Origin of the sequence: Aquimarina sp. U1-2 (assembly GCF_017897595.1) — a bacterium.
GTDB lineage: Bacteria > Bacteroidota > Bacteroidia > Flavobacteriales > Flavobacteriaceae > Aquimarina.
This window is the reverse complement of sequence record NZ_JAGKIK010000004.1, coordinates 57,672-173,014: the sequence shown is the minus strand read 5'-3', so window position 1 is coordinate 173,014 and position 115,343 is coordinate 57,672. Positions and strand designations below refer to the sequence as shown.

Here is a 115,343-nt window from a genome sequence, read left to right as displayed (position 1 = left end):
ATACAAATACTGTCGAAGTTATCGCTGTTAATGATGGCTCAAAAGATAACAGCCTTGAAATTTGTGAACGCTTACAATTAGAGTTTACATTTCTTAAAATTTATAGCCAAGAAAATAGAGGGCTAAGCGGAGCTAGAAATACAGGTCTAAAAAATGCTACCGGAGATTATGTTTGGTTTATAGACTCTGACGATTGGATAGCCGAAAATTGCATACCAGAAATACTTCAGAAAGTAACAAAAAGTAATGTAGATATATTTTGGATGGGTCACAACGTGATTTTAAATAATGAAGTCATTAGAGCTGTGGTTCCAAGAAAAACTTTAGAACCGGTGACAGGCGAAGAATTTTTTCAGACGTATCTAAATAATCTTTTTTTTATTTGGAAATTTATCTATAGACGTGAATTTTTATTAGACAATTCTTTAACCTTTTATGAAGGTATTCTTTATGAGGATTTAGAGTTTACACCAAGAGCCTTGATTAAAGCAAATACATGCTTAACGTTACCTAAGGCATATTACAATTATCTCATTAGACAGGGTAGTATTGCTACAAATATTAAAGATAAAAACATCGAAGATCGATTCAAGATACTCAACAAACTACAAGACCTTAAAGATCAACCGGGGATTAATAATAATTTCAAGAATACGTTAAACGGTATAATTCTTAATACATTTAAAGGTACTGTTAAAATGAGCGCAAAAGCTCAATTAAAATTACCTGAATTATCATATATAGACGTCAAAAAGCTACAAGTAGATAAAAAACTACCTTTAGCTTCGAGATTAGAATTTTATTGTATGAAATCCAATTTACAATGGTTCTATAAAACGTTTCAGTACAGTTGGCAAATTTATAAAAAGTTCTAGAGGGCTTATAGAAGCTAGTTTTGAATAAAATTAAAAAGTACACGTGTGAAAAGAATTTTACATATTGTGGGGACAATGGATCGGGCAGGTGCCGAGACTATGATCATGAATCTCTATCGCGCTATCGATCGATCTCAATATCAATTTGAGTTTGTGTATTTAACAGACAAGGAATGTTCATTTGATTCTGAAATAGAATCTATGGGTGGAGTAATTCATAGAATCCCAAAAAAACATTCGAAATCTGTTTTTTTTAGAACTTTTAAAATTTATCAGCTCATAAAGAAAGATGGCGGTTTTCATGCCGTTCATTGTCATCAACTTTTTGGTAATGGTTTTCATTTATTAGCGGGGTTTCTAGCAGGAGTAAAAAAAAGAATAGCGCATTCACATAGTACAAACTATCTAAGTAAAAAAAGTTTTTCAAGCTTCCTTTACACAAAATTTTCAAAATATCTTATCGACGTGCTAGCAACAGATTATATTGCTTGTGGGGAACAAGCTGGCAACTTTTTATTTAAACCCAAAAGGAAAGCTGTATTTATTCCTAATGCTATAGATATTAAGAAATTTCTGAAAAGTGAACATAAAATTGTCAACCATTTTTTCGAAAACGATACTATTACTTCTAATACTATACTATTTTCGCAGATAGGTAGGTTTATGCCGGTCAAAAATCATGAGTTCTCAATAGAACTTTGTAGTTTTTTAAAGCAAAAAGATATTGATTTTCATCTGTTTTTTGCGGGCTCAGGGATTTTGGAAAATAAATTAAGAGAAATTGTAGAACAAAAAGAATTATCGAAAAACATAACATTTCTTGGTGTACGTAACGATATAGAAATGGTTTTGGCAAACACAGATATACTTCTAATGCCATCGCTATATGAAGGTTTCCCTGTTACATTAGTCGAATCCCAGGCTTCAGGAACTCCTGCATTAATTTCTGAAGGTATTTCGAAAGAAGTTGATCTTGGTCTTAATATGGTCACTTTTTGTAGCCTAGAATCCTCATATGACGTATGGTTAAATCAAATTAAAAAAATAAAATCTGCCCCAATACCCAGTTCACAAGAAATACTCGATAAGCTAAGACTAAAAGGTTTTGACATAGAAATAAGTGTAAAAATGTTAGAACGTATTTATGATTAGTTTTATATTTCGCAGTAGGCGTTACGTCATAATCGTTAACGTAAATCATTTCAAAATATGTTTGACTTTGTACCCATAGATAGATACAGCGATTTCTTTTTTCATGCGATGTTTTTACTATGTCTCTTTACATTTTTGCATACAATGGTACTAGAGGGATATGAAACAAAGGTATATTCTTTTAATCATGTAGCTGCATTTGTTTTGTTGGTAGTTTCTTTATGTTATATAGGTTTTAGGCCCATAAGCGGAGTTTTTATCGACATGACGACATATTTAAGAATTTTTGAACGTGTAAAAAGTATTGGATTATCATCTATAGACGAAGATATTGGCTTTTATACTTATGTATTTCTTTGTTCTAAGATTATGAATGCAAAGGGATTTTTCTTTGTTTCAGCCTGTATTTATATCATTCCACTATTTATAGCCTGTAGAAAATGGTTTCCGCAATATTATTATTTTGCTTTTTTGCTACTTGTAGGTTCCTTTTCATTCTGGGCTTATGGTACTAACGGAATACGAAATGGAATGGCGGGTTCGTTGTTTATCTTAGCGCTGTCGTTTAATAGAAATAATAATGTATTAATGCTAGTCTTTTTCGGGCTTGCTTATCTATTTCATACAAGTTTGCTGTTACCGATCGTGGCTTTTTTCTTAAGTTATTTGGTAACAGACACTAAAAAGTATATTGGTTTTTGGATATTAGCAATTTTTCTGTCTATTAGTATGGGAAAAGTTTGGGAGAATCTCTTTGCCAGTATTGGATTTGGTGATGATAGATTGTCGTCTTACTTAACAGCTAAAAGTGCAGATGGTAAATTTAAATCTACAGGGTTTCGATTTGATTTTTTACTTTATAGTGCAGCTCCAATAATTCTTGCTTGCTATTATAAATTTAAACTAGGATATAAAGATATTATCTACGATCGCATTTTGCATACCTATATTACTGTAAATGCTTTTTGGATTATGATTATACGAGCGAATTTTTCAAACAGATTTGCTTACTTATCGTGGTTTTTTATGGCGTTAGTAGTTGTTTATCCTTTATTAAAAAAAACGATCTGGGACAGGCAATTCTATAAGTTGGGCATTGTAATATTATGCTATTACGGATTTACATATCTTATGTTTTTTTATTATGAACTTGCTAGATAGCATTTTAGGTTTACATAGAGTAGAAGGCTTAAAGTTAGAAGTATATTTTCGTACATCAAACTATTAGCTTTCTAAAATATAATGAGTAGCACAAAGGCTAAAATCATAAGATTGATATCGTTGTAATATATTTAAAAGTTTTAAACGAATAAATAATAATAATATACATATTTTTAGCACCGCAAATCAAAAACAAAAGATTTTCATTAACATTTAATACATACTATATGGCGGTATCAATTTGCATACCATTTTATAATGCCGAAGAATATTTGGAACTGGCAATAAAATCAGTTTTTACTCAAACCTATACAGAATGGGAACTTATACTAATAGATGATGGATCTACAGATAATTCTCTAGCAATAGCCAAATCTATAGATGATCCTAGAGTGAAAGTTTATTCTGATGGTAAAAATAAACGATTAGCCGGACGATTAAATGAATTACCCGAATTAGCTCAATATGAATTTCTAGTAAGAATGGATGCAGACGATCTTATGCATACCGAGCGAATAGAAAGGCAATTGAAAGTATTTGATAATCATCCAAATACAGATTTAGTCGCTACAGGTTGTATTTCTATAACTAACGACCTTACTTATCTTGGATCACGGGGAGAGGCAGTAGATTCGATCTCTTTTGATGATTTGCTTTCTAAAAAATCTGCCCCGCTTCATGCTAGTATTATAGGCAGAAAATCTTGGTTTGAGCGAAACAAATATGATCAATCTCTTAAAATTGCACAGGATTATGACTTGTGGTTAAGATCCAGTAAAAAGAACGATTTTGATTGTAGAATTATTTATGATCGTTTATATTTTTATAGAGAAGAGAATAATGCTACCGCTTCCAAAATACTAGCAGCCTATAAAAATGAACGGAAAATGTTTAAAAATCATGCAAAGGGTAGATATTTCAAGTTTTGGCTCAAATCTATAATAAAATCAGTAATGGTGAAAGGGGTTTCAATGTTGAATAAAGAAGATTGGCTTTTAAAAAGAAGAAGTGAAAGAAAGATAGATCCTGAAGAAAAAAAAGAATACTATGATCAAATACGTAGTATTGAAAGTATAGTACTTCCCAAAATAGAAAATTAAAATTGATCGCATAAAAAGCTTAATATCAATTTTAAGAAGATATTAATTGAAGATTTTCATTTGACTTTTACGAATGCTAAAGAAGACCAAATCAAATAAACTCTAACGATATATTAGTTAGCCGTTCTATCCAAACGACAAAAATATAATTTAAACGTATGAAAGGTAAATTTGTAATTTCATTAGACTTTGAGATACATTGGGGTGTTTTCGATGCGCTCTCTCTAGATACATATAAAGAAAATTTAACTAACGTTCCAAAAGTTGTAGATCAACTTATTGCACTAAGTGATCAATATGACGTTAAACTTACATTTTCTACAGTAGGGCTACTTTTTGCCACAGATAAGAATGATATAGAGAAATACATGCCTTCATCATTACCAAAGTATGAAGACTCGCAATTAGATCCGTTTAGGCTTATAAATACTGTGGGTAACGATGAAAATACCGATCCTTTACACTATGCTAATTCCATCATAAGAAAGATAAAAAAAGCTAGTGTACATGAAATAGGAACCCATACGTTTGCTCATTATAATTGTTTAGCGTCGGGACAGGAAAAAGAAGCTTTTGAAGCTGACTTAACTGCAGCAAAAAAAATAGCGAACGATCAAAATATTAATATACAAAGTATCGTGTTTCCTAAAAACCAAGTGAATAAGGAATATTTAAAAATTTGTACCAAACATGGAATTTTAAGTTATCGGGGGTGTGAAGCACATGGTATTTACAACCCTAATGTGGGTAGCGTATTAAAGAAATTTCCGCCGCTAGTTAGATTATCAAGACTTTTAGATAGTTATATCAATCTAACCGGAAGCAATACATATGATATAGAAGAAATTGCTTTGCAGAACTCTAAGCTGATTAATTTACCATCAAGTCGTTTTTTGAGGCCCTACGTACCAAAATTGTTTTTTTTAGAAGGGTTAAAGATCAGAAGAATAAAAAAAGCCATGCAACATGCAGCAAAAAATGGTGAACTCTTTCATTTATGGTGGCATCCACATAATTTTGGGGCTAATCTCGATGAAAATTTTAAAAATCTTGAATCTATTTTTAAGGAATTTTCTAAGCTACGAGAACGTTTCGATTTTGAAAGCGAAACTATGACCTCTTTATCTGAACAATTAGTAGGACATAAATTTGCCAACCAATAAGTATTAATTTGTTGTACGGGTTTTTGAAATGAACCATAATATTTGGATAATACAACTGAAAATATGCAATGGTGAATAGATCTTACAAAACTAGTTTAAGCAGGACCGACCGATATTCACCGGGTAGAGCGTTAAAAAATATTTAGTGAGCATTTTTAGCGAACAAGCCCAGTGGCGTGCAGGATTTAAAATTTTTGATGTGAGAGTGTAGCAGTTACATACGTTCTCTATTTTTTAATTATTTCGTTTTCAATCAATTACAAATATTTGAATGTATGAAGGCTAAGAATAAATTTTTTATCATAACAACAGTTCCTATGACGTTAGGGTTTTTTCGAGGCCAGATACAGGTTTTGAAGAAAAACTACGATGTAGAATTAATTTCTAGTCCTAACGAAGAATTAACTAAAATCAGTGAAACTGAAGACGTTAAAGTGAAAGGTATAGAAATGAAAAGAGAAATATCGGTTTTTAACGACGTTAAAAGTTTAATTTCCTTGTTCTTATACTTCAGAAAAAGTAAGCCTTTTCTAGTTCATGGAAATACACCAAAAGGTGGTTTTTTAAGTATGTGTGCGGCATATTTGGCTAGAGTGCCTAATAGAGTTTATTGTGTACACGGACTTCGATATGAGGGGAGTACCGGGCTCAAAAGAAAACTATTAAAAACGATGGAGAAACTGTCTTGTTTTTTTGCTACAGACGTTTTAGCGGTAAGTTTTGGTTTGAAAGAGACATTAAAAAATGAAGAGATTACTAAAAAAAATGTAAACGTCATTGGCAGTGGTAGCATCAATGGTATTGACTTAACGCATTTTTCACCAGAATTATATACAAAAAAAACGTTGCGTAAAGAACAGCGGCTTAGCGATGATGCTTTTGTATTTGGTTTCGTGGGTAGACTCGTTAAAGATAAAGGAATCAATGAGTTAGTTGAATCTTTTGTAGAATTACATCACCAAAATAACAAGCTAAGGCTACTATTAATAGGCAGCTATGAAGAAGAATTAGATCCACTCAAAAAGGAGACTGTAGCTACCATAAATGAGCACTCCTCAATAATACACGCAGGTTTTCAGAAAGATATACGGCCGTTTTTAATGATGATGGACGTATTCGTTTTTCCGAGCTATAGAGAAGGTTTCGGGGTTTCTATTATGGAGGCAGGAGCAATGGGAATTCCTGTAATTTCTTCAGATATCTCAGGGTGTAATGAAATAATAAAAAACGAAGAAAATGGAATTCTTATTCGGTCCAGATCAAAGGAAGAGCTTATGCAAGCTATGCATCTTCTTTATAACGATCATACTCTTTGTAAAACCATGGCAAGCTCATCACGAGAAAAAATTAGAGATAGATATGAGCAAAAAAAAGTTTGGAACGCTATTCAAGAGTACTATAATAAATTACTCTAAAAACTCAGTAAAAAAATTGAAAGCATCTTGACTTTTAGATCAAGATGCTTTTAAAATATGATTATCTATTTATAAGTTCATTTGAATTAACAATAACATTGGTAGTATTTATTTTTTCAAACTCTGTATTCATCTTACTATTTTTGATTGTTAGGTTCTTGGAGTCTTTAATGTAAAGCGTAAATTTGTTGAATTTTGTGTAAAACTCACAATTTTCGAAGGTAATTTGATTCGTAGTTATAGTACTCTCACTATTTAAACCTCTTAGGTTTATTGGTCTATTCGTAACATCAATAAATTCATTTGTGATACTTACATTATCTACCAAAGTATTAGGAAATGGATTGATACCGTAACTTACTTCGAGAGCACTGATGTATCTGTTTGAGTATATTTTGCTATCACTTAGACTTTTTAAAAGCAAGCCTGTAACGCAATTCATCACGTTGTTTTTGAACACTTCATGGTTTTTACCAGATAAATTGATGCCATTTCGGTATCCTCTGATCGTATTACCTGTAATGGTGTAATTATAATTTAATTCGTTTCCTTTCTTGTCTAGGTAAGAATTTACACTAATGGCAAAAGTAAAGTCAGGATCAGCAGCTTCGAATACATTATCTTTTATTAAAACATGATTAGACGCAAAACTCCCTACATTGCTATCGAAAAAATTATTGTGAACTTTCACATCGGTTGCGGTATAAAGATCCACATCACCACCAGCATTGCCTTTGAAATTACTGTTTTTTATAGTTACATCTTCAACTCTATTAATCTCATTCATTGTGCCATCATCATTAATATAACGTAATGCCTCTAAATCAATTCCTGCCCTTGGAAGCGTTCCTGCACTACTAAATATCTTGTCGCCAGCACTATTAAAAGCTTGTTCGCCCTTTCCTGTATCATTAATTTGACAATTGTCTATTGTTACTCCATTGGCATCAATCACTGCAAGACCGTTTCTTCTGCATTCATAAATTTTGGTGTTTTTTATAATTACATTTTCACTTGTTCTATTTTCATTAATTAAAAGACCTTCTGGTGTTCTAATGGTTTTTGCGTGAACCGTTATTCCGTCGCCGATAGCTTCTCTTATAGTGACTCCATCTACAATCAATCCATGAGAACCAATAACGTAGATTGTCGTTCCCCACTCATGCTCATTTCTACTTACTCCGGCAATATCGACAATGGGGCTATAATCGTGTTCCCATCGGTCTCCAATAAGATTACCTCCACTAATGACAGAATTATCTGTTACATAAGTAGTAAGTAATGAGTACGATGGAAAATGAGTAGGTTGCACTCTAAGAAAGGTATTTTCACTCATTTTCAAATGAAAATTAGAAGGCACCCTAATAGATCTTTCTGAATGGTACTTTCTATTCACTTTGTTTGCACCTACATTAAAATAGGCATTCAGTTTATTGATTTCAAAAACGTTTCCGCCTAATCTTTTAACGGTTTCAATAGCTTTATTTAAGTTTTGTCTATTGGTTAAAGCGTTTTCATCTGTTGTTTTACCTTCAATCATATTCCAACGTTGGCCATAGAAATTAAAAGTCGGACTTGTTAAGGCTACATTTCCTTCTAAAGTAAGAGAACCATTTAAAATTCTACCATCGATAATATTTTCATCTCCAGAGAAAATAAGCGTACCGTTTATGATATCTCCTTTGTTAAACTCAAATATTACATTTTCGGGTAAAGTAATAACTTCTCCGTTAAGGTCTAATACACAATCAATAATAACTTTCGAGTTTGCTTCGATATCGATAGCGTCAAAGCTACAAGGTGTAGTTACGGTGTTTTCAGATTGTTCAAAGTTTTGCGCATCAGGAACAACCTCTTCAAAATTCTCAGAGCTACATGATGTCAACAAAAACGCTCCTGCGCTAAGTAAAAAATAATTTAATAGTTTCATCGGGGGAATGGTTATTTAATATTTTGTTATAAATTTATCATTTAACGTAATATCGTCGATATTATTGTGTATTACATCGATGCTAATGTTAAAATTTTTATAAAATATTTTATGAGCACATAATTTATTGATTTGTAGCAATTTGTATGCTTGTAATTATTTTGTTAATGGTATAGAGATGTGGTTTTCTGTAATTTTTATTGTAATTATCCTACAATGAGCATACTATCATGAAGTGATATTTGTGTATAAATCAAACCTATATTTTTTGTGAAATTGAATAGGCATTAACGTTATACAAGTTTTTAATGGCACAATTGTGCCATCAGGTATAATTTATGGAGAAATTCTATTCTATTGAAAAAATCATTATTACTTTTGATAACCCCTGGAGATGTTTCGCATTTTGTTATTGTGATTAGATAACTTATTTAGCAAACCATAAAACTATATTAGTTGATTTTCTGCTTTCATGTTAAATTGCTAAATCTAGATATGTCGTACTAAATACTTTTAAAGCAAAATAAATTAATGAAACCGTTTGAATTATTAAGAAATAAAGCGTTTTGGTCAGTTGATGCAGTAACCGGTGGGAGAAAGCGTAAGCATTATGATGAAATTAAGTTTATTATCGAAAATCCGGGTTCTTCAAAATCGAATCAACTTAGGGATTCGTATCTTAAAAATATAGTAAACCATGCTGTAAATTCTACCGATTATTTTAAATCTTTCAAAAACTATACTTCTATTGAAGATTTTCATGTGGTAAATAAAAACATAATACGAGATAATTTTAAAGATTTTCAATCGAAAAAATACTTGGATAAGCCAAAATTTGTAATGGCTACCAGTGGCTCTACGGGAATGCCTTTTAAAATATATCATAATAGCAATAAACGACTTAGAAATGCTGCCGATACGATTTTTTTTTCTGAAAAAGCAGGTTTTACAATAGGAAATAAGCTTACCTATTTTAGACTTTGGAATGCTTTTGAAAAGAAAAACAAGCTAGACAGAATACTACAAAATATTAAACCGGTAGATGTTTTTGACCTGCAGGATGAATCAGTTATTAAAAATGTACTTAATGAATTGTCAAGCAGTTCATCATCTAATAGCTGGTTAGGGTATGCTTCGGCTTATGAGCGAATATGTAAATATCTGGATCATACTAATGAATATGTAAAGCCTAACAAATTGCGATCTAGTATCGCGATGTCAGAGCGTTTGAATGACTATACAAAAGATGCCATGCTCACCCATTTTGGAGCCGATGTAGTTTCAAGATATTCTAATATAGAAAATGGTATAATTGCTCAACAGCCTTTGGGAAATAAGCGGTATTTCAGGATTAATGATGCAAGTTATTATGTCGAAATTTTAGAGTTGAATACTAATAGAAGAGTGGAAGATGGGAAGCCTGGTCGTATCGTAATTACAGATTTATTTAATTATTATATGCCTATGATCAGATATGATACTGGTGATATAGGGATTAAAGGCAGGATAGGTAATATCCCCATATTTAAAGAAATAAGTGGTAGAAAATATGATTTAATTTATGATACCAAAGGAAATGCGATCACCTTAAACCTAGGTCTCTTAGTTAATAATTATCCAACGCTAAAGCAATTTCAGTTCATTCAAAAAACGCCGAAAAACTATGAATTACGAATTAATACAGATCATGATTTTGATTCAGAACAAGATTTCGTAAACGACTTTAAAACATATTTGGGCGAGGATGCTAACATTAAAGTATCGTATATAAATGAAATTCCTTTGTTAGCATCTGGAAAAAGAAGAGTTTTGATTAATGAAATGTTTAATTCTTAACGAACTTATTGTACACAATGTATAAACATTTTATAAAAAAATGGTTGGATGTTACTATTGCTTTAATGCTCTTTATACTATGCTCTCCAATAGTTATTGTTTTGATGGTTTTACTAGCAGTTGTTAATAAGGGTTCACCCTTTTTTTTTCAAGAGCGACCAGGTAAACATGAAAAAATATTTAGTATCATCAAATTTAAAACCATGAATGACAAAGTCGACGAGCAAGGGCGCTTGTTACCTGATGAACTTAGGATAACTCAAATTGGAAAATTGGTTAGGAAAAGTTCATTAGACGAATTACCCCAGTTGATTAATGTGATAAAAGGTGACATGAGTTTTATTGGTCCTAGACCTTTACTTATAAGATATCTACCTTTTTATCAAGGCGAAGAAAAGTTAAGGCATACCATCGCACCCGGAATAACGGGTTTGGCTCAGGTTTCAGGAAGAAATTTATTAAATTGGGACGATAGGTTATCTGCAGATGTGGTCTATGTGAAGAATGTTTCTTTTTCTCTAGATTTTACTATTTTTCTAAAAACAATTAAAAACGTACTTATAGGTAAAGATATAGCCACCGTTTCAAATTCAATTTTGGAAGATTTTGACGAATACCGAAAGGGGAACTCCTTACAAAATCCTAAAAAATCAGATGAAGATGTATGCAAACAAAATTGATTAAAGTCTTGAGCTAAAATCTAAACATAGTGGAAATTGCAAGAAAGAACAATATAGAGCTACCAATAAAAAAACTACCGTTAATTAAGAAAAAGCAATGAAAGGGAATCTCGAAGTAAACCACGTAACCAAATCAGATTTGAAAATTGCTTTACAAAACAATACCTATTGGAAAGGTAATTCTGTCATTCCCTTCACTAAAAGTAAGGCTTTTTGGTTATTAGATAATGAGCGAATAGAAGAGCATGATCTTTGTAGTGTTATGGTACATGAAAACGATAGACTAGTGGCGTTCGTTTATCTCATTGCAGACTGGATCACAACCCCATCGGGCATGAAAAAAATCTATTGGTGCAGACGTTGGTGGGTTGCCGATGATTATAAATCTTCAATTTTATCAACTTTTGTCATGAAAGAGGCTGTTAGTGCCACAAAACAACAAATATTACTTAAGTTTTTAGGTAAAACGGTTATAGAATACTTTAAAAACCAACCCTATGTAGAGTTTTCGCATAGAACAAGATACTTTATAGTTTCTAGTTTGATAACGAGTTGGGTTTTGAGACGATTTAAGTTTTTAAAAGTTATCAAACCTATAATTCAGGCAATAGATATGTTGTCTGGCAGGTTAATTAATTATTTAAATCATAAAAAGATTCAAAAAAAAGTAATACCTATACAATATGAATATTTGTCTACGATCGATCAAACGACATGGGCGTTTTTACAAGATAAGTTAAAAAATGATCTTATTCCCAAAACAAAAGAATACATTAATTGGCAGTTGAGCTCAAGGCAATATACGCAAACACTAGTAGCGCATAAATTTCCACATAGCTGTTTAATCGCAGGAGCATCAACAAATATGTATATCGTCAATTTTAATGTCGTTCTTAGCGCTAAAATTATAGGATTTATTTCGGTTTTAATTCGAACTAATGAGTATCAGGTAAAATATTTTGTAGCAGAAGAAGAGTATTATGATATTTGTGTAGCAGCCTTGATTCAAAATTTTCATAAAACAAAAACAAATACTATATATACTGAAGATAATAAGCTTGGAAAATTCATACTAAAAAATTATCATCATATTTATGTTGATAAAAGAAGTTTATATGCTTTGGCACATCATGAAATTGATCACGACTTTAGCAAAGAAATAATTCATGATCGTGATGCTAATTACGCATAGGTAAAGAAAGTTATGAAATTCGTTGAAAAAATAGTTACAAGTATTACTTCCCATACTACAAATCAAGCGTTTTGTATTAATGAGACCTATTATTCATATGCCGATTTGATTTCTGAAATTTCCAAAATCAGATCCCGGATTAGTACTGGTATTCCTGATTCAGAAAAATTGATTGGATTAGTAACCAACGATGATATTCAAACCTACGCAAGTATTATTGCACTTTGGTTAGAAGGAAAGGCCTATGTACCTGTAAATCCTGATGCGCCACTAGAACGCAATCATAAAATCTTCGAACTAGCAGAAATAAGATCTATTATCGATTCTTCTGAAACATTGATTTACAAGGACTATCATAGTATTGCATCTCATACGATACCAAAAACATCTGTACATTTAAAACCTAAAACCTTTTCTGGAGAAGATATCGCATATATTCTATTCACCTCGGGAACAACCGGTCTTCCCAAAGGAGTACCAATTACGTTTCACAACGTTGCCAGTTTAGTTAATGCTATAGAAGCCGAACCTGAGTTTAATCTAGAAGCTTCAGATCGGTGCTTGCAAATGTTTGAGTTAACTTTTGATTTTTCTGTAGTCACTTATTTATTTCCGTTACTTGCTGGTTCCTGTGTATATACCATACCTAAGGGATCCATCAAGTATTTTTATGTTTTCAAGTTGATCAAAGAGAAAAAACTTACTGTACTCACTATGGTACCATCCATTATTAATTATTTGAGACCTTACTTTTCTGAAATTAACGCTCCCGATGTGAGATATTGCAGTTTTGGAGGTGGAGCTTTGCATAGCGATATAGCCAAAGAATGGAGTGCTTGCCTTCCTAATAGTAAAATTTTTAATTATTACGGTCCTACAGAATTTACTGTGTATAGTGGTTTTTATCCGTATCATCCAGAAACGCATACAAAAGCTCATAATGGAGTTATAGCTATAGGTACTCCTCAAAAAAACACCTCATATTTGGTTGTAGACGTGAACAATAAAGAAGTCCCTTTAGGCACACCTGGTGAATTATGTTTGGCAGGTCCGCAAATGACACCAGGATATTGGAAAAATGAAGAAAAAAACAAACAAAGTTTTTTTTACAGGCAAGAAAACGGGATGGATGTTAGATACTATAAAACTGGAGATCTTTGTATTAAAGATAAGGACGGAGATTACCTTTATGTAGGTAGGGTAGATTTTCAGGTTAAAATACGAGGATATAGGGTTGAACTTGCTGAAGTTGAATTTCACGCCAAAGCTAAGTCTGATAGAAAAGTAAATATGGTAGTAGTAGATATCTTGAATACTCTAGGCAATGCCGAATTAGGATTGGCAATAGAATCAGAAGCTTTTGATACTCAAGAAATTTTCAATCACATGAAAACTAAGATGCCAGATTACATGATTCCGACGCATATTCGTTTTATAAATGAATTTCCACATAGTATAAACGGAAAAATTGATCGGAAAAAGCTAAAAGAATACTTTGACATTAAATAATTTTGTAATCAATGAATAAAGAAGAAATTTTATCAAAGGTTGAGCATGCTTTTGTTACTATATTAGAGCATGATAATTTTAAGCTAGAAGACGAAACTACGGCAAATGATGTAGATGGATGGGAGTCTGTAACTCATATGATGATTATTACAGAAATAGAAAAATCTTTTGGTATTAAGTTCAAATTAATGGATTTAATGAATATGAATAATATTGGGGATCTAATACAAACCATTCAATCTGAAATACAGGTTGCTTGACAATTTTTAAGATATATAGCGTATGAGTAAAGTGATTATTATAGGCGCTTCGGGACATGCCAAAGTGATTATAGAAGCTATAGAGTTCAAAAAACAATATGAAATCTTTGGGTTAGTAGATTCATATAAAGAAAAAGGAGAAAAATTAATGAACCACGAGATACTAGGATCAGAATATGAAATTCCTAATCTAATGGAACAAGGTATTACCAAAGGCGTGATTGCTATAGGTGATAACTGGACTCGACTTCAAATGTATAACAAAATAAAAACACTGGCTCCCGATTTCGAATTTGTTACAGTAGTGCATCACTCTGCGATAGTAAGCTCAAGAGCAAAAATTGGAAAAGGTACGGTGATTCTTACCGGAGTAAAAATCAATACCGATGCAAGAGTAGGAAATTTTTGTATACTTAATACGAATTCTAGTTTGGATCATGACTGTGACATGCATGATTTTTCAAGTATAGCCCCCGGGGTAACCGTAGGTGGAAACGTGAAAATTGATTTTTGTACGGCAATATGTCTTGGTGCTAATATTATTCAAGGGGTTCATGTGGGTGAGCATACTATTGTAGGTGCAGGATCTTTAATTACCAAAAATGTAGATAGTTTTAAATTGGTATATGGTGTTCCTGGAAAAGAAATAAAAACTATCGAAAAAGGTCAAAAATATATATCTAAATCGTAGTAAATTTAGACATGGCCAAAAGTAAAGGAATAACAAATAAAAATGTGTTAATAACAATTAGAAATATAAAGAACCTATGTACTATCCATTTTTAAAACGAATAATAGATCTTGTGGTCTCTTTCTTAGGAGTTTTATTTCTTTCTCCTATAATTCTAATACTTATACTAATATTGACAATAGCGAATCGGGGAAATCCTTTTTTCTTTCAACCTCGTCCTGGTAAAAAGGGAAGAGTATTTAAAATTATCAAATTTAAAAGTATGAATGACAAGAGGGATAAGGATGGTGAATTATTGCCATATGAAAAGCGTGTTACGGGCATAGGAAAATTTATAAGACAATATTCTTTAGATGAAATACCACAACTATTTAATGTATTAAAAGGAGATATGAGCCTAATAGGACCTCGCCCTTTACTAGTACAATATTTACCCTTATATAATGATTTCCAAAAACAGCGACATGATGTTAAACCTGGTATCACAGGTTGGGCTCAGGTTAATGGAAGAAATACTATCTCCTGGGATCAGAAATTTAAACTTGATGTTTGGTATACCAAAAATATTAGTTTTTTAGTTGATGTTAAAATAGTAATACGCACTATAAAAAAAGTAATACATAAAGAAGATATTAATAGTAGTAAGAATTTGAGTATGCCTACTTTTATGGGAAATAATTAATTGTTTCAAACTATCTTTAAATAATGTAATTTTTGCAAGTGAAAAATGCAGTAATTATTGGCGCAGGAACGCAAGGACAGGTATATGCTTCATACTTAAAAGAAGCGGGAGTTAGTATCATTGGTTTTATAGATGATAATGTTAATTTACAAGGGCAAGACGTTATAGGTATTCCTGTTTTAGGAAAATATGAAGATCTATTTCTGCAAGAATTTAAAGATAAGATACAGGATGTGTACTGTCCGATAGGCGTAAATTCAATACGGGTTAAATACTTATCTACACTTAAAAAAGAAGGATATGGAATACCAGGATTTTTGCATCATACAGTATCTATTGCTCCAGATGTAACTATCGGTGAAGCGGTTTACATGTTAGCAGGTAATATTGTAATGCCACATACACAAATCGGCAATTATATTATGATTAATATGGATAGTACTATAGCGCATCACGTAACTTTAGAGGACGGAGTATTTATGTCATCTGGTGTTAATATTGGGGCTTTAATACATGTAAAAAAAAGAGCATATATAGGTATGGGTGTCACTGCTATGACCGGTATACGTGAAATAGGAGAAGACTCTTTATTGGGTGCAGGAACAGTAGTTATCGAAGACGTACCTGATCGTACAACCATTGTAGGTAATCCAGGCAGAATAATTAATACCAAATAAGTATAGTTTTGAGAGCTAAAACTAAAATTAACGCATCAAATATTATATTTATAGGATCAGGAATATCATCTTCGTTCACAATCATACACTTTTTAGATCACTTGCTTAAGATCAGAATACAAAAAGAATTAAAATTAACTATAATTGATAAGTATAAAGAATTTCATACTGGTATTCCTTATGGGGAAAGATCCGGAAGTTCGGTTTTGTTAATAACATCACTTAAGAATTTTTTGCCATTGTCTATCTTACAAGATTTTTTAATTTGGCTTACTATTCATAAGGATTCCCTAATCCAAGAATTTAGAAGTAATGGTGGGAAACTGGCAAATGAGTGGATCGAAACAAATACTAATTCGATTAAACATAATAAATGGGAAGAACTATATATCCCCCGTCGTTTTTTTGGCCGTTATATTGATGAATTGGTGAGATCGAAAATAAATGAAAGTATCTCAAAAGGTATTATTGCCGTCGATTACATAATGAAAGAAGTGATAGATGTAGAAAAAACCAATAGAAAGTACACTATTTTTTTGAATAGTGGAGAGACAATTTATTCAGAAAAAGTTATATTATCCATCGGTTCACTACCTGTCAAATATTTATGGAAGCATCAAAGTTGTATTGAAGAAGAACATTTATTATTTATCAATAACCCTTATTGTCCAGATCTTAGTACAGTATTGAATAAAATAAATACATTCATAAAAAATAAAGAAAATCAAAACATAAATGTACTAATAGTCGGTGCTAACGCCAGCGGTCTGGAAATGCTTTATAAACTCAATGATGTCAAAGAAATAGAAAGCGAAATTAATAAATTTTTGATGTTATCTATTCAAGGTCTTTTGCCTGATACTATAATAAACGAAGAAAAAAGAAAGAAGTATAAACCTCATTATCTTGAAGCGTTAAAAAAAGAAAGTCATATTACAGCAAAGCTAATCGCTGATGCAACTTTTAAAGATTTAGATCGTGCCGATCAAATTAATTTGGGTGCGGCATCTACAGTAGAAATTGTTTCAAAAGCTTTTGGAAGCCTGTTAGAAAGGTTAGATGAAACAGAACTAAAGGAGTTTGCTTGTTTGTATGGAAATAAAATAGGAAGGAGACAACGCTGTGCAGGATATCACTATTTTAGAACAGCTCAAAATTTACACAATCAAAATAAGTTTCAACATATAGCCGGAAGATTTGAAAATATTACTCAAAATTCAAAAAATGATTATCTGTTAGAATATTTAGATACGTGTACAAATACCAACAGGATACACGATGATACCATACAAATTGTAATTAATTGCATAGGAAGTACGACTTTATATAATGATGATATTCCTCAATTGTTAAAAAATCTTATGAATAAAGGTTTTTGTGTAAAGAATAATTCTAACATAGGCTTTGACGTAAATGAAAAATTAGAAGCTCAAGACAATTTCCATATTATTGGACCTCTAGTAGCTGGAAATATAATTGAAGGTAAAGCAGTATGGCATTTAGAACATTGTGGAAGAATTATATGGCTATCGAAGCTTCTTGCAGAGAAGATGGGTCAATATTTTTCGCAAAAACAAGAAGTTATAAACGAATAAAATAGTACTGTTTGCCCCCTCTTACATGGTTATAAATTAAAATTTCTGAATTGGAAAAACATTACGAACTAATAGTTAAAGATCTTAATAGTGATAAAGAAATAGAAGAGTATAAAACTCATCTAAAGAAAGAATGGAATAATAATGTTTATTATTCTTATGAATATTTGATATATTTTATTGATAAAAGATCAAGTACGCTTAAATATTTTCTTTTTAAATCTTTTGATGAAATAGTAGTCTTAATGCCATTTATTGTTAGAGATATTACTATTGATAATAAGAGAACTTCATATTTTGATGTTATAAGTCCATATGGATATAGTGGTCCTCTTTTTGCAGATTCATTGGCAAATGAAACCATATTACAATTTTGGAGGTATGTTGATAGATGGTATAAAAAACATAACATTATAACAGAGTTTATTCGATTTAGTTTAAATTCATGTCATCGATACTATTCAGGTAAATTGATACCCGCTTTAAAAAATGTAAAAGGAACTATTGTAGATGAAAAATTACAATGGTCAAAGTTTAAGCCAAAAGTTCGAAATAATTATAGAAAATCAATTCAATACGGACTTACTATAAAAATCTATCATCATCCTATTACTTTAAATATCATTCAGGAGTTTTTTGACATTTATATATTAACGATGCATCGAAATAATGCTGATTATCAATTTTTCAACAAAGTCGATTATTTTAAAAAGTTAATAACTGAAAATTCAGAAAATTCTATTATAGCTATGGTATATAAAGATGATATCCCTATTTCAACAGAGCTTATACTTAAGGTTGATGATACGATTTATTCTTATTTAGGAGGTACATTATCAGATTATTTTTATACCAGGCCCAATGATTTTTTAAAAATAGAAGTTCTAAATTGGGCCAGAAAGAGAGCGTTCAAATATTATGTGTTAGGAGGTGGAAGAGAGGATGACGATGGCTTGTATAAATATAAAAAAGCGTTTTTTCCAACCGATGATGATAAGATTTTTTATACGGGTCGCAAAATAATCGATACTGATGTTTATAAGATGCTTACTAAAACAGTAAGCGATACGTCATTAGATCTAGAACAACTAGATTCAAGCGGCTTTTTTCCATTGTACAGATTGAACGATGATTCATAGGTGACCTACTGTATATTGTATTTAATTCTAATGTAATATTTTTAAATCAGCCTTCTGTAGTATAAGTTTTTTCATAATCATTACCCAGGGGGATTATCCCCTAAAAATACTAGTCGATAAACCCCAAAAGATTTCTTTGAAAACAAGTATACTTGTAATGCGTAACACATCAGATTTAACGAGAGTTGCAAACATTGAGGTTGAAAATTCAACTGTCTTTTGAAAATTTGAAGAAATTAATACAAAGATTGCTGAAGAATAGCCATATTTAAAGTTAGGGATTATACTATTTTTCTTACGGTAATAACGTAATGTAAGTATAATTTTAAGAGATGGTAAACCATTAAACGTTATTTTTAAGTATTCTGTCTAAAAGTTAAAATTTTCAGTTGATTATTGCTATAACTAAACTAATTTAGTATCGGAATTATTTTGTAAGATTAAATTCAACATAAGGAAGTTTCTACCCCCCTTCTTCCAGCGTTTTTTTTAGATTGTCATGAAAACTTTAATCAATTATCGTGTTAGCGATATTTGATTATAAGAATTATTGTTCATTTTTAATTGGGAGATTATGAATATAATTGATTCAAAAAGAATATGGCTTTCTTCGCCGCATATGGGTGGAACAGAGCAGGACTTCGTTAAAGAAGCTTTTGAAACAAATTGGGTAGCACCATTAGGTCCTAACGTTAACGGATTCGAGAATGATATCGAATCTTATCTAGGGTCTGAAACACTTGCTGCAGCTTTAAGCTCAGGAACAGCGGCCTTACATTTAGGATTAAAACTACTTGGGGTTTCGCACGATGATGAAGTCTTATGTCAAAGTATGACTTTTGCTGCATCAGCCAATCCAATAGTGTATTTAGGGGCAAAGCCAATATTTATCGATAGTGAGCGAACAACCTGGAACATTTGTCCAGAGCAGCTCGAAATTGCTATAAAAGATAGAATAGCCAAAGGTAAAAAACCCAAAGCTATTGTTGCTGTGCATTTATATGGGATGCCATATAATGTAGAAGCTGTACATCAAATCGCATCCAAATATGAAATTCCGATATTAGAAGACAGTGCTGAAGCTCTAGGCAGTTCATATCATGGAATCAAGTGCGGTACATTTGGTGACATTGCTATTCTATCATTCAACGGAAACAAAATTATCACTACTTCGGGAGGAGGAGCTTTACTTACTAAAGATAAATCATGTAAAGAAAAAGCAATTTTTCTTGCTACGCAGGCAAGAGACCAAGCCCCACATTACGAGCATTCAGAGATTGGATATAACTATAGAATGAGTAACATCACGGCCGGTATTGGAAGGGGTCAGATGCAAGTACTAGATGATCATGTTAAACTTCGAAGAAGGAATTTTGACTTTTATAAAAAACACCTTGATCATTGTTCTGAACTACAGTTTTTAGATGAACCCTCGGGCTATATTTCCAATAGGTGGCTTACCTGTATAGAAACTACTTCTTATCAATTACGGGAAGGATTAAGAATGGCGCTAGCTGAAGAAAATATAGAATCGCGACCATTATGGAAACCAATGCATCAACAAGCAGTATTTACAAATTGTGATTCATATCTCAATGGGGTTTCAGATGACTTATTTGATCGCGGCTTATGCTTACCGAGTGGGTCTAATCTAGAAGAAGACGATTTATATAGAATTGTATCAGTAATTAAAAATGTATTGAGATGATTAAAAATTACTTAATTGATAATTCGCACAAACATGCTTCACAATGGTTAGTATTGGCTATTGATGTATTGATAACGATTTTTAATTTCTTTTTGGCGTATATAATAAGATTTGGTATCACATTGGATTCCGAATTTTCAAACTTGTTGTATCAATTGCCAATAATTACAGGTTTAGCAATTTTTAGTTTCTTAATAATAGGTTCTTACAAAGGAGTAGTACGACATACAGGTATGCGAGATGTTTATAACTTATTTCTTGCTGTAACAGTTTTGATTGCATTTACCGCAGGAATAATGCTCTCTAGTAGAACGAATCTGTTACCAGAGTTATTAAATATTCCTGTATCTATTATTTGCATACACTATATGTTAAATATTATCACGCTAACTACTAGTCGTTTAATATTTAAGTATTGTTACTATTACATTAAATCAAAACTTGGTGAAACTTCACGAGTATTGATATATGGTGCTGGAGATTCGGGACTAATTACACTTGCGGCTATTACGAATGATTCTAATAGAGCATCTTCTGTTGTTGGTTTTGTGGATGACAACCCTCAGAAAAAAGGAAAGACGATTAACGGCATAAAAGTGTATTCTTCTTCGTCTTTAACTCAGAGTTTTATTACTAAAAATAATGTTAAAGAAATAGTGGTTTCAATTCCACATATTGATAAAAAACGATTATCTGATATTTCAGATAAATTGCTAAAACTTAGCGTTAAAGTTAAAATTATACCTGCCGTTAATGATTGGATCGATGGTAAGTTAGAGGTTTCTCAGATTAAAGAAATTCAAATTGAAGACCTTTTGGATAGAGCCCCTATTAATATGGAGAATCAAAATATTAAAAAGGAGCTTAAAAACAAAGTTATTTTAATTACAGGAGCCGCTGGATCTATTGGTAGTGAAATTGTAAGACAAGCCTCTTATTACAGTTATAAAAGTTTAATTTTGGTGGATCAAGCAGAATCTGCATTATATGATTTACAACAGGAGTTGCTTAGTAAAGGAATAACAAACTTTTTACCTATAGTTGCCGATATACGAGATCATCAAAGAATTGAAACCATTTTTGAACGATATCGACCTAATTTGGTATTTCATGCAGCCGCTTATAAACATGTTCCTTTAATGGAATCTAACCCCTGTGAAGCGATTAAGATAAACGTTCTAGGAACTCGAAAACTTGCTGATTTGTCATCAACCTTTGGAGTGGATAAATTTGTTTTTGTATCTACAGACAAAGCTGTGAATCCTACAAACGTGATGGGAGCAACCAAACGAGTTGCCGAGATGTATATCAAGTGTTTGCATAAAACAAGTAAAACAAAGTTTATCACGACAAGGTTTGGTAATGTTTTGGGGTCTAATGGGTCGGTAATTCCCTTGTTTAAAAAACAAATACAAAAAGGAGGGCCACTTACGGTAACACATAAAAGTGTTACACGTTTTTTCATGACGATTCCAGAAGCCTCTCAATTGGTAATAGAAGCTGGAACCATGGGTAAAGGTGGAGAAATTTTTATTTTTGATATGGGAGAGTCGGTAAAAATATTTGATTTAGCCAAAAAAATGATAAGACTTTCAGGGCTTCAATATCCTAATGATATAGATATTAAGATTACCGGGCTTAGACCAGGAGAAAAATTATATGAAGAATTATTGGCAGATACCGAAAATACCATGCCAACGTATCACAAAAAAATCATGATTAGTAAGTTCGATGATGATAACTGTGAAAATATAAAAGATAAAATAAATGATCTATGTATCATGAATTTATTGAATCAAGATCATCAAATTGTAGGAAAACTCAAAGAAATTGTACCCGAATACATTTCTAATAATTCTACTTTTGAAAGTATAGACAAAAAGAACAATGTTAATACTGGTAATAATCAAAAGATCTTAATTTAGACTTCTTTATTAAAATTTATCGTACAAAGCTAAAATATTATCTTATTTTCGCCTATCAAACTGCGTTATAAAACTGGATCTCTCATGCAATTATACAAGGTCGTATTAGTAATAATTTCTTTTTTCTTATTTTTTTCGTGTAAGACACCCACCAATGTCGTTTATTTTCAAAATTCAAAAAATTTAGAAAAGATAAATGCAAAAAATTCATTTACACCGGTATTTAAAGTTGATGATGTGATAAGTGTCATCGTATCAGCAAGTGATATGGACGCTGCAAGGCCATTTAATTTAATGATCGGATCAAGCAATGCTTTTCCTACAGAGCAATCTAATCAGCCTTCTAACATATCGGGATCAGAACCTACTTATTTAATTGATGAAGCAGGTTATATTGAATTTCCAGTTTTAGGAAAATTAAAAATTGCAGGGCTTACCAGGGTAGAAGTCAAAAAAATGATAAAAGATAAGCTTAAAGTATATATTAATGATCCAATTGTTGATGTAAGACTTAAAAATTTTAAAATTACTGTCATAGGTGAGGTCAATCGACCAGGATCTTATGCCATACCCAATGAAAGGATTACTATAGTCGAGGCTCTTGGTCTGGCAGGTGATATAACAATTACAGGGAAGAGAAGTAATGTAACTGTAATAAGAGAAAACAATGGAGTAAATACATATCATAGAGTAGATTTTACTTCAAAAAACATTTTTGATTCTCCTGCATATTATCTCACTCAAAACGATGTTTTATATGTAGAACCTAATAAAGCTAAGATTAAAGTGTCTAGAGGGCAGAATAATATTACGCCTCTGGTTCTTGGAATCCTAGGAGTAGCACTTGCGGGATTAAACCTCGTTGTAAATTAAAAGGATCGAATACAAATCTGATTATGTTTGATAAAACCCCTTCTTCTAGTGCAATTGGCGCTACAACTAGTAGTTTCAACTTTAGAGATCTAATTATAAGGTACCTTAAAAAATGGTATTGGTTCGTTTTAAGTATCCTACTATTTGGTGTTTTAGCTTACCTTCATATCAGATATTCTGTTCCTCAATACAACGTTTCTAGTACTGTTCTAATATCGCAAGAACAAAGCGTAAGTGAATCTGAGCTTGCAGCGTTCAAAGACCTAGGATTGCTGGATAATACTCAAAATAAGCTTGAAAATGAAATTCAGATTATAAAGTCAAGAACGTTAATATCTAACGTGGTTGATAACTTAAATCTAAATATTCAATATTTTTCTGAAGGGAGGATCTTAGAAACCGAAAATTATCCAAAATCTTTAGTTCAGATAAACCTTTTGGCCGAGGACTCGATTATTAGTAAAAGTTCTCAGGTTTTTCATGTATTAATTAATTCAAATACTTCATTTTCATTTTTAGATGAGAAAGGAAAAAAATTAAGTGATCATTTTTTCGGTAAAACGATTTCTACAGGTATTGGTAAGGTAATCATTACACCTAACGATAAGAATATTGATACGTATAAGGGTCGGGTTATCAAAATTAAAATTACCCCGCTACAACATGTAACTCAGAAGTATAGAGAACGAATTTCTATCGTTACTGTTGGTGATAACTCTTCTGTAGTAAAGATTTCTCTCAATGATCCGGTCATAAATAAAGCCCGAGATATTATAAATAATTTAGTCGAAGAATATAATAAAGCAACTATTGAAAATAAAAAGGAAATGTCATCTAAGACTGCTTCTTTTATTGGTGAAAGATTAGCTTTGATATCTGGCGATTTATCCGAAGTAGACGAAGAAGCCGCAGGGTATAAATCAAAATTTGGATTAACTAATAATGTAGAAGCGCAAACACAGCGCGTTGCCGATATAGATTCACGAAATGTTCAAGAGATTGCCCAATTAGGTACTCAACTTAGTGTAATCGAGTCTATGAGCCGTTTCGTATCTAGCCAAGAAGGACGATATGACTTAATCCCTGCAAATCTTGGATTTGACGAACCTACAATAACCAATACAATATCAAGATATAATGCTCTTATTCTTCAAAGAAAGCGGTTGCTTAAAACCTCTAGTGAACAAAACCCAGTAGTTGTCAACATTGATCAGCAAATTGATGGATTACGACAGGTTCTTATAGGTAGCTTAAACAGTTTACGTAGTTCTATTAATATCAAATTAAAAAGCCTTCGAACACAGGACCAATATTTTAGTGGAAAATTATATAACGCTCCCAAAAGGCAAAAAGACCTTAGAGTGATAGAACGCGAGCAAACTATTAAAGAACAATTATATCTTTATTTACTACAAAAAAGGGAAGAAGCAGAAATAACAAGTAACGTAACGCTATCGAATGCAAGAGTAATCGATCGTGCGTCCGCACTTAGTGCTTATCCCGTTTCACCTAATAAACGAATTATTTATACCGGTGCCATATTTATAGGCTTTCTCATTCCTTTTATACTCATCTATATATCTGATTTACTAAATGTAAAAATTAGTTCTAGAGCAGATTTAGAGAAAGTACTTACCATGCCAATCATCGGTGCTATACCCAAAGTTAGGTCAAAAAAGAAAGTGGTAATTTCTAAACATGATCGATCTGGGGTAGCCGAAGCCTTTAGAATTTTGCGAACCAACCTGGATTTTTTAATGGCCGGTTCTACTAATGACAAAGGAAAAGTAATTTTTATAACATCAACTATCTCTGGTGAAGGTAAAACAATGATTTCTTCAAATCTAGCCAGAACACTATCTATAACTGGGAAAAAAGTCGTTTATCTGGGTACAGATTTAAGAGATCCAAAATTTCATAAGTTTTTAGATCTTCCGGAAGGTAAGCATACCAAAGGACTCACTAATTTTATTATGAATAAAGAATTGAACCCGAATGATGTTATCTACAGGGATAATAAAGAGGATGCATTCGATTATATTCCTTCTGGTGCAATACCTCCAAATCCTGCAGAACTATTAATGCACGAAAGAGTTAATACGATGTTTGAATATCTTAAAGGGTATTATGACTACGTTATCGTAGATACTTCTCCTGTAAGTCTTGTTGCAGATACTTTACTGATAGGTCATTATGCAGATTTGTGTATTTACATAGTTAGAGAAAACTATTCAGATAAGAGAATATTACAAATGCCACAAAGTTTTCATACCGAGAAGCGCTTACCAAATATAGCTGTGCTTTTGAATGCCGCTGGAAGCCAGGCCGGTTATAATTATGGTTATGGCTACGGTAATAAGAAGAATTAAGAAAGAACTGAATTATTTTGCATTAATCGAGTCAATTTTGGTGCCAACTTATAATGAAAGCCTCGCTCGAGTATTTCTAAATGATGATAGTTGTGAATATCGGTACCTGTGAAATCGAAATGGCCCTGTTTAAGCATTTTTTCAGCAACTTTTTTTATCGTTCTTCCATAGTGTCCTGTTAAAGAAAGTAAATTAAGTTGAAACAGAAATCCTGATTCTTTCAATTCTTCATATTCGTTCAAGTCTTTTTTATGATAAAACGAATATCGCTCAGGGTGAGCTAGAATCGGAATATAACCAGCAACCTTTATTTCAAAAAGTATCTCTTTTAAATGTATTGGCGGACTAAACGTAGACATTTCTACTAAAATATAATCACCATGTAAGGGTAAAATGTCTTTACTTTTAAGGCGTTGATAAAAAAGATCATCCATCATGTACTCTGCACTGGCATGCAAATGGATTTGATGAATACCAAGGGTAGGAAGAATGCTTCGTATTTTTTCTAGGCCCTGACTAATAGTTGTTGATGAGTTAGGCCAAACTTGTTGCATAATGTGCGGAGTAGTAATTACTTTTTGTATGCCAAACTTCTCAAATTGTTCTAGAATATAAGCCGATTGATACATTGTCTTTACACCATCATCAATACCCGGAAGAAGATGTGAATGAATATCCACATAATTTTCAGGTATTAGTTTTGAAAACGGAACTCTCTTTTTTAGGAAAAATGACAATATATTTTTTGTTTGGGGTAAATTAGTAACCGTGATCGACTTCAAAGCGAACCAATGAAACATCTTGCAAAAATAAGGATTATTATGTACTAAAAAACCGTTTAAGAAGCTTAGTTTGCTCCTTAAACGGTTTTTTTTAACGCTATCGCATTAGATTCTCCCGAGATTCTAATACTAAATTAGCCTAAGTTTATAACCCCGTTATATCTCCAGAACCCGATACTTTTTTGTCTTCTTTTTCGGGATTGCCTTTATAGTCGATGTCTCCAGATCCTGTAATTCTAGCTTTTAAAGAACTGGTCGCCGTAACTTGAATATCTCCCGACCCAGTGACTGATGCAGTTACATCCTTAGATTTCAAATCAAATGCGTTCAAATCTCCAGACCCGGTTACTTTACATTCAAAACTTTCTGAATTTCCGCTTAAGGTAAGGTCTCCACTGCCCGTAACATAGCCTTCTACATTTTGCGAGTCGATTTCAAGTTTAATATCACCTGATCCCGATATCCCGGTTGTAAAGGCAGTTGCTTTTATAATGGCACTACTCTGAATATCTCCAGCACCTGCCATGGTCACTTTTGATAAATCTTCAAATGGAACGGTGATCATGAGTTTTTTTCCATTAGATGGTTTTAACCAATACCCTTTTTCGACATAAATTTTTAAAACATCTCCATTTACTTCGGTCTTGATATAGGCGATTAGATTACTTTCACCTTCGATGGCAAGTTTACCTTCAGATCCAGATACAAGTAATACATCGAGATTTCCTGCGACCTTTATTTCATCATATGCCGAAGTACTTCGACTTTTTGTTGTTATTTCTCCATTTCCACTTATTTTTTTTCCTCCCCATCGCTGTGCGTTAAGAGAAGTTAAACTAAATACGGCTAAACTTAAGATAATTGTTACTGTTCTCATTTGATTGAAATATTTATGGGCACCGCCAAAGGGTAGAATATCCAAAGGCTTGCCTCGAAATTAAAAAATTGATTTTTACGAATGCCTCATGGGTTTGCCCCCGAGGTAGTTGACTTTATGTTTACTTTTTTCTGAGTTTAATTCCGCCATAACTTGAGGTTATGGATATCGTATTACCACTATTTTTTTTGCCATAATATCCTTGATAGTCTTTTTTTGAGTCTTTGACGTATTTTTTTTGAATGTTGATGCCTTCGTCCAGTTGTATTCCTCCGTAAGAAGCTTTTATATCAAAATCAAAAACACAGTCTTCATTATAAGAAATATCAACTCTAGTGTAATCGGTATCTACAGTAATACTTTTAAACGAGGGCAGAAGCGCGTATATTTCTAAAGATCCATAATCAGATTCAATATTTAGCTCTTTTGATACTGCTCCTATTTTGGTACTCACATAATCAGATGAACCTATAATTTTATCTGCATTTTCAATTCGAATTCCACCGTAATCGCAATTGTAAGTCAGATTTGCAACAGATTTAAATTTAGACTGTGTATAGTCAGCAGTAAGGTCTACCTGTTGACTATCTCCTACTTCAAAGTCTGAGTAATCTGCATTAATTTTACCAGATTTCATATAAGTAATACTACTATTATTCGTGTAATCTATATTGATGTAGTTATCATCAGCCAGAAGCTCACCTAATATAATTTGACCGTAGTCGCAATTAATTTTGGCTTTACCTTCGATTTTATCCAGGGTTATATTTCCATAGTCATTACTAAGGTCGATACTGTTAGTCACAGGAACTTTAACCGTATAGTTTATTTTCATGTTTGTAGAATTGTTCCAGCTATTAGACCACTTGCTCCACCACGAATCATTATTTTTGTTAAATACCGTTCTGGCACTTACCATCGTAGGAGAGTTTTCAAAATCTACATCGATAGAAGCTAATTTCTTAGCTACTTTTTCTTCGTTATTTCCACTTACCTTGATGGTAACTTGTAGTACAATTCGGTTTTCATTCCAGGAGGTAATATCCAGGTTTCCGTAGTCATTGCTAATTTTTAATAGTGCATCACGATTCACTTTAAATTCTTTGTTTAGCGTCTTTTCCTTATTATATTTTCCTTTTAAATCACCATGATTAATGGCGAACAGGAGTGTAGGGAATAGTAGTAAGAATACTAATTTATAATATGCTATTTTCATTTTGTTTGTATTTGAGTTCGTTGATATCGTTCATTTTTTGAAGTACCTGTTCTAATAAGTTAGCACGTTTTTGAAAATTTTTCACCATAGCACTAATCACACGTTTATCATTTCCGCTATGAACAAGGTCTTTTGTTAACATATCATAGTCAGCTTCAAGTTTGCGCAGTTGTTTCATAGCGTCTATCACCAATTCTTTGGTGGCCATCGAAGAAATATTATCAATTTCTTCTAACTGTACTTCTATAGCCGAAGTAAAAAAACTTTGTGTTTCTTGCATTTGTTCAGAAACGCTGGCCAAATCAGCTTTTGGCGATGGATTCAAAGAGAAAGATATGGCTGTGATAGTGCATAGAACAGCAATAGATGCTGCTATGGCTATACGTTTATACCTGCTCTTTTTTAGAGCGTTTATGTGAATAACTTCAGGTTGTTGGCGCAGTTTTTTCAAAAATCGAGCCTTGTGATCATTCGAGGGATGATGTAGGTCTAATTTTCCTTGCAAACGACTAAATAGCTCGTCTATAGTATCTTTTTTTTTCATATCAGTTCTAACTTTTTTCGTAAACTTTCTTTAGCACGAGAGACTAGTGTACGACAATTAGAGTAAGAAATATTCATAATTTGACACATCTCATCATAATCATATCCTTCTATTAGATGTAATGATAATGCCGTACTGTAGCTTTCTTTTAATTGATGTAATGTAAGCAATACAGTACGTGCTTTAACCTGGGTTAGATTTTCTTCTATACTCTCATTAGCATCTGTAAGTGTATAAGCTACGGTGTCTAAATGTACCTCTTGATGCGCATCATTTTTGCGTAACGCAGTTATACTAGAATTAACAACGATTTTTTTTAACCACGCTCCAAACATGCTATCATCATGTAAGGCAGATAACTTTGTAAAGGCCGTCAAAAAAGCTTCCTGCATAATATCTTCTGCTTCGGCGGTATCTTTTATGATTCGTAACGAGGTATTGTACATTGCTTTATAATATCGATTATAAATTTCGAGCTGTGCTTCTTGATCGTGCTCACGACATTTTTTAATGAGCTGTTTTGTATTTAGCTGGGTTAGTGACAAAAATGAATTAACTTTTATATATAGATATATATCGTTGCGTTTTGTTACAGTTTTATATTTATTTTTTTCAAGTTTATGGCATAACAATTGAATTAAAGGTAAAAGGTATGCTTTAAATATCAATTTTATTGCGTATTTAAAGGATGTTCAACTAGTTTAGATTAATTTTAATAAGAAATGTTTTTTTTGTCACGATGACAAAATGACTCTATATAAGACTATGGCTAAAACCAAATTTACAACGCTTGACAATCTGTCATTTCAAGGAATAGATGAAGATGCCGAATTAATTCCTTTATTAACACCCGAAGATGAAGAAGAAATCGATAAAGAAGAATTACCCGAAGTACTTCCTATTTTACCATTACGCAATACGGTTTTGTTTCCAGGTGTGGTGATTCCAATTACCGCAGGAAGAGATAAATCAATCAAACTTTTAAATGAAGCTAATAACGGAAATAAAACTATCGGTGTTGTTTCTCAAAAAGAAGAAGATGTCGAAAACCCCTCGGTAAAAGATATCAATAAAGTTGGAGTGGTGGCTCGAATATTACGAGTGCTTAAGATGCCCGATGGTAATACTACGGTAATTCTACAAGGAAAAAAACGATTTAAGATTGAAAAAATAGTTGAAGAGGCACCCTATCTCAAGGCGAAGGTTAATGAAGTTCCTGAGGTCAGACCTGCAAAAGAGAATAAAGAGTTCGGGGCGATTATAGATTCAATTAAAGATCTGGCCCTAGAAATCATTAAAGAAAGCCCTAATATACCTTCTGAGGCTTCGTTTGCCATAAGAAATATTGAAAGTAATTCTTTTTTGATCAATTTTGTATCATCAAACTTAAACCTTCCTGTTGAAGAAAAGCAAAAATTGCTAGAAATCAATGACTTACAAGATAGAGCTTTGGCAACTTTGAAGTTCATGAATGTTGAATTTCAGAAATTAGAGCTGAAAAACGATATCCAGAGCAAAGTTCAGCATGATATGAGCCAGCAGCAACGTGAGTATTTTTTACATCAACAAATGAAAACAATTCAAGAAGAATTGGGAGGTGTTTCTCACGAAGGAGAACTCGAAGAAATGCGTGCTCGAAGTAAAGATAAAAAATGGGATGAAAAAGTTAAAAACCATTTTGAGAAAGAGCTAGCCAAAATGCAGCGTATGAATCCGCAGGTGGCAGAGTATTCGATACAACGCAACTATCTGGATCTGTTTTTGGATTTACCATGGAACGAATTTAGTACCGATAAATTTGATCTAAAACGTGCTAAGAAAATTTTAGACCGGGATCATTATGGATTAGATGAAGTGAAACGTCGAATTATTGAATATCTGGCCGTTTTAAAACTTCGTAATGATATGAAATCTCCAATATTGTGCCTGTATGGACCTCCTGGAGTAGGAAAAACTTCACTTGGTAAATCTGTAGCCGAAGCTTTGGGTAGGGAGTATGTTCGAATCTCATTAGGAGGGCTTAGAGACGAAGCAGAAATACGCGGACATAGAAAAACGTACATCGGTGCTATGCCCGGAAGAATAGTTCAAAGCCTTAAAAAAGCAGGAACAAGTAATCCTGTATTTGTTTTAGATGAAATTGATAAGTTATCGGTAGGTAGTCAGGGCGATCCTTCTTCTGCATTGTTAGAAGTTCTGGATCCCGAGCAAAATTCAGAATTTCATGACAATTTCTTGGAAATGGGCTTCGACTTATCTAAAGTAATGTTCATAGCTACATCAAATAGCCTGGTAACCATACAACCCGCGCTTCGAGATCGAATGGAAATTATTAATGTTACGGGGTATACCATAGAAGAAAAAGTAGAAATTGCCAAACAACATTTATTGCCGAAACAACTGGAAGAACATGGCTTAAATACGTCATATTTAAAAATTGGCAAAGCGCAATTAGAAAAAATCGTAGAAGGATATACAAGAGAGTCAGGAGTGCGTGGTCTCGAAAAACAAATTGCCAAGATGGTACGTTTTGCGGCAAAAAACATTGCAATGGAAGAAACGTACAATATAAAAGTAACCCATGATGACATCATTGAAGTATTAGGGTCTCCTAAATTAGAACGAGATAAATACGAAAATAATGATGTTGCAGGTGTTGTTACCGGATTGGCATGGACAAGTGTTGGAGGTGATATTTTATTTATAGAATCTATTCTTTCTAAAGGAAAAGGAAACCTCACTATTACCGGAAACCTAGGCAAAGTAATGAAAGAGTCTGCCACTATTGCCATGGAATATATTAAGGCAAATGCTACAGAATTGGGAATAAAACCTGATATATTCGATAAATATAACGTGCATATACACGTACCTGAAGGCGCCACACCTAAAGACGGACCTAGTGCCGGAATTACCATGCTCACGTCTCTTGTTTCTCTATTCACGCAGCGAAAAGTGAAAAAGAGTATAGCAATGACTGGTGAAATAACCCTTCGAGGAAAAGTTTTACCCGTGGGAGGTATTAAAGAAAAAATTCTGGCAGCCAAAAGAGCTCATATTCGAGAGATACTACTTTGCGAAGACAACAAAAGAGATATCGACGAAATCAAACCCGAATACCTAAAAGGTCTTACGTTTCATTACGTAAAAGATATGGGAAATGTTTTGAAGTTGGCTTTAACAAATACTAAGGTTAAAAACGCCAAGAAGTTATAAAGGTATCAAATTGGCCCAGCTTATTATAGTGAATTGCAAAAACTCATAATATAAGCGTTAACTAGCCTGTACTGAACTCGTTTCAATACAGGCTAGAATATAGTTGAGCTTTGTTTTTTAAAAATTTCTGCGTCTGTCTTGAACTAATACACTGCTGTAATGATCAAGATTCTTCAATACCATATCACTACCTTTCACAACTGTCTCAAGTGGTGATTCTCCCAAATGTACAGGGAGGTCGGTGCTTTTAGACAATCTTTCATTAAGTCCGCGTAACATAGACCCTCCACCGGTTAAATAGATTCCGGTATTATAAATGTCTGCCGAAATTTCTGGAGGTATTTCAGAAAGCGTCTCTAAAATTGAATTCTCTATCTGAGAAATTGATTTTTCAAGACTTTTAGAGATTTCTTTATAAGACAATTCTATTTGTTTGGGCTTACCGGTAAGCAAGTCTCTTCCCTCTACCTGCATATTTTTAGGAGGTGTATCAAGATGTTCAATAGCAGATCCAATGGTTATTTTAATATGTTCAGCCATTGACTCGCCAATATGTAAGTTACGAAATTCGCGTACATACTGCATAATATCTTCATTGAAAGTATTTCCCGCAATTTTTACCGACTGGCCACTAATAATACGACCTAATGAAATTACGGCAATTTCAGTAGTACCACCGCCAATATCTACCACCATATTACCTTTGGGTTCTAATATGTTGATACCACCTCCAATTGCAGCTGCAATGGGCTCATGAATCAAAAATATGTTTTTAGCATTCAGTCGTTTTGCAGATTCTAATACAGCTCTCATCTCAACTTCTGTACTTCCGCAAGGAATAGAGATAATCATATTGTATGAAGAACTGAATACCGAAGCATTAAGAGAGGATAAACGTTTAAGAAAAGCCTTTAACATTTTTTCTGAGGCATCGAAATTAGAAATCACTCCGTTACTAAAGGGGTAGATGGTTTTTATATTTTTATTGATTTTTCCTCGCATCATTCCAGCCTCTTTACCTACAGCAATAATTTTGCCTGTTATTTGGTTAAGGGTTATAATCGAAGGATGGTCTACAGCTATTTTACCTTTGTGGGTAATGAGCGTATTGGAAGTACCAAGATCTATTGCTATTTTTTCATTTAAAAAGTCAAAGAGGCCCATGTTGTATTTTACTTTAAGTTAATACGTATTGATTTAAGGTGAAAAAGTAGCTTTACATCATATGTTATGGTTTAATGGTAAGATAACTTCGATTAAATGCAATTATTGTATCACTAAAGTGTTTTTTACTTGTTAAATTTTAGATTACTAAGGTTAATCGTCTTTGGCGTTCTGTTTTTGCAGTATTTTTCAATACATTATTACTATTTATGTATGAGTATAATTAAAAATTGATTGTCCGTTAGTATACCTAAAATTTAACTGAGAAGTCATCCTGAATTCATTTCAAGATCTCATTACGTTTATTTTCAGCACACTGAGATGAGAAGCTGAAACGAGCCTGTGCTGAACTCGTTTCAGTATTCAGCTTGACGTAAACCGTTTAGGTTAAATTACGGATATTCATTAATTAAAATGACTATTATCTCGGTTTGTCATTAGATTCTTTATTTTTGAAATAATATTGAACAACGCTAAGTTTTAAAAATTATATTTTGGAGCATAAAAAAATTATTATTGCTATTGATGGATACTCCTCAACAGGTAAAAGTACCGTTGCTAAACAACTAGCAAAAGCATTAAAATATATTTACGTAGATACCGGAGCGATGTATAGGGCTATTACCTTATTCGCCATGCGCAAAGATATCATAAATGAATCAGGATTTGATCAAGAAAAATTAGAAAAGGCGCTTCCAGAAATTCGTATTGAATTTAAAATCAACACAACAACCGGAATAGCAGAAGTATGGCTTAACGGTGAAAATGTTGAGCAAGAAATTAGAACTTTGGCAGTTTCAAATTATGTTAGTCCTATAGCTGCAGTATCGGCTGTACGTAAAAAATTAGTAGAACAGCAAGTTCAGCTCGGAAAAGAAAAGGGAATAGTAATGGATGGAAGAGATATTGGAACTGTCGTATTTCCCGATGCAGAATTAAAACTGTTTATGACTGCAACAGCCAAAGATAGGGCAGAGCGCCGTTTTTTGGAACTGCAAGAACGTGGCGAAGACGTAACTTATGAGGATGTTCTAAAAAATGTGGTGAACAGAGATCATATCGATAGTACACGAAAAGATTCTCCCTTGCGTAAAGCGAGTGATGCCATACAGATTGATAATTCGACACTTACGCTCAAAGATCAGTTTGACCATATCCTTAAACTAGCTCAAACTGTTATCAATAATAAAGATTGACATGATTTTTAAATACGATATCTGCATATTGATTATTAAGGTTCAAAATCTACAATTTCGGGATATTCATAGAATTTAGCATTTTCGTTCGACCATTCAACCACTTTGATAAGTTCATCGTTGTTTTTCAGGATGAGAATGCGATTTAGCGACAGCGTATAGTTTGAAACTGTAATATGTTGTTGATTAGTTGGTGTATCTAGAGTTTTATCAACATCGGTTGCTGCAAGAATCTCATATTGTTTTCCATTATTCATAATAACTTGGTCATCAGACTCATAAATGATATGAGTTTTAGACAACGATTGCGCAAAATTACATAAGGGGATCAATATAAAGAGTAAGGGTAATTTTCGGTACATTAGGTTGTTTGTTTGGGATTACAATAGCAAATATACGGTAAAACCGTAAAACAATCATCATGTATCGTGATGTTTTTCAGATATTTATGTATTTCAGATCATAAAAACAAACAAAAATTTATGATTCTTGACGATACTTATTTAGCACTTTGTATAACCTAATGGTTTATATTACCCCCCCTGACGGCTTTTGCCTTTGGGGGAGTTATTTTTCAGGCTCGCTATGTCGAAAATGACTGAAATTCACTTATAAATTCGGAATAACAAGTTCTTGGTCTGGGTGTATAATATCCGGATTTTTAAGAATGCTGGTATTCGCATCAAAAATGGCTTTATATTTCATTGGATCTCCATAATAATGTTTAGCAATTTTGCTTAAGGATTCTCCACTTTTAACGGTATGTCTATGATATACAGAAGTGTCTTCAACTTTGATGTCAGCTTCGATATCAGATGGAGATTCTCCTCCAATTTCTTTTATTTTATCCCAGAGTATATTTTTCTCATATTGAGTTTGTGCTATACCTTTTATTTTTAAAGTTCCATTCTCTTCAGAAACATCACCATCTTTAATGTTTAATTTCTGTCCAAGATCCAAAACATCTTGATATTTTGCTTTAACCATAACTAAGTAGATTTTAAATTATTAATTAGCTTTACTCAAATATAGCAAATTAACATATGATTTCAATTGTATATTTGGAGTAAAAAACACCCTGTAATCGATGAAATACGTGATTACTCTGTATGAAGCGATATAAATGAATACTAAATGTTTAGAAAGCGATTTTATTATCTTATCGAATTGCAATATCTGGGATTTCGATACCATGGATGGCAAAAACAACCCAGTGTGATTACCTTACAAAAAATGGTAGAGCGAACTATAGCCTATATTCTGGAGCATAAAGATTTTAAAGTCCTGGCAGCAGGTAGAACAGATGCCAAGGTATCTGCAAACCAAACGTATGTAGAACTTTTTGTTGATCATCAACCTTTGGTTTTAGACTCATTTTTTTTGATGTTGAATCAAAACCTTCCACAAGACATCAGGGCGTTAGACATAGAGGAAACCGATGAACATTTTAATATCATTAAGTCCCCAAAAAGTAAAGAATATGTATATTTATTTTCATACGGAGATAAATTTCATCCCTTCTGCGCACCTTTTATGTATCATATTATTGAAGATTTGAATATTAAATTGATGCAAAAAGCTGCGTTGTTATTTGTTGGAAAACATAACTTTAGGTCGTATTGTCACAGACCTTCGGAACATACAAAACTAGAAGGAGCGATAACGCTTTGCGAAATAGAAAAAAATGAGGTTTATACCGCTAATTTTTTTCCAAAAGAAAGCTATCTTTTACGAGTAAAAGGAGAGGGGTTCAAAAGAAATCAGATCAGATTGATGATGGGAGCTTTACTGGATTTAGGAAAAGGAAAAATTGACCTGGAATTTATTAAGAAAACGCTTGACCCCAAAGCCGAAGAGATTACGTTAGAACATATCGTGCCTGGTTCCGGACTTATACTAAACTCGGTCGAATTTAAATGATACATATGCTATGAAAATCGTTGCTACCAATATTGCCGAACCTAAAACAATTTTGTGGAGAGGAAAAGAAGTGCAAACCGGTATTTATAAATTTCCTGTGGATCAACCTATAGTTTTGGATGTAGAAGATGTTGTGGGGGATCATGTTATCGATAGAAGATACCATGGTGGTGTAGATAAAGCTTGTTATCTCTATGCTTTGGATCACTATGACTATTGGAAAGAAAAATATCCAAACCTGGATTGGAAATACGGAATGTTTGGAGAAAACCTTACTGTAGAGGGTTTTGACGAGCATTCAATTAAGATAGGCTCGGTATATAAACTTGGAGAAGCAACGGTTCAGATCTCTCGGCCCAGACAGCCATGTTATAAATTGGGGGTGCGTTTTGGCGATTCGAGAATTATTAAGGAGTTTATTGATTCGCTATATTCTGGTGTTTATGTCAGGGTTTTAGAATCAGGATCTGTAAAAGTAGGACAGGAGTTGTTGTTAGAAAAAGAAAACGAAAACGGCATCACAATTGCAGAGTTGAATATGCTTATGTTTCATTATCAGGAAGAAAAACATGGCGAACTTCTTAAAAAGGCTTTAAAAGATCCCCTGGTTTCAGATAGTGACAAAAAATATCTGAATTGAATATCCGCTATACATCATAAAATTAACTTTAATGTCTGTTCGCACTAGAGGCCTGATTTTAAGCTCGTTGGATTTACGAACCTCTCGACTGCGCGGAGACTGTGCGATATGATTGATTACGGATATTCATCTATCTGAAAAAACATATGTAGTCATACTAAAAGTAAACCACTTAATTATTTGGTATTCATTGTAAAGCATTCGTTTTACGATCTTCTTTTAAAATGGTTAATCCCACTTTGATAGTATTGTAATCGATAGCACCTTCAAAATGCTCAAAATAAGGTTTTAGACCATCGGGATTATCAAGATCCTGTTTCGCATTTTCAATTGCTTTTAGATCTTGATTAGCGATAAACTGATGTAAATCGATAGGTTCACCTTCTTGATGCAATTTCATAATATGAGAAAAAATTGTGGACTCTGCTAGCTGTCTTTTTACCGCGATCTCTTCTATAGACCATCCTTCTTGATATAATACCAAGGTTTCTTTATGCGTATTTCCTTTTTTAGCGCTTTTTTTCTTCTTCTTTTTGGTTTTAGCAGAAGAAAAGTTAGTGATCTCTTTGATGAATTGGTATCCATAATTTTGCATTTTCTGTCGACCCACACCATTAATTTGCATAAATTCTTCATCGGTCATGGGTCGAAACTTTTCCATTTCGCGCAAGGTAGCATCATTAAAAATTTGATAAGCAGGAATCTCAGCCTCTTTTGCCAATTCTAATCGTAACGCTCTTAGTTTTTCAAACAAGTCCGGAGCAGCTCCTTGATCAGTTGGTAATACCACAGGTTGTTTTGCTTTTTCAAGTTCTTTTAAATGTGCCAGGCTTACTTTTTCTCCTTCAAACAATACCTTTTTAGAAAGCGCGGTGAGTTTGAGTTTATTGTTTTGATGAAAAGCAATTTCTAGATATCCCTGATTGATCAGTTGGATGATATATTGCTGCCAATCACGCCAGGCAATATCTTTACCAATACCGTAAGTTCTTAGATTTTGATATCCCTTATCTTGTACCGCAGCGTTTTGAGCACCTCTAAGCACGTCTATTACTGTACCTATAGGTTCTTGTTCTTTAACTCGGGTTATGCATGACAATACTTTTTGTGCGATAACAGTTCCATCGATAAACGTGGGAGGATTTTTACAAACATCACAGTTACCACAGTCTTTTTCGATCAACTCTCCAAAATAATTCAGTAATATTTTACGTCGGCAACTTAAAGACTCGGCATATTGTTGCATGCGATCCAGTTTGGCCAGTTGTACCTCTTTGTTGCCAGACATATCGGCAAATTTTTGTAGCTGTACTACATCGGCATAGCTATGAAAGAGCAGGGTAGAAGACGGTAAACCATCACGTCCGGCCCGACCGATTTCCTGATAATAGCCTTCGATATTTTTGGGTAAGTTATAATGAATGACCCATCGTACATTAGACTTATCGATCCCCATCCCAAAAGCAATAGTAGCGCATACAATCTGTGTGGTGTCGTTGATAAAATCTTCTTGTACCTGTGATCGTTTTTGGTGATCAATACCTGCGTGATACGCTGCTGCCTTATACCCTTTATCCTTAAGTTTTTCGGCTAGTGCTTCTGTAGTTTTTCGGCTTAGGCAGTAAATGATTCCACTTTGGTTGGGTTTGTCTGATAAAAAAGCATAAATCTGCTCGATTCTTTTGTTTCCTGGTCGTACATCTAGGCTTAAGTTTTTTCGATCGAATGAGGCTAAATGCTGTGTAGCTTCGGGGATATTGAGCTGATCACAAATATCTTGTCGTGTAGCTTTATCGGCCGTGGCGGTAAGGGCAATGACCGGAGTTTCCGGAAATTTACTTTTTAGATAACCCAGTTGCGTATACGCCGGCCTAAAATCATGACCCCAGGCCGAAATACAGTGTGCCTCGTCAATAGCAATAAGACTAACCTTGACTTGCGATAATATCGTATCCAAAGAGGATAAACTCTCTGGGGCTACATATAGCAATTTGATGTCTTTATCCAGGACTTTTTGATAAATTTCGTGCTGCTCGTTAGGGTGTTGACTACTGTTTACATAGGCGGCCGCGATGCCGTTAGCCAACAGTCCGTCGACCTGATCTTTCATTAAGGCGATAAGCGGGGAGATCACCAGAGTTACCCCTTGTAATAAAAAAGCGGGTAGTTGATAGCAAATCGATTTACCACCCCCGGTGGGCATAATGACCAGGTTGTCGTTACCCTCAAAAATTGAATGGATAATTTCTTGTTGCAATGGGCGGAAGGTATCATACCCAAAATATTCTTTTAGTGTTGCTAAGATTTGTGGTTGTGCTGGCATAGTTACAAAAGAACAAAAATAGGGTTAGAAAATAAATGGTACATCTAAATCTTTATTCACTAATTTGTTTGTGGTTTAGAATTAATACAGCCACAAGGATAAGACGTTCTAGTTTCATTTTTTGAAATTGGGGAGGTTTTATTTTTGGTGGATGATTTGCGGATTGCGAATTGGTGTTATTGAGTTTTTATGTTTCTAAGGTCTTTGGAATACCCGTCACAAAAGAACCCAGAGGGGGTTATACCCAACGTACTATTTTACAAGCCTTAATTGAGCCGATATTTTCTTGTCAATTAATTCAGAATATTCTTTCTCAAATTTCGCTTTAACAGATTTGTCTTTTACACTTAGTTTATTGGATAAATACCCCAATTTTCTATTGTTCTGTTCTATTAATTCAGCCCATTCCATAACGTAAACTTCTATATTCTTTTCAGTTTTTTTCTCGTAAAGAAATGGATTGTCCGGATATGTTTCTCTTCTTGATTTTGTCTGTGATTTAGCAAATTTTGTAAGTTTTGATGAAATTAAGACAAGTTTATATTTTACTTTTTCTGATGGTAACGCAGCATTTTCTTCTATTGTGAAAGCATATCTATTTATTTGATTAAGTTCTTTTTCACTTATTGCGCATTTGGGTGCTTTAAGTTCTACAACCATAATTTCCTTAACTCCAGCATCTGTTATTTTCTCATTAAAAAAGAATAGGTCCGTAATATCATTAAGCCCATCTTCATCAACTTCAATTAAGTTTTTATCTTCTTCTGTTGGTTCGTAATTAAAATACTTATTCCTTAATTCAATCAGAATATTGCCAATTTTCTTGTCAGACCATAATTTTGGTGTTCCATTGTAACTTTCTCCGAATAACCATAATTCGTTCTCGACAATTTTATGTAATTGACTTCTTTCCTTTAAATGTTTAGAAATATCTCCATAGGTCAATTCGTAAAGAAAATCTAAAAACTCTCTTTTATCAGCAACAATGCTTGTAAATTGAACAATATTTTCTAAATCAGTTTTTTCTAAAAGATTATGAAATTTTTCTAAACTTTCATTGGATAGCTTTAATACTTTATCAAAAATATATTCAATATTACCATTTCCAATAGCTTTGTCTAAAAGAGGGTAAAGGAAGTTTCTAATTTTATCATCTTTCTGAATGAGTTTGTGCTCATCTTCTATGAGGTAAGCTACTTTCTTGAATAATACTTCTTGTGATTTAGATGCGGGTTGTTCATTATTTTGATAGGGATAGTATTTGTCTTTTTCTAAATTATTTAAGAATTTTTCAAACCTTTTGTTTTTGACTTTGAAAAAGTCATTAATAGTATCTTTAATTGTGTTTTTGATGTTTTTTATCTCAACGTCTCCCAAGGTTTCGATATCTAAATTTCTAAAAAGGTCAGAATTTAAAAGAGGTGATTCGATATATATAAACCAAGTACCTAAATCTGGGGTGTACCAATCTGAAGAATAAGTGTATTCGTGAGCAACACTCTTTAATCCAGCATTATCTGTTTGAAAAAAGACTTTTACTTTGTGCAAAGATGATTTTATATTGTAGAAATAAAAGTTTAATTCGTGTTCGTCTCCTTTTTTGTCAACGTACGTAATTGTTTTTTTTGAAGGTGTTCCGATTACAAAATGTTCACGTTGAAGCTTAATTCCATTTATAATGAAATCGACGGTATTGTGGAATATTTCATAAGGATAATGCTCAAATATTGCTTGATTTATTTTGTTCTCTAAGAAATATTCATGGATTTTATTTCTCTTAGCTAACTTCTCTTGTTTGTTATGATGAAGTTGTTCTATTATTACTTTATAGTATGTATTTTGTTTTCCTTGTAAATATTCGTAATCTATTTTGAAGTCTGTGTTTTCTAATTGAGCATTATTGAAATCAGTCGTGTCCATACTAAATTTTGTTTTAGTAAAAACTTTTTTATCGGAATCATAACCAACAGTTTCGATGTGCATTAATTCTCCGATTTGAAGAGAGCTAAACCGACCTATTCCTTGTCCTTTTTGTTTTACAGTTGTTCCAATTTCTAAAATTCGTTTATCAAATTCGTTAAATGGTACTCCATATCCATTATCTAAAATTTGAATTGTTTTTATTACCGATTTCAAATCTGCTTGATTCACATATTCAATGTCAATTTCAATATTTTTTGAATCCGCTTGTAACGAATTATTTATTAGTTCTCTAAAAGCCTGAAATGTATCCCTATACTTTGTTAGTAAGTCTTTAATTACCCTTGTATTAGTCGTAATTTTCTTGGTAGTCGATTTCATTATTTTGTACGTTGGATAACGTTCTGTGTATGAAATGTAGCGTCCAAATGGACACTAACTTTTCGGATAGACACAGAGCCGAATTTTTATATTTTATTTTTAACTTATTAGTTTTAAAAGCCAAATTAAACATTTGACGGTCTCAACAAACAAAACAAACCCTCCGGTTTAGCATTTAATTAGCTATGTTTTATACACCGTGTTACCTGCTGAGCTTTTACTTCAATTTCGCAGTTATATATCCAAGTGCAAAAGATATTAGAAGACCAGCTAACCATTTTATATTTTCATTTTTTTGAATCCAAGCTCTTTTAAATATCCAAGCTAATTTAATCCTTTGAATATAGTTTAAATGAGCGTATCCTACAAGATTTGCAATGGTAGCGTCGTCAAAATTATCACCATCATCTCCAATCATGAATCGATAGTTTAGTTTTAATTTTTTGAATTTACTTTTGTAACTATTATCATATTCATATTCATAATGCCGTTCTTCAAAAAAAACATCTCTTGGGTAATCAGGATTTGAATAACAGGGTACTTGTAAATAACTTATTAATCGTCCATCTATATCCAATTCGATTGGATTCAAATCTTCTTCTCTGGTATTAATATTTATTTTATAAAGTTTAATATTCATTCGAGTATTTTGGCTTTGCAGGTAACAATTATATAAACCTAATAGGGTTTATTTACTAAATACAAAATGACAAAAACATGCTTACAAAGTGAAGTAGGGGTATGGTGAAAATAGCATTTTATTTTTAAACACCATGAAATTGTGCTGTTTTTTAATGATAGGTGAGTTGATGGATCATATGGTGTACCCTCAAAAAAGGCACTATATAAAGGTGTATATCCCTCTCGGTAGGGGTTCGAGGCAGCACCAAGGTGGATTGAAACCAATTAAATTTAGGATTATTTTTCGTGATGCTTTATTAACGTATGGATTGAATACGGTCCATGTCTCGTACGAGACATGGACATTCGCAGAGCACAAACTTCAAGGAGCTTGTAACGATCTGAATATGAATCGTAATGTACCGAAAGCAATCATGATTTCATATTTTTTATAGCAAGCGTTTTAATCCGTATCTCTTATTTTGGTTATAATGTCTGTTGTTAAAATCCAGTCAATTCCTTTTTTAGATAAGCCATTCCTTAGCTTTTTGTCTCCAGTCCACAAAGGTGATTCCAATTCAATTGCAAGGGCTATGAAAGGTGTATCAAACTCGTCAATATCTTTGATAAGCTCATAAGCCTTTTCCAATGTAGACGCTCTGATAGACTCCAGATCAATCAGATCAACTTTTTTGAAAATTGTCAGCTGAAGAAAATCAAGTTCCTTTTCTGAAAGCCCAGACAATTTTAATAGTTTCTCGCGATGATTGTTAAGTTCGTCAAGAATAAAACTTGGTGAGTAAAAATCAATTTTGTCAAATGAATTGAGCAAGAGATCGCTAATCTTTCCATTAGTGCTTAGGAGTCCGCTGAAAATTATATTCGTATCGACTACAATTTTCACTTAATGAACCGACTTTTGTTTTTATTCCACCACGTTTTTTTAGATGCTATTACAATTTCGTCGATTTGTTCCTGTGATGCTTTGCTTTTGGATGCTATCTCACGAAATTTCAGATAATCCAAAATGCGCTGAAGACCTATTAAATCAGTCTCAGAAGATAATCGTATAAGTATTTCTTTATTTGTTCTTTCTATATGCATACCTAAATGTACTCAATTTTAATTTTGAACCCAAATTTTGTTTCCAAATGCTTCTTAACAATTAAATAAACCTGCTCTGCGAAGTTTGTAACTTCATAGCCTACCAAGATAAACTTTTCTAAAGTTTTTTATCGCTTTCGAACTGCCTAAGTACATACTCCGGGCTATGATTTTGATCCTTCGAAGTACTTTGTTAAGCCCTTAAATTATTTTGGTTCGGTATGTAAGCAGGATCAATAGGATTATAATAGGAGCAACGAATACCCTACAATATCATCTTTAAGGTTTCGTACGTTTAGTTTCACTACATTTAGCCTATCGATGAAGAACAAGAAAAAAAATACCTCTAGAAAAGCAAAAAAGCCCTGGCCCACCAGTGATGCTATGAAGCAAATCTATGAAAAGAACCTTTGGGGTGGTGATACTGCTGATTTTTATTCGGGGTATGGATCGCACGATCCTGAGATTGTAAATCCGTATATCAATGCGGTTACTTCTTTTCTAACTTCTTTTGAAACACCACTAGTGGTTTGTGATTTAGGTTGTGGGAATTTTAACGTAGGAAAAGAGTTGGTACGGTATACTAAAAAATATATTGCAACCGATATAGTACCAGACCTTATAAAACGTAACAACGAAAAATTTGAAACTACCCATCTAGAATTTAAGTGCCTTGATATTGCTAAAGCCGATTTACCGCATGGCGATTGTGCAATTGTAAGACAGGTACTACAACATCTATCTAATAATGAGGTACAACGTATTTTGGATAAACTCATTCAATTTAAATATATACTCATCACAGAACACCTTCCTGTTGGAGAATTTATACCCAATATTGATATCATTTCAGGACAGGGAACTCGATTAAAAAAGAAAAGTGGTGTAGACGTATTAGCCCCACCCTTTAATTTTAAAGTGAAGGAAGAAAAAGAAATATCGTCTGTTGTTTTAAATGATGGAAAAGGAGTTATTGTAACTACGTTGTATACGATGTTTTGAATGAAGCCTTTTGAATTATACCTGTCATTGCGAGGGACGAAGCAATCTTTTTACAAGGGATAACAGTATCTTTTATATTGAAGAGACTACTTCGTTGTACCTCCTCGTAGTGACAGCGTATTCGTCATTGCGATTCGTCTAAGCGAAGAAGCAATCTTTTTATTAGGAATAGAAATATAGTTTTATAGTATATAGACTACTTCGTTGTACCTCCTCGTAGTGACAGCGTGTTCGTCATTGCGATTCGTCTGAGCGAAAAAGCAATCTTTTTACTAGGAATAGAAATATAGTTTTATAGTAGACAGACTACTTCTTCGAACTTTCTCGTAGTAACGGCGTGTTCGTCATTGCGATTCGCTTAAGCGAAGAAACAATCTTTTTACTTGTAATACAAAAATACACTATCAAGAAAATGAGAATAAAAACTTTAAAAACTTATTCGAATAAATCAGAGCTAAGGTAACGATCCCCTCGATCACAAATGATAGCAACAAGAACACCAGTATTAAGGGTTTCAGCAAGTTTTAATGCTGCTGTAACTGATCCACCGCTACTCATCCCAGAAAACACACCTTCTTCTTTGGCCAGTCTTTTTGCCATGGCTGTGGCTTCTTCCTGACTTACCTCAATTACCTGATCTACTTTAGCAGGGTTAAAAATCTTGGGTAAATAAGCTTTAGGCCATTTTCGGATACCCGGGATTTTAGAATCATCTGTAGGTTGTACCCCTACAATTTGAACCGTTTCAGATTGCTCTTTAAGATACGTAGACGTTCCCATAATGGTACCTGTAGTGCCCATAGAGGATACAAAATGTGTGATTTTACCTTGGGTATCACGCCAAATTTCAGGTCCGGTGGTATTGTAATGCGCTTTCCAGTTATCATCATTAGCAAATTGATTTAACATAATGTAACCTTCATCATGCACTTTGGCTTCAGCGTAGTCTCTTGCACCTTCAATACCATCGGTTGCCGAAGTTAATGTAACCTTTGCCCCATAAGCACGCATGGTTTGTACTCTTTCTTTTGTAGCATTTTCTGGCATTACCAACTCTATATTCAATTTAAAAATACCGGCAATCATAGCCAGAGCAATACCAGTGTTTCCACTAGTGGCTTCAATAAGATGAGTTTCTTTATGAATATCGCCTCTGTCTAAAGCTGATTTGATCATATGATAAGCCGCACGATCTTTTACGCTACCTCCAGGATTGTGTCCTTCTAATTTAAGGTATAAGGTGATATTAGGATTTTTTATTAGAGATTTTGCTTTGATTAAAGGCGTATTTCCAATCAGATCTAAAATACTATGCGACATTAAATAACTTTTTTAATTTTTATTTCTGAAGTGTTTGAAATAATAGAATTCTCGGGCACCGATGCAGTGATCCATGTATTACCACCAATAGTACTATTGGCACCTATGACCGTGTTTCCGCCTAGAATCGTGGCATTGGCATAAATAGTTACATTATCTTCTACCGTAGGATGTCGTTTTACATTACGCAATTTGCGATCCACATAGAGCCCGCCTAAGGTTACTCCCTGATATATTTTTACATGATCTTTAATGATTACCGTTTCGCCGATTACAATCCCGGTAGCATGATCTATAAAGAAAGAATCCCCTATTTCTGCTCCTGGATTGATATCGGTACCGGTTAAACGATGTGCATATTCAGTCATTAGTCTAGGTACCAGAGGCAAACCGAATTTTAGTAACTCATGACTTAATCTATAAATTGCGATAGCATAAAAGCCCGGATATGCCATGTATATTTCTTCTATGGAGTTCGCTGCCGGATCGCTTTTTAAAAATGCCTGGGCATCTCGGTTTAATTTTTCCAGAATTTCTGGTAAGGTCTCGAGATATGCCTGCCATAGCTTACTACAAGGTTTTTCAGTTTCCCAACAAGCAAGGTTAATGAGTTCTTCAAAAGTTTTTTCGAGTAGATCAATATGTTTAGCTACCTCTGTATCCGTATCAAACAGTGTATAAAACAATAGTTTTGTAAAATACTCAGTTCTTTCCTTTACTTTTAGCCTTAAATTTGGATTCTTCTTCTGCTCTTCTATTTGAGCGATAATTAGATCTCTCGCCTTGTTCATTAGTACAGTTTTGAAAACTCTAGTAAATATATAGAATATAAAGTATAAATGTCTGAAGAAGTTCTTAATACTTACATCTTCTGTTTATAAAGTTCTACTAAAAATATCCTGCAAATAGGTACGTATTTATTGTATAAGTTTGAATATCTAACATGATTCCTCGTCATCCTGAATTTATTTCAGGATCCCATGAAACTGATCTTATATATATAAATGAGAGGCTGAAACAAGCCTGTGCTGAACTCGTTTCAGTATTCAGCTTGACGTAAACCGTTTAGGTTAAATTACGGATGTTCATATAAAATTTTAAGTTTTACATTCTACATGACACTATCCCATTTCTCACATTCATAATTCTGAATTTTGAATTCTGAATTAAAAAACACCTCCCTTGCCCTCCTCAAGGAGGGAATCTCTCTTATATACTTTCTTAATACTTTGTACTTTTACATTTTTATTTTAAATATTGATTGTCCGTTATTATATCTAAAATTTAAGTTAGAAGTCATCCTGAATTTAGTTCAGGATCTCATAAAACTGATCCCATGTATACAAATGAGAAGCTGAAACGAATCTAGAGAAACTCGTTTTATACCAGTTCTATTTTAAAATTGCTCAAATAAGAAGCAGTCATTTTTTCTCTACATCATCACGAACGGAGTCTCGAGAGGTTATTGCGAAAAATCAGTGGAATTGACGCTTATTATCACTTTTTTCTTCAAAATGAATAACGAAAACAATCTGTATAGCGCTACTCAATATGCAACTTCTTCAAATCAGAGTAACTGATATATATCATACTATTTTATACAAAACGATAATAACTTTGAGAAATAACTTAAAATTTTTAATGTGAGGGCGTAGCCGTTACATACGTTCTCAATTTTTTAATTATTTAGTTTTCAATAAATTAAAAACATTTAAACGTATGAAAAAAAATATTCCGGTTTCTGAAATTATGACGTCAGATGTTATTACACTTAATAGTACAAACGGATTAGAAACAGCCGAAATGCTATTTAAAACCCATAAAATAAGACATATCCCGGTGGTTAAGGGAGATACAATTGTAGGTATGTTAAGTTATACTGACTTACTTAGAATTAGTTTTGCAGATAGTATTAACGAACGTGAGAACGAGGTGGATGCGGCGGTATACGAAATGTTGACTATCGAACAAATAATGGTCAAAAATATAATAAGTGTCACCTCCAATACAACTATTAAAGAAGTTGCAGAAATTTTGTCTAAAAACGAATTTCATGCATTATCTGTAGTAGATGCCAACAAACTTTCTGGTATTGTAACCACTACAGATTTAATCAATTATCTTCTTCAACAATTCTAGATAGGTTTTTAAACGTTATCTACAAGTAGAATGAATAGATGTATGAGATATACTAATATGTTTTTTGATTGAAATGTGAGAAAAACTTAGATTCTAATTGCTGTATTTAGTACTTTAGAATAAAAGTTAATCCTATGAGTACTATACCAAAATCGGTATTCGAATTTTTAAAAAAGTTGAAAAGAAACAATCACAGAGATTGGATGACCGAAAATAAGAAAGAGTATCAAACCAATGAAAAAGCCTTAAAAATATTTTATGCATCGGTTGCAGAACGGCTTAATGAGAAAGATGAGATTGAAAAAACAAAGATTTTTAGAATTAACCGCGATATTCGATTCAGTAAAGATAAAACGCCATATAATGTTCATCGAAGTGCCAGTTTTAGTAGGGCAGGAGTACATCGAAGAGGGGCCTACTATTTACGGTTAGAACCGGGAAATTCTATGATGGCTGGTGGTTTTTTTGCTCCAGAACCTGCTGATTTATTTAGAATTCGAAAAGAATTTGAGACCGATGATCGGGAAATTCGAGAACTATTGGCTCATTCAGAATTTAAAAACGTCTTTGATGGGTTTAATACAGAGTATCAGGTAAAAACTGCTCCAAAAGGTTTTAGCAAAGCACATCCCGCAATAGATCTTATAAGAAATAAGTCTTTTTTCGTTTCTCACAACTATAGTGATAAAGAAGTGCTTTCTCCTCAATTTTTAGATATTCTTATACAGCATTATGAATTATTAAGACCGTTCTTTGATTATATGAGTGATGTATTAACTACAGATCTAAATGGTGTGTCTTTAATCGATTGATTTATAACTATAACTCGTTTGTACATGTCTAATTTTTTGAATGTACAAACGAGTTATAGTTAGTTGATAGTTGATGGTTGTAAGTCTAATGGGCTACAATGAGCTGAAACTTCGAGAGTATTAGTAATAGAATAACTATACAGCATGATAGAATCAACGACATTTGTTTTAAGATCATGATGCTAAAAAATTCTATTTATTAAATCTGACTTAAACCACCATCTACTTCGAGCTCGACACCATTGATATAAGAAGCATCATCTGAAGCTAAGAATAGGGCTGTTTTCGCGATCTCTTCTGAAGCGCCAAAACGCCCAAGTGGTACTTGCTCTGCAAATCCCTTGCCCATTTCTTCTATCACATCATCTGGCAATCCCATTTTATCATAAATTGGAGTGTCAATCGGACCTGGAGCGATAGAATTTACTCTTATTTTTCGACTTTTCACTTCAGCAGTAAGTACTCTTTGATAAGCGCGTAAAGCACCTTTGCTCGCAGAATATACCCCTAGTCCGTCAAACCCTTTTTGTGTAACTACCGAATTGGTAAATAGTATGGTTCCTTCGTCTTTTAAATACGGTAGTGCTTCTTTTACAGCTAAGATCGGACCTTTAACATTGATATCGAAAACATGATTATAATGTTCTTCGGTAATATCTTGGGTTGGGGTCGGTGGGGCTACTCCGGCATTTAAAAACAGAATATCAATATGACCATACGTATCAATAGCTTTTTGTATGAGTATCGTATTGTCACCCGGTTTAGCAACATCTGCCTTTACCGTAATAAAATCTCCATTGAGATTCTTTGCAGCTTCATCGAGAGCTTCTTGACGTCTTCCCGACACTACTACTTTTGCGCCTTCTTGTAAAAATAATTTTGCTGTTGCCAATCCTATACCACTATTGGCACCCGTAATTACAGCTACTTTGTTTTCTAGTTTTTTCATACTATAAAATATATAAAATTTATTTGAAACAATCGTTTCATATTAAAATAAAAAAAATTAGTTCAGTACTTTTAAAATGGTATGTATAACATTTTCTAGCGCTGTTTTATCCGTATTTAAAATACCTGTCATTCGTAATCCTTGAATAGAAGAGAACAAATACAACGCATATTGAGACGCTGTTTGGTCTTGGTTGAAGATTTTTTCCATTTGGCCGTTATAAACAATATCCTCAAGCATAGCCAAAGTTTGCTCTTGATTTTTATCTATAAAAGACGTAATTAAGGGCTCCTGATTCGCCATTTCAGATTTACAGTTAATTAATAAACAACCTTTTTTTTCATGATCATTAAGAATACTATCCAAATACATATTGAAAATAACCAATAACGCATCTTTTGCATTGTGAGTATGCACTAATTTTTTTGCCATGTTATCGCTATTGGTGGTTTGATAATGCGATAGTACTTCTAAAAATAACATGAGCTTACTTCCAAATGAATTGTAAATGCTAGAACGATTCAAAGAAGTTGCATCTACCAAGTCTTGCATAGAAGTACCATTGTATCCTTTATTATGAAATACATGGGTAGCTTTCTGTAATACTTCTTTTCTATTAAAAGTTTCTACTTTTGGCATGGTATTGAAATGATCATTTCAAAAATAGGTAATTTTTTTCACCATAATGTTATTAAAATCATAAATGTATCTGTTTTTTACGATTTCAAAACACTTAATTGCTCAAGACGCTATCTTTAAGCGCGGCGAATAGACACTTAAAGCTCTAAATCAACTTTAACAACAAAATAGTCACTTCAGCCATTAGTTAAATCTATAGAAGTGAACTGGTTTAAACTTTTTTGATTTAGGCGAAAAATGAAGGTTTTGTGCTTAAATGAAGTGATTTTTTACTTGCATAGCGGCGCTACGGAAGTCAAAAATTATGAAATATAAGGGCAAAACAGCATTTTTTTAGCAAATTGGAAAAAGTTTAAACCAGTTCAGTAACACAAAACTAAATGATACGTTTAATCACTCTTAAATTATGCGTATATGCTCTTTTTTCGGCATTATAAATACCAGTATGATCTATGCGGTCTACGCGCACTTTTCCATGTGCATGAATAATATGATTATCTTGTAGCATCATACCAACGTGAGTAATGGCACCTTCTTCATTATCAAAAAAGGCCAGATCACCCGGATCACTCTCTTCGATGAAACTTAAAACTTCCCCTTGTGTAGCTTGTTGTGAAGCATCTCGCAATAATTTATGACCGTTTAATTTATACACCATTTGCGTGAAACCACTACAGTCAATACCAAAACTTGTCTTACCACCCCATAAATAGGGTGCATTAAGGTATAGAAACGCTGTATCGATAAGATGTTCTTTAGATCGCTTTTTTGTAAGTGTATGTCCGTCGTAGGTATGGTTGAAAAATTCTAATGCTCCTAGTGAGGCTCCTAAAGGAATAGCAAGTAATTGATCCTGAGAGCAGTTTACAAATTCAACCAAATCACCAGAAAAACAAATTTCCTTTTGATCCAAATTATGATACTGTGTTTCTGTTATTTCGAGATATTGTTTGTTATCTATCCAACCTTCGTATTGATCGTACGCCAGACGAATTTTGCTCCATTTTTTTTGTGGCTCCAGAACTTTAAAATGTTCTCCATAAAATACTTGAGAAACCATTTCACTTGGGTCACTAGGTCCTGCACGTAAAGGAACAATACTAAGATTGCAAATACCGTATTGCATGATAAAGATACTATCTATTCATTAATAATTTGTTGGTAAAAGTTTCGTTTACAGTTATCAAGAGTCATTCAATCAGAATTTTATAAAAACCTGAGATGATATTTCTTACATCCTTTATATAATGTATGATGACTAAACGCGCTCGATAACCATAGCAGACGCACCACCACCACCATTACAAATTGCGGCTGCTCCAATTTTAGCTTTGTTTTGTTCTAGAACGTTCATCAAAGTAATCAAAATTCGCACGCCAGAGCATCCAAGGGGATGACCTAAAGAAACAGCACCACCATTAACATTTGTATTTTTGTCACTAAGTCCCAAAATTTTAAGGTTAGCCAGTCCAACTACAGAGAAAGCTTCATTAAATTCATAAAAATCAACATCATCCAAAGTGATTCCCGCTTTTTCTATAGCTAGCGGTAACGCTTTTGCGGGCGCTGTGGTAAACCATTTGGGTTCTTGAGCAGCATCAGCATAACTTTTAATTTTTACTAGCGGAGTCAAACCCAGCTCTTTGGCCTTATCGGCACTCATTACAACTACTGCACCGGCACCATCATTAATAGTAGAAGCATTGGCTGCAGTAACAGTACCATCTTTACTAAAAGCAGGGCGTAACGATGGTATTTTTTCCATCTTTACGTTTTTAAATTCTTCGTCTTCGGTGACTAGTATAGGTTCGCCTCGACGCTGAGGAACTGCTACAGGTACTACTTCGTTGTCAAACTTTCCATCTGCCCAGGCTTTTGTGGATCTTTTATAAGATTGTATAGCAAATGCATCTTGATCTTCTCTGCTAAACTGATATTCTGTCGCACACAAATCTGCACAAACCCCCATTGCTTGTTCATCATAAGCATCTACCAAACCATCTCTTTGCATACCGTCTTCTAACGTTTGCGGTCCAAATTTATGACCGGCTCTTAAACGAACATAATGCGGAATCATACTCATATTCTCCATACCTCCGGCAATAACAATATCTGCATCGCCTAACGCAATGGTCTGAGCGGCATGCATCACAGCTTTCATCCCACTTGCGCATACTTTATTGACCGTTGTACAGGGTACAGTATCACTAATTCCTGCAGCCAAAGCTGCTTGTCTTGCAGGAGCCTGCCCGTTTCCTGCTTGTACAACATTGCCCATAAAAACTTCCTGCACAAGCGACGGGTCGAGATTAATTTTATCTAAAGCACCTTTTATAGCTGTGGCACCAAGTGTAGTGGCAGGTACAGAAGATAAACTTCCTAAAAAACTGCCAATTGGGGTTCTCGCAGCAGATACGATTACAACTTCTTTACTCATTATATATCTTTTTTAAATGTGTGTATTGTTTGCGCGAATTTAAGAATTTTCTAAGGATATATGATGGTTGAAGGTTGATTGTTGATTGGAATTAGTACTTTTGAAAAACCATATATAACCGCTTTGAGAAGTTTTTTAGATAAAATATATAGACAGAAGTCTACGATATATAAAGTATTTCTTTTTATATGCACAGCTACATTAATTGTGTATCTGTTTCCTAAAGGAGGAATTTTTAAATACGAATTCTCTAAAGGTAAACCGTGGCAATATGAAAACCTATATGCTCCTTTTGATTTTGCTATAGCCAAGACTGAAGAAGAGATAGCCGCCGAAAAAAAACGGATTACCGATAATATCATTCCTTATTTTGAATATGACACCATAATTGCCAATAGGGCTAAAGATTTATATGACGAAGCTTTTGCAACCAATCTTGAAACGCTACAACAAAGCAATGCTAAAACTAAAGCCAAACTTTTTGGAAGAATTTTACTTAATGACATTTACAGGTACGGCGTATTACAAGAGGTGTATCCTTATAATAAAAAGAGACAGATATTCTTGAATAGGGGAAATACAGCAGAAGCTATAACGTTTGGTCAAATACTAACTCCAGATGCTGTTACAAAAATTATAAGCTCTAGAATCGACAAAAGCGAATATGTAAAGTTTAAGAGCGGGTTTGTAGCCCTTTTCTTTGATCTTGTTAAACCTAACGTAAGATTGAATGATAAATTAACAGAAAGCACTCTGGAAAACGAGCTTGCTCAAGTGCTTACCACTCGAGGAGGTGTCTCTCGCGGAAGCAGAATTATAGCCAAAGGTGAAGTAGTAGAGGGGGATAAACTACAAATTTTGAATTCTCTTAAAGCTGAATATGAGTCTCAGGTATGGAGTGATAAAAATTTTTATTGGGTTGTATTAGGGTATTGTCTTTTGGTCTCTTTGGCACTTATGATGTTACTCTTGTTCATAAGAAAGTATAGAAAAGAAGTTTATGAACATAATGCCCAGGTAACTTTTATCTTTTTCAATATCATAGTTTTGGTGTTCATCACCACATTAGTAGTGAAGTATAAATCTGATTATATTTATGTAGTGCCACTATGTATGTTACCGTTAGTACTCAAAGCTTTCTTTGATTCTAGATTAGGGCTGTTTACACATGTGGTGACGGTATTGATTTTAGGATTTGTAGTTCCTAATAGTTATGAGTATACTTTTTTACAAATTATTGCAGGTATTGTTACCATTCTTACAATTTCAGAATCCTTTAGAAGAGCTAACCTTTTTCTTTCTGTAGGTCAGATTACGATTATTTACATCATAGCTTACATTGCCTTTCATATTATTCATGAAGGAAGCATAAGTAATATTGATTGGACTACTGTTGTTCTATTTGTTATAAGTGGATTTGCTACATTAATTGTACATCCTTTGATTTATGCGTATGAAAAGCTTTTTGGTTTAATCTCAGACGTTTCTTTATTAGAATTGAGTGATACCAATTCAGTATTATTAAAAGAATTATCAAATAAAGCGCCGGGAACGTTTCATCATTCGCTTAACGTCGCTAATATCGCCGAAGCTGCGGCAAACGAAATAGGGGCGAATGCTATGTTAGTAAGAGTGGGTGCATTGTACCACGACATCGGAAAAATGGTAAATCCTACTTATTTTACCGAAAATCAATCGGCTTCTGGCAATGCCCACGATGTTTTATCCCCCAAAGAAAGCGCAAGAATTATTATTAATCATGTAATTAGAGGTGTAGAAGTCGCAAAAAAGTATAAATTACCAGATCGGGTAATTGATTTTATAAGAACTCATCATGGGACCAGTTCTGTCTATTATTTTTATTCGAAAGAAAAAGAAAGTAATGAAAATGCTAATATCGAAGATTTTAAATACCCGGGCCCTAAACCTTTTTCTAAAGAAACCGCCATATTAATGATGAGCGATAGCGTAGAAGCAGCTTCGAAAAGCCTAAAAAATCCAACAAGTAGCCTTATTGATGCTTTTGTAGAAAAAATCGTAGCCAAACAAATGGAAGATGATCAATTTATCAATGCAAACATCACTTTCAAAGAAATTCAGCAAATTAAAAAAGTATTCAAACGCAAGCTTACTAATATTTACCACTTGCGAATAGAATATCCCGAGTAATCGTAGCAGTTATTTACACATTTGAACTTTAGTTAAATTTTTATTGATTGTCCGTTATTATACCTAAAATCTAACTGAGAAGTCATCCTGAATTCATTTCAGGATTTCATGAAGTTTATTTTCAGTACATTGAGAAGAGAAGCTGAAACGAGTTCAGCTTGGCGCAAACCGTTTAGGTTAAACCCGCTTTATACATTAGAAAATCTATTGCGGCTTTAAACTGCTGCAAAACCAAGCACTACGTTGTATTTTTAAGTTTCACCGTAGCGATGCTATGCTGAAACTTAGAAAACACTTGGTTTTATGGCATTTTCAACCCTCATAACGAAATTCTAATGCATAAACCGGGTTAAATTACAAATATTTGTCATTTTTTTTCTTACTCACATACTCACATACTCACATACTCACATACTCAAGTACTCAAATACTTCCTATCCATCCAAAAGGTGCCAAAAGGAATAATGGAGCAAAGAAGTACGATCCATAAAGTTTTAGTATCCCATTGTTTTTCTTGTCGAATAACAAAAGTAAATACAATGTAGAGTAAAAACAAAATACCATGAGCCATACCAATAACTTTATTAGGTTCTGGTGATTCGAAGATATATTTTAAGGGCATAGTTACAAACAAAATTAGTATATAAGAAATACCTTCTAAATAGCTAATTATTCTAAAACTGGTGATCATAAATTTATAAGATTACATTATTGTTATGATGAATAGTTTAACCCGCTTTACGCATTAGAAAATCTATTACGGCTTTAAACTGCTGCAAAACCAAACACTGCGTTGTATTTTTAAGTTTCACCGTAGCGGTGCTATGCTGAAACTTAGAAAACACTTCCAACGCAACATCTCGCCCAAAGCAATGCTTTGTCGTGGTATTTTCAACCCTCATTACGAAATTCTAATGCATAAACCGGGTTTAATTCGAAGATTTCCAAATTAAAATAGGGTATAGCTGATAGTAGATGATCAAAAATATCTGCCATAATCTTTTCATAGTTCTTCCAGACTTTGTCATTGCTAAAGGCATAGATTTCTAAGGGAATACCTTGAGCCGTAGGTTCTAGTTGTCTACTCATAATTGTCATTTTTTGATTGATATAGGGGTGGTTTTCTAAGTAGGCTTCAACATACTTTCTAAAAACCCCCATATTGGTTAAATTTCTACCGTTAATGAGAATTTCTTTATCTACATGATGCTCGGTATTATATAGATCAATATCCTGCTGAATTTTTTCTAAATATTCTTGGATAAGTGCCACTTTTTTCAGCTTGGTAACATGCTCTTGTGTTAAAAATGAAATACTTGATGTTTTAATAAGGAGCGACCTTTTTATTCTTCTTCCTCCTGAATCCATCATACCACGCCAATTTCTAAAAGAATCTGTAGTAAGATAATAGGTAGGTATGGTAGTAATGGTTTTATCAAAATTTTGAACCTTAACTGAAGATAAATTTATTTCCACAACATCCCCATCAGCACCGTATTTTTCCATTGTGATCCAATCTCCAATTCTTACAGTATCGTTTACAGCAACCTGCACACTGGCTACAAAACCAAGAATAGTATCCTTAAAGATTAATAAAATAACAGCCGACATAGCACCCAGCGCGGTAAGAAAAGTCCATATTGGTTTTCCTGTAATCGATGAGAATATCAAAATTGCACCTATAGACCATGCAAATATCATAAATACCTGTACGTAGCTATCGATAGGTTTGTCTTTAAACGATTTTAGTGATTTTAAAAAGTCTCTAAGTGTTCTTAATATACTTCTAACAATCCAAATTACTAGAATGATTGCCATGATATCAAATAACAATTCTAGGTACTTTTCTGCAGTAGGAAATGCAATAAACAACTCGGGTAAAATCCAAATGATTAGTGATAGCGGAACGATATGGGCGAGATGATCAAAAGTTTTATTCTTCACCAAATAATCATCAAAAGTATTTTTAGATCTTTCAGCATACGCCTCAAATACCGTAACAAATACTTTTCTAACTACGCGGTCTATCACAAAAAGAACTATGGCCAAAATAGTAATATCGATAGCGATATTAAGATATTCAGCAATAGTTTCAGAAAAACCATACGATAAAAAAAGATCGTAAAAATAGCGAGTTAATTCTTTCATCAAAACGGATACTAATTTTTGGCAAAATTAAGTTACTTACGTGTGATTGAGAAATAAAACAAGTAAAATGCGCAGCTAGCTCGATATAAATATCAAAGCTTTTCCTATGAAAATTTATGTTATTTTATATAGATTTTGCTATATTTTCTAAAATTAGCCAATCTTCTAGGTAGTCGTTTGTGTGATTCTTAGGAATACTCTTATCTTTGCATTCTGAAAAATTGAGACGAGAACGATGTCTCGAAATATGATTTGGTTATTATTATGAAAGCAGGAATTGTAGGATTACCAAATGTTGGGAAATCAACATTGTTTAATTGTCTCTCAAACGCGAAAGCTCAAAGTGCAAATTTTCCTTTTTGTACAATAGAACCTAATGTAGGTGTAGTTAACGTCCCCGATGTAAGACTCGAAAAACTTGAAGAACTTGTCGAACCTGAGCGTGTCATCCCGGCAACCGTAGAGATTGTAGATATCGCAGGTTTGGTAAAGGGAGCCAGTAAAGGCGAAGGGCTGGGAAATCAATTTCTAGGTAATATCCGCGAGACTGATGCCATCATACATGTATTGCGTTGTTTTGATAGTGAAAATATAGTTCATGTTGATGGTTCTGTTGATCCTATTCGAGATAAGGAAACCATAGATATTGAACTTCAGCTTAAAGACTTAGAAAGTGTAGAAAAGAAATTAGATAAAGTAAAACGTGCTGCAAAAACGGGTAACAAAGAGGCTCAAAAAGAACAAGAGATTTTACTTCAAATAAAAGAAGGTCTAGAATCAGGCACCTCGGTTAGAGCCATTGATATTTCAAACGATGATCGACAGGCATATGTTAAATCGTTACAATGCCTTACCGATAAGCCTGTGCTTTACGTTTGCAATGTCGACGAAGCTTCTGCAGTTAATGGCAATGCGTATGTGGATCAGGTTAAAAAAGCAGTGGCACCAGAAAATGCAGAGGTTATTGTGTTAGCCGTTGGTACCGAGGCAGATATCACAGAGCTTGACAGTTATGAAGAAAGACAATTATTTTTACAAGACATGGGCTTGCAGGAGCCCGGCGCTTCTGTTTTAATTCGAGCTGCATACAAATTATTAAATCAACAAACGTATTTCACTGCCGGAGTAAAAGAGGTACGGGCATGGACTGTAACTATTGGGGCTACCGCACCGCAAGCCGCAGGCGTTATTCATACCGATTTTGAAAAAGGTTTTATTAGAGCCGAAGTGATCCAATACGAAGATTTTGTACATTACGGTAGTGAAGCCAAAGCTAGAGAGGCTGGAAAGTTAGGAGTAGAAGGAAAAAATTATGTCGTAAACGATGGAGACGTAATGCATTTCTTGTTCAATGTATAATTTGCAGGAATTGATACTTTTCTATCAGATTTGGCTTTATACTACAAAAGAGATGGAATGTGTAAACAGGGTATTTGGAAACTATTTTTTATAAGGCAACCCTAGAAGCATTTAAATCTCCGTTATCGGGTACATTTTTACTGAAAACCTCTATTGAACCTAAGAAAAAAAAGTTTCGTTTATAGAAAATATAGAACCATAAATTGATTTACACTTTTTTGATTTAGGCAGGATCGACCAGTAGGAAGGTTCTAGATGGTGCGATTGCGAAAGGTTTTGTGCTTAGATGAAGTAATTTTTTACTTGCATAGCGCTACGAAAGTCAAAAATTATATAATATAAAGGCAAAATAGCTTTTTTTAGCAAATTGAAAAAAGTTTAAACCAGTTCTATAAAAGATATCCATATAATTTTAATCTTTTTTGATGTTTTTTTATTAAATTCAATTTATATTTAAATCTCATGTACTTGAGGGTATAAATTTTCAATCACAGTATTCCACAACATTGAGGGATACTTAAAATTTATAATTTGGGGGCCTTAAGAATAATAATACTGCTGTATTTCATTATAGGAAATTCGCACCCGGTTTTTAACCAAAATATCGCGAACGAATCTATACAAGATAGTCTTTTGATTTATACGGAAAGAGCTCATCATTTTCTTTCTGATTATAAAACGAAAGAATCTTTGGTACTTGCTCATAAAGTACTGCATTTCTCATATCAAATCGATAACGATCAATATAAAGCTATAGGTCACCATTTGGTGGCACGTAATTATGAATACATACGAGACTATAAAAATATAGAGTTCCACTATGGAGAGTCTTTGAAATACTCTCGAATTATTAATGATTCTATTCGATTACTACACAATTTGAGTGGTTTAGGAAATTTACAAATTAATGCTTATGGCGATATTGATAAAAGCTTAGACTATTTTCAAAAGTCCTTGTTAATTGCTGAAAAACAGAAAAATAATTCGATACAGCTAGATCCCTTAATCAATCTTAGTACTATATATCTGCATAAAAATGCATTTAACAAATCATATTCCTATTTACAACAGGCGTCAAAGCTTGCCAAAAAATCAAATGATACTATAGCTGTAAATAAAGTACGTTACTTACTGGCTAGCTATTATGTAAAGAATAATGAATTGCTAAAGGCGCATCAACTTTATGATACTATTATTGGTCAAACCGAAAATCAGGAATTATACGTTTTATTAAAAGATGCGTATAAGGCAAAATCTGACATGTTTAGGCGACAAAACAATATAGATTCTGCGTATTATCATCTTGTTCAATATTCAAAGTATGATGATAAGCTTCTTGAAAAAGAAAAATTGGTTCGACGTCAATTAGGGAGTTTCAACTTAAACTCTTACGATGATTCTTCAGCTACAGCGACTAGTGAAAAAGAAGAAGAATATTTGGCAAGAATTGCAAAAAGCACCAACATCATCAACATATTTTCTATCGGTTTAGTAGCTCTTCTTCTCGGAGTTGTCTTGATGTATAGAGGATATAGATCGAAGAAAAAGCTTAGTAAAGTTTTAACTCTAAAAAACGAACAATTATCACAGGCAAAAACCGAAGCAGAAAAACTAACCAGTATTAAGTCTCAGTTTATTTCTACGGTAAGTCACGAATTAAGAACGCCACTTTACGGCGTGGTAGGTATTACTACATTACTACTGGAAGATAGTGAAATAAAGGCTAAACATAAAAAACTTCTTAATTCGTTAAAATTTTCGGGAGATTATTTACTCGACCTCATTAATAAGGTGTTAAAAATCAGTAAAATAGAATCAAATACCGAAAAATTAACCAAAACCCCCACTAACCTTTCTCAATTATCTCAGAACCTTTTATATTCTTTTGAATATCAGGCAAAAAATAAGAATAATGAACTGGTTCTAGACGTGCAAGACGAATTGCCTAAGGTACTTAGTGTTGATTCTTTAAAATTGTCTGAAGTATTAATTAATTTAATTGGTAATGCTGCAAAATTTACAGAAAATGGTAAAATATGGCTTCGTATAAAGATTTTATCTATTCAAAAAGACGAAGTGACTATTCGCTATGAGGTCGAAGATAACGGTATTGGAATTCCGGAGGATAAAAAAGAGTTTGTATTCGAGAAATTCTCTCAGGTCGGACGCGAATCCAACACATCCGAAGGTACTGGTTTAGGATTGTCTATCGTTAAAAATCTTCTAGAAATGATGAATAGTGATATTCATTTGGAAAGTAAAGAGGGCAGAGGTACAAAATTTTACTTTGATTTGACTTTAGAAATTTTAGATGACAGTGATAAACATGCGTTGCGCCCAGAAAGTAATGGATTGCACCAAAAATTTAAGAGAATTCTAGTGGCCGAAGACAATAAAATCAATCAAATAGTAACCAAAAATTTATTAAACCTTATCGGTTACGAATGTACGATTGTTGAAAATGGGTTTAATGCACTACAAATGGTTCAAAAGGAGGATTTCGACCTCATTTTGATGGATCTCAATATGCCCTATTTAAATGGTACCGAAGCGACCAAGCGTATTCGGGAGTTTGATCAAACTACTCCTATTATAGCACTAACAGCTTCTGAATTGAGCGAAGTCCAGGAAGAATGTTTAGAGATAGGAATGAATGATATTATAAATAAACCTCTTAATAAAAACGATCTAAAGAGTATCATTGCCAAAAATCTCATTTCTTGACAAATTAATACATCTAAGAAGTAGTGCTTGGTTTTGCAGCAGTTTTAAGCCATAATAGATTTTCTGGTTTTCTGCTTATCAAAGCAGAGCGGTCTTGATTCTGATACCGCGACAGCTCTGCTTCCAAATAGTATACTGGTTTGACTATCTATGATCGTTAACGAATACTACTATTCGGTTTTTTGCTTGTTTTTAACGTATTTTTCTAGCCACTGGTCCTGCTCCCATAACATATGAAGGATAGATTCTTTTGCCCGGTAACCATGACTTTCTTTAGGTAACATAACCAATCGAGTAATGGCACCCAACCCTTTTAATGCGTTAAAATAGCGTTCACTTTGTAACGGATAGGTACCAGAGTTATTGTCTGCTTCACCATGTATCAAAAGTAAAGGTGTTTTCATTTTATCGGCATGCATGAATGGAGACATCGTATAATAGACTTCTGGAGCTTCCCAGTAACTTCTTTCTTCGCTTTGAAAACCAAAAGGAGTTAATGTTCGATTATAGGATCCGCTTCTTGCGATTCCTGCAGCAAACAAATTCGAATGCGACAATAAGTTTGCAGCCATAAAAGCCCCGTAAGAATGTCCGCCCACGGCAACCCTGTCACGGTCAATATACCCCAAATTATCCACTGCTTCAATAGCAGCTTTACCATTGGCTACCAGTTGTTTGCGAAACGAATCATTTGGCTCTTCGTTGCCTTCACCAACAATAGGAAAAGAAGCCCCATCTAATACAACATATCCTCTGGTCACCCAATAGATCATTGATCCTGCATAGGGATAGGTAAACCTATTCGGGTTCGACGTAGATTGTGAAGCACTATTCTTATCTTTAAATTCTCTGGGATACGCCCAAAGGATCATAGGCATTTTTTTCTTTGTCTCTTTATCATAGCCTATTGGTAAATAAAGTGTTCCTGATAGTTCTAAACCATCGTCTCTCTTATATTTAATTACTTCTTTATGTACATTTTGAAGGCTTTCAAAAGGATTTTCAAAAGTGGTAATTTGAGTAAGTTTGTTATCTTTAGTGATATTTCTGATATAATAATTTGGAAATTCTTTGGGAGACTCTATTCTTACCAGAAATTCTCCTTTTTTTATAGCAATAGCTGTATATATTCGCTCAACCTTATCGGTGTATTTAGATTGATACACTCGAGATGTAGCATTAGAAACTATATTAACTTTATCTATAAAAGGAAATTGTCCTTCTTTGGTATATCCATCTCCTAACATATAAAAATGATCATCTTCGATAGCTACAACAGCAAAACCGTATTGATTCTTTGTAGTTACAGGTTCGCCCGGATCACTATACCGGTCCTGGTAATTTCTATCATAGAGAATGGTGGGTTTTTCATTGTTTGTCGACGGATTAAAAAGATACGTTTTGGTATTTCGGGTATTCCACCAATAATCATATGCGATGGCTAGTTCGCCATCGGTCCATTCAATTTTCCTAAAGCGATTGATGGTCTTTAACATAGATACCGGGGTTTCGGTAAAGGGAGCATCGAGCTGAAATACTTCGTCTCGATAGTCGACTTTAACTTCAGGATCACCTTTATCTAGTGCTTCTACCCAAACCAATGTCGAGGGTTTATCTAATCTCCAGGTAATAGATCTTTTACCGGTACGTGTCGCCATAAATCCTTTGGGAAGTACTTCAACAAGGGGTGACTTATGTATAGTTTTTACAAATTCCCCGGTATTGGTAAATAGTTTTGTTTCTTGAGGAAAACGCCGGTAAGGTACTATATACGAAAACGGTTTCTGGATTTCTGTAGCAATAACGTATTGACTGTCGGGAGAAAATTGAATACTTCTGTACATCGCTTCAGGCGCCCAATTTTCAGTGGTTCCGTCTAGCGATACTTTTTTGATTTCAGATAGGGCCAATTGCTCAAAATTAAATTCATCATTAGGATTTTTTAAAAGATCTTGATAAGTTCTATTTTGGGCTTTTTTTCCTTCACTTATAGTAATTGTTGGCCCCTTGGGTACAGCTTTTTGAGCATCAATAAGAGGTTTTCGCGAATTAGGGACAAATTTCACTAATAAAGCAGCACTATCCCTAAACCATTGAAACGGACTTCGCAAGTTAGCATTAACAATAGCATCGGTGATTTTGTTCACACGCGCCTCGGCAACATCTAATATCCAAAGCTCGACACCAGTTGCTGTTGTATTTGTAAAAGCCGCCTTACTTTGATCGGGTGACCACGAGAGATTAGCTATCCTTGCATTTTTGGGTAGCCCGATAACTTGAGTAGCCTTTTTGCCCAAAGTTTTTTTTACTTTGATATTGTTATAATAATTAGCTCTACTCGAAATATTAGTTTTTGGATTAATTCGTAGTCCTGCTAATCGCATTTCCTTTTCTGATAATTCTGCTATCGTTTTATAGGTATCTCTAAATAAAAAAATAAGATGAGCTCCTTTTGAGTCTATCCTAACAGACGGAGCAGGAGTAACGTCTACCAAATCCATAATTTCTTTTGGAGGCTTTTGATATTCCAATTTTTCTTGAGCGTTGCTTATATAAAAGGTAAATAATAATACGACTAATAATTTGATTGATTGCATAGTAAAAATGATTTAGTCATACAAGTTTTTAATTTTATTAGTGTTATTATAAAATTTACCAATACTTTAACACGAGATTAGGGTACAACATATGAGTTGTGCAGATAAAAATGAGAGTTTATATGATGTGTTAAAGTAAAAGACAAAAAAACAAGCCAAAAGTCTTAACAAATTGTATATTTAGCATGAAGAAATTGTAATATTGGATTCGTCTTTGGGTTATAATGAATAATCATCTGGTATCATACCTGATTCTAATCGTAGCGTCATCTGGAATACTTAAACTTGACGAGTACTTTTTTAGACAACTTTACAGATATTTGATTAAAAATTGATTGAATTCCCTCTGGGTAAAGCCATAAGGCTTTCGTTCAAAACAATTTTTCAATTTCTAGGCAAGTCTCGGGATAGTATACTCTTTGGTATTGTAAATAATAGCTATTTTGCTTTTTACAAGAAACCTTAAGGAAAAGTGCTATACAAAGGCTCGACTTTATAGGTAACAATTAAATAATTATTAAAATTTAAAACGTGTGAAACACATGAAATATAATATTGTCTGGATTGCTGTAAGTATTGTAATGATAGGATGTGGTGGAATTAAGAATACCTCTAATGACATTGCTTCTAATATCCCTGTAGCGACAACAATTAATCTAATTAACATAGTAGAAGATAAAGTGCCGGTTACTATTAATCCTGGTAGATTTTTGCAAGATTCAGTAACCTATTTTCTTCCGAAAGTGGTACAAGGTACTTATGCAATAAGTGACTTTGGGAAATATATTGATGATTTTAAAGCATACGACTATGAAGGAAAAGAAATGGTGACCAAAAGTATGGATGATAATTCTTGGCTCATAATTGACGCAAAACAATTGGATAAAATTCAATATTTGGTGAATGATACGTATGATATCGAAAACGTAAGTGTAGGAACACCATTCTCTCCATCGGGCACCAACATAGAACCTGATAATTTTGTCTTAAATCTTCATGGTTTTATAGGGTACTTCGATGTTCTTAAAAACAATCAATATACCCTTGAAGTAAAGGCACCGATGGATATGAAAAGTACATCGGCTTTGAAAAAAGTAAGCTCTTCTCAAAGTGAAGATGGATCTTATAGTATCGATACCTACCTGGCCAATAGATATTTTGACGTGACTGATAACCCAATGATGTATGGTAATTTAGATATTGAAGAGTTTCTCGTCGATGATATTAACATTATTCTCAGTGTTTATTCTCCAAATAACATACATACAGCCGCAAAAATTAAAGAAACTGTGTTCAAAATGATGAAAGCCCAGAAGGCATATCTTGGGGATATTCAAACGACCGATCGATATGATATTTATCTGTATTTATCATCAGGAGAGCAAAATTCTCCTACAGGGTTTGGAGCCTTAGAACATCATACATCTACTGTAGTGGTATTACCAGAGCAAATTCCAGACGAAGCACTTGCTTCTGCAATGATAGATGTAGTATCACACGAATTTTTTCATATTGTAACTCCGTTAAACGTGCATTCTGAAGATGTACATTATTTCGATTACAACGCACCTACATTTTCTAAACATCTTTGGATGTATGAAGGCGTAACCGAATACTTTGCAACCCTATTTCAGGTTAATCAGGGATTGGTAAGTGGAGATGATTTTTATCTTAAAATTAAAGATAAGATTCAGAACGCCTCGGCTTATGATGATAGCATGAGTTTTACAAAGATGAGCGAAAATGTTTTGGATCAGCCATATGCCCCTAATTATGCCAATGTGTATGAAAAAGGAGCTTTAATCGGTATGTGTATTGATATTCTCATACGTGAAGCGAGTGGTGGAGATAGCGGTATATTGTCATTAATGAAAGCACTGTCTGAAAAATATGGTAAAGAGAAACCTTTTCAAGACGATAAAATTATTCAAGAAATTACAGCAATGACATATCCGGTAGTTGGTGAATTTTTAAAAACCCATGTCATAGGAACGACTCCCATACCCTATAATGATTTTTTCGAAAAGGTAGGTCTTACGATTAAAACCGATACCATTCCCACGAATTATGTTCAAAACGGGCGAGAGTTAATATTTGCAGGAAATATGGCTACAGGGACTATATTTTTTACCGAGCAGGTTGAAGATAACAGCTTTTGGGCTGATAATGGTGTTAAACCTAATGATGATATCTTAGAAATTAACGGTAGGAAGCTCACGATTCAAAATGTAAACGAAGTTTTGGGTTCTACTTTAGAATGGGAAGAGGGAGATGACCTCGAAGTAAAATTAAATAGAGCTGGTAAAGAAGTTGTTATCAAAACGAAGGTAAAACCATCGTATACCAAAGGAAAAAAACTAACTACAATAGAGGATCCTAGTACAAAACAACTGGCGTTAAGAAATGCATGGTTAAAGAAGTAAAGGCATTAATTTCTCTTTTTCAGAATAGATAAAAATCCCTTCATCTCCAGACGAAGACTTCAGTGTTTTAAGCATATTCGATTTTAAAAGTTACGGAGTTGAAAACCAGTAACGTTATTTTTGGAGTTAAACTTTAACTGACTTTAGTTGGAATGAAAACCTATCCGCTTTAAGTTGATAATAGTTTGATTATATTCACTTTAGGGTTATTTTTCAGCCAATAATCATCGTGCGGCTCATAATTTGACATCTAAGACGCTTATCATACGATGCAGTATTATACTATTGATAACCAAATAAATGGCCTTAGATCAAACATTATTTTAAAAAATTGCATACCAAATAATCAACAAAATTCGTTATCGATTTGTTAATTACTTTGTAACGACGTTATTTTAATTCTGTACCTGATATCTTATATTAGCGACCATTCTACCCAAAATTTATGAGCAAAGAAACCAAATATACCGAAGATAATATACGATCACTCGACTGGAAAGAGCACATACGTATGCGACCCGGTATGTATATTGGTAAGTTAGGTGACGGATCATCTGCAGATGACGGAATTTATATTTTACTAAAGGAGGTGCTCGACAATTCGATCGACGAATATGTCATGGGTACGGGTAAAACCATAGAGATTTCAATTCAGGGTGATAAAGTAATGGTGCGAGACTATGGTCGTGGGATACCACTGGGTAAAGTAGTCGATGTGGTTTCCAAAATGAATACTGGCGGTAAATACGACTCTCGTGCGTTTAAAAAATCGGTTGGACTTAACGGTGTAGGAACCAAAGCAGTTAATGCGTTATCGACCTTTTTTAGAGTTGAATCTACACGGGATGGTAAATCGGCAGCGGCAGAGTTTGAGAAAGGAAATTTAACACATCAGGATGCTCTAGAAGAAACTTCTCGCAGACGGGGTACCAAAGTTACTTTTATACCCGACAACGCAATTTTCAAAAACTATAAATACCGTACAGAGTATGTTGCAAAAATGCTCAAAAACTACGTGTATCTTAATCCGGGACTTACCATAATTTTTAATGGTGAAAAGTATTTTTCAGAAAATGGATTAAAAGATCTCCTTGCCGATACTATTACTAAAGATGACAGGCTATATGATATCATTCATCTTAATGGAAACGATATCGAAGTAGCCATCACACATAGTAAAACACAATATAGCGAAGAGTATCATTCTTTTGTGAACGGACAACATACGACTCAAGGAGGTACACATCAGGCAGCATTTCGCGAATCTGTTGTAAAAACTATTCGAGAGTTTTATGGCAAAAATTATGAAGCTAGTGATATTCGAAAATCAATCGTATCTGCTATAAGTATTAAGGTAATGGAACCGGTTTTTGAGAGCCAGACCAAGACCAAATTGGGTTCTACAGATATGGGAGGTGGCTTACCCACAGTAAGAACCTATATCAATGATTTTGTTAAGACGAATCTTGATAATTACCTGCATAAAAACCCGAATACTGCAGAAAGTTTACAGCGTAAAATCTTACAAGCCGAACGTGAGCGAAAAGATCTTTCAGGAATTCGTAAATTAGCTCGAGAACGCGCAAAAAAAGCGAGCTTACATAACAAAAAGCTTAGAGATTGCCGGGTTCATCTTACCGATAGTAAAAAAGATCGTAATCTTGAAAGTACACTTTTTATTACAGAGGGAGACTCTGCAAGCGGATCTATTACCAAATCTCGTGATGTAAATACCCAGGCTGTTTTCAGTTTACGAGGTAAGCCACTGAACAGTTACAATATGAGTAAAAAGATTGTGTATGAAAATGAAGAATTCAATCTTTTGCAAGCCGCACTTAATATAGAAGAATCTCTAGAAGACTTACGGTATAATAATATTGTAATTGCTACTGATGCCGATGTCGACGGAATGCATATTAGATTACTACTCATCACCTTTTTTCTTCAGTTTTTTCCTGAAGTTATAAAAGAAGGCCACCTGTATATTTTGCAAACGCCATTATTTAGAGTCAGAAATAAAAAAGAGACGATATATTGTTATTCTGAACAAGAAAGGAAGGATGCCATTCAAAAATTATCAGGCAAACCTGAAATTACGCGATTTAAAGGTTTAGGTGAAATTTCACCAGACGAATTTGTTCATTTTATCGGCGATGATATGCGTTTAGATCCCGTTATGCTAGACAAGGAAAAGTCAATCGAAGAATTGCTATCGTTCTATATGGGAAAAAATACACCCAAACGGCAAGAATTCATTATCGATAACCTTAAAGTGGAGTTAGATGCCGTAGAGGAAGAGTTGTGAGTGGTTGAGTGATTGAGTAGCTGAGTAACAACTTAATATTATTCATATACACCATAAAATTCCCTCCTTGAAGAGAGCCAGGGAGGTGTTTTTTAATTCAGAATGTAGAATTCAGAATTATGAAATATAAAATTTAAAATGAAAAATGTAAAAGTGTAAAGATGGTGTAGGTTTAGGAGAGGAGTTGATGAGTAGTTGAGTGATTGAGTAGCTGAGTAACAACTTAATATTATTCATATACACCATAAAATTCCCTCCTTGAGGAGAGCCAGGGAGGTGTTTTTTAATTCAGAATGTAGAATTCAGAATTATGAAATATAAAATTTAAAATGAAAAATGTAAAAGTGTAAAGGTGGTGCAGGTTAAGGAGAGGAGTAGTTGAGTGATTGAGTAGTTGAGTAACAACTTAATATTATTCATGTACACCAAAAAATTCCCTCCTTGAGGAGGGCCAGGAAGGTGTTTTGAACGAAGAGCGCTATTTTTAAACATAGAGATATACACATTACCTACTACATTGTACTCGGTACTAAAAAAATAAAAAAAAGAAGCCCCTAAAATAGAATATGGATTTAGAAAACGAAAACGAAGAATTACATCAAGACATAAACCCGGAAGATCACCAACCACAAGAGGTGATTACTAAAGTAACGGGAATGTACAAAGATTGGTTCCTGGATTACGCATCTTATGTGATTTTAGAACGAGCCGTACCAGCGATCGAAGATGGCTTAAAACCGGTACAGCGCCGTATTCTTCACTCAATGAAAGACCTTGACGATGGTCGTTATAATAAAGTTGCCAATATTGTAGGGCACACCATGCAGTATCACCCCCATGGTGATGCCAGTATATCTGATGCCATGGTACAAGTAGGCCAAAAGGAATTGCTTATCGACATGCAAGGTAACTGGGGCAATATTCTTACGGGTGACCGTGCCGCAGCATCGCGATACATAGAAGCTCGTTTGTCTAAATTCGCTTTGGATGTAGTCTATAATCCAAAGGTGACCGAATGGCAGTTATCATACGATGGTAGAAAGAAAGAACCTATTAATCTACCGGTTAAGTTTCCGCTACTGTTAGCCCAGGGAGCAGAAGGTATTGCGGTAGGGTTGAGCACAAAAGTATTACCGCATAATTTTATAGAACTTATCAATGCTTCTATCAAGCATTTACAAGGAAAACGATTTACGTTGCTACCCGATTTTCCTACATCGGGTATTGCAGATTGTACGAATTATAATGATGGGAACCGAGGCGGAAAGGTAAGAGTTCGTGCCAAGATATCACAAGTAGATAAGACTACTTTGGTGATTACCGAAATTCCTTTTTCGACGACGACTACCACATTGATAGATTCTGTTCTTAAAGCGAATGAAAAGGGTAAAATAAAAATCAAAAAGATTGAAGATAATACCGCAGCCGAAGTTGAAATATTGATTCATCTTCCGTCCGGAATTTCTCCAGATAAAACTATTGATGCACTCTATGCATTTACAAACTGTGAAGTTTCTATTTCTCCGTTAGGGTGTGTCATCGAAGAAAATAAACCTAACTTTATAGGAGTTTCAGAAATGCTGCGTCGCTCTACAGACCATACGGTGGCATTGTTAAAGAGAGAACTCGAAATACAGCTGGATGAACTTCAGGAACAATGGCATTTTGCTTCTTTAGAGAGAATTTTTATAGAGAATCGTATTTATCGTGATATTGAAGAAGAAGAAACCTGGGAAGGTGTTATTCAAGCTATTGATAAAGGACTACAACCTCATATTAAACACTTAAAACGTGCAGTTACCGAAGAGGATATTGTTAGACTAACAGAAATTCGAATAAAACGTATCTCTAAATTCGATATTGATAAGGCACAGCAAAAAATCGAGGCTTTAGAAGAAGAAATTGCTAATGTCAAAAATCATCTCGAACATCTTATCGAGTATGCTATTGATTATTTTAAGCGATTAAAAAGCACTTACGGTAAAGGCAAAGAGCGTAAAACCGAAATAAAGATTTTTGATGATATAGAAGCTACAAAAGTAGTGATACGTAACACAAAATTGTATGTAAATCGTGAAGAAGGCTTTGTAGGAACTTCATTGAGAAGAGACGAATATGTTACCGATTGTTCTGACATCGATGATATTATCTGCTTTACTGCTGAAGGAAAGTTAATGATCACCAAAGTAGACTCAAAAACTTTTATCGGTAAAAATATCATACATGTCGCGGTATTTAAGAAAAAGGATAAGCGTACCATTTACAATATGATCTACCAAGATGGTCGTGGTGGAGCATCGTATGTAAAGCGTTTTGCGGTTACTAGCGTAACCAGAGATAAAGAATATGACCTTACGAAAGGTAAAAAGGGTTCCAAAATATCTTACTTTTCGGCCAATCCAAATGGTGAGGCAGAAGTGGTCACCATCTTTTTACGGCAGGCCGGAAGCATCAAAAAATTAAAGTTTGACCTTGATTTTTCAGATTTGCTTATTAAAGGTCGCGGAGTAAAAGGTAATATAGTCACCAAATACAATATCAAACGAGTTGAATTAAAAGAACAGGGAGTATCTACGTTAAAACCCCGTAAAATTTGGTTTGATGACACGGTACAACGCCTCAATGTTGACGGTAGAGGAGAATTATTAGGTGATTTTCGTGGGGAAGACCGATTATTGGTTATTGATCAACGTGGAATTGCCAAAACGATTATTCCTGAACTAACCTTACATTTTAATGCAGATATGGTGGTTCTGGAAAAATGGAAACCTAAAAAGCCTATCGCTGTTATTTATTGGGACGGAGAAAAGGAACGCTATTATGTAAAGCGATTTTTAATAGAAAGTCCAGAACGAGACGAATTATTCATTACAGAACATCCTAAATCATTTTTAGAAATAGTTTCTACCGACTATAGACCAATGGCTGAGGTTGTATTTACTAAATTGCGAGGAAAAGAGCAAAGACCTAGTGAAAAAGTAAATTTAGAAGAGTTTATTTCAATAAAAGGAATTAAAGCTCTTGGAAATCAGCTCACAACACACAAAGTAAAACAAATAAACCTATTAGATCCATTACCCTATGATGAACCAGAACCACTTCCTACCGAGGAAATCGAGGTTATAGAAGAAGAAAGCGTTTCTGCAGAAGCTCTTAAAAAATCTGATTCGCCTTCTTCATTTGATGATGACAATCCCTCTGGAGATGGAGAACAGGCCAGTTTATTTTAATATAAACCTAAATTTTTGAAAATTAGAAGTGTATTTCAATAATCAAAATTAAAAATATAGCTGTTCTTGCTTATTATTATAGCTACAAGAAATGAAGAATGAATATTGCTATTGTGCAAATAACATCTCTAAGAGGAAATATTCAGGAAAACATTAAAAATCATTTGAAATATATTAATCATGCTATTCAGTTTGATGCTGACTTAATCATATTTCCAGAATTATCCATTACGAACTTCGAGCCTAGTTTGGCTAACGAATTCGCAACTACTATTAATGATATTATGTTCGCTCCGTTTCAAAAACTATCTAATGAATATAATATAACAATTGGTATAGGGATGCCCACAAAAGCTCCTGAAGGTATACAAATTAGTATGCTAATTTTTCAACCTAATAATTTCAAAAAAGTATATTCGAAACAAGTATTACATTCAGACGAGATGCCTTATTTTGTCTGCGGTAACCAATCGGTATACATAACACTTCATCATACTAAAATTGGAATTGGAATTTGCTACGAATCCCTACAACTGGATCATTTTTTTAACGCAAAGAAAGAAGGTAGCGATATATATATTGCCAGTGTTGCTAAACCGAAAAATAAAATTAAAACAGCTATCGAGCATTTTTCAAAAATTTCTAATGAATTTAGTACTCCCATTTTAATGGTGAATAGCCTAGGGCAATGCGAAGGTTTTATAAGCGGCGGACAAAGTACAGTTTGGAACAGAAAAGGGGAAATACTAGAGCAACTTGACGCTAACAATGAAGGTCTGCTACTGTATGATACAAAATCAGCATCTGTTAAAAAGATCAACTGTTTATAACCTAAGAAAACAGTTGTAAAATATTTTAAGTAATACTTTAAGTGTATATTTTAAATATTTTACTATTAGCTATTTATAAAAAAAATTAAAGTACAGGTTTAAGGCTATTCTATTCAATTTTTCTTGCTGTTCCCTTTTGTTTTTTAGCAGAACCTACCAGCGCATATTCAAAAGTATAGGTGTCTTTATCTGTAGATAGGATTTTCATGTGAATTGCTTTTTCTTCTGCCATGCTATTGGGATGTAATTTTTGAACAATATATTCGCAATCATTGATCCAACGAATACTAGACGTATCTGTTTTTCCCTGAAAGTAATCAATTTCAATAGAGTCATTTCGAATAAAAGTTGTTTTTACCAGCTCTCCGTTTAATATGGTTTCAAATTCGAAAGTACCTTTTTGAAACGTTTTACAATTTCTTTCAGGCGGCTGGTAGCAACTGTTAAATAGCATAAAGCATAATACCGTAAAAGCAAAGTTTTTCATACGTTTAAATCTTTTTAATTGTTTGGAAACGAAATAATTAAAAAATTAAGAACGTATGTAAGCGCTACGCTCTCACATTAAAAATTTTAAACATTCCCTTTTGTGAAGTAATTTTTAAAATTTATTAATGCTCGTTTCATCTGTTTAAAATTGTATTTCGAAAATACTATGTATTTCGTAGTATTTCACTATTAGAGATAAAAAAAATATACGAATTTCCGTAATTTAACCTAAACGGTTTGCGTCAAGCTGAATACTGAAACGAGTTCAGCACAGGCTTGTTTCAGCTACTCATCTCAATGTACTGAAAATAAACGTAATGAGATCCTGAAATGAATTCAGGATGACTTCTCAGCTAAATTTTAGGTACAATAACAGACAATTAATAAAAAATATTAAGAATTCTTCTTTTCGTAAGAAGTAAAAGTTCCGTCAGCATAAAAAATCACGATACGGTCTATAGTACTAATAGCTTTCGTTTCTGATGATAGTGCTGAAGCAATAGAAGATATGTTTTCTTCCTCTTGAGATGTAGTCGATTGCGAAAACAAGTCGTGATCCTTAGAAGTTGATAACGATGAAGCTTTTTCTACTTCAGTATGAAGTGAATTTTTAATTTCATTCTTTTTGCTAGTCGTTGTAGACTGCGGAAATGCTCCGCGACCATATAATAACCATTCTAGATCTACATCTGTATACGTTTCTATAATCTTCATGACAAAATCCAGACTTGGTTTATTTCTACCTGATAATATATGAGAAATCGATGAGCGGCCTACACCCATGTGATCTGCAAAAGATGAAGCAGATAACGCATAGAAATCCATAACTTTTTGAATTCGTATTCCGAAATCGGTACTGTTTACCATTGTAAACGGTTTAGTAATTAGTAATAATTACAAATGTAACAATTTATGAAGATTCGTATGATTGCAATTGTAAACAAAAACATTTTTAATTTAAAACTTTACTTTATATAAGTATAGTTAATATATTGATTAATAAATATTTAAATTTGATTAAATTATTCTTATAAATAAAAGTTAATATTCAGGTTACAGCATTAAACTGTACTTAAATCAATGTTAACATAAGTGAACATAAACCATTAATTTACCTGTTTACAAACGTAAACAGTAAAGATTTACATGTGTGAACTCACATTTATTTTACATATGTAAATTCAGTCTAAGTGTTATGAATCTTCGAGAAACTATGGTATTTTCGCAATACAACAGGGCTAGTTATGAATATAGATGTTTTAAAAAATTGGTTTGCTACCTATAGCGAATCCTCCTTACGTGGTCGTTATATACATTATGGACATATTGCTCCCTTATTCGATAATTTATCAGAAAAAGTTGATGTAAAACATATAGGGCTTTCAGAAAACAACCTTCCTATACATCTTTTAAAGATAGGTTCGGGTCCAAAAAAACTGTTGCTATGGTCTCAAATGCATGGTAATGAGAGTACAACAACAAAAGCACTTTTTGATCTCATTAATGTATTAATTGATCCCCATCTCAAAGAAGCTTTAGATATTTTAAAAGGGTCTACACTATATATAGTACCTATCCTAAATCCTGATGGAGCCAAAGTCTATAGTAGACTTAATTACAATAGTGTAGATCTTAATCGAGATGCTCAACACAGAACACAGAGCGAAAGCAAAATTCTTGATACCCTTATTAAAGATGTTAGACCTGATTTTGCTTTTAATCTTCACGGACAAAGAACTATTTTTGGTACGGGAGTTCAAAATAAAAGTGCAACAGTGTCTTTTCTTTCTCCCGCAGGTGATGCAGAACGAAGTATTACTACTAGTCGAAAAATGGCTATGGAAGTAATTGCACATATGAATAACGTACTTCAACTATGCATTCCTAATCAGGTAGGACGCTATGACGATGGTTTTAATATCAATTGTGTAGGAGATACGTTAACAAGCAAGGAGATTCCTACGCTATTATTTGAGGCAGGTCACTATCCCAATGATTATGAGCGTGAAGTAACGCGCAAATACATTTTTTATGCGCTTGTAAGCGCTATCCACTATATTTCTACTACATCAGTAACAGGAAATCAATTTCAGGATTACTTTACCATACCTGAAAATAAGAAGTGTCTTTATGATATCATCATCAGAGATGTAATTCTGAAAAATGAAAATGTCGATATCGCTGTCCAGTACACAGAAGAACTTATGGAAAATGCAATTAGGTTTATACCCAAAATCGTTAAAATTGGTGATTTACAAAATTTTTATGGTCATAAGGAAATTGAGGGAAAAAAAAGACAAATTCGTCACGAAATCGTTACAGTAGAGATAGTTCCAGAGATTAACTTGTTAAAATTCTACTTAGATTCTGAATTATTCTCAATAGAATTGGCAAAAAGATAAAATAAAATGTATGAATCCTGCATTTTTCTGTTATTTTTGCAATATATAATCGGGAAAAAATTTGAATTAACTATGGCAAAGTTTAAATTAGACGAAGTAGATCACCAAATACTGGATATGCTTATTGAAAATACTCGTACACCTTTTACGGATATTGCAAAAAAGCTATTGATCTCTGCAGGTACTGTACACGTACGTGTTAAAAAAATGGAAGAAGCTGGTATTATAGAAGGCTCATCGTTAACATTGGATTACAAAAAGTTAGGGTATTCATTTATCGCCTATGTAGGGATTTATCTACAAAATACTTCGCAAACCAAGTTTGTTTTACAAAGAATTAATGAAATTCCTTACGTTACTGTAGCTCACATCACTACAGGTAAGTTTAATATTTTTTGTAAAGTAAGAGCTAAGGATACAAATCATGCCAAAGAAATCATTTTTAAACTAGATGATATCGATGGGGTATACCGTACCGAAACTATGATTTCTTTAGAAGAAAGTATTAATGATAAAAAACGCTTGATGCATTCCATTTTTCAGGAATTGTAAAGGGTATTTCTGTAGACTATAAAACAAACCCTTTAAGAAATGATTCTTAGAGGGTTTTTTTATAAAAAGCACCGGTATTACCTTTAAATTGAATTAACCATAAAACCACAATAATCACCACAATGGCCAGAAAACCAAAAATCGAACGTTTTAACGAGAATGTTTTAGCAAAATATCAAATTTATAATAGTATACTTTTTACGTTACCTTTTGATACGGTAACAAATACAGGAGTCTTACTGCCTTTGTTCAAAGAAGTTTGTGAAAAAGGGTATGATGAACATAAAAACCCTACAGAAATTGTTGAGCAGTTTTTTTCTTTGTATCAAGATAATCCTTCTCAGAAAGAGCGTCATGACTTGTTGTTTCGATTTATTCAGTACATAGAGCGACAGGTTGTATTATTTGATGCGATAGAAGATGCTGCTTTTCCTATCGTACACAATATGGATGGTAGAGGTACGCTGCGAAGTATAAAAGAAGAAGCCCAAGCCAAAGGCCAATTAGAAGCCTTAAAAGAATATCTTCGGCGTTTTAAAATTAGACCTACCTTAACGGCTCATCCTACCCAATTTTATCCAGGAACTGTATTGGGTATTATACATGATTTGGATGACGCAGTGCGACAAAATGATTTATTACAAATCAAAAAATTACTTGCTCAATTAGGTAGAACCGCATTTTTTAAAAAGGAAAAACCAACTCCTTTTGATGAAGCTGTAAGTTTAATTTGGTATTTAGAAAATGTTTTTTATCACGCTGCCAGTACGATTTATAACTACATTCAACAGAATATATTTGAAGGTGAAGATCTTGATAATGATTTGATTAATCTGGGATTTTGGCCTGGCGGGGACCGCGATGGTAATCCCTTTGTTACTACAGAAACTACTTTAAAAGTAGCCAAAAGATTGCGTAAAACTATTTTGATCAACTATTATCGCGACATTAGAAGCTTGAAAAGGAGGATCACCTTCGGAAATCTTCAAGATAAAATAGCGGTATTAGAATCTGCTCTTTATGATAATTTCTACTACGCCAAAACTGCAGAACCTTTATCTGTTGAAAGTCTTATGAATGGATTGCTGGAAATTAAAAATGAACTTATCAAAGAACATCAATCTTTATTTCTAGAAGAGCTTCAGGATGTAATCAACAAGGTGAAGATTTTTGGTTTTCATTTCGCAACACTCGACATTCGGCAAGATTCGAGAATTCATCATAAAGTACTGACTGATATTGTTGAAAAAACAACAGCTATGGGAATGGATATTTTTCCGAAGAATTATGCGCAATGTTCTACAAACGAACAAATTGATATTCTTTCTACTGTAGTGGGTACCCTCGATCCTTCGATATTCGAAGAAGATATGACAAGAGCTACATTAGAATCTATTTATGCCATTAAAACTATTCAGGATAAAAATGGCGAGCGTGCTGCACATCGATATATTATTAGTAACAATGGTAGCGTACTTAATGTTATGGAAACGTTTGCTCTAATTCGCCTGTGTAATTGGAAGTTTCCTACGGTAGACGTGATCCCGTTGTTCGAAACTGTACCTGATCTGCAGGTGGCTCACAAAGTTATGGAGTCGTTATATACCAATCCGGTATACGCTCAACATCTTAAACGTCGCGGAATGAAGCAAACCATTATGCTAGGTTTTTCAGACGGTACAAAGGATGGAGGATATCTAATGGCTAATTGGGGAATATTTAAAGCAAAAGAGGCTTTAACTGAAATCTCTAGAAAATACGATATAAAAGTTGTCTTTTTTGATGGTCGTGGCGGACCACCAGCTAGAGGTGGCGGAAATACCAATCAATTTTATGCCTCGTTAGGTCCTACTGTAGAGCACGAAGAAATACAATTAACCGTACAAGGGCAAACCATTAGTTCTAACTTTGGTACTTTAGATTCGTGTCAGTATAATTTGGAACAATTATTAGGTGCCGGTGTAGAAAACGAATTGACTAATAATGAAGCCAACCTATTTTCTGAAGAGAACAAAAACACCATGCAAGAACTGGCCGATATTAGCTATCGCGCCTATGTTGACTTTAAAAATCATCCTAAGTTTCTTCCGTATTTAGAACACATGAGTACGTTAAAATTTTATGGTAAAGCTAATATTGGTAGTCGTCCTTCAAAACGTAGCAAAAGTGATACCTTGGATTTTGGAGATTTAAGAGCGATACCCTTTGTTGGTAGCTGGAGCCAGCTTAAACAAAATGTACCCGGATTTTATGGGGTGGGGACTGCCTTAAAAAGTTATGAAGATCGAAAAGAGTTCGATAAAGTTATTGCATTGTTTAAGGAGTCGGCCTTTTTTAGAGCATTGATAGGCAATAGCATGATGAGTTTAACGAAGTCATTTTTTGAGCTTACCTCGTACATGAAGGAAGATAAAGAATATGGATCATTTTGGGATAATATTCATGATGAATATATGCTTACCAAACGCTTATTATTTAAACTGACAGGGTATTCAGAACTTATGCAAAATGAACCTGCAGGAAAGGCTTCTATCGATATAAGAGAAAATATCGTATTGCCATTATTAACCATACAACAGTATGCGCTTCGAAAGATTCAGGAAATTCAACGATCTGATACAAAAGATGCACAGAATCTTGAAATATACGAGAAGATGGTCACACGTTCACTATTTGGGAACATTAACGCAAGCCGAAATTCGGCATAACACAAAATTCTATTAAGAAAATTTGATTAGGCAGAAATGTACTATATATTAGAATTTCGTAATGAGAGTTGAAATACCAATAAAAGCAAGTATTTTCTCAATTTTAGCATAGCAGTTTAACCTGAGCGGAGTCGAAGGGCTACCGCGAAATTGAAAAATAAAGCTCAGCGTTTGTTTTTGAAAGTATTTCAAGCCGTAATACCTAACCCGCCTTTTTCTAATAAAATGGCAGGCGGGGATTTTATAATGCATAATCCGGGTTTATTCAATACTACGAATTTCGATAATGCTGTGCGTATTTGTGTTATCGGTATACGAATCTCCATTAGTAGCTATAAATATTCTTCCGGTAGGTGATACGGCAATGTCTCGTAAGCGCCCAAAAGTCTTCGTGAAAAATTTCTCTTCTTTAACAACATTGGTTCCTTCATCGTTAAGTGTTAAAGCTATAATTTGCTGCTCTTTTAAAACAGTCATAAGTAACTTATTCTTCCATTGAGGAATATTATCGTATGTGTAAAAAATTAAATCAGACGGTGCTATCGTAGGTGTCCAGTTAAAAATTGATTCTTCAACTTTAGTATTCAAAGCAAAGGCTTGTTCTTCATCAGTATCAATAATTCCTTTTACTTCTGGCCATCCGTAGTTTTTACCCATTTCAATACGGTTGATTTCATCATCAGTGTTAGGTCCGTGTTCTGAACTATAGAGATTACCATTAGGATGCCATGTTAATCCTTGAGCATTTCTATGACCGTAACTATAAATGTAACTATTTGAGATAGGATTATCATTTGGTATGCTTCCATCTAAATTTAATCTTAAAACTTTACCGGCAAGTGAGTTTATATTCTGTGATAAATTTATATCACCGGCATCCCCGGTGCTCATAATTATTTTTAAGTCGGGAGTAATTAGTAATCGAGAACCATTATGTGTTCTACCTGCAGGAATATTATCTAATAAGGTGATTTCATTAGATAATGTGCCGTTACCGTATGAATAACGAACTAATTTTTCTTTTAATTCATTTGGTTCGCCATACGTGTATACTACATATATATAAGGATTCAACTCAAAATCAGGATGGTGTACCATTCCTAATAAACCACTTTCTTGTACCTGAGCTACTTCATTAATTTGTAGCACGTCTATTTGTTCTCCGGTATCTGGATTGATTCTACTAATTTTGCCATTTCTCTCGGTAACCCATAAAAAATTATCTGGCCCCCAGGTTAATTCCCACGGAATACTTAATGTATTAATTAAGGTACTGGTAGCTTCTATTGGTCCGTCACCAGGGTTCGGATTGGGATTTGGAGTATCGTCGTTATTACATTGACTACATAAAATTAGAGATAGTAATGTGAAGCCTAGTATTTTGGATTTTCTTTTCATAACATTTAGAAGGTTTTTAGTCTTTTGTGAATTAAGACCCTGAAATAAGTTCAAGGTGATGTATCAATTTGATTACCTATGGCGTACATGAAACAAATTATGAATTTGTGTAGTATTACAGTATTCATTCTCATTATAATATTAACTTATTTCTAGTTCATTTATTTTACGATTAACCGTGTTAGCTTTTAATATCAAAATGAATATAAACCATAAGTTAAAAATATCTTTTACGTATTTTAAAAGAATAGTAAACAAAAAGATCATTTCAAGGATTTTGAGTAAACTATCAATGAGAAACTATACCAGGGTTAAAAATGTATTGAATTATAATTAGAAAATGTATTTTTTAATAGGAATATCTGTAATCAATCATATCGCACTGTCTCCTCGAGCGCAGTCGAGAGGTTAGCAAATCCAACGAACTTTAAATCAGGTCTCGACTGCGCTCGACCAGACATTAAAGTTAATTTTATGATGTATAGCGGATATTCAATTTCTTAATCCCTTGTACTTCATTTGCATAAGAAATTTAAGTATTTTTTGTAAAAAATTAAAAATTTATTTTGGGTAAAGATTGTATATTGATTGCTATTTAACGAACTGGTTTCAACTTTTATTATTACCGAGCTCATGGTGAGTGACTGTTTTTCAGCTGAAGAATTCAGTTTTTGTAACATAAGGAATTAGAGTTTCTAGATCATAGGAATAGTTACACTACAATATTTTGATACCGTTAAGGTGCAAAATAGTACTTTAAATGAGTTTGCTTTAAAAATTAAGGATTTTAAGCTATGGATACAAAAAAAGACACTTCTATTTTACATACAGCCGACTCAAGAGGCGAAGCAGATCATGGTTGGTTACATTCGCGACACACTTTCAGTTTTGCTAACTATTATAATCCTGATAGAATGAATTTTGGAGTATTAAGAGTCCTAAACGATGATATTGTTACCGCAGGTAGAGGTTTTGGTGCTCATCCTCATAGTAATATGGAAATTGTATCTATCCCATTATCAGGTGCACTAAAACATATGGATAGTACAGGCAGAAGTGAAGTAATTCAGGAAGGGGATATTCAAGTAATGAGTGCAGGAAGTGGTATTCAGCATAGTGAAATGAATGCCAATAATGATGCCGAAGTACAATTTTTACAAATTTGGATCATTCCTAATAAAGAAAATATTACTCCGCGATACGATCAAATATCGTTACATCCAGAAGATCGAAAAAATAAACTACAGCAAATTTTATCTCCAAATCCAGAAGACGATGGTGTATGGATATACCAAGATGCGTGGTTTCATTTAGGTACTTTGGATGCAGGTATACAGTTAGAATATACTTTAAAAATTCCAGAAAATGGAGTATATATTTTTGTATTAGATGGAAGTGTAACGATTAACGATCAAGTGGTACAGAAACGAGATGGGTATGGTTTATGGAATGTCTCATCTTTTACAATACAATCGAACCTTGATACTGAACTTCTACTGATGGAGGTGCCTATGACAGTATGAATAGGATCCCGCAACAAATTCTTCTTCTAAACAATGAATTATTTACAATATAAAATAAAATAGAGAACATAATCATGAAAAATAATTTTGATACTTTATCCCAAGCAGTCTCAGCACTACAAGATGCAGGATATACTGAAGATTTTAACCTCAATAGCGATTGCATTGAATGTAAACCTCTAGATATGAAATTATTTGTTAAAGATTTTGAAATTGACGAGATGTATCGCTTCGAAGGGCAAACAAATCCCTCAGACTCATCAATCTTATATGCTATTTCTTCTGATACTTTTGAGTTAAAAGGTTTACTGGTAGATGCATATGGCGTGTATTCTGAAGCATTAACCCCAGAAATGATTCAAAAATTGAAGTACAAGCCTTAAAAGATTAATGAATATTTGTAATCAACCATATCACACTGTCTCCTCGAGCGCAGTCGAGAGGTTTGTACATCCAACAAGCTTAAAATCAGGTCTCGACTGTGCTCGACCGGGCATTAAAGTTAATTTTATGATGTATAGCGGATATTCAATAAAGATTATTATTTCCTTTTAAACCTTCACATATGCAACATCATATACTTATTAATATTTTCGCAATTTTTGGTGTCGCTACGGCCGTTATCGTTATCTGTAAATTTTTAAAAATTCGATATATTATAGGATACCTTATTACCGGTGTACTTTTAAGTCCTAATACAAGTGCTTATTTTGCTGATATGGAAGAAGTAAAAGTGTATGCAGAAATAGGGATTATTCTATTGCTGTTTACGGTAGGGCTTGAGTTTTCTTTTAGTAATTTAAAGCGCATTAAGAATTACGTATTGGTGGGAGGTGCCGCGCAAGTATTTTTCACTATATTTTTAACAGCAGGACTCGTTTGGTTATTCATGCAGCCCTCTAGCGAAGAAAGCATTTTTTGGGGCTTTTTATATGCTTTAAGTAGTACTGCAATCGTGGTAAAAGTACTTCAGGATAGTAATAAAATTACCACATCTTATGGTAAATTTATTTTGGCTGTTCTTCTATTTCAAGATATTATGATTGTGCCACTAATGTTATTTACTCCAATTTTGGCAGGAGCAGGGGATAGCAGTCCCATAGAAGCCATAGCATGGTTATTGGGTAAACTTATAGCCATGGGAGGTATTTCATATCTATTAGCTCGTTACGTAATTCCATTTTTTCTCAAAACTGTGATGAAAATTCAAAGTCAAGAAGTGTTTTTAATTGCCGTAGTTTTTCTAGTCACAGGGATTGCGCTTTTAACTGAAGAAATGGGACTTTCTTTGGCTTTAGGTGCGTTTATTGCAGGTCTCATAATTGCAGAAACGAATTACAGTCATATGGCGATCTCCTGTTTTTTACCCTTTCGATATGTTTTTATGAGTTTTTTCTTTATTTCGATGGGAATGCTACTGGATTATAAAATTTTTCTTACCGATTGGGAGTGGATCATACTCTGGTTCTTTTTTACACTAATTGTCAAAGCAGTCGCAGGAATTTTGGCAGTTAAGGTCATGCGATTAGATTGGAAAACCGCGGTCGCTGTTGGCTTTTCTATTGCACAGATCGGTGAATTTTCATTTGTTTTGGCTCAGAGTGGTTTAGAATATAAATTAATAAGCACAAATAATTACCAGATTTTTCTAGCGGTTTCTATTTTGTTAATGTCGGTAACTCCATTCTTTATACTGAAGGCTGAACAAATTCATCCTGCAATTTCTAAAGTAATACATTCGAGATCAAATGGCTAATCATCGATTAAAATTATACGGTACCAATTGGTGCCCTAAATCTGCGATTATTCGAAATTATCTACAGTCTATTTGGATTGAATTTGATGATTATAATGTAGAAACTAATCCCGATGCAGAAGCGCAAGTTAGATCCCTCTATGATGGCACATTGAAGTTTCCAACAATTACTTACGGCGATGATTTTTTAAAAAATCCTTCGAGAAAGGAGATCGACGCTTTTCTAAAAAAGCATCATCTCTAATACATTCAGATGTTAGCTTAAGAAATTATGTGTTTTTAGCAAATTGAAAAAAGTTTAAATCAGTTCAGTATCAATACCTTATTTTTTACACGAAAAAATTACGATTTTTAATTGCTTACAAAATAATTTCGTTAAAAAGTGTATCAAATTATAAAATGAACCATGGGTTAGAGATATAATTTGAAATTTTAGGGACCACATTAACCTAATCTTTCAAATATGAAAACACAAATCCTTTTCATTACAGGGCTACTAGTGTATGTATCTTGTATTGCTCAATCCAAACTTATTTTTAAGTACGACACTGCTGGTAATCAGATTCAATACAAATATTGTGAGGGATCTGATTGTAATACCGATAAAAGTGTCGATACAACAGAGATAGTGAAAGAAATTGATGCAAATGACAAATTATTACTGAATTCATTTTCTTTATTTCCTAATCCAACCCATGGCGATATTTCATTACAGTGGAGTTCAATTTCCAAACGTAAATTAGAAAAAGTACATCTTATCGACTTTTCTGGTAAAGTATTAACTACCAAAATAAACTTTATTGACGGTGGGGCAGAGTTACATCTGGAGCAACTACCGACAGGAGTGTATTTTGCCAGATTTCAATTTGATGACGCTACTATGATTACCAAAAAAATTCTAAAAAATTAAAACCTAACCACTATGAATTTCAAATCTTTTTTTTGGATTAGTGTACTTATCTGTGCGCTAAATTCACTTACGGCACAAATTGATGTAGGAACCACTGCTGCTTCTTTAGAAGTTTCCCCAACCGGAGCATTAACTTATAACATTCCTATAGCTATACCACCAGGTGTGGGTGACACAGCACCTGGTATATCGCTAGCCTACAGTTCACAAAGTGGCAACGGGATCGCTGGCTGGGGATGGAATATTACAGGATTATCTGCAATTACTAGAACAGGCACTTCTTTGGTGCATGAGGGTTTTGTAAGTGGAGTAGATTTTCAACTTAACGATCGATTTGCATTAGACGGACAGAAATTATTTGCTGTTTCAGGACAGAACGGGAGACCTAATTCTCAATATGCAACTGAGAATCATTCCAATTTGAAGATAGTTGCGTATGGTACTAATAAAAACGGAGCAAACTGCGGACCTGACTATTTTAAAGTTTTTCATCCTGATGGTACCGTTGCCACCTATAAAAATGTAATTGTAGGGGCTGTTCATAACAACGAAGTGGCAGAGTGGCCAATCCATCAGATGGAAGATGCTCAAGGAAATCGGATCAACTATTTTTATCACGAGACCAACGCAGATCAGTTACTGCGTATTAAAAAAATTACCTACGGGGGTCCAAGGTGGAAAAGAGAAGGACATCCTAATATTATTAATTTTTATTACAAAACTAGAAAACGAGTCGAAATAGGATATGCTCCTGGCGAATTGCGCTCAAGAAGGGCTAACATTCTGGATAAGATAGAGGTCATATCAAGCGGCAAACTCTATCGTAAATACAATACGAAACATAAAGTGCTAAAGAACAACTATGAACTGATCGAACAGATACAGGAAAGTAATGGCGATGGTAAAGTTTTAAAACCGATTGTGTTTACATATCCCATTGAGACCAGTCATAATTTATCCTCAGATAGGGAAGTAATAGAAACCGATGAAAAATTTTATGGAGATACCAGAATGGTTGCAGGTGATTTTGATGGAGATACTAAAATGGATTTTATTCTTTATAATAAAGATAAAAAAAGCTATTTACAAAACCATTTGAAAAAGAGGGGTTATGAAAACAATGTTCGAACGAATATAGAAAATTTTCATAGTATAAGCTCTGCTGTTTTTATAAATGATAATGGTGAAATTTCAAAAAAACAGCAAATTCTAACCTTAAAAAGGGATCGAGATAAACTTATTTTTAGAGGTTTTTTATCAGATCATCAGGGAAAATTCAATAAAGTCTACAACAAAACCTTTAAAGACCCTAGTTATATTCCACCACAAACAACAGAAATAGGAAATATAAATGTTCCAATCAATTTAAATAAGAAAAAGGAATTACTTACTGGAAATTTTACTGGTGAAGGTTTGACTACAGCTATCTTTTATCCTGAAGAAGGTAGAAACATTTATTTTGCAGATTTACAAACAAAAGAGAATAATATATCGCTTCAGTTTTCAGGAAAACTAGACCGAAGTTACGAAAAAGACAAAGGTGAGTACTTTCAAATTGCTGATTATAATGGAGATGGAAAAGATGATATTTGGATGTTTGAGCATAATCACATTTCTATATATACTTTAAATACAAACAAAAAACTCACCCTTATCAATGAATATCGTAATGAAAATAGAATTTCATTAGATAAGCATATGTTAGTAGGTGATTTTAACGGAGATGGGAAAGCAGATCTTATGATTCCCCATACTCAATATAAAGAACGCTGGCTCTATTTATTCTCCAAAGGTAATGATCTAACCAAGAAAGGTCATGATGGAGGAGCATTTCAAGAAAAATATGTGAATTTTGACCATTTACGATACAGTGTTAATAAAGATCATCGAAGGTCTTATTACATAGTTCAGGATTTTGATGGAGATGGTAAAACCGATATTCTTAGACAAGTAGTATCGCGTTCTAGAACTCGCTTAAATCAATTGCCACAGGATGAGGATCGGGTAGAAATACCGAGATACAATTGGAAAGTTTCATTAACTAGAAAGATTCAGTTATTCATTAATAGTGGAGGAGATGAGTTTAAAATGAATTTAGAAAGTAATGTCACAGATGTCGATTCCCACGAAGTAAATGCCGAAGGAGCTCCCTATAATTCATCAATTTCAGCAATATTTGGAAATCTTTTTGCTACTTTAAGTACAAATTCTGGATATAAAGGTGTACAAGGAATTCCAGTTTTTTTAGATGTAAATATGCGAAATCCTAATAAGGAATTTGTTTTTGCTTACGGAGATAAATTGTATGCCTACAGTCTCACAAAAGATCACCAAAAAGATGTTCAAATACAAAAAATTGAAAACAATTTAATTACCCAGCATATTCATTATGACAGAATGGAACCTGGCAATAATACCTATACAGAACATTCTGGTGCTAAATATCCTTTTGTGAATGTGAACAATGCACCCGGTACGACCTTGGTGAAAAGAATTATAGAAACCGGTTCTGGTATAACTCGAAAACGTGATTTTAAATACGAAGGTGCTGTAAGTCATTTACACGGATATGGTTTTATCGGTTTTAGGTATTTAAAAAGTACCGACTGGTATGGCGATAATACACCCGTAATTTGGAATATAAGCAAATATGAACTTACCAAAACTCGTGGTGCCGTAGAAAAATCTTGGCGTTCCCTTACATACAACAACAATCCGTCTGACGCGATCAATAGAATGGATTATACCTACCTTACTAAATATAAAGGCAATGTTTTTATCAACAAACCTAAAATCATAAAAACCACAGATCATTTATTGGGATTTAGTGCAACAGAAGAGCTAACCTATGATCAATTTTATAATCCTACCAAAATCATAGTCAAAAACCCAACGGCTACAAAAACAACAACATTTACTTATTCAAATTTGCCTTCAGTTAATGATCATAGCTACCATATCGGTCGTAAACGTAGTGAAGAAACTACAAAGAAACGAGGTAATAGTACCAAGAAGCATCGAGTTTTATATGAATATTATTCGGGTGCCGGCAAGTATGGCTTAATTAATAGAGTTAAAAGATATCATAATAACGTCGAAGGAATTAGAGACATCTATTACTATGATAGCTTCGGAAATGTAATCGCTAAACGCATAGCCACATCTGGAGTACCAGATCGAAGAGAAAATTTCAAATATAGTGCAGATGGACGATTTATGATCTCCAAAACCGATCTCGAGGGACAAACGGTCACTTACAAGTACGACACTTTTTCTGGAAATCCTATCTCTAGTACAGATCACTTAGACCAAACCATTACTACACAATACGATGGCTGGGGACGTGCCATTAGCGAAACCAATTATTTAAATAAGAAAACGCTTTTTTCATATAGCTATAAAAATAACAACGTAAGAAGCGCTGTTAAAGGTCCTGATGGGTCTGAAAGTTTTAAAGAAACCAACGCTTTTGGGCAAGAAGTTCTGGTAGGCTCTAAAAGTTTTTCGGGGGCATGGGTATTTAAACATACTCGATTTGATGCTTCCGGAAGAAAAACTAGAGAAAGTGAACCCCGTTTTGGGTCTGATGCTTATCAGTGGAATATTTTTGCCTATGATCAATATGGTCGAATGCTTAATGCTACTGCATATACAGGTCAGATCGCGAGTACATCATATAATGGATTACGTGTAACTGTTGATGATGGTACAAAAACAGTCACTACCGTCAAAGATCATGAAAATAAAACCAATAGTGTTACCGATCCCGGTGGTACGATTTATTATACATATGATGCCGATGGCAATTTGATTCAATCTGATTATGATGGCTACAAAATTGCCGTTACCTACGATGCATTAGGCAGAAAAACCAAATTAACAGATCCAAGTGCAGGAACCTATACCTATACGTATGATAATTACAATCAACTGCTTAGCGAGCGATCTCCCAAAGGAGAAACAACATACACCTATGATGATTTTGGTAAGGTACTTACAAAAAAAATTAAAGGAGATCTAACAGATATCACAGAAAGCTATACATACGATGCAAAAAGTAAGCAGGTGACATCGATATCTGCAAAAAGCAATGGTGAAAACTTTACATACACCTACAACTATGATCGATATTATCGTGCCATAAAAGTAACCGAAAGTAATAATAAGGCATCTTTCAATAAATGGATGTATTATGATGCGCAAGGTAGGGTTTATAATGAAGTAATGGAATCTATTGTAGGAGGTAATGTAAGTAAAGTAAATCAGCAAAGTATTTATGGACAGTATGGACACCTAATAGAATTACGTAGTAATGGCAAAAGTATTTGGAAACTAGGCAAAGAAAATGCCAAAGGACAAGTTGAAAAAGCTACTCTGGGCAATGACATAGTTCAAAATACACAATATGATGCTCTTGGTTTTGTAAAAGAAATTAAAGATGCCAGACCTGTGAATAATGGGGTGGTTGCCATGCATACTCAATACACTTTTGAGGCTAAAACCGGATTATTAAAACAGCGTAATAACTTCAGGTTTGGGGGAGTTGAAGAAAAATTCACTTATGATAACTTAAAACGGTTAAAAACAATTCGTGGATCTCTTACCAAAACAATGGAATATGATCCTAAAGGTCGTATTACCCAGAATTCTGATATTGGAGCGTATTCCTATCCATCAGCAAACAGTTTTCAACTGGCAGGAATCGATTTAAATCAGAAGGGAGACGCACATTATGCCTCACGCCCACTGCATCAAATGACATTTAATGCCTTTAAAAAACCCGTTACAGTATCGCAACAAGGTTACGGAAAAATCACCTATGGATATAATCCAAGCCTAGGTCGAAGCCATGCGTATTATGGTAATGAAGAAGAAGATGCCGAAGATCGTAAATATCATAAGCATTACAGCAGTATTTTTCCTGGTGAAGTTGTTGAAAACAAAGAGAATAGTACAGCGAAATTCATCACTTACTTAGGTGGAGATGCGTATACTGCCGTAGCAGCGCAAATCAAAGTTACCAAAGGACAGAATGTTGAATATAACAGTATCAACTACCTACATCGTGATTATCTAGGCAGTATCATGGCCATTACTGACGCCAATCGCGTGGTGCGGGAGCGTATGCATTACGGGGCCTGGGGTACGGTAGAACGATATTATTCAAAAGCAGGCGTGCGCAATTTTGGATATGAATCTATACTGCAACGGGGATATACCGGGCACGAGCATTTTGAAGATGTAGGCTTAATCCATATGAATGGTAGAATGTACGATGCCAACCTGGGTCGTTTTTTATCGCCGGATAATTATGTACAGGACCCTAGCAATACACAAAATTTTAATCGGTATGGGTATGCGTATAATAATCCGTTGATGTATACTGATCCCAGTGGGGAGTTTTTTTTTGCTGCGGTAGCTGCCTTTGCGGTTAAAGCTTTTTTTGTGGGAGCTGTCACGGCATTTATAGCTGGAGGAATACAAGGAGTGGTAGTCAATGGCATTTTCAATATGATTAGCGGTCAGCCATTCTTTGCAGGAGCAGGGAGTGCGTTTATATTTGGTGGCATATCGGCAGTTCTTTCAAATGGAATTGGTAATTTATTTAGGGCTGATAGGGGTGGAATATTTAGTAAATTCGAAAATGGATTTTGGCATCAGGCAGCGCATGGTGCTAAAGGTGGAGTAATGACCCAACTGTATGGGGGTGATTTTAATGATGGTTTTGTTTCTGGATTTGTTGGTCATTCAATTGCAGATTTTACTGGAGCATTAACCAAGGAATGGAATACTATTTGGAAAGCGACTACGCAAATTGGTTCCGGTGCATTGGCAGGTGGTTTAAGCAGTCAAATTAATGGAGGTAGCTTTAAAAATGGATTTAAAGAGGGATTAACATCTGCTGCGTTTAATGCTGCATTTGTTCCTATTATTGTACAAGGACTTAGATTTGGATTTACAAGGCTTAGTACTAAATTATTAACAAGTACTAGTTCTAGAGCAGTTGCCTCTGGCAGCAGTGCCACAGGAGTACTTATTTCCAGAGGGAACAGAAGTTTTTCAAGTTTTAACAGGGCAGTGGAACATTATAGAAGACATTCTTCAAGTATTAAGAATGCTCTGGGTAGAAGAAATTACTCTTTGTCTAATTACATAGATGATGCAAATTATATTATAAATCATGGAAGGTATGTTCCTGAATTACATGGCTACGTAAGTTTAGTAGGCGGAACTGGGAGTGCTAAATATGCTTTTGTAGGGCTGAATCGTTCTACTAACAATATAACAACCTTTCATATAAAACCCATTAGAAGACTTGTTGAAATAGCTCCTAGTTTAGGATTAAGATAAAACTCATGAGTCCAGATCGCACGGATTTAAGGTTGTAATCCGTGCCAATAAAAATTAAAAAACCAAATCATGAAAACACGAAAAATAAACATTCTACTATTAACAATCCTAACCCTATTTCTCTACGCCTGCGGGAGTGATGATACGAATCCTGAAACCGGGGGAGAGACAGAAACTCCACCGATTAGCGAACTCGAAAATGATCCGCTTTTTATCGACTACATAAAGGATTTTAAGAATTATCCTGAGATTTCAGATATCGATAAGGCTCAAGATATTGTTGATACTAATGATTCAACAGACAATCTAGACGATACTGAGAAACAAGAACTCGCTAACGCCATGGGTTTTAATGACTATTCTTCCTTTGAAAATAGGGTAAAAAAAACTTTAGACAAAAGAGCTTCAGTCGCTAAAAAATATGACTTTAAGCAATATTCTGATACCATAATATCCATAATGTTTGGAAGTGTACTAAAAACTTTAAAGTTTGAGGAGATTGATTCTATAATTTCCGCAAAGAAGACAAATGAAGATACTATCAAAAGTACAGCGAATTGCTGGGATAACTTTCGGGGCGGTGTATGTGATTATTGTGATGATGATCTTCAAGATTGTTATGATAGAGTTTCTTTATTTTTAGAGCAGTTTGACGAAGTTTGTGGTACCGATTTACTAAGATGTGGGGTTATAGGATTTGTATATACCAAAATTGCCGATAAACGATGTGAATGCTCTTTTGATACCTGCGTATTTACCGGCTGTGATTGCAATCCTAGTGAGGAAGATCGATGTTTTCTTTAGTCAATAAAACAAATTTGTTATAGAATTCAACAAACTTATAAAGAAACTTTATTGCAACAATATCGTATCAAACGCTTCCCGATACTCTGAAGGGGTTTGACCAACGTATTTCTTGAAAGCTCTATTAAATGATGTTCTGCTACTAAATCCAGATTGATAACCAATCGCTTCAATTTTTAACTGAGTTTCATTGGGGTCTTCAAGTAGTTTTTTGGCTTCTTCGATTCTATATAAATTGATAAAATTACTAAAGTTTTTACCAAAGCCATCATTTAAAACCTCGGATAAAACATGTACACTTAATGATAAATCATTGGCCATATCAGATTGTTTTAATTCATAATCAAGATATGGTTTTTTATCATCCATATACTCTAAAATTTGATGGATACGTACTCGCTTTTCTTCTATTGTAAGTTTAGAATTTCTATATTTTTGAGGTTTTTCTGCGTCTATAAAAATTGTCTGATCTGCTTCAGAAATAGGCCTAGACCTAGATAACTCTGTCAGTTTTTGTTTAAGTGTATGATTTTGATCGAGTAGCAATGCCCTGTCCTTTAAAATTAGTTTGTGTTCTCTGGCGATTAGCTTTTTCTTCCGTATAAATACAAATAGTAAGATCGTAACAATAGAAACTGCAAGTATACCGTACAGCAAAAGTTGATTGATTGATTGGCTTTGTTTTTCTATAATTTTTGTACTTTCTGCCAGCTGTTTTTCGACTATAAATCGTTTTGCGCTTGATAAAGTAGACAAGTAATCTTCTCTAGAATTTTCGTAAGCCCTATGCTCTTTTACGGCACTTTCATAATTTTTCAATATTTCATGTAATTGGGCCAAATATTTATGACTATACATTTTAATTTCGAGATAGTCGTTAGTTATGGCTAATGCTTTAGCTTTTTGTAAAGGTGCTTGTGCCTCTACAAATTTCTTTACATGAAACAGTGCTTTTCCGAGATATAAATTACCCAGGGCTATAGCTTCATTTGAAGAATCTCGTGTCGCTAACTCTAATGCAATAGCTATCGTTTCCTGTGCCTTTTCATACATTTCTAAAAACAAATAGCAATTAGCCATATTTAATAACGAGAGATAAACTGCCTGCTCATTACCTAATTGCTCTCCTAGAACTTTGCCTTTTTCATAAATTTCCAGCGCTTTTGTGTAATTTTCGTTGATTAAAGCTACATCACCTAAAGTTGCATATACAGAAACGTTTAATAACGCTGTTAAATTTTTTTCTTTTTGTAGTGCAAAAACTTCTTGCGCTGCATTTTTGGCATTAATAGTATCGACAATAGAATTGTAGGTATTACTTAAGTTAACTAGTACAACAGCCCTGTCTAAATACATTTGCTCTTCAGTCTCCAAAATTTTTAATACCTCTAAGTATCGGGAGACTGATTTTTTATAAGCCCCTATTTTTTGATATGCCGAAGCTTGCTGCGTAATGGCTCTAATTTTAGGAATTTTTAGATTATTTTGATCTGCCAATACTTCTAACGAATCCATAGCTTTAATGTATTCTTTATATTTCCCTTCATGAAAAAGTAGTAGCGCACGCTTATTTAATTGATTAACTACATTTCGTACAGGTGTTTGAATATCTACGGTATCAACCATAGATACTTGCGCGTGTACAACAAAATTCATACAATATATAAGAACCAAAAAGAGAAATCGAAGGGGGAAACGGGATGTGATAAAGTGTAGGTTAATCATAATAATAGCTATATTTCGATAAACAAAGTTAGTTGTTTCGAAGCATACCTTTAAATAGGCGATTGTTGCCATTGCAATATCGTTAATTATAAATTGAGTATGAAATTTTAAGTACCGAAGTTTCGAATTATATTCGTTCTAATGTTATACCAGTTCCACTTTAAAACTGCCCAAATAAAAAGCAGTCATTTTTTGTTTAGATAAAAAGAAAACTCAATCATAGCCGTAGCTACGGTTGCTTTTTATTTTGAAGTATAAACGTAGTTTTATACGAATAAACTACAGTTAGCTTATTGATTTTAAATTTTTTAACCAAATATCTTTAACATTTACTTAAGCTTACTATCCTATCTTTTATTCATTTTCTTTTGTAGAGGTGATTATCTTGCCATACCTAATCCCTCTATAAGGGTTTCATCATATCAGTTAATATGGGTTCATAGTTTAATTTGAAAAAGACTTACTTTGGTATTGCGATAATGTGACGGAAGTTTCGAAGCATTTTTGAGAGGAGCAGAGCCAAGAAACTCAAAACCACAATTCGTGTAATACGAGATTAGCTTTTCATTATGTCCGGCAGTATCCATGCGAATGAACTCTTTTTGTCGAGATGCTGCAAAAGTGTACGCCCACGTGATAATTTTCTTTACAAAATGTTGCCCTCTAAATTTAGGATTCGTTGCAATTCGGTGAATATAAACCGACGGATCTTTGTTTTTGACTTCCCAAATATAAGGGTCATCAAAAGTAGTCATCCAAACACAAGCAATTTGGTTATCTATTACGATTTTCCATTGTTGCCCCGCGTCTATTTCTTTTTTAATATCGCTATGTGTAAATTGAGGCCAAGGTACAGCTCCCACTTTTGTTTGATACGCTACAGCATGTGTATACAGTTGTAAAATCGCCGGAATATCTTCAATAGTAGAATTTTCTATATGCATTTATAAGATTTGAAAATAAATAGTAGGAACCAAACCGGTTCATAATGATTAAAAATGTACTACTGATAACACTAGTATCGCACAACAAGATAAACAAATCTCTAAAAACAATGGAAGCATATCTAACAAAACCCAGATTTTACATTAAAAAAATCTGGGTTTAACTTTATTAGAACTTTACGATACAATCTTAAAAGATCTATTTACATCTTTTAGTTGTAGCATTTTATGGTGTAACTCTTTCAAAATGTACCCTGTCTCTAGGCAAATCATCATCTTCTAATAAGTGTAATTGTGTATCAGTTTTTTCTACTATTGCCCAACGATCGTCTTCAAGGTCTTCTAGCTCCTCTCTGTTACTTAAAAGAACAAAAGTACTTTCATCAAGGTCTATTGCAATGCGTTTATTATTGCTATTGATAGACCAGGTACCGGTAACGGTATTTGATCCGTCGGTGATATTAATAGCTCCATTTTCTTCAAAATTAATAGTAAGTCCGTTAAAATCGCTCGTCTCATCCTCATCATCGTCTCGAAATAACGTAACAATCCATGATCCGCTTACTTCACTATTGGTGATTGGGAGCAATGTGCTTTCATCAAGACCAGAGTTGTTATTATTGTCATCATTATCATCATCACTACATGCGATAAAACCGATTATAAAAATAGATAGTAATACGCTCTTGATAATAAAAGATACTGTTTTCATAAATATATGTTTTAAGGTTATTTACAAATATATTCGTGTAATCATAGATTGAAAACGAAATTAACATAGGCTATAGAGAAGTTTATTACATACATTAGAAAGTGTTAAAAGTGAGCCTTTTAAGGTTAAAATCATTTTAAAAAGGATAGTTTTCAAAAGAAAATATAGTATTTGTCAAATTAATTTAAATCACGGTAGTGTATATGTTACAGAACGATAGGTGAGCACAATTTTTTAGTAGTTGAACTCATGTATACAGGTAGTTTTGCATATAGATTAACGAATTGATGATTTACACTCATTAAGTTACTCATAGAAATGTATTTTTATAAGAATAATCATAAACTATGTCTGTAAGAATTTGGATGAGAGTATGTTTAATTACGGTACTCCTATTGTTTTGCTATGGGTGTGTTCATTTTAGTATTCGATATACAATTAAAAATGCGCTTGAAAATATCGATACCAATCAAATTGAATTCTCGTATAAAGATTTAGATCTTAGTTTGTTGACCATGTCTGTTGCTATTGACAGTCCTGTATTTACCTTAGCTAACCATATAAAAGTTAGTGCTACAGGGGTGAAGCTCTCTGGTATTCATCCTAAAAAAATACTTTTCGATAAAAAAATAGAAGCTAGTTCTTTAGAATTGAACGTCCCGCGAATTATTTTAACGGAATCGATATCAAAATCAGATAGTACAAAAACTCCAATATCAAGTAAAGACATATGCATAAATCACATAGATATCAATGATGGGAGTTTGAAAATTTTAAATCAAAATGGTAGCAGTTCTGGTTTTCAAATTTTTAACATCCAGGGATTTATAAAGGATTTGGTCGTGAATACGGAAGCGTTGAAACGTAAAATTCCTTTTACGACATCGAGTTTTGAGATGACGCTAGATTCTTTACAAGTATCCTTAGATCCTTATCATATATTGAAATTGCGGCAAAGTACTTTAACTAATACAAATATAGAATTGAAAGGGCTGCAAATAGTACCTCTGATGAATAAAGCCGAATTTCATCAAGCCATTAAAACTGAAAAAGATTATATACACATGAACGGAGCTTTGCTTCAAATTGAAGCACCTCGCATAGTCGATCAACAAAAAACACTCCATTTTTTATCTAAAAAGATTAAGTTAGATAGTTTTCAACTTGATATATACAGAGATAAAAGAATCGCTAATGATACCGCAATAAAGCCTTTGTACAGTCAACTATTACGAGAGTTGAACACCAAAATACAAATTGATTCTTTGGCAATCATAAATAGTTTAGTGCGATATATAGAGCATCCGGATAGTGATGCAGACCCCGGAAAATTAGAATTTCATGAGCTTACTCTTCATACAGGAGCGATAAGTAATTTTGAAAATGCCAAGGCGATTCAGGTTAATATTTCCTCTTCATTTATGAATCAAGCACCTTTTGAGGTTGAATGGAGTTTTGATAGTAATGATCTTTCCGATTATTTTAATATAAAGGGATCTTTGTTAAATGTGAGGGCAGCTTCACTCAATTCTTTTTTGACTCCCGTTATGCAAATTAAAGCGAAGGGAGCACTCGATAAAATGTATTTTAATTTTGATGGAAATCATAAAGAAGCAAAAGGAGCAATGCAGTTATCATTTCAAAAATTCGATGTCGAAATTTACGATCAAGAAACCAAAAAACTCAAATCATTATTAAGTTCTATTGCCAATATGATCATAGGGGGGCAAGAAAATAAAGGCATGGTAACCAAAGATGAAATTGACGTAGAGCGAGACCCAACAAAATCTTTTTGGAATTATTTTTGGCTTTGTATTCGTAAAGGCTTGCTCGAGATTATTATTTAAACCTATTCTCACTTCTTCTGGCGTAGTGGTCTTGTTGCTGATAAAATAATTACTATATTGAAAAGCTATTTACGATATTATGGGTTATATAAAAGAATCTGCCTTTTACCAGGGTGCTATACAAGAAATTCAGTTTTCTTGCGGAACCTATTATCTCTTTGATACTTTTGTAGTAGCCGAAATTGAAGAAGGGACATTGTATACCTGGGACGACCATGCCAAACCGATCGTTGAAGAACTTACGCATTTGTATGATCACAATGGCGAAAATATAGTGTATATTAGTAATCGTGTACACTCTTATTCTGTTAAGCCTAGTGATTGGATCAAATTTTTCAGAAACAATTATAAGTTAAGAGGTTACGCTATCGTAAGCTACACACAAAAGGGTTTAATAGCTTCATTGGTAGAAAAATTATTTGTTCGAAATAGCTTTAGAAATTTCGATAATCTTGAAGATGCGATAGTTTGGGCAAAAAGTCTCACACATAAGGGAGAAAACACATCAAAGCATAAAAGTGCATAGCTAATTGTGATAAAGATGTCTTTTGTATATGTTATCTAAATCAGTTCGGATAGTTTTGTAGTGATACGCCCTTTTTGAACTACTTTTTCTAAGAAAGAAGCACTCGAATTAACGGATTTCGATTTAAAAATAGCTAAAATACAGAACGGTCTAAATAGAATATTACAGATATGGAAACAATAATTCAATATTTTGAAACCATTCCTTCTTCACATCGCAGCCTGATTTTGGTAGGAGGAATTACATTTTTTTGGTTGATTGAGTATGCTTCGCCTTTATTTCAGTTCGAGTATAAAAAATTTAAACATGCCTGGCCAAATATTTTCTTTACGCTTACTACTATTGTGGTAAATTTTGTGTTGGCCTTTATATTGCTTACAACTAGTGATTGGACCGTAGCACACAATTTTGGAATCTTACATTGGCTAGAAATGCCGCTTTGGGCAAATATTCTGGTAGGGGTTGCCATACTCGATTTGATCGGTGCCTGGTTTGCCCATTATATAGAGCACAAGGTAAAACCTTTATGGATGTTTCATTTGATTCACCATACTGATAACCATGTAGACACTACGACGGCAAATAGACATCATCCAGGTGAGAGCATTATACGTTTCGTGTTTACCACGATAGCAGTTTTTATCGCAGGAGCACCAATAGGAATTATTATGCTATATCAATCTTTATCGGTAGTATTATCTCAATTTAATCATGCTAATATTTCATTACCAAAAAAGTTGGATACTGTAATAAGCTGGATTCTAGTTTCGCCAGATATGCATAAAGTACACCACCATTATGTGCTACCTTATACCGATACGAACTACGGAAATATTTTTTCGATCTGGGATAGAATTTTCGGAACGTTTTCTAAATTGTCTACTAGCGATTTGAAATATGGAGTAGATACGTATCCAGATGTGGATTCTAATACAAGAATAGGGAAGTTGCTCAAACTACCTTTTGCGGGTTATCGTGCACCTGTTAGTGCTAAATTTGAGATGCAAAAAGAACCTAAAGTCTAACCTATTTTATGCAAGAGCACTCCCTCGAGACTTTTCTACTAAAGAAAAATTAAGACAAAAGATCTTAAAATATCAATAAGAATAATACCTGGGTCGAATACGAATATGAACTTCATACTCATTTTCGCCTACCACAGACTGGGTGAATAGTTGTTGCTTTTTTGTAGCTTGCTGTAATTTACTTTTAAAATGATGTATGAAGTTCATAATACTACTATGTTTAGATTGATGAATAATTTAGCCCTAATTATCTATAACGTCTTTTTAAATTCCAAATGTATCCATTTGTAGTTTGTACTCGGTTTGTAATTTGATTGTTGTTTAAAGTTCTCATGTTTTTCGTTTTTTGATGAATAAATACTATTAAATTATCTATAGCGTCTTTTAGAGTTCCAGATATAACTGTTTGTAGTTTGTACTCGATTTGTAATTTGATTGTTGTTTAAAGTTCTCATATTTTCTGTGTTTTTAAAAATGTAATGATACTTACTAGACGTATGAAAATAGATTTGGTTACAGTACTATGTATTAAAAGGTACTATTTTAACAATAATTAACATATTTTTGATTGTACCAGGTGTGATTAACCTGTAGAATATGGGGCAAAACACTTACACTTTAGCAGTGCTAAACCTCTGTTTTAAAGTATTTTGAATTTATAAGTTTGATCAATTATTAATTTAAAATCAACAATAAGATGGAATTTGATCAAAGAAAAGGGCGGGGAGCTGTGAGGTTATCCATTCCGGCAAAGGTGGCTTACAATGCAGATGCTTTTCAAAAGAGTATGTACAATCTCTTAGACGAACTAGGGTGTCCTAAATGTTTTTCTGGAGTGGATTGCTATTTTGAAACTTTAAGAGACTACGTCCTGGATTCGCAAGAAAATGTTGTACCTACATCATTGGCTTCAGCAGAAGTACAACAAATACAACTTGGTAAAACGCTAGCAACAAAAACATTGAACGTAGGTGTTTCATCAAATGTTTCATTCGATATCGGAAAAATCGACAGTGCGATTAAAAACATTTTTGAAGAAATTGGCTGCCGTGCGTGTTGCTCTGGTCATGATATCTTCTTCCAGAATCAATTTGACTTCAATTTTTAGGGTTGCTTTATGGGGATTACAAAAAGCACTCAAAATTTAGCAAGCCTACCTCTTCTAGGGGTAGGCATTATTTATTCTCCTACGGTGCTATCTATCGATTTTCCTAAAGGACTTATAAATACATTAGAAATAGAACCTCAAACATTATGCGTTCGCGATACAAATGATCAATTAAAAATACCTATCACTGTTTTTGAAGAGATCAATAAGCTACCATACCATAAATTGGTTCATAGTATAGGTGCACCGGTAGCGGGTAGTAGGATGCCAGAACAAGATCAACTTACACTTATCAACTATGCTACGCAGCTATTCGATAGCCCGTGGGTTACAGAACACCTTAGTTTTAATGCTACAACCGAATTTAATACCGGATTTTTTCTTCCGCCCTGTCAAACACGTAAAGGTCTAGAGCTTACAATAGACAATATTCGATATCTTCAACAACAAATTTCTCGACCTATTGCTATAGAAACGGGAGTAAACTATCTCAAACCAAATAATTTGGAAATGAATGATGGGGCTTTTGTATCTCATCTATGCAAGGAAACAGGTTGTGGTATATTATTAGACATCCATAATATATTTGCCAATCAACTTAATGGCCGCCAGAGTATTGAAGAGTTTTTAAAAGAAATACCTCTTGATCATGTTGTCGAAATGCATATCGCAGGAGGTACAGAGCTTAACGATCTTTGGATGGATTCTCATTCTGGTCCTATTGATAAAAGGTTATTAGCTTTGACCAAAGAAATTCTTCCTGAACTTCGAAACTTAAAGGCTATAACTTATGAAGTTTTTGATTCATACATACCGGTAGCAGGCGACGCTGTTATTATTTCAGAAATGGAAAAAGTAAAACGTCTTTGGGATGATAGAGCTATACCTTATACAATTTCCAAAGAAGAACAAATGCCTAGAGGTGTTCAAAATATTCAGATATTAAATAAAGAATTTGAACCTAAAGCCTGGGAAGAATTACTAGGCCACCAGGTGATTAGTGTCGAAGTAAATGGTACAATGGGGATCCAAAGTGATAGAATAGCCGTATATCAAAAGTTAATTAAGGAGTTTCGTGCTTCTATGGTAGCTCGAGTATTTAAGCTTACCACAAGATACATGATGCTGGTTTTAGGTATGAAGATATTTGCCGCACTGCTAAACGACTTTTGGAAACATAAACCACCAGAACAGTTAAGTCATAAAGAAGCTATAAATTTTGCGCACTATCTAGAAAATAAAAACTATAAACTGCCTTGGTTAGATCGATTACTAGCATATGAAGTCGCTATTTTACAAACATTACTAGATGACACCAAGCGAATCGTTGATTTCGATGTAGACCCTACACCTATGTTTAAAGCACTTTCACAAGGAAAACTACCGGAAAACAGAGGAGCGTTAGGAAAGTATGAGATCGAGATTACGCCTGATGCAAATACAATGGACTGGATGATTTTGGAAGCGTAACGTATTTTGCATATTAATTTAAGTGAATGATGAAAACAAGCTCATTAGCTATCAAGTTAGGAAACTAATTTTTACTTGATAATTAGGATGCTATGTTCAAAGGCATACCCGGTAGTAAATTACCCGGGGGTATTATACACTTTGGCGGTGCCAATAAAAGTAGTCTCGACTTAGGTTATATGAGTTTACTTTGAAATTGCTTACTTTGAAGCAATTCATGCAGTGTTTACACCTCGATTATCTCGTTAATTCTACTATTTTTATACTTAAAAGGTAGAATCATGATACAATTAGATTTAAAAGGTAAGAAAATATTAGTTACAGGCGCTTCTAACGGAATTGGTAAGAGTATCGCTGGTTTTTTAATGCGTATGGGAGCCACTGTCGCTGTACATTATAATACTGATACTACATCGGCAAATCGTCTTATCACTACCTTTCCTGAAACAAAATCCAAATCCTTTAAAGCAGACTTAGGAAATCAAAATGAAGTAGAAAATTTGTTCAAAAATGTTATAGATACTTTCGGAGGTTTAGATAGTATTGTTTTAAATGCAGGAATCTTTTTAGCCCATTCTACTAGAAAAGATACCCATGACTGGTATGCCACCTGGAAAAAGACAATGGATGTTAATTTAAATTCTGTAGGTCTTTTAACAAAATTAGGAATTGATCATTTTGTAAAAAAGAATCAAGGTACCTTTGTTTTTATAGGCAGTAGAGCTGTTTTTAGAGGTGAAACCGAAGAATATCTCGCTTATGCAGCTTCAAAAGGTGGTTTGGTAGCTCTTGCACGTAGTGTAGCAAGGTCTTTTGGAAAACAGAATATTAAATCTTTTGTTGTATCTCCAGGATTTACCCGAACACAAATGGCAGAACAATTTATAGAAGATCATGGTGAAGAAAAAGTACTTAGCGAACTTGCTCTTAATCGATTAACCACTCCAGAAGATATAGCTCCCATGGTCGGAATGATGTGTAGCGGTTATATGGATCATGCAACAGGAGCTACAATTGATATAAATGCAGGAAGCCATATTCGATAAAAATATCGAATTTCTTCTAGGATTATAAAGTACTATGCACTAGAATACACTTTCTAAATTGATATTCTCAGTTTTATAATCAAGACTCTTGTTTACCATCTTTATAGGCACCACCAAAAGAAATTGACCTACCTCACTAAAGGCATAATACTATAACACCTATAGCAAAATTGAAATTTGCTTCTTACTATATTCTGAATTTGTTTGGAGGTAGTTTAACCGGGTCTATTTGTCTTTAAAGTCAATAATGTCCTTAATCTCAACACCCATGTAGTCGGCAATTGTCTTTAGTCGCTCAAAATCCTTTACCAAATCTTTTCTTTTTACAATATAATCGCCAGCCTGGGGGCTAACCCCTAGAGCTTTTGAAATACCATAGATCGTTTTTTCTCCTTTACTTTTTTTTAAAAGTCTTTTTAATTTCTTGTTTACCATAGTAGAATATGAAAAAAGGAATCAAATATACAAATAAATTTTTATTAAAAAAATATTTGATTATACAAAAAATGTTTGTATGTTTGAGTCATACTAATTCAAATCATCAATTATGAAACTTTTACTAGCAACTGCGATATTGTTTACCTTTATGGTACACGCAAACTCTTCTAATAGAGATTATCTTTCCACAGAAAAAAATGAGAAAACCGATACGAATAAAAAAGAAGAGGGTAGGAGTGAAAACAGAAATGCTCACTCTGTTAAAAGGTGGAAAATGGTTGTAGAATATACCAATGGCACTATAATCTCTAAGACTATTGTTGTAGGTAAAAATTCAGAAATGAGCGCTCTGGATACTGCTTTCGCAGAAGCCGCAAAACATTTACAAGATATCAATAACATCAAAAATTATAATATAACTCCTGTTTCAGATTCATATGTAGTATTGGCAGGAAAATAAACTTCCTTGGGACAAGCCTCAGGGTAGTATACCCTTTGGTGGTGCCAATAAAGTATATCAATACCCTGAACTAACCTATATCTTCAAAAAAAGACCTCTTTTTAGGTCTTTTTTGCATATGTGCAACTTTTGACAGTCAGTAATTGAAACACAAAACCAAAAGAGTAGAGGAGAAGGTTATTCGAGAATCATGATCTAACTTTGCAAAGGCTTATCTATAAGTAAACTACCTAGGGGCAAGCCCACGAGGCATTCGTTGAAAACAATTTTTCAATTTCGAGGCAAGCCTTAGGGTATTATACCCTTTGGCGGTGTCAATAAAAAAATTTTAAACCTGTACCTTAAGTAATTAGCTATAAGTTGTTTACCGAAGCATGATCAACATGTTGTATGAGTTGATCCCACTCAAAAGCCTCGCCAATATCCCATTTTCCGGATACTCGATAATTGATATGAGATAGAATTCCTTCAAAATTCTGCACTTCAGTTTTGCTAAGCGTAGTATACCTTTTGTGTACCGGTAAAAAATTTCTGGCAATCTTGTATTCATTAGTTAAATACTTGATTAATATTGCAAGACTATGGTACTGCTTTTTTGTAAATGTTGCAAAATAGTTCTCTTGCCTAAAAGGAGTTTCAAGTTTTTTATAAAGATTTGTATCCTTACTATTGCAATAGATATCTGTATCAGAGTATACAGAAACTAAGTTATCACCAATTCTTTTAAGAAAACCTATATTTGAAAGTTCTATCCCTATCGTTTGCTTACTCATAGTTGTATTTCCGCCAATTGCACCACGCCCTAGGTGATATGACCAGTATTTTGAGGACCACAGTTTGAGTATACTACCATCTCTTGCTATTACAAAAGGTACCGACACATTATTAGAAGGGATAGTAAGTTGCGCGATATCACCTTTTAGGTATCCTGCTGTAAAATGTAAAACAATTTTAGTTTTTTTCTCTATTTCATCAAAATAAAAAGAGTCATCATTATTTTGTCGTTTACAATCAAAATAGTTCATTAGTTCTCCGTCACCTGTAGGAATGGATTTTGGTGTGATAATGAACTGTTTTCCATGAGAATCCTTGCCGGTTTTAAAAAATGATTTCTCGTGAGTGAGTATACTTGAAGCTTTCATAATACTATTGTTTTAATCTGCCAATAACCTTTACATATGTTCTTTAAGTAATTCATTGGTGGGAATATGAAGTATGAATAGGATTTCTCTTAATCTTTGTCTTCACTAATAATCTTACTCCAATCAGAATTTTCAGTACTGATGAGCGCTTCAATACGTCCCACAAATATAGTAAAGTAGTTTTCTTGACCGTGATAATGCCCGGATTGTGTGCTAAACAAAAATTTTTCATGCTTCAAAGTTTCTGCAGTAGTACGATATTTAGCCCATTTATCTTGAAATTTCATTAATTCGGAAACACCGGTTAAAATTGCCACGACCATACCTAGAATCCCTACCACATAATCGAGATATTCTGGTCCCGATTTCAGAAATCCTGATATGAAAGGGATAAGTGCCGAAAAGGTGATTACAAGCCCTTTTGTCCATAAATGTAATGATTTGTTTCTCGAACTCTTTGTATCGTACCACCGTATCTGGTCGTCTACTCGTTCTTTAATATATTGATCTTCAGTCATGGTTTTTATGTTAATCCGGGTTATGTATTAGACTTTCGTTATGAGGTTTTGCAACAGTTTCAGGCAACAATACCTGCCCACCTTTTTCTAAATATAATGGCAGGCGGGGATTTTCTAGTGCATAAAGCGAGTTTAAGTGCACCAGAATTTCTGATGTAGCCAATAAGCAAATGATTTAAACTCTCGTTAAATTTAATAATCTTACGTAGGATATCATGAATTCTTAGAATTTTTTTACAAAGTTTAATCAACTCTTATATAATTTATATTCAAGTTGAAGGCCAACACTATTATGGTCAACCAGAATAATGAAATGAATTTAACGCATGCTTGTTTCAGGTTATCCTCACAAATAGCTGAATATAAGAATAATGAGATTTTGAAATGTATTTGGACTGACGTTGATTTGTATCGCTATTATGTAAAGGATATATTCATAATTATTAACAATTTTCAACGAGTTCAATATGAGAATTCTCTATTAATCTTATATTTTTATAATGAATTTAGTATGAGAAGTACCTTTTGAGATTGAAAGGAAAATTAAATAGTTAGATCATAGCAAGCGGATATGAAACGAGATGGAGTTTTCATTAGTTATAGTAAAAAAGATGTCAAGTGGTTGAATGATTTACGCGTTCATTTGCGCTACTTAGAGCGCGAATATCAATTTACAATTTGGGAAGATTCCAAAATAGAAACTGGTGCCGATTGGCGAGTAGAAATTAATAAAGCCATAAACACTACAAAGGTAGCCATACTTTTGGTAAGCGCTAACTTCATTTCTTCCGATTTTATTGCAAACGAAGAATTACCCGCACTTTTGAGTGCTGCCAGAGACGAGGGAGCGCATATTTTTCCTATCATTGTAAGCCATTGTATGTTTCATGATATTGAAGCCATTTCAAAATTTCAAGCTATTAATTCACCTTCAGAACCATTAATTATAATGAATGAAGGACAGCGAGATGCACTTTACGTGAAAGTCACTCAAGAAATTAAACGTGTTTTATCATCAAGTACCATTCTTCCCTCTAGACATGGTCATACAATTTCGTTAGATGAGCTTAGAACTTCATTTCACCGCGTAATGATAATGAATATCTTTTTTGAAAATCATCATGATAACGGTCTTTCGATTAAAAAAATTTTTACGCTATCAAAAGCAAAAAAAAGAAAAGATGTTATCCGTGTGATCCACGAGCTAGAATCATTAGAGCTGATTTCTAAAACTAAAAGAGAAAATTTATCATACTATACATTAACAGCAAATGGGTATCATTTTGTAGAACATCTTGCTAAAAGTTAAGTATTTGGCTAGTTTATCTTTATTACTCCTGTTTTACGTCCTGAGCTAGACGACATAAAGCAAACCAACGCAAATACGAACCTACTGGGTTACCCAAAAATCTTAAACTTTTAATCTTACCTATACATATTTCCGTTTCATATGAGTATAATTTCATATGCCAAGGATCACAAAAGGCTTGTACTAAAAGTTCAATCAAAGATGGATTTACAGCCAGCGAACCTCTAGGGGAACTATGTCGTAAATGTAAATTTGGCTTGAACATGGTTTCAAAATTAAATTAAACACTAAATTTATATTTATTCTTTGATAGTATTATCTTTAGAATAATGAACTGGTTTATACTTTTTAGAGGTCAGTAGATAAATACATAAGGGCTTTAGTTATAAAAAATTGTTTTTCGGTAATTTAAAATCTTACCACATGTCTGTTTGAGGGCAGTCGAGAACTTTTCGTCTTCGTAAAAAAGGTTTCGACTGAGCATGTCCTGAGCTCTAATGAAGGGCTCAACTAGACAGTAATACTATAGCGTCTTATTTCAATAGGTAGCTAATTACTAACCTCTAAAAATTAAAAAACAAATCTTATGCCACAACAGCTATATTCTTAATGAACTATTAATAATGGTCCATGTAAAGGGTAAATCTATACATCAAACCGCTTGACATTAGTTTTTATTTCAAGGCTTATCTCAAAATAATTGAATACTTACAACAAAAAATCGGTTCAACGTGAATTATTGTGATGTAGAATTCACATTATTTAGATAAAGATGTAAGGTCAAATTTAATCTACCTTACTATGCAACATATAATATTATGATGGGTAAGAGTAGAATAAAAAACAATGACAAAAAGAATATATCATATTTGTTTCTATTTTTATTGCTGCAAATATACAAGATATATTTCACCACTAGGTTGTGGGAAAACCACATTTTTTCAAAAAGTTTCCCTTTCTTTTAGTTGGCTATCGCCTTAACACAGGCCATACTCATTTATCTAAATTCGATTGTTAATGTATTTGTTTTCAGAAATCCTATTTTCGAGTCAGTCATCTCAAGCGAGGTCGAAAGGTTATTTTTAAGTTTATCAACCAAGTATCAATTGAGCCTGTCCTGAGCTCTGACGAAGGGCTCGATCAAACAGACGAAAACAAACGAATACTATACAACAACATCATAATCGAACTCAGATTAGGTTGCGGTTTTTACATCATATCTATCCAACATCATGATTTTGTCCCACACCTTTACAAAATCATGAACAAATCGGTCAAGACTTTGATCTGCAGCATAAACTTCTGATATGCTTCGCAGTTGAGCATTTGATCCAAAAATAAGATCACAACGGGACGCTTTGTATTTGGTCATTCCAGATTTGCGCTCGTTGAGATTGAATGTCATCTCGTTATTATCTATAGGTATCCATTCGTAATCCATACTAGTAATCACTCTAAAAAAGTCATTAGTAAGAACTTCGGGCTGTTCGGTAAAAACACCTAATTTTGAGCGGTCATAATTTTGATCCAAAACTCTTAGACCTCCTACTAAAACTGTCCATTCTGGCGCCGATAGTGTAAGCAATTGCGCACGATCCAGAAATATATGTTCTGGTAAAATGTGAAAACCTACCTGATCATTATGATAATTTCTAAATCCATCAGAAACAGGTTTTAACCATTCAAAACTTTCGATATCTGTCAATTCTTGAGTGCTATCCATACGTCCTGGGGTAAAAGGTACACTAACGGTAACTCCTGCATAGACTGCAGCTTTTTCAATCGCTGCACAACCTCCTAAAACAATGAGATCTGCCATGGATACTTTCTTATTCGAGGATTGCGAGGTGTTAAAATCTTCGGCAATAGCTTCCAAACAAGATATTACACCTTTAAGCTCTTCCGGGCGATTAACGATCCAATCATTCATAGGTGCCAGAGTCACTCTAGCCCCGTTAGCGCCACCTCTTTTATCTGAATCTCTATAAGTAGATGCACTAGACCAAGCGGCTGAAACTAAAGCGGATATACCATTCCCACTTTCTAAAATTTTATTTTTTAGTAATTTGATATCTTCAGAATCTATAACTTCATAGTTTCTTTGTGGAATAGGATCCTGCCAAATTAAATCTTCTTTAGGCACTTCTGGACCGAAATAACGGTCTTTTGGCCCCATATCCCTATGCGTCAATTTGAACCAGGCTTTTGCAAATGCCTCACTGAAATAGTCGAAATCTTCTAGAAATTTGTGACAGATTTTATTATAATCTGGATCTGTTTTAAGAGCCAAATCAGAAGTCATCATCATTAACTCGTTCATCTTACCTCTTTCATGAGCGTCTGGAGTTTTGGGTGCATTTTTATCTACAGGTTTGTATTGAATAGCTCCCGAAGGACTTTTGGTCTGTTCCCATTCATATTTAAAAAGATTCTCTAGGTAATGATTATCCCATTGTGTTGGGTTTGGAGTCCACGAACCTTCGATTCCGTTAGTCATAGTGTATTTACCATAACCTGAGCCTTTTGGGTTTTGCCACCCCATACCCATAGTTCTCAATGGCGCGCCTTCTGGTGCGGGCCCTATTTCTTCTGCAGAGACCATTCCGTGACTTTTTCCAAATGCATGCCCACCGGCGATTAAGGCTACAGTTTCTTCATCGTTCATCGCCATACGAGCAAAAGTTTCTCGAATATCACGTGCAGAGTCTAACGGATTCCCATTACCATTTGGCCCTTCTGGATCAACATATATTAATGCTTGATTTGTAGCTGCCAGTGGATTTTCCAGATCATAATATTCATCTTTGGGTTCTCCTTTCCAACGTATGGATCGCGTTACCATTTCTCCCGGGTGACCATTGTGATTGTGCTTTGGAGTTTCAAAGACCGTTTTACCATTCCAAAATTCGGCACCCCAATACGTACCTCTATCTGCCTCCCAAGCATCTATTCGACCAGCAGCAAAACCAAATGTTTTGAAACCCATAATTTCTAACGCACAATTACCCGTTAAAATAATTAAATCTGCCCAAGAGATGGCATGACCATACTTTTGCTTTATAGGCCAAATTAATCTTCTTGATTTATCAATATTACCATTGTCCCACCAAGAATTTAATGGCGCAAAACGTATCATAGCTTCTCCAGCACCACCGCGACCATCAGCAATTCGATAGGATCCTGCAGAGTGCCAGGCCATTCTAATCATTTGCGGTCCATAATTACCGTAATCTGCAGGCCACCATTCTTTAGAATCGGTTAACAGCTGTTTTATGTCATTTTTTAACTCTTCATAATTAATTTTCTCGAACTCTTCACGGTAATTCAAGTTAGACAATGGATTGGCTAATGGAGGATTCTGGTGAAGTAATTCGACCTTAAGACGATTAGGCCACCAGTCATCAATTTGAGGTTGCTTACCTAAGGCACCACCAATTCTGGTTCCGCGAAAGGGACAAGTTCCTAAACTTTCTGGATTTTCAATAGTTAAAAATTCTTTCATGGGTTGGATCTTTTGTTGAGTTTATAGTATGAACTGATGTAAATTCGTATTCAAAAAAATTAATTTTAAGGTTCTTAACTTGAACCCGGATTAGGTATTAGAATATCGTAATAAGGGTCAAAACTTTAAATGACTTCTTAAGTAAAGAACATACGTTTTACTAAATTTTTAAGGCTACTGAAATTATGTAAAAAACGATAAACTGTATCTTAAGGTTTAGCTAAAAAATTATTGTTATCCGAGTTTTTAATGTCGTATTAGAGCAGTAAAGCATAAGATTCGATATAAAAGTCTAAGTAAAAATATCCGGGGCAAGTGTATTTCTATTCATAAAAAAATGAATACATTCACAACATCATAACAAGAATTTACTCAAATTAAATTCTCCTGAATATGAAACGAATAGTAATAAAATTTTTAATGTGAAAGCGTAGCGATTATATATGTTCTAATTTTTATAACTATCTTAATATCAAACAATTAATAAAATTTAAAGGTATGAAAATTAAATTAATTAAATTCTTCATTATTTCTATAGTTTTTGCCGTAGGATGTAAAAAAGAAGATGATTCATCAGGTGGTAGACCACATCAATCTATAGAAGCTCCGGTAGCTAAAAAAGTCAAAAAAGAGCTTATCACACACGGTGATACCCGTATTGATAACTATTTCTGGATGCGATTATCTGATGAGCAAAAGAATGCTGAACAGCCCGATGAGCAAACTCAAGATGTGTTAGATTACCTAAACTCTGAGAATGATTATAAAACTGCTGCGATGAAACATACAGAAGAATTGCAGAAAAAGCTTTATGATGAAATCGTAGGCCGTATTAAAAAAGATGATTCATCTGTTCCTTATAATGACAATGGTTATTCTTATTACACTAGATATGAAGAAGGAATGGACTATGCGTTATACTGTCGTAAGAAGCTTGAAGATGATGCCGAAGAAGAAGTCATGCTCAATGGTCCTGATATGGCAGAAGGATTTTCGTATTTTGGTATCGGCAGTAGATCTGTAAGTCCAAATAACGAGTTACTAGCTTATGGTATTGATACGATCTCAAGACGCCGATACACAATCTATTTTAAAAACCTACAGACTGGCGAAACACTCCCTGATCAACTTGAAAATACGAATGGAAGAGTTGCCTGGGCTAACGATAATAAAACAGTTTTTTATACGTCAAAAGATTCTATAACATTGAGAGCTAATAAGATTTATAAACATGTATTGGGGACTGATCAATCTAAAGATGAATTGGTATATCATGAAGAAGATGACACTTTTAGTACTTTTGTTTATAGATCAAGGTCAGATAAATTTATTATGATTGGTAGTCAGCAAACACTATCGACCGAATATCGTTTTTTAGATGCTGATACTCCTAATGGCAAGTGGAAGGTCATTCAGCCAAGAGTACGCGATCTTGAGTATGAGGTAGCTCATTTTGGAGATCATTTCTATATTAGAACCAATAAAGATGCAACGAATTTTAAATTGGTAAAAACACCGATCAATGCAACTACGCAAGAAAACTGGACAGAAGTAATACCGCATAGAAAAAATATCTTACTAGAAAATTTCACCATCTTTAAAAATCATCTAGTGCTGGGGGAGAGAAAAGAAGGTTTACGAACAATTAGAGTAATGAATTGGAATGGTGATAATGATCATTATATACAATTCGATGATCCTGCTTACCTTGCATATACTGCTACAAACCCAAGTTTTGATACCAACGTTTTGCGATATTCTTATACTTCGCTAACAACGCCTAGAAGTACTATCGATTACAACATGGACACTAAGGAACAAACGACCTTGAAAGAACAAGAAGTGGTTGATGCTAGCTTTTCGAAAGACAACTATGTGTCAAAGCGTTTATATGCCACAGCGCAAGATGGAGTTCAAATCCCTATTTCTTTGGTTTACAAAAAAGGTGTTACGCCATCTTCTGATACTCCTTTACAATTGTATGCTTATGGATCCTACGGATATAGTACAGAACCTTATTTTAGTAGTACAAGGTTAAGTTTACTGGATAGAGGCTTTATTTATGCAATAGCACATATCAGAGGAGGGCAGGAAATGGGTAGACAATGGTATGAAGATGGAAAATTATTACAAAAGAAAAATACGTTTACCGATTTTATCGCTGTAGGGGAGCATCTCATAGCTGAAGGCTTTACAAGTAGCGATCACTTGTATGCTAGTGGGGGTAGTGCTGGCGGATTATTAATGGGTGCTGTGCTTAATATGAAACCTGACTTATGGAATGGAGTTGTAGCAGCTGTGCCTTTTGTAGACGTTGTTTCTACAATGCTCGACGAAACTATTCCTTTAACGACGTTTGAATTCGACGAATGGGGAAATCCTAAAAACAAAGAATATTATGATTATATGAAATCGTATTCTCCCTATGATAATGTCGAAGCAAAAGCGTACCCAAATATTTTGATTACAACTGGATATTGGGATAGTCAAGTTCAGTATTGGGAACCTGCGAAATGGATTGCAAAACTGAGAGAACTAAAAACCAATGATAATTTATTAATCATGGATTGTGATATGGAAACAGGACACGGAGGTGCTTCTGGTCGTTTTGCTCGCTATAAAAGAACAGCATTATCTTATGCTTTTATGATGGATCTTGAAGGAATAAAGGAATAGTCTTCAGCTTACAAGGCCATCTAAACGTACGAAATGTATAGCTTTGATGTCTAGAACCTGTCTTTTCAATACATAGACGGGCTCTAAAGGACATCTATGATTATTTTTAAGACGGTCTTTTTCTTTTGTATTAAAAGTTTTGTTGAGAAATAAATAGAAGGTTGTCATGGTCAGTAGTAGTATTTTTTTATACGCACTCTAGCTACTGTAACAATGTTCACCTTTTAAATTTTAATTTCTTTTCAATAGCTTCGATCATGATATTGGCTATATCTAGACCTGTAGCACCTTCAATACCTTCTAATCCCGGAGAAGAATTGACTTCTAAAAGCAATGGACCTTTGTTTGAGCGTATAATATCTACACCTGCAACCGGTAAATTTAAAATCTTTGCCGCTTTAAGTGCCAATTTACGTTCTTGAGAAGTAATCTTGATTTTAGAAGCCGAACCGCCTTGGTGTATATTTGCTCTAAATTCTCCTTTTGCGGCTTGTCGTTGCATAGAGGCTACTACTTTGCCATTAACTACAAAACACCGAATATCTTGTCCGTTAGCTTCTTTTATAAATTCTTGAACCAAAATATTCGTTTGTACACTTTTAAAAGCATTAATAACACTTTCAGCAGCCTTATTGGTTTCAGCTAATACCACACCTTTACCTTGGGTGCTTTCTAAAAGTTTAATAATTAAAGGAGCCCCGTTTACTAACTTTATAAGATCTTTCGTATCGAGAGGGGACTTTGCAAATCCTGTAATGGGAATATGTATATCATGCTTAGCAAAAAGCTGTGTGGCCAATAACTTATCGCGCGATTGCGTAATGGCTTCGGCAGAATTTAAGCAATACGCACCCATAGAGTCAAATTGTCGTATCAACGCACACGCATAAAAAGTTACCGATGGTTTTATTCTAGGGATGATGGCATCAAAAGCATCAATGATATTACCTCCTCTGTATCTGATTTCTGGCTCTACAGCATCTAGCTTCATGTAAGATTGTTCTACGTTTAGAAAAACCATCTCATGTCCTCTAGCCATACCGGCCTCTACAATACGTTTGTTACTGTACAAACCAGGATTGCTTGCCAGCAGCGCAATTTTTAAACCTGATTTTTCTTTAATGAAGGGAGCATATTTTTCTGCAATCTGTTCTGCCGTATAATCGGTTTCAAGATAGCTGGCTGAAGGGTTAACCATGTATCGATCTATCAAAGCTTCTCTACCCAATAGCATTCTAAACTCCATAGCGTCTCTATTGGCTAGTGTTAGTTCAATTTCGAAAGTTACATCACCAATTGTGACTGGCGTTTTGATAACAATTCGTTGTTCTGATATGCCCGAAGAACTTTTTACCATTCTTTTATCATGAATTTTTGATTCACAAGTAATGACGATACTTCGATTATCCTGTATGGGATTTACTTCAAATCGAACCCATTCTATAGTTTCTTTTGAGATTATCTTAATATTATTGGCCTGTATTGAAGAAGTTTTGGCTCCAGAGTCTATTCTGGCTTTTATAGCAGGAATGCCAAATTCATCAAATGTACACCACTCTTCGCTTCCGATTATTTTTAACTGGTCTTTTTTCAATGTTTTATTATTTTGCTAATGTTTTTAATGTATAGTTGCGAGTGTCTTCACTTCTTATATTTTTGAATATACAATGTACGTTTTGAAAAATAAACAGCTATACTTTATTTAATTTTTTTTACCTTACTAAGTAAACTACCTCGGGGTATTATATCCTTTGGTGGTGCCCATAAATCTTTCTGAGAATATATGGTAAACTCATCAGGTAATTTTTCGTATATTCAATGTTCAATACGAGTAGTCATATGAAGCATATTTTAATACCTATTGATTTTTCAGAAAATGCATTAAAAGCTATTGATTATGCCAAAATACTATTCGAAAATGAATCGTGTACCTTCTTTTTATTGAATGTATATATTACTAATCCTTCTTTTTTAATGGGAGACGAATATAATGACGAATGGATTGAAGAAATGTCTAAAGACACATTTTCCAAATTACATGATCTTATTCATCAAATCAAAACATCAAATCAAAACGAGTTGCACGTATATCAGTCTGTTTCAGAATCAGACACTTTAGAGGATGCTGTTGTATCGGTAGTTACTTCAAAACATATTGATATCATTGTTATGGGTACTAAAGGGGCAAAAAGTGCGAAAGAAATATTCTTAGGCAGCAATACGGTAAAAGTAATTAATCATGTAAATAACTGTCCGATACTTGTTATACCCAAAAATTATGTAATTAAATCTCCCGAGACTATTGTTTTTTCAACAAATTTTAAGCGAAATTTCTATGAAAAAGAAATGAGTTTTTTAATTGAGATAGCCTCCTCTCATCAATGTAAAATTAATATTGCCAGAGTAATGCTAGAAGAATATTTGTCTGAAAATCAAAAAACAAACAAAGAAAAGCTAAAATCTTTGTTGTCTGGATTAGATCATGTGTTTTTCAAGATTGATATCGAAGATGATGAGACCGATGCATTACGTGATTTCATTGTAACCTCAAACGCTGATATGATTTGCCTAATTAACCATCGATATAATTTCTTTCAGCAGCTTATGCAAGAAAACGTGGTCAAAAAAATCAGTTTCGACAGTCCATCACCAGTACTAATACTTCCTGAAATAGAAACTTAAGTTTTTAAAGTAACTATCTATAAAACAAGAAATTTATAATTGATTTTCCTGTAAAATTGGTTTGAATGCAATAAATAGCTTTCTCATTATAAAACAGATCCCATGATATCAAAATAAATTGCGATCATGGGAAAAATCATTATAAACTTTAATCTTTAAGGTATAATTTTTAAGACATTCAATATCAAAATGTATGATGTAAACTAAATTGCAATTGTCCTTTTTGCCAATTGACTGTAGTTTGTTCCATCCAGCCTAATTGCAATCTTAACGTATTACTTAAGGCATAACCTAGACCAAGGTACGTTCTATTTCTATCGAAAAACTCAACCTCTCGATCATTTCCTATATCACGTTCACCATTAATAAAAATTTCATTATAAAAAGCTATGTAATACGCA

Annotated in this window: 90 protein-coding genes (2 of these 90 cut by a window edge); 54 read left to right on the top strand and 36 right to left on the bottom strand. The window is 33.8% G+C overall.

Annotation, left to right across the window (positions count from 1 at the left end):
• From J8281_RS07435 to J8281_RS07410, 6 genes are all read left to right on the top strand, one after another.
• Window positions 1-875, top strand: the 3' portion of a protein-coding gene (locus J8281_RS07435; RefSeq protein WP_210196985.1) for a glycosyltransferase. Its footprint begins 91 nt before the window's first position; only the last 875 of its 966 coding nucleotides appear in the window; its start codon lies beyond the left edge, outside the window; it ends in the stop codon at window positions 873-875.
• Between the two features lie 45 nt (window positions 876-920).
• Complete coding sequence (locus J8281_RS07430) at window positions 921-2,027, top strand: glycosyltransferase family 1 protein (protein ID WP_210196984.1); 1,107 nt, start codon at window positions 921-923, stop codon at window positions 2,025-2,027.
• 57 nt (window positions 2,028-2,084) lie between these two features.
• Window positions 2,085-3,188 (top strand): EpsG family protein, encoded by a 1,104-nt coding sequence (locus J8281_RS07425; RefSeq protein ID WP_210196983.1) that lies wholly within the window; start codon window positions 2,085-2,087, stop codon window positions 3,186-3,188.
• Between the two features lie 227 nt (window positions 3,189-3,415).
• Window positions 3,416-4,288: a glycosyltransferase family 2 protein gene (locus tag J8281_RS07420; protein WP_210196982.1), complete on the top strand. Its 873-nt coding sequence runs from the start codon at window positions 3,416-3,418 to the stop codon at window positions 4,286-4,288.
• Window positions 4,289-4,446: 158 nt separating this feature from the next.
• A complete protein-coding gene (locus J8281_RS07415; RefSeq protein ID WP_210196981.1) occupies window positions 4,447-5,451 on the top strand; it encodes a polysaccharide deacetylase family protein in 1,005 nt (334 codons plus the stop codon).
• A gap of 275 nt (window positions 5,452-5,726) precedes the next feature.
• On the top strand, window positions 5,727-6,866 hold the full coding sequence (locus J8281_RS07410; protein ID WP_210196980.1) for a glycosyltransferase family 4 protein: 1,140 nt from the start codon (window positions 5,727-5,729) through the stop codon (window positions 6,864-6,866).
• A 61-nt stretch (window positions 6,867-6,927) separates the two neighbouring features.
• Here the strand turns inward: J8281_RS07410 and J8281_RS07405 are convergent, their stop codons facing one another.
• Window positions 6,928-8,796, bottom strand: a complete 1,869-nt coding sequence (locus tag J8281_RS07405; protein WP_210196979.1) for a right-handed parallel beta-helix repeat-containing protein — start codon at window positions 8,794-8,796, stop codon at window positions 6,928-6,930.
• Between the two features lie 531 nt (window positions 8,797-9,327).
• Between J8281_RS07405 and J8281_RS07400 the strand changes: the two genes are divergently transcribed.
• The 14 genes from J8281_RS07400 to J8281_RS07335 all read left to right on the top strand — a co-directional run bounded on the left by J8281_RS07400 (window position 9,328) and on the right by J8281_RS07335 (window position 25,932).
• Window positions 9,328-10,632, top strand: a complete 1,305-nt coding sequence (locus J8281_RS07400) for a CoF synthetase (RefSeq protein WP_210196978.1) — start codon at window positions 9,328-9,330, stop codon at window positions 10,630-10,632.
• A 17-nt stretch (window positions 10,633-10,649) separates the two neighbouring features.
• Window positions 10,650-11,312 (top strand): sugar transferase, encoded by a 663-nt coding sequence (locus tag J8281_RS07395; RefSeq protein WP_210196977.1) that lies wholly within the window; start codon window positions 10,650-10,652, stop codon window positions 11,310-11,312.
• 97 nt (window positions 11,313-11,409) lie between these two features.
• A complete protein-coding gene (locus J8281_RS07390) occupies window positions 11,410-12,504 on the top strand; it encodes a hypothetical protein (protein WP_210196976.1) in 1,095 nt (364 codons plus the stop codon).
• Window positions 12,505-12,516: 12 nt separating this feature from the next.
• Window positions 12,517-14,013 (top strand): AMP-binding protein, encoded by a 1,497-nt coding sequence (locus J8281_RS07385; RefSeq protein WP_210196975.1) that lies wholly within the window; start codon window positions 12,517-12,519, stop codon window positions 14,011-14,013.
• An 11-nt stretch (window positions 14,014-14,024) separates the two neighbouring features.
• A complete protein-coding gene (locus J8281_RS07380; protein WP_210196974.1) occupies window positions 14,025-14,273 on the top strand; it encodes an acyl carrier protein in 249 nt (82 codons plus the stop codon).
• A gap of 22 nt (window positions 14,274-14,295) precedes the next feature.
• The gene (locus J8281_RS07375; protein WP_210196973.1) at window positions 14,296-14,964 is read left to right on the top strand and encodes an acetyltransferase; all 669 of its coding nucleotides are present in this window, start codon (window positions 14,296-14,298) and stop codon (window positions 14,962-14,964) included.
• A gap of 76 nt (window positions 14,965-15,040) precedes the next feature.
• Entirely contained in the window at window positions 15,041-15,646 is a 606-nt protein-coding gene (locus J8281_RS07370; protein ID WP_210196972.1) for a sugar transferase, read from the top strand.
• A 38-nt stretch (window positions 15,647-15,684) separates the two neighbouring features.
• Window positions 15,685-16,323, top strand: coding sequence for a NeuD/PglB/VioB family sugar acetyltransferase (locus J8281_RS07365; protein WP_210197109.1), 639 nt, complete (start codon window positions 15,685-15,687; stop codon window positions 16,321-16,323).
• Window positions 16,324-16,331: 8 nt separating this feature from the next.
• Window positions 16,332-17,918, top strand: a complete 1,587-nt coding sequence (locus J8281_RS07360; RefSeq protein ID WP_210196971.1) for an FAD/NAD(P)-binding protein — start codon at window positions 16,332-16,334, stop codon at window positions 17,916-17,918.
• 50 nt (window positions 17,919-17,968) lie between these two features.
• Window positions 17,969-19,057, top strand: coding sequence for a GNAT family N-acetyltransferase (locus J8281_RS07355; protein WP_210196970.1), 1,089 nt, complete (start codon window positions 17,969-17,971; stop codon window positions 19,055-19,057).
• Between the two features lie 574 nt (window positions 19,058-19,631).
• On the top strand, window positions 19,632-20,765 hold the full coding sequence (locus tag J8281_RS07350; RefSeq protein ID WP_210196969.1) for a DegT/DnrJ/EryC1/StrS aminotransferase family protein: 1,134 nt from the start codon (window positions 19,632-19,634) through the stop codon (window positions 20,763-20,765).
• Window positions 20,762-22,690 (top strand): nucleoside-diphosphate sugar epimerase/dehydratase, encoded by a 1,929-nt coding sequence (locus tag J8281_RS07345; protein ID WP_210196968.1) that lies wholly within the window; start codon window positions 20,762-20,764, stop codon window positions 22,688-22,690. The genes J8281_RS07350 and J8281_RS07345 overlap by 4 nt, the downstream gene beginning before the upstream one ends.
• Window positions 22,691-22,774: 84 nt before the next feature.
• A complete protein-coding gene (locus tag J8281_RS07340; RefSeq protein WP_210196967.1) occupies window positions 22,775-23,563 on the top strand; it encodes a polysaccharide biosynthesis/export family protein in 789 nt (262 codons plus the stop codon).
• Window positions 23,564-23,586: 23 nt separating this feature from the next.
• On the top strand, window positions 23,587-25,932 hold the full coding sequence (locus tag J8281_RS07335) for a polysaccharide biosynthesis tyrosine autokinase (RefSeq protein WP_210196966.1): 2,346 nt from the start codon (window positions 23,587-23,589) through the stop codon (window positions 25,930-25,932).
• Here J8281_RS07335 and J8281_RS07330 read toward each other — a convergent pair.
• The 5 genes from J8281_RS07330 to J8281_RS07310 all read right to left on the bottom strand — a co-directional run bounded on the left by J8281_RS07330 (window position 25,929) and on the right by J8281_RS07310 (window position 29,896).
• Entirely contained in the window at window positions 25,929-26,669 is a 741-nt protein-coding gene (locus J8281_RS07330; RefSeq protein ID WP_210196965.1) for a tyrosine-protein phosphatase, read from the bottom strand. The genes J8281_RS07335 and J8281_RS07330 overlap by 4 nt on opposite strands.
• 190 nt (window positions 26,670-26,859) lie before the next feature.
• Window positions 26,860-27,591, bottom strand: coding sequence for a head GIN domain-containing protein (locus J8281_RS07325; protein WP_210196964.1), 732 nt, complete (start codon window positions 27,589-27,591; stop codon window positions 26,860-26,862).
• Between the two features lie 121 nt (window positions 27,592-27,712).
• Window positions 27,713-28,807 (bottom strand): DUF4097 family beta strand repeat-containing protein, encoded by a 1,095-nt coding sequence (locus J8281_RS07320; protein WP_210196963.1) that lies wholly within the window; start codon window positions 28,805-28,807, stop codon window positions 27,713-27,715.
• Window positions 28,788-29,351, bottom strand: coding sequence for a hypothetical protein (locus tag J8281_RS07315; RefSeq protein WP_210196962.1), 564 nt, complete (start codon window positions 29,349-29,351; stop codon window positions 28,788-28,790). The genes J8281_RS07320 and J8281_RS07315 overlap by 20 nt, the downstream gene beginning before the upstream one ends.
• Window positions 29,348-29,896 carry an RNA polymerase sigma factor gene (locus J8281_RS07310; protein WP_210196961.1) on the bottom strand — a complete coding sequence of 183 codons (549 nt, stop codon included), beginning with the start codon at window positions 29,894-29,896 and terminating at the stop codon, window positions 29,348-29,350. The genes J8281_RS07315 and J8281_RS07310 overlap by 4 nt, the downstream gene beginning before the upstream one ends.
• Before the next feature lie 220 nt (window positions 29,897-30,116).
• Between J8281_RS07310 and lon the strand changes: the two genes are divergently transcribed.
• Complete coding sequence (gene lon / locus J8281_RS07305) at window positions 30,117-32,567, top strand: endopeptidase La (RefSeq protein WP_210196960.1); 2,451 nt, start codon at window positions 30,117-30,119, stop codon at window positions 32,565-32,567.
• A gap of 117 nt (window positions 32,568-32,684) precedes the next feature.
• Here the strand turns inward: lon and J8281_RS07300 are convergent, their stop codons facing one another.
• Window positions 32,685-33,731 (bottom strand): rod shape-determining protein, encoded by a 1,047-nt coding sequence (locus J8281_RS07300; RefSeq protein ID WP_210196959.1) that lies wholly within the window; start codon window positions 33,729-33,731, stop codon window positions 32,685-32,687.
• A 494-nt stretch (window positions 33,732-34,225) separates the two neighbouring features.
• Here J8281_RS07300 and cmk point away from each other — a divergent pair, with 494 nt between their 5' ends.
• Complete coding sequence (cmk, locus tag J8281_RS07295; RefSeq protein ID WP_210196958.1) at window positions 34,226-34,927, top strand: (d)CMP kinase; 702 nt, start codon at window positions 34,226-34,228, stop codon at window positions 34,925-34,927.
• Between the two features lie 35 nt (window positions 34,928-34,962).
• Here cmk and J8281_RS07290 read toward each other — a convergent pair whose 3' ends face one another.
• Window positions 34,963-35,289, bottom strand: coding sequence for a hypothetical protein (locus J8281_RS07290; RefSeq protein WP_210196957.1), 327 nt, complete (start codon window positions 35,287-35,289; stop codon window positions 34,963-34,965).
• Window positions 35,290-35,536: 247 nt separating this feature from the next.
• A complete protein-coding gene (locus tag J8281_RS07285; protein ID WP_210196956.1) occupies window positions 35,537-35,914 on the bottom strand; it encodes a LysM peptidoglycan-binding domain-containing protein in 378 nt (125 codons plus the stop codon).
• Between the two features lie 147 nt (window positions 35,915-36,061).
• Here J8281_RS07285 and J8281_RS07280 point away from each other — a divergent pair, with 147 nt between their 5' ends.
• A complete protein-coding gene (locus J8281_RS07280; RefSeq protein ID WP_210196955.1) occupies window positions 36,062-36,847 on the top strand; it encodes a tRNA pseudouridine(38-40) synthase TruA in 786 nt (261 codons plus the stop codon).
• A 10-nt stretch (window positions 36,848-36,857) separates the two neighbouring features.
• Entirely contained in the window at window positions 36,858-37,487 is a 630-nt protein-coding gene (locus J8281_RS07275; RefSeq protein ID WP_210196954.1) for an MOSC domain-containing protein, read from the top strand.
• A 187-nt stretch (window positions 37,488-37,674) separates the two neighbouring features.
• Here the strand turns inward: J8281_RS07275 and recQ are convergent, their stop codons facing one another.
• The 5 genes from recQ to J8281_RS07250 all read right to left on the bottom strand — a co-directional run bounded on the left by recQ (window position 37,675) and on the right by J8281_RS07250 (window position 43,836).
• The gene (recQ, locus tag J8281_RS07270) at window positions 37,675-39,810 is read right to left on the bottom strand and encodes a DNA helicase RecQ (protein ID WP_210196953.1); all 2,136 of its coding nucleotides are present in this window, start codon (window positions 39,808-39,810) and stop codon (window positions 37,675-37,677) included.
• Window positions 39,811-40,062: 252 nt separating this feature from the next.
• Complete coding sequence (locus J8281_RS07265) at window positions 40,063-42,111, bottom strand: ATP-binding protein (protein WP_210196952.1); 2,049 nt, start codon at window positions 42,109-42,111, stop codon at window positions 40,063-40,065.
• Between the two features lie 217 nt (window positions 42,112-42,328).
• Window positions 42,329-42,751, bottom strand: coding sequence for a hypothetical protein (locus J8281_RS07260; RefSeq protein WP_210196951.1), 423 nt, complete (start codon window positions 42,749-42,751; stop codon window positions 42,329-42,331).
• 444 nt (window positions 42,752-43,195) lie between these two features.
• Entirely contained in the window at window positions 43,196-43,636 is a 441-nt protein-coding gene (locus tag J8281_RS07255; RefSeq protein ID WP_210196950.1) for a PIN domain-containing protein, read from the bottom strand.
• Window positions 43,633-43,836, bottom strand: coding sequence for a hypothetical protein (locus J8281_RS07250; RefSeq protein ID WP_210196949.1), 204 nt, complete (start codon window positions 43,834-43,836; stop codon window positions 43,633-43,635). The genes J8281_RS07255 and J8281_RS07250 overlap by 4 nt, the downstream gene beginning before the upstream one ends.
• A 321-nt stretch (window positions 43,837-44,157) precedes the next feature.
• On the opposite strand from J8281_RS07250, the gene J8281_RS07245 reads away from it, so the two are divergent.
• Complete coding sequence (locus tag J8281_RS07245) at window positions 44,158-44,838, top strand: class I SAM-dependent methyltransferase (RefSeq protein ID WP_210196948.1); 681 nt, start codon at window positions 44,158-44,160, stop codon at window positions 44,836-44,838.
• A gap of 435 nt (window positions 44,839-45,273) precedes the next feature.
• On the opposite strand, the gene cysM is transcribed toward J8281_RS07245, so the two are convergent.
• Together cysM and epsC are read right to left on the bottom strand one after the other, a co-directional pair.
• The gene (gene cysM / locus J8281_RS07240; RefSeq protein WP_210196947.1) at window positions 45,274-46,158 is read right to left on the bottom strand and encodes a cysteine synthase CysM; all 885 of its coding nucleotides are present in this window, start codon (window positions 46,156-46,158) and stop codon (window positions 45,274-45,276) included.
• Window positions 46,158-46,949 carry a serine O-acetyltransferase EpsC gene (gene epsC, locus J8281_RS07235; RefSeq protein WP_210196946.1) on the bottom strand — a complete coding sequence of 264 codons (792 nt, stop codon included), beginning with the start codon at window positions 46,947-46,949 and terminating at the stop codon, window positions 46,158-46,160. The genes cysM and epsC overlap by 1 nt, the downstream gene beginning before the upstream one ends.
• Window positions 46,950-47,877: 928 nt before the next feature.
• Here epsC and J8281_RS07230 point away from each other — a divergent pair.
• Window positions 47,878-48,297: a CBS domain-containing protein gene (locus J8281_RS07230; protein ID WP_210196945.1), complete on the top strand. Its 420-nt coding sequence runs from the start codon at window positions 47,878-47,880 to the stop codon at window positions 48,295-48,297.
• 134 nt (window positions 48,298-48,431) lie between these two features.
• The gene (locus tag J8281_RS07225) at window positions 48,432-49,109 is read left to right on the top strand and encodes a DUF2461 domain-containing protein (RefSeq protein WP_210196944.1); all 678 of its coding nucleotides are present in this window, start codon (window positions 48,432-48,434) and stop codon (window positions 49,107-49,109) included.
• 199 nt (window positions 49,110-49,308) lie between these two features.
• Here the strand turns inward: J8281_RS07225 and J8281_RS07220 are convergent, their stop codons facing one another.
• The 4 genes from J8281_RS07220 to J8281_RS07205 form a co-directional block, all read right to left on the bottom strand.
• Window positions 49,309-50,058 (bottom strand): SDR family NAD(P)-dependent oxidoreductase, encoded by a 750-nt coding sequence (locus J8281_RS07220; protein WP_210196943.1) that lies wholly within the window; start codon window positions 50,056-50,058, stop codon window positions 49,309-49,311.
• 57 nt (window positions 50,059-50,115) lie between these two features.
• A complete protein-coding gene (locus J8281_RS07215) occupies window positions 50,116-50,697 on the bottom strand; it encodes a TetR/AcrR family transcriptional regulator (RefSeq protein ID WP_210196942.1) in 582 nt (193 codons plus the stop codon).
• A gap of 376 nt (window positions 50,698-51,073) precedes the next feature.
• Window positions 51,074-51,823: a C40 family peptidase gene (locus tag J8281_RS07210; protein ID WP_210196941.1), complete on the bottom strand. Its 750-nt coding sequence runs from the start codon at window positions 51,821-51,823 to the stop codon at window positions 51,074-51,076.
• Between the two features lie 132 nt (window positions 51,824-51,955).
• Entirely contained in the window at window positions 51,956-53,134 is a 1,179-nt protein-coding gene (locus J8281_RS07205; RefSeq protein ID WP_210196940.1) for an acetyl-CoA C-acyltransferase, read from the bottom strand.
• A 123-nt stretch (window positions 53,135-53,257) separates the two neighbouring features.
• Between J8281_RS07205 and J8281_RS07200 the strand changes: the two genes are divergently transcribed.
• On the top strand, window positions 53,258-55,303 hold the full coding sequence (locus J8281_RS07200; protein WP_210196939.1) for an HD family phosphohydrolase: 2,046 nt from the start codon (window positions 53,258-53,260) through the stop codon (window positions 55,301-55,303).
• 415 nt (window positions 55,304-55,718) lie between these two features.
• Here J8281_RS07200 and J8281_RS07195 read toward each other — a convergent pair whose 3' ends face one another.
• Both J8281_RS07195 and J8281_RS07190 read right to left on the bottom strand, forming a co-directional pair.
• On the bottom strand, window positions 55,719-55,994 hold the full coding sequence (locus J8281_RS07195) for a DUF3817 domain-containing protein (protein WP_210196938.1): 276 nt from the start codon (window positions 55,992-55,994) through the stop codon (window positions 55,719-55,721).
• Window positions 55,995-56,194: 200 nt separating this feature from the next.
• Window positions 56,195-57,451: a mechanosensitive ion channel family protein gene (locus J8281_RS07190; RefSeq protein WP_210196937.1), complete on the bottom strand. Its 1,257-nt coding sequence runs from the start codon at window positions 57,449-57,451 to the stop codon at window positions 56,195-56,197.
• 264 nt (window positions 57,452-57,715) lie between these two features.
• On the opposite strand from J8281_RS07190, the gene ychF reads away from it, so the two are divergent.
• Entirely contained in the window at window positions 57,716-58,810 is a 1,095-nt protein-coding gene (ychF, locus tag J8281_RS07185) for a redox-regulated ATPase YchF (RefSeq protein ID WP_210196936.1), read from the top strand.
• 633 nt (window positions 58,811-59,443) lie between these two features.
• The gene (locus tag J8281_RS07180; protein ID WP_210196935.1) at window positions 59,444-61,534 is read left to right on the top strand and encodes a response regulator; all 2,091 of its coding nucleotides are present in this window, start codon (window positions 59,444-59,446) and stop codon (window positions 61,532-61,534) included.
• A gap of 170 nt (window positions 61,535-61,704) precedes the next feature.
• Here the strand turns inward: J8281_RS07180 and J8281_RS07175 are convergent, their stop codons facing one another.
• Window positions 61,705-64,131, bottom strand: coding sequence for a S9 family peptidase (locus tag J8281_RS07175; protein ID WP_210196934.1), 2,427 nt, complete (start codon window positions 64,129-64,131; stop codon window positions 61,705-61,707).
• A 542-nt stretch (window positions 64,132-64,673) separates the two neighbouring features.
• On the opposite strand from J8281_RS07175, the gene J8281_RS07170 reads away from it, so the two are divergent.
• From J8281_RS07170 to J8281_RS07155, 4 genes are all read left to right on the top strand, one after another.
• Complete coding sequence (locus J8281_RS07170; protein WP_210196933.1) at window positions 64,674-66,554, top strand: peptidase M61; 1,881 nt, start codon at window positions 64,674-64,676, stop codon at window positions 66,552-66,554.
• Window positions 66,555-66,999: 445 nt separating this feature from the next.
• Window positions 67,000-68,859 carry a DNA topoisomerase IV subunit B gene (locus J8281_RS07165; RefSeq protein ID WP_210196932.1) on the top strand — a complete coding sequence of 620 codons (1,860 nt, stop codon included), beginning with the start codon at window positions 67,000-67,002 and terminating at the stop codon, window positions 68,857-68,859.
• A 566-nt stretch (window positions 68,860-69,425) separates the two neighbouring features.
• Window positions 69,426-72,089: a DNA gyrase/topoisomerase IV subunit A gene (locus J8281_RS07160; protein ID WP_210196931.1), complete on the top strand. Its 2,664-nt coding sequence runs from the start codon at window positions 69,426-69,428 to the stop codon at window positions 72,087-72,089.
• Window positions 72,090-72,187: 98 nt separating this feature from the next.
• Window positions 72,188-72,919 (top strand): carbon-nitrogen hydrolase family protein, encoded by a 732-nt coding sequence (locus tag J8281_RS07155; protein ID WP_210196930.1) that lies wholly within the window; start codon window positions 72,188-72,190, stop codon window positions 72,917-72,919.
• A gap of 109 nt (window positions 72,920-73,028) precedes the next feature.
• Here J8281_RS07155 and J8281_RS07150 read toward each other — a convergent pair whose 3' ends face one another.
• Together J8281_RS07150 and J8281_RS07145 are read right to left on the bottom strand one after the other, a co-directional pair.
• Window positions 73,029-73,406 carry a DNA topoisomerase IV gene (locus J8281_RS07150; protein ID WP_210196929.1) on the bottom strand — a complete coding sequence of 126 codons (378 nt, stop codon included), beginning with the start codon at window positions 73,404-73,406 and terminating at the stop codon, window positions 73,029-73,031.
• 395 nt (window positions 73,407-73,801) lie between these two features.
• Window positions 73,802-74,275 carry a helix-turn-helix transcriptional regulator gene (locus tag J8281_RS07145; protein WP_210196928.1) on the bottom strand — a complete coding sequence of 158 codons (474 nt, stop codon included), beginning with the start codon at window positions 74,273-74,275 and terminating at the stop codon, window positions 73,802-73,804.
• A 377-nt stretch (window positions 74,276-74,652) separates the two neighbouring features.
• Between J8281_RS07145 and J8281_RS07140 the strand changes: the two genes are divergently transcribed.
• The 3 genes from J8281_RS07140 (at window position 74,653) to J8281_RS07130 (ending at window position 79,070) form a co-directional block, all read left to right on the top strand.
• On the top strand, window positions 74,653-75,810 hold the full coding sequence (locus tag J8281_RS07140; protein ID WP_210196927.1) for a M14 family zinc carboxypeptidase: 1,158 nt from the start codon (window positions 74,653-74,655) through the stop codon (window positions 75,808-75,810).
• A gap of 72 nt (window positions 75,811-75,882) precedes the next feature.
• Complete coding sequence (locus tag J8281_RS07135) at window positions 75,883-76,362, top strand: Lrp/AsnC family transcriptional regulator (RefSeq protein ID WP_210196926.1); 480 nt, start codon at window positions 75,883-75,885, stop codon at window positions 76,360-76,362.
• Between the two features lie 122 nt (window positions 76,363-76,484).
• Window positions 76,485-79,070: a phosphoenolpyruvate carboxylase gene (locus J8281_RS07130; protein ID WP_210196925.1), complete on the top strand. Its 2,586-nt coding sequence runs from the start codon at window positions 76,485-76,487 to the stop codon at window positions 79,068-79,070.
• Window positions 79,071-79,331: 261 nt separating this feature from the next.
• On the opposite strand, the gene J8281_RS07125 is transcribed toward J8281_RS07130, so the two are convergent.
• A complete protein-coding gene (locus tag J8281_RS07125) occupies window positions 79,332-80,468 on the bottom strand; it encodes a sorbosone dehydrogenase family protein (RefSeq protein ID WP_210196924.1) in 1,137 nt (378 codons plus the stop codon).
• Between the two features lie 794 nt (window positions 80,469-81,262).
• On the opposite strand from J8281_RS07125, the gene J8281_RS07120 reads away from it, so the two are divergent.
• The 7 genes from J8281_RS07120 to J8281_RS07090 all read left to right on the top strand — a co-directional run bounded on the left by J8281_RS07120 (window position 81,263) and on the right by J8281_RS07090 (window position 91,812).
• Window positions 81,263-81,991: a pirin family protein gene (locus tag J8281_RS07120; protein WP_210196923.1), complete on the top strand. Its 729-nt coding sequence runs from the start codon at window positions 81,263-81,265 to the stop codon at window positions 81,989-81,991.
• A gap of 74 nt (window positions 81,992-82,065) precedes the next feature.
• Window positions 82,066-82,374 (top strand): phosphoribosylpyrophosphate synthetase, encoded by a 309-nt coding sequence (locus tag J8281_RS07115; RefSeq protein ID WP_210196922.1) that lies wholly within the window; start codon window positions 82,066-82,068, stop codon window positions 82,372-82,374.
• 182 nt (window positions 82,375-82,556) lie between these two features.
• Window positions 82,557-83,747 (top strand): cation:proton antiporter, encoded by a 1,191-nt coding sequence (locus J8281_RS07110; protein ID WP_210196921.1) that lies wholly within the window; start codon window positions 82,557-82,559, stop codon window positions 83,745-83,747.
• On the top strand, window positions 83,740-83,991 hold the full coding sequence (locus J8281_RS07105; RefSeq protein WP_210196920.1) for a glutaredoxin family protein: 252 nt from the start codon (window positions 83,740-83,742) through the stop codon (window positions 83,989-83,991). Before J8281_RS07110 ends, J8281_RS07105 begins: the two co-directional genes overlap by 8 nt.
• Before the next feature lie 219 nt (window positions 83,992-84,210).
• Window positions 84,211-84,657 carry a T9SS type A sorting domain-containing protein gene (locus J8281_RS07100; RefSeq protein ID WP_210196919.1) on the top strand — a complete coding sequence of 149 codons (447 nt, stop codon included), beginning with the start codon at window positions 84,211-84,213 and terminating at the stop codon, window positions 84,655-84,657.
• A gap of 12 nt (window positions 84,658-84,669) precedes the next feature.
• Window positions 84,670-91,008 (top strand): RHS repeat-associated core domain-containing protein, encoded by a 6,339-nt coding sequence (locus tag J8281_RS07095; protein ID WP_210196918.1) that lies wholly within the window; start codon window positions 84,670-84,672, stop codon window positions 91,006-91,008.
• A 69-nt stretch (window positions 91,009-91,077) separates the two neighbouring features.
• Window positions 91,078-91,812: a hypothetical protein gene (locus J8281_RS07090; RefSeq protein ID WP_210196917.1), complete on the top strand. Its 735-nt coding sequence runs from the start codon at window positions 91,078-91,080 to the stop codon at window positions 91,810-91,812.
• Between the two features lie 48 nt (window positions 91,813-91,860).
• Here the strand turns inward: J8281_RS07090 and J8281_RS07085 are convergent, their stop codons facing one another.
• The 3 genes from J8281_RS07085 to J8281_RS07075 all read right to left on the bottom strand — a co-directional run bounded on the left by J8281_RS07085 (window position 91,861) and on the right by J8281_RS07075 (window position 95,193).
• Complete coding sequence (locus J8281_RS07085; protein ID WP_210196916.1) at window positions 91,861-93,468, bottom strand: helix-turn-helix domain-containing protein; 1,608 nt, start codon at window positions 93,466-93,468, stop codon at window positions 91,861-91,863.
• A 506-nt stretch (window positions 93,469-93,974) separates the two neighbouring features.
• Complete coding sequence (locus tag J8281_RS07080; RefSeq protein WP_210196915.1) at window positions 93,975-94,481, bottom strand: GNAT family N-acetyltransferase; 507 nt, start codon at window positions 94,479-94,481, stop codon at window positions 93,975-93,977.
• Window positions 94,482-94,707: 226 nt separating this feature from the next.
• Window positions 94,708-95,193: a lipocalin-like domain-containing protein gene (locus J8281_RS07075; protein WP_210196914.1), complete on the bottom strand. Its 486-nt coding sequence runs from the start codon at window positions 95,191-95,193 to the stop codon at window positions 94,708-94,710.
• 347 nt (window positions 95,194-95,540) lie between these two features.
• On the opposite strand from J8281_RS07075, the gene J8281_RS07070 reads away from it, so the two are divergent.
• The 3 genes from J8281_RS07070 (at window position 95,541) to J8281_RS07060 (ending at window position 98,591) form a co-directional block, all read left to right on the top strand.
• On the top strand, window positions 95,541-97,040 hold the full coding sequence (locus tag J8281_RS07070) for a hypothetical protein (RefSeq protein WP_210196913.1): 1,500 nt from the start codon (window positions 95,541-95,543) through the stop codon (window positions 97,038-97,040).
• 79 nt (window positions 97,041-97,119) lie between these two features.
• Window positions 97,120-97,566 (top strand): hypothetical protein, encoded by a 447-nt coding sequence (locus J8281_RS07065; RefSeq protein WP_210196912.1) that lies wholly within the window; start codon window positions 97,120-97,122, stop codon window positions 97,564-97,566.
• Between the two features lie 170 nt (window positions 97,567-97,736).
• Complete coding sequence (locus J8281_RS07060; RefSeq protein WP_210196911.1) at window positions 97,737-98,591, top strand: sterol desaturase family protein; 855 nt, start codon at window positions 97,737-97,739, stop codon at window positions 98,589-98,591.
• 72 nt (window positions 98,592-98,663) lie between these two features.
• Here the strand turns inward: J8281_RS07060 and J8281_RS19820 are convergent, their stop codons facing one another.
• Complete coding sequence (locus J8281_RS19820) at window positions 98,664-98,798, bottom strand: hypothetical protein (RefSeq protein WP_256437875.1); 135 nt, start codon at window positions 98,796-98,798, stop codon at window positions 98,664-98,666.
• A 490-nt stretch (window positions 98,799-99,288) separates the two neighbouring features.
• Here J8281_RS19820 and J8281_RS07055 point away from each other — a divergent pair, with 490 nt between their 5' ends.
• The 3 genes from J8281_RS07055 to J8281_RS07045 all read left to right on the top strand — a co-directional run bounded on the left by J8281_RS07055 (window position 99,289) and on the right by J8281_RS07045 (window position 102,215).
• Window positions 99,289-99,699 carry a hypothetical protein gene (locus J8281_RS07055; protein ID WP_210196910.1) on the top strand — a complete coding sequence of 137 codons (411 nt, stop codon included), beginning with the start codon at window positions 99,289-99,291 and terminating at the stop codon, window positions 99,697-99,699.
• Between the two features lie 9 nt (window positions 99,700-99,708).
• Window positions 99,709-101,169: a DUF692 family multinuclear iron-containing protein gene (locus tag J8281_RS07050; protein ID WP_210196909.1), complete on the top strand. Its 1,461-nt coding sequence runs from the start codon at window positions 99,709-99,711 to the stop codon at window positions 101,167-101,169.
• Between the two features lie 281 nt (window positions 101,170-101,450).
• On the top strand, window positions 101,451-102,215 hold the full coding sequence (locus tag J8281_RS07045) for an SDR family NAD(P)-dependent oxidoreductase (RefSeq protein ID WP_210196908.1): 765 nt from the start codon (window positions 101,451-101,453) through the stop codon (window positions 102,213-102,215).
• Window positions 102,216-102,440: 225 nt separating this feature from the next.
• Here the strand turns inward: J8281_RS07045 and J8281_RS07040 are convergent, their stop codons facing one another.
• Window positions 102,441-102,650 carry a hypothetical protein gene (locus J8281_RS07040; RefSeq protein WP_210196907.1) on the bottom strand — a complete coding sequence of 70 codons (210 nt, stop codon included), beginning with the start codon at window positions 102,648-102,650 and terminating at the stop codon, window positions 102,441-102,443.
• A 112-nt stretch (window positions 102,651-102,762) separates the two neighbouring features.
• Here J8281_RS07040 and J8281_RS07035 point away from each other — a divergent pair, with 112 nt between their 5' ends.
• The gene (locus J8281_RS07035) at window positions 102,763-103,113 is read left to right on the top strand and encodes a hypothetical protein (protein ID WP_210196906.1); all 351 of its coding nucleotides are present in this window, start codon (window positions 102,763-102,765) and stop codon (window positions 103,111-103,113) included.
• A 353-nt stretch (window positions 103,114-103,466) separates the two neighbouring features.
• Here J8281_RS07035 and J8281_RS07030 read toward each other — a convergent pair whose 3' ends face one another.
• On the bottom strand, window positions 103,467-104,255 hold the full coding sequence (locus tag J8281_RS07030; protein ID WP_210196905.1) for an N-acetylmuramoyl-L-alanine amidase: 789 nt from the start codon (window positions 104,253-104,255) through the stop codon (window positions 103,467-103,469).
• An 89-nt stretch (window positions 104,256-104,344) separates the two neighbouring features.
• A complete protein-coding gene (locus J8281_RS07025) occupies window positions 104,345-104,773 on the bottom strand; it encodes a DUF4231 domain-containing protein (RefSeq protein WP_210196904.1) in 429 nt (142 codons plus the stop codon).
• 571 nt (window positions 104,774-105,344) lie between these two features.
• On the opposite strand from J8281_RS07025, the gene J8281_RS07020 reads away from it, so the two are divergent.
• Window positions 105,345-106,082 (top strand): toll/interleukin-1 receptor domain-containing protein, encoded by a 738-nt coding sequence (locus J8281_RS07020; RefSeq protein ID WP_210196903.1) that lies wholly within the window; start codon window positions 105,345-105,347, stop codon window positions 106,080-106,082.
• Window positions 106,083-107,277: 1,195 nt separating this feature from the next.
• Here J8281_RS07020 and katG read toward each other — a convergent pair.
• On the bottom strand, window positions 107,278-109,584 hold the full coding sequence (gene katG, locus J8281_RS07015) for a catalase/peroxidase HPI (protein WP_210196902.1): 2,307 nt from the start codon (window positions 109,582-109,584) through the stop codon (window positions 107,278-107,280).
• A gap of 498 nt (window positions 109,585-110,082) precedes the next feature.
• Here katG and J8281_RS07010 point away from each other — a divergent pair, with 498 nt between their 5' ends.
• The gene (locus J8281_RS07010) at window positions 110,083-112,260 is read left to right on the top strand and encodes a S9 family peptidase (protein ID WP_210196901.1); all 2,178 of its coding nucleotides are present in this window, start codon (window positions 110,083-110,085) and stop codon (window positions 112,258-112,260) included.
• Window positions 112,261-112,477: 217 nt separating this feature from the next.
• On the opposite strand, the gene rimK is transcribed toward J8281_RS07010, so the two are convergent.
• A complete protein-coding gene (gene rimK, locus J8281_RS07005; protein ID WP_210196900.1) occupies window positions 112,478-113,854 on the bottom strand; it encodes a 30S ribosomal protein S6--L-glutamate ligase in 1,377 nt (458 codons plus the stop codon).
• Window positions 113,855-114,099: 245 nt separating this feature from the next.
• Here rimK and J8281_RS07000 point away from each other — a divergent pair, with 245 nt between their 5' ends.
• Entirely contained in the window at window positions 114,100-114,942 is an 843-nt protein-coding gene (locus J8281_RS07000; protein WP_210196899.1) for a universal stress protein, read from the top strand.
• A 184-nt stretch (window positions 114,943-115,126) separates the two neighbouring features.
• Here J8281_RS07000 and J8281_RS06995 read toward each other — a convergent pair whose 3' ends face one another.
• A protein-coding gene (locus J8281_RS06995; protein ID WP_210196898.1) for a DUF2490 domain-containing protein crosses the window boundary here: on the bottom strand, window positions 115,127-115,343 show its 3' portion. Its footprint extends 482 nt past the window's final position; 217 of the gene's 699 nt are visible here — the last part of the coding sequence; its start codon lies beyond the right edge, outside the window — the gene reads right to left on this strand; it ends in the stop codon at window positions 115,127-115,129.

Bases quoted from the DNA above. Each gene is read 5' to 3' on its own strand.
- J8281_RS07115 (WP_210196922.1), top strand. From the start codon at position 82,066: ATGAAAAATAATTTTGATACTTTATCCCAAGCAGTCTCAGCACTACAA.
- J8281_RS07335 (WP_210196966.1), top strand. From the start codon at position 23,587: ATGTTTGATAAAACCCCTTCTTCTAGTGCAATTGGCGCTACAACTAGT.
- J8281_RS07350 (WP_210196969.1), top strand. From the start codon at position 19,632: ATGAATATAATTGATTCAAAAAGAATATGGCTTTCTTCGCCGCATATG.
- J8281_RS07075 (WP_210196914.1), bottom strand. From the start codon at position 95,193: ATGAAAACAGTATCTTTTATTATCAAGAGCGTATTACTATCTATTTTT.
- J8281_RS07375 (WP_210196973.1), top strand. From the start codon at position 14,296: ATGAGTAAAGTGATTATTATAGGCGCTTCGGGACATGCCAAAGTGATT.
- J8281_RS07380 (WP_210196974.1), top strand. From the start codon at position 14,025: ATGAATAAAGAAGAAATTTTATCAAAGGTTGAGCATGCTTTTGTTACT.
- J8281_RS07145 (WP_210196928.1), bottom strand. From the start codon at position 74,275: ATGGTAAACAGTACCGATTTCGGAATACGAATTCAAAAAGTTATGGAT.
- J8281_RS07205 (WP_210196940.1), bottom strand. From the start codon at position 53,134: ATGAGTAAAGAAGTTGTAATCGTATCTGCTGCGAGAACCCCAATTGGC.
- J8281_RS07265 (WP_210196952.1), bottom strand. From the start codon at position 42,111: ATGAAATCGACTACCAAGAAAATTACGACTAATACAAGGGTAATTAAA.
- J8281_RS07340 (WP_210196967.1), top strand. From the start codon at position 22,775: ATGCAATTATACAAGGTCGTATTAGTAATAATTTCTTTTTTCTTATTT.
- J8281_RS07225 (WP_210196944.1), top strand. From the start codon at position 48,432: ATGAGTACTATACCAAAATCGGTATTCGAATTTTTAAAAAAGTTGAAA.
- cysM (WP_210196947.1), bottom strand. From the start codon at position 46,158: ATGTCGCATAGTATTTTAGATCTGATTGGAAATACGCCTTTAATCAAA.
- J8281_RS07325 (WP_210196964.1), bottom strand. From the start codon at position 27,591: ATGAGAACAGTAACAATTATCTTAAGTTTAGCCGTATTTAGTTTAACT.
- J8281_RS07120 (WP_210196923.1), top strand. From the start codon at position 81,263: ATGGATACAAAAAAAGACACTTCTATTTTACATACAGCCGACTCAAGA.
- J8281_RS07125 (WP_210196924.1), bottom strand. From the start codon at position 80,468: ATGAAAAGAAAATCCAAAATACTAGGCTTCACATTACTATCTCTAATT.
- recQ (WP_210196953.1), bottom strand. From the start codon at position 39,810: ATGCCAGCACAACCACAAATCTTAGCAACACTAAAAGAATATTTTGGG.
- J8281_RS07050 (WP_210196909.1), top strand. From the start codon at position 99,709: ATGGGGATTACAAAAAGCACTCAAAATTTAGCAAGCCTACCTCTTCTA.
- J8281_RS07175 (WP_210196934.1), bottom strand. From the start codon at position 64,131: ATGCAATCAATCAAATTATTAGTCGTATTATTATTTACCTTTTATATA.
- J8281_RS07160 (WP_210196931.1), top strand. From the start codon at position 69,426: ATGGATTTAGAAAACGAAAACGAAGAATTACATCAAGACATAAACCCG.
- J8281_RS07220 (WP_210196943.1), bottom strand. From the start codon at position 50,058: ATGAAAAAACTAGAAAACAAAGTAGCTGTAATTACGGGTGCCAATAGT.
- J8281_RS07155 (WP_210196930.1), top strand. From the start codon at position 72,188: ATGAATATTGCTATTGTGCAAATAACATCTCTAAGAGGAAATATTCAG.
- J8281_RS07170 (WP_210196933.1), top strand. From the start codon at position 64,674: ATGAAATATAATATTGTCTGGATTGCTGTAAGTATTGTAATGATAGGA.
- J8281_RS07245 (WP_210196948.1), top strand. From the start codon at position 44,158: ATGAAGAACAAGAAAAAAAATACCTCTAGAAAAGCAAAAAAGCCCTGG.
- J8281_RS07105 (WP_210196920.1), top strand. From the start codon at position 83,740: ATGGCTAATCATCGATTAAAATTATACGGTACCAATTGGTGCCCTAAA.
- J8281_RS07095 (WP_210196918.1), top strand. From the start codon at position 84,670: ATGAATTTCAAATCTTTTTTTTGGATTAGTGTACTTATCTGTGCGCTA.
- J8281_RS07055 (WP_210196910.1), top strand. From the start codon at position 99,289: ATGGAATTTGATCAAAGAAAAGGGCGGGGAGCTGTGAGGTTATCCATT.
- J8281_RS07090 (WP_210196917.1), top strand. From the start codon at position 91,078: ATGAAAACACGAAAAATAAACATTCTACTATTAACAATCCTAACCCTA.
- J8281_RS07250 (WP_210196949.1), bottom strand. From the start codon at position 43,836: ATGCATATAGAAAGAACAAATAAAGAAATACTTATACGATTATCTTCT.
- J8281_RS07070 (WP_210196913.1), top strand. From the start codon at position 95,541: ATGTCTGTAAGAATTTGGATGAGAGTATGTTTAATTACGGTACTCCTA.
- J8281_RS07260 (WP_210196951.1), bottom strand. From the start codon at position 42,751: ATGAATATTAAACTTTATAAAATAAATATTAATACCAGAGAAGAAGAT.
- J8281_RS07165 (WP_210196932.1), top strand. From the start codon at position 67,000: ATGAGCAAAGAAACCAAATATACCGAAGATAATATACGATCACTCGAC.
- J8281_RS07385 (WP_210196975.1), top strand. From the start codon at position 12,517: ATGAAATTCGTTGAAAAAATAGTTACAAGTATTACTTCCCATACTACA.
- J8281_RS07420 (WP_210196982.1), top strand. From the start codon at position 3,416: ATGGCGGTATCAATTTGCATACCATTTTATAATGCCGAAGAATATTTG.
- J8281_RS07060 (WP_210196911.1), top strand. From the start codon at position 97,737: ATGGAAACAATAATTCAATATTTTGAAACCATTCCTTCTTCACATCGC.
- ychF (WP_210196936.1), top strand. From the start codon at position 57,716: ATGAAAGCAGGAATTGTAGGATTACCAAATGTTGGGAAATCAACATTG.
- J8281_RS07135 (WP_210196926.1), top strand. From the start codon at position 75,883: ATGGCAAAGTTTAAATTAGACGAAGTAGATCACCAAATACTGGATATG.
- J8281_RS07400 (WP_210196978.1), top strand. From the start codon at position 9,328: ATGAAACCGTTTGAATTATTAAGAAATAAAGCGTTTTGGTCAGTTGAT.
- J8281_RS07030 (WP_210196905.1), bottom strand. From the start codon at position 104,255: ATGAAAGCTTCAAGTATACTCACTCACGAGAAATCATTTTTTAAAACC.
- J8281_RS07410 (WP_210196980.1), top strand. From the start codon at position 5,727: ATGAAGGCTAAGAATAAATTTTTTATCATAACAACAGTTCCTATGACG.
- lon (WP_210196960.1), top strand. From the start codon at position 30,117: ATGGCTAAAACCAAATTTACAACGCTTGACAATCTGTCATTTCAAGGA.
- J8281_RS07320 (WP_210196963.1), bottom strand. From the start codon at position 28,807: ATGAAAATAGCATATTATAAATTAGTATTCTTACTACTATTCCCTACA.
- J8281_RS07210 (WP_210196941.1), bottom strand. From the start codon at position 51,823: ATGCAATACGGTATTTGCAATCTTAGTATTGTTCCTTTACGTGCAGGA.
- J8281_RS07100 (WP_210196919.1), top strand. From the start codon at position 84,211: ATGAAAACACAAATCCTTTTCATTACAGGGCTACTAGTGTATGTATCT.
- J8281_RS07280 (WP_210196955.1), top strand. From the start codon at position 36,062: ATGTTTAGAAAGCGATTTTATTATCTTATCGAATTGCAATATCTGGGA.
- J8281_RS07215 (WP_210196942.1), bottom strand. From the start codon at position 50,697: ATGCCAAAAGTAGAAACTTTTAATAGAAAAGAAGTATTACAGAAAGCT.
- J8281_RS07415 (WP_210196981.1), top strand. From the start codon at position 4,447: ATGAAAGGTAAATTTGTAATTTCATTAGACTTTGAGATACATTGGGGT.
- J8281_RS07065 (WP_210196912.1), top strand. From the start codon at position 97,120: ATGGGTTATATAAAAGAATCTGCCTTTTACCAGGGTGCTATACAAGAA.
- J8281_RS07230 (WP_210196945.1), top strand. From the start codon at position 47,878: ATGAAAAAAAATATTCCGGTTTCTGAAATTATGACGTCAGATGTTATT.
- J8281_RS07020 (WP_210196903.1), top strand. From the start codon at position 105,345: ATGAAACGAGATGGAGTTTTCATTAGTTATAGTAAAAAAGATGTCAAG.
- J8281_RS07010 (WP_210196901.1), top strand. From the start codon at position 110,083: ATGAAAATTAAATTAATTAAATTCTTCATTATTTCTATAGTTTTTGCC.
- J8281_RS07040 (WP_210196907.1), bottom strand. From the start codon at position 102,650: ATGGTAAACAAGAAATTAAAAAGACTTTTAAAAAAAAGTAAAGGAGAA.
- J8281_RS07395 (WP_210196977.1), top strand. From the start codon at position 10,650: ATGTATAAACATTTTATAAAAAAATGGTTGGATGTTACTATTGCTTTA.
- J8281_RS07110 (WP_210196921.1), top strand. From the start codon at position 82,557: ATGCAACATCATATACTTATTAATATTTTCGCAATTTTTGGTGTCGCT.
- J8281_RS07300 (WP_210196959.1), bottom strand. From the start codon at position 33,731: ATGGGCCTCTTTGACTTTTTAAATGAAAAAATAGCAATAGATCTTGGT.
- J8281_RS07000 (WP_210196899.1), top strand. From the start codon at position 114,100: ATGAAGCATATTTTAATACCTATTGATTTTTCAGAAAATGCATTAAAA.
- J8281_RS07275 (WP_210196954.1), top strand. From the start codon at position 36,858: ATGAAAATCGTTGCTACCAATATTGCCGAACCTAAAACAATTTTGTGG.
- J8281_RS19820 (WP_256437875.1), bottom strand. From the start codon at position 98,798: ATGAACTTCATACATCATTTTAAAAGTAAATTACAGCAAGCTACAAAA.
- J8281_RS07425 (WP_210196983.1), top strand. From the start codon at position 2,085: ATGTTTGACTTTGTACCCATAGATAGATACAGCGATTTCTTTTTTCAT.
- J8281_RS07150 (WP_210196929.1), bottom strand. From the start codon at position 73,406: ATGAAAAACTTTGCTTTTACGGTATTATGCTTTATGCTATTTAACAGT.
- J8281_RS07035 (WP_210196906.1), top strand. From the start codon at position 102,763: ATGAAACTTTTACTAGCAACTGCGATATTGTTTACCTTTATGGTACAC.
- J8281_RS07370 (WP_210196972.1), top strand. From the start codon at position 15,041: ATGTACTATCCATTTTTAAAACGAATAATAGATCTTGTGGTCTCTTTC.
- J8281_RS07315 (WP_210196962.1), bottom strand. From the start codon at position 29,351: ATGAAAAAAAAAGATACTATAGACGAGCTATTTAGTCGTTTGCAAGGA.
- J8281_RS07190 (WP_210196937.1), bottom strand. From the start codon at position 57,451: ATGAAAGAATTAACTCGCTATTTTTACGATCTTTTTTTATCGTATGGT.
- J8281_RS07285 (WP_210196956.1), bottom strand. From the start codon at position 35,914: ATGGTTAAAGCAAAATATCAAGATGTTTTGGATCTTGGACAGAAATTA.
- katG (WP_210196902.1), bottom strand. From the start codon at position 109,584: ATGAAAGAATTTTTAACTATTGAAAATCCAGAAAGTTTAGGAACTTGT.
- J8281_RS07290 (WP_210196957.1), bottom strand. From the start codon at position 35,289: ATGTACCGAAAATTACCCTTACTCTTTATATTGATCCCCTTATGTAAT.
- J8281_RS07140 (WP_210196927.1), top strand. From the start codon at position 74,653: ATGAATATAGATGTTTTAAAAAATTGGTTTGCTACCTATAGCGAATCC.
- epsC (WP_210196946.1), bottom strand. From the start codon at position 46,949: ATGAACAAGGCGAGAGATCTAATTATCGCTCAAATAGAAGAGCAGAAG.
- J8281_RS07405 (WP_210196979.1), bottom strand. From the start codon at position 8,796: ATGAAACTATTAAATTATTTTTTACTTAGCGCAGGAGCGTTTTTGTTG.
- J8281_RS07085 (WP_210196916.1), bottom strand. From the start codon at position 93,468: ATGAATTTTGTTGTACACGCGCAAGTATCTATGGTTGATACCGTAGAT.
- J8281_RS07025 (WP_210196904.1), bottom strand. From the start codon at position 104,773: ATGACTGAAGATCAATATATTAAAGAACGAGTAGACGACCAGATACGG.
- J8281_RS07345 (WP_210196968.1), top strand. From the start codon at position 20,762: ATGATTAAAAATTACTTAATTGATAATTCGCACAAACATGCTTCACAA.
- J8281_RS07130 (WP_210196925.1), top strand. From the start codon at position 76,485: ATGGCCAGAAAACCAAAAATCGAACGTTTTAACGAGAATGTTTTAGCA.
- J8281_RS07390 (WP_210196976.1), top strand. From the start codon at position 11,410: ATGAAAGGGAATCTCGAAGTAAACCACGTAACCAAATCAGATTTGAAA.
- J8281_RS07080 (WP_210196915.1), bottom strand. From the start codon at position 94,481: ATGCATATAGAAAATTCTACTATTGAAGATATTCCGGCGATTTTACAA.
- J8281_RS07045 (WP_210196908.1), top strand. From the start codon at position 101,451: ATGATACAATTAGATTTAAAAGGTAAGAAAATATTAGTTACAGGCGCT.
- J8281_RS07195 (WP_210196938.1), bottom strand. From the start codon at position 55,994: ATGATCACCAGTTTTAGAATAATTAGCTATTTAGAAGGTATTTCTTAT.